The 113,159-nt window shown below is 61.4% G+C and carries 118 protein-coding genes (1 of these 118 running past the window's edge); 65 read left to right on the top strand and 53 right to left on the bottom strand.

Annotated features, from left to right (window positions below; genetic code table 11):
• The 8 genes from MF268_RS14915 to MF268_RS14880 all read right to left on the bottom strand — a co-directional run.
• Positions 1-12 carry the start of a DUF1045 domain-containing protein gene (locus tag MF268_RS14915; RefSeq protein WP_238371663.1) on the bottom strand. The gene continues 678 nt to the left of window position 1, outside the view, so the window shows 12 of its 690 coding nt (coding positions 1-12); it begins with the start codon at positions 10-12; its stop codon lies beyond the left edge, outside the window.
• Between the two features lie 72 nt (positions 13-84).
• A complete protein-coding gene (locus MF268_RS14910; protein WP_238371662.1) occupies positions 85-573 on the bottom strand; it encodes a class I SAM-dependent methyltransferase in 489 nt (162 codons plus the stop codon).
• Complete coding sequence (locus tag MF268_RS14905) at positions 573-1,310, bottom strand: polysaccharide deacetylase family protein (RefSeq protein ID WP_238371661.1); 738 nt, start codon at positions 1,308-1,310, stop codon at positions 573-575. Before MF268_RS14905 ends, MF268_RS14910 begins: the two co-directional genes overlap by 1 nt.
• Complete coding sequence (locus tag MF268_RS14900) at positions 1,307-2,446, bottom strand: glycosyltransferase family protein (protein ID WP_238371660.1); 1,140 nt, start codon at positions 2,444-2,446, stop codon at positions 1,307-1,309. The genes MF268_RS14905 and MF268_RS14900 overlap by 4 nt, the downstream gene beginning before the upstream one ends.
• Positions 2,443-3,030 carry a histidine phosphatase family protein gene (locus MF268_RS14895; protein ID WP_238371659.1) on the bottom strand — a complete coding sequence of 196 codons (588 nt, stop codon included), beginning with the start codon at positions 3,028-3,030 and terminating at the stop codon, positions 2,443-2,445. The genes MF268_RS14900 and MF268_RS14895 overlap by 4 nt, the downstream gene beginning before the upstream one ends.
• The gene (locus MF268_RS14890; RefSeq protein ID WP_238371658.1) at positions 3,027-4,118 is read right to left on the bottom strand and encodes a glycosyltransferase family 4 protein; all 1,092 of its coding nucleotides are present in this window, start codon (positions 4,116-4,118) and stop codon (positions 3,027-3,029) included. The genes MF268_RS14895 and MF268_RS14890 overlap by 4 nt, the downstream gene beginning before the upstream one ends.
• On the bottom strand, positions 4,115-5,353 hold the full coding sequence (locus MF268_RS14885) for a glycosyltransferase family 4 protein (protein ID WP_238371657.1): 1,239 nt from the start codon (positions 5,351-5,353) through the stop codon (positions 4,115-4,117). Before MF268_RS14885 ends, MF268_RS14890 begins: the two co-directional genes overlap by 4 nt.
• Entirely contained in the window at positions 5,350-6,561 is a 1,212-nt protein-coding gene (locus tag MF268_RS14880; protein ID WP_238371656.1) for a glycosyltransferase family protein, read from the bottom strand. The genes MF268_RS14885 and MF268_RS14880 overlap by 4 nt, the downstream gene beginning before the upstream one ends.
• Before the next feature lie 373 nt (positions 6,562-6,934).
• On the opposite strand from MF268_RS14880, the gene MF268_RS14875 reads away from it, so the two are divergent.
• Complete coding sequence (locus MF268_RS14875; protein WP_238371655.1) at positions 6,935-9,280, top strand: mechanosensitive ion channel domain-containing protein; 2,346 nt, start codon at positions 6,935-6,937, stop codon at positions 9,278-9,280.
• A gap of 14 nt (positions 9,281-9,294) precedes the next feature.
• On the opposite strand, the gene MF268_RS14870 is transcribed toward MF268_RS14875, so the two are convergent.
• The 5 genes from MF268_RS14870 to MF268_RS14850 form a co-directional block, all read right to left on the bottom strand.
• Positions 9,295-9,666, bottom strand: a complete 372-nt coding sequence (locus tag MF268_RS14870) for a hypothetical protein (protein ID WP_238371654.1) — start codon at positions 9,664-9,666, stop codon at positions 9,295-9,297.
• A 260-nt stretch (positions 9,667-9,926) separates the two neighbouring features.
• Positions 9,927-11,081, bottom strand: coding sequence for an ABC transporter permease (locus tag MF268_RS14865; RefSeq protein WP_238371653.1), 1,155 nt, complete (start codon positions 11,079-11,081; stop codon positions 9,927-9,929).
• Positions 11,078-12,106, bottom strand: coding sequence for an ABC transporter permease (locus MF268_RS14860; RefSeq protein WP_238371652.1), 1,029 nt, complete (start codon positions 12,104-12,106; stop codon positions 11,078-11,080). Before MF268_RS14860 ends, MF268_RS14865 begins: the two co-directional genes overlap by 4 nt.
• Complete coding sequence (locus tag MF268_RS14855; RefSeq protein ID WP_238371651.1) at positions 12,106-14,019, bottom strand: ABC transporter substrate-binding protein; 1,914 nt, start codon at positions 14,017-14,019, stop codon at positions 12,106-12,108. The genes MF268_RS14860 and MF268_RS14855 overlap by 1 nt, the downstream gene beginning before the upstream one ends.
• Positions 14,012-15,784: an ABC transporter ATP-binding protein gene (locus tag MF268_RS14850; protein ID WP_238371650.1), complete on the bottom strand. Its 1,773-nt coding sequence runs from the start codon at positions 15,782-15,784 to the stop codon at positions 14,012-14,014. Before MF268_RS14850 ends, MF268_RS14855 begins: the two co-directional genes overlap by 8 nt.
• Positions 15,785-15,989: 205 nt before the next feature.
• On the opposite strand from MF268_RS14850, the gene MF268_RS14845 reads away from it, so the two are divergent.
• From MF268_RS14845 to MF268_RS14825, 5 genes are all read left to right on the top strand, one after another.
• Positions 15,990-16,475, top strand: coding sequence for a class I SAM-dependent methyltransferase (locus MF268_RS14845; RefSeq protein ID WP_238371649.1), 486 nt, complete (start codon positions 15,990-15,992; stop codon positions 16,473-16,475).
• 134 nt (positions 16,476-16,609) lie between these two features.
• Positions 16,610-18,007: a bifunctional enoyl-CoA hydratase/phosphate acetyltransferase gene (locus MF268_RS14840; protein ID WP_238371648.1), complete on the top strand. Its 1,398-nt coding sequence runs from the start codon at positions 16,610-16,612 to the stop codon at positions 18,005-18,007.
• Positions 18,004-19,143: an acetate/propionate family kinase gene (locus MF268_RS14835; protein WP_238371647.1), complete on the top strand. Its 1,140-nt coding sequence runs from the start codon at positions 18,004-18,006 to the stop codon at positions 19,141-19,143. The genes MF268_RS14840 and MF268_RS14835 overlap by 4 nt, the downstream gene beginning before the upstream one ends.
• A 156-nt stretch (positions 19,144-19,299) precedes the next feature.
• Positions 19,300-19,929 carry a glutathione S-transferase family protein gene (locus MF268_RS14830; protein WP_238371646.1) on the top strand — a complete coding sequence of 210 codons (630 nt, stop codon included), beginning with the start codon at positions 19,300-19,302 and terminating at the stop codon, positions 19,927-19,929.
• Positions 19,930-19,963: 34 nt separating this feature from the next.
• Positions 19,964-21,133: an acetyl-CoA C-acetyltransferase gene (locus tag MF268_RS14825; protein ID WP_238371645.1), complete on the top strand. Its 1,170-nt coding sequence runs from the start codon at positions 19,964-19,966 to the stop codon at positions 21,131-21,133.
• A 45-nt stretch (positions 21,134-21,178) separates the two neighbouring features.
• Here MF268_RS14825 and MF268_RS14820 read toward each other — a convergent pair whose 3' ends face one another.
• On the bottom strand, positions 21,179-22,135 hold the full coding sequence (locus MF268_RS14820) for a zinc-binding metallopeptidase family protein (RefSeq protein ID WP_238371644.1): 957 nt from the start codon (positions 22,133-22,135) through the stop codon (positions 21,179-21,181).
• Between the two features lie 126 nt (positions 22,136-22,261).
• Positions 22,262-22,693 carry a MarR family winged helix-turn-helix transcriptional regulator gene (locus tag MF268_RS14815; RefSeq protein ID WP_238371643.1) on the bottom strand — a complete coding sequence of 144 codons (432 nt, stop codon included), beginning with the start codon at positions 22,691-22,693 and terminating at the stop codon, positions 22,262-22,264.
• Positions 22,694-22,765: 72 nt separating this feature from the next.
• Between MF268_RS14815 and hmgA the strand changes: the two genes are divergently transcribed.
• The 17 genes from hmgA (at position 22,766) to MF268_RS14725 (ending at position 42,141) form a co-directional block, all read left to right on the top strand.
• Positions 22,766-24,127, top strand: a complete 1,362-nt coding sequence (hmgA, locus tag MF268_RS14810) for a homogentisate 1,2-dioxygenase (RefSeq protein WP_238371642.1) — start codon at positions 22,766-22,768, stop codon at positions 24,125-24,127.
• A gap of 137 nt (positions 24,128-24,264) precedes the next feature.
• Entirely contained in the window at positions 24,265-25,524 is a 1,260-nt protein-coding gene (fahA, locus tag MF268_RS14805; RefSeq protein WP_238371641.1) for a fumarylacetoacetase, read from the top strand.
• An 83-nt stretch (positions 25,525-25,607) separates the two neighbouring features.
• Entirely contained in the window at positions 25,608-26,558 is a 951-nt protein-coding gene (locus MF268_RS14800) for an MBL fold metallo-hydrolase (protein WP_238371640.1), read from the top strand.
• 96 nt (positions 26,559-26,654) lie between these two features.
• A complete protein-coding gene (locus MF268_RS14795; protein WP_238371639.1) occupies positions 26,655-28,277 on the top strand; it encodes an FAD-dependent oxidoreductase in 1,623 nt (540 codons plus the stop codon).
• A complete protein-coding gene (locus tag MF268_RS14790) occupies positions 28,274-28,462 on the top strand; it encodes a DUF2783 domain-containing protein (protein ID WP_238371638.1) in 189 nt (62 codons plus the stop codon). The genes MF268_RS14795 and MF268_RS14790 overlap by 4 nt, the downstream gene beginning before the upstream one ends.
• The gene (gene maiA, locus MF268_RS14785) at positions 28,455-29,093 is read left to right on the top strand and encodes a maleylacetoacetate isomerase (protein ID WP_238371637.1); all 639 of its coding nucleotides are present in this window, start codon (positions 28,455-28,457) and stop codon (positions 29,091-29,093) included. The genes MF268_RS14790 and maiA overlap by 8 nt, the downstream gene beginning before the upstream one ends.
• A gap of 163 nt (positions 29,094-29,256) precedes the next feature.
• A complete protein-coding gene (locus tag MF268_RS14780) occupies positions 29,257-30,204 on the top strand; it encodes a cyclase family protein (RefSeq protein ID WP_238371636.1) in 948 nt (315 codons plus the stop codon).
• A 614-nt stretch (positions 30,205-30,818) separates the two neighbouring features.
• Complete coding sequence (locus tag MF268_RS14775; RefSeq protein WP_238371635.1) at positions 30,819-32,483, top strand: ABC transporter substrate-binding protein; 1,665 nt, start codon at positions 30,819-30,821, stop codon at positions 32,481-32,483.
• Between the two features lie 131 nt (positions 32,484-32,614).
• Positions 32,615-33,571, top strand: coding sequence for an agmatinase (gene speB / locus MF268_RS14770; RefSeq protein ID WP_238371634.1), 957 nt, complete (start codon positions 32,615-32,617; stop codon positions 33,569-33,571).
• Positions 33,572-33,674: 103 nt separating this feature from the next.
• Complete coding sequence (locus tag MF268_RS14765) at positions 33,675-34,010, top strand: DOPA 4,5-dioxygenase family protein (RefSeq protein WP_238371633.1); 336 nt, start codon at positions 33,675-33,677, stop codon at positions 34,008-34,010.
• A gap of 12 nt (positions 34,011-34,022) precedes the next feature.
• Complete coding sequence (locus MF268_RS14760; RefSeq protein ID WP_238371632.1) at positions 34,023-34,604, top strand: VOC family protein; 582 nt, start codon at positions 34,023-34,025, stop codon at positions 34,602-34,604.
• Positions 34,605-34,726: 122 nt separating this feature from the next.
• Entirely contained in the window at positions 34,727-37,450 is a 2,724-nt protein-coding gene (locus MF268_RS25245) for a benzoate-CoA ligase family protein (protein WP_273545048.1), read from the top strand.
• A gap of 108 nt (positions 37,451-37,558) precedes the next feature.
• Positions 37,559-38,740, top strand: a complete 1,182-nt coding sequence (locus MF268_RS14745) for an ABC transporter substrate-binding protein (protein WP_238371631.1) — start codon at positions 37,559-37,561, stop codon at positions 38,738-38,740.
• Positions 38,741-38,807: 67 nt separating this feature from the next.
• Complete coding sequence (locus MF268_RS14740) at positions 38,808-39,731, top strand: branched-chain amino acid ABC transporter permease (RefSeq protein WP_238371630.1); 924 nt, start codon at positions 38,808-38,810, stop codon at positions 39,729-39,731.
• A complete protein-coding gene (locus tag MF268_RS14735) occupies positions 39,732-40,691 on the top strand; it encodes a branched-chain amino acid ABC transporter permease (protein ID WP_238371629.1) in 960 nt (319 codons plus the stop codon).
• 1 nt (position 40,692) lies between these two features.
• Positions 40,693-41,436, top strand: a complete 744-nt coding sequence (locus MF268_RS14730; protein WP_238371628.1) for an ABC transporter ATP-binding protein — start codon at positions 40,693-40,695, stop codon at positions 41,434-41,436.
• Positions 41,437-41,439: 3 nt separating this feature from the next.
• Positions 41,440-42,141, top strand: coding sequence for an ABC transporter ATP-binding protein (locus tag MF268_RS14725; protein ID WP_238371627.1), 702 nt, complete (start codon positions 41,440-41,442; stop codon positions 42,139-42,141).
• Positions 42,142-42,150: 9 nt separating this feature from the next.
• Here MF268_RS14725 and MF268_RS14720 read toward each other — a convergent pair whose 3' ends face one another.
• The 4 genes from MF268_RS14720 to rplS all read right to left on the bottom strand — a co-directional run bounded on the left by MF268_RS14720 (position 42,151) and on the right by rplS (position 45,427).
• Positions 42,151-42,960, bottom strand: a complete 810-nt coding sequence (locus MF268_RS14720) for a division plane positioning ATPase MipZ (RefSeq protein WP_238371626.1) — start codon at positions 42,958-42,960, stop codon at positions 42,151-42,153.
• 124 nt (positions 42,961-43,084) lie between these two features.
• The gene (locus MF268_RS14715) at positions 43,085-44,689 is read right to left on the bottom strand and encodes a tetratricopeptide repeat-containing sulfotransferase family protein (RefSeq protein WP_238371625.1); all 1,605 of its coding nucleotides are present in this window, start codon (positions 44,687-44,689) and stop codon (positions 43,085-43,087) included.
• 121 nt (positions 44,690-44,810) lie between these two features.
• Complete coding sequence (rpmE, locus tag MF268_RS14710; RefSeq protein ID WP_238371624.1) at positions 44,811-45,032, bottom strand: 50S ribosomal protein L31; 222 nt, start codon at positions 45,030-45,032, stop codon at positions 44,811-44,813.
• Between the two features lie 11 nt (positions 45,033-45,043).
• A complete protein-coding gene (rplS, locus tag MF268_RS14705; protein ID WP_238371623.1) occupies positions 45,044-45,427 on the bottom strand; it encodes a 50S ribosomal protein L19 in 384 nt (127 codons plus the stop codon).
• 418 nt (positions 45,428-45,845) lie between these two features.
• Here rplS and MF268_RS14700 point away from each other — a divergent pair, with 418 nt between their 5' ends.
• Positions 45,846-48,341 (top strand): M10 family metallopeptidase, encoded by a 2,496-nt coding sequence (locus tag MF268_RS14700; protein WP_238371622.1) that lies wholly within the window; start codon positions 45,846-45,848, stop codon positions 48,339-48,341.
• A 4-nt stretch (positions 48,342-48,345) separates the two neighbouring features.
• Here the strand turns inward: MF268_RS14700 and trmD are convergent, their stop codons facing one another.
• The 10 genes from trmD to MF268_RS14650 all read right to left on the bottom strand — a co-directional run bounded on the left by trmD (position 48,346) and on the right by MF268_RS14650 (position 55,529).
• The gene (trmD, locus tag MF268_RS14695; protein WP_238371621.1) at positions 48,346-49,158 is read right to left on the bottom strand and encodes a tRNA (guanosine(37)-N1)-methyltransferase TrmD; all 813 of its coding nucleotides are present in this window, start codon (positions 49,156-49,158) and stop codon (positions 48,346-48,348) included.
• Positions 49,142-49,957 carry a hypothetical protein gene (locus tag MF268_RS14690; RefSeq protein WP_238371620.1) on the bottom strand — a complete coding sequence of 272 codons (816 nt, stop codon included), beginning with the start codon at positions 49,955-49,957 and terminating at the stop codon, positions 49,142-49,144. The genes trmD and MF268_RS14690 overlap by 17 nt, the downstream gene beginning before the upstream one ends.
• Positions 49,957-50,487 (bottom strand): ribosome maturation factor RimM, encoded by a 531-nt coding sequence (gene rimM / locus MF268_RS14685; RefSeq protein WP_238371619.1) that lies wholly within the window; start codon positions 50,485-50,487, stop codon positions 49,957-49,959. The genes MF268_RS14690 and rimM overlap by 1 nt, the downstream gene beginning before the upstream one ends.
• A gap of 66 nt (positions 50,488-50,553) precedes the next feature.
• A complete protein-coding gene (rpsP, locus tag MF268_RS14680; protein WP_238371618.1) occupies positions 50,554-50,940 on the bottom strand; it encodes a 30S ribosomal protein S16 in 387 nt (128 codons plus the stop codon).
• A gap of 43 nt (positions 50,941-50,983) precedes the next feature.
• Positions 50,984-51,283: a chorismate mutase gene (locus MF268_RS14675; RefSeq protein ID WP_238371617.1), complete on the bottom strand. Its 300-nt coding sequence runs from the start codon at positions 51,281-51,283 to the stop codon at positions 50,984-50,986.
• Between the two features lie 132 nt (positions 51,284-51,415).
• Positions 51,416-52,015 carry a GNAT family N-acetyltransferase gene (locus MF268_RS14670; RefSeq protein ID WP_238371616.1) on the bottom strand — a complete coding sequence of 200 codons (600 nt, stop codon included), beginning with the start codon at positions 52,013-52,015 and terminating at the stop codon, positions 51,416-51,418.
• The gene (locus tag MF268_RS14665; protein ID WP_238371615.1) at positions 52,012-52,542 is read right to left on the bottom strand and encodes a GNAT family N-acetyltransferase; all 531 of its coding nucleotides are present in this window, start codon (positions 52,540-52,542) and stop codon (positions 52,012-52,014) included. Before MF268_RS14665 ends, MF268_RS14670 begins: the two co-directional genes overlap by 4 nt.
• Complete coding sequence (locus tag MF268_RS14660; protein ID WP_238371614.1) at positions 52,539-53,078, bottom strand: GNAT family N-acetyltransferase; 540 nt, start codon at positions 53,076-53,078, stop codon at positions 52,539-52,541. The genes MF268_RS14665 and MF268_RS14660 overlap by 4 nt, the downstream gene beginning before the upstream one ends.
• 85 nt (positions 53,079-53,163) lie before the next feature.
• Positions 53,164-54,675: a signal recognition particle protein gene (ffh, locus tag MF268_RS14655; protein WP_238371613.1), complete on the bottom strand. Its 1,512-nt coding sequence runs from the start codon at positions 54,673-54,675 to the stop codon at positions 53,164-53,166.
• Positions 54,676-54,944: 269 nt separating this feature from the next.
• Entirely contained in the window at positions 54,945-55,529 is a 585-nt protein-coding gene (locus tag MF268_RS14650) for an FMN-dependent NADH-azoreductase (RefSeq protein ID WP_238371612.1), read from the bottom strand.
• A gap of 190 nt (positions 55,530-55,719) precedes the next feature.
• Here MF268_RS14650 and MF268_RS14645 point away from each other — a divergent pair, with 190 nt between their 5' ends.
• On the top strand, positions 55,720-56,598 hold the full coding sequence (locus MF268_RS14645; protein WP_238371917.1) for a LysR family transcriptional regulator: 879 nt from the start codon (positions 55,720-55,722) through the stop codon (positions 56,596-56,598).
• Positions 56,586-57,533, top strand: a complete 948-nt coding sequence (locus MF268_RS14640; protein WP_238371611.1) for a DMT family transporter — start codon at positions 56,586-56,588, stop codon at positions 57,531-57,533. Before MF268_RS14645 ends, MF268_RS14640 begins: the two co-directional genes overlap by 13 nt.
• A gap of 123 nt (positions 57,534-57,656) precedes the next feature.
• On the opposite strand, the gene MF268_RS14635 is transcribed toward MF268_RS14640, so the two are convergent.
• Positions 57,657-57,986 carry an ArsR/SmtB family transcription factor gene (locus MF268_RS14635; RefSeq protein ID WP_088633210.1) on the bottom strand — a complete coding sequence of 110 codons (330 nt, stop codon included), beginning with the start codon at positions 57,984-57,986 and terminating at the stop codon, positions 57,657-57,659.
• A gap of 229 nt (positions 57,987-58,215) precedes the next feature.
• On the opposite strand from MF268_RS14635, the gene MF268_RS14630 reads away from it, so the two are divergent.
• The 5 genes from MF268_RS14630 to MF268_RS14610 all read left to right on the top strand — a co-directional run bounded on the left by MF268_RS14630 (position 58,216) and on the right by MF268_RS14610 (position 60,846).
• Entirely contained in the window at positions 58,216-58,545 is a 330-nt protein-coding gene (locus MF268_RS14630) for an AtpZ/AtpI family protein (RefSeq protein WP_238371610.1), read from the top strand.
• Positions 58,546-58,549: 4 nt separating this feature from the next.
• Positions 58,550-59,308 (top strand): F0F1 ATP synthase subunit A, encoded by a 759-nt coding sequence (locus tag MF268_RS14625; protein ID WP_238371609.1) that lies wholly within the window; start codon positions 58,550-58,552, stop codon positions 59,306-59,308.
• An 85-nt stretch (positions 59,309-59,393) separates the two neighbouring features.
• Complete coding sequence (locus MF268_RS14620; RefSeq protein WP_088633125.1) at positions 59,394-59,630, top strand: F0F1 ATP synthase subunit C; 237 nt, start codon at positions 59,394-59,396, stop codon at positions 59,628-59,630.
• An 80-nt stretch (positions 59,631-59,710) separates the two neighbouring features.
• Complete coding sequence (locus tag MF268_RS14615; RefSeq protein WP_238371608.1) at positions 59,711-60,280, top strand: F0F1 ATP synthase subunit B'; 570 nt, start codon at positions 59,711-59,713, stop codon at positions 60,278-60,280.
• A 5-nt stretch (positions 60,281-60,285) separates the two neighbouring features.
• Entirely contained in the window at positions 60,286-60,846 is a 561-nt protein-coding gene (locus MF268_RS14610) for a F0F1 ATP synthase subunit B (RefSeq protein WP_238371607.1), read from the top strand.
• A 64-nt stretch (positions 60,847-60,910) separates the two neighbouring features.
• Here MF268_RS14610 and MF268_RS14605 read toward each other — a convergent pair whose 3' ends face one another.
• On the bottom strand, positions 60,911-61,681 hold the full coding sequence (locus MF268_RS14605; RefSeq protein ID WP_238371606.1) for a FadR/GntR family transcriptional regulator: 771 nt from the start codon (positions 61,679-61,681) through the stop codon (positions 60,911-60,913).
• Between the two features lie 145 nt (positions 61,682-61,826).
• Here MF268_RS14605 and MF268_RS14600 point away from each other — a divergent pair, with 145 nt between their 5' ends.
• Both MF268_RS14600 and smc read left to right on the top strand, forming a co-directional pair.
• Entirely contained in the window at positions 61,827-62,273 is a 447-nt protein-coding gene (locus MF268_RS14600; RefSeq protein ID WP_238371605.1) for a hypothetical protein, read from the top strand.
• Positions 62,274-62,407: 134 nt separating this feature from the next.
• Positions 62,408-65,863, top strand: a complete 3,456-nt coding sequence (smc, locus tag MF268_RS14595; RefSeq protein WP_238371604.1) for a chromosome segregation protein SMC — start codon at positions 62,408-62,410, stop codon at positions 65,861-65,863.
• A 6-nt stretch (positions 65,864-65,869) separates the two neighbouring features.
• Here smc and MF268_RS14590 read toward each other — a convergent pair whose 3' ends face one another.
• The 4 genes from MF268_RS14590 to MF268_RS14575 form a co-directional block, all read right to left on the bottom strand.
• Positions 65,870-66,349 (bottom strand): VOC family protein, encoded by a 480-nt coding sequence (locus tag MF268_RS14590; RefSeq protein WP_238371603.1) that lies wholly within the window; start codon positions 66,347-66,349, stop codon positions 65,870-65,872.
• Positions 66,350-66,448: 99 nt separating this feature from the next.
• On the bottom strand, positions 66,449-67,618 hold the full coding sequence (locus MF268_RS14585; protein WP_238371602.1) for a lytic murein transglycosylase: 1,170 nt from the start codon (positions 67,616-67,618) through the stop codon (positions 66,449-66,451).
• Positions 67,619-67,646: 28 nt separating this feature from the next.
• Positions 67,647-68,570 carry an adenosylcobinamide-phosphate synthase CbiB gene (gene cbiB / locus MF268_RS14580; protein WP_238371601.1) on the bottom strand — a complete coding sequence of 308 codons (924 nt, stop codon included), beginning with the start codon at positions 68,568-68,570 and terminating at the stop codon, positions 67,647-67,649.
• Positions 68,567-69,529: a threonine-phosphate decarboxylase gene (locus tag MF268_RS14575; protein WP_238371600.1), complete on the bottom strand. Its 963-nt coding sequence runs from the start codon at positions 69,527-69,529 to the stop codon at positions 68,567-68,569. The genes cbiB and MF268_RS14575 overlap by 4 nt, the downstream gene beginning before the upstream one ends.
• Before the next feature lie 188 nt (positions 69,530-69,717).
• Here MF268_RS14575 and MF268_RS14570 point away from each other — a divergent pair, with 188 nt between their 5' ends.
• A complete protein-coding gene (locus MF268_RS14570; RefSeq protein ID WP_238371599.1) occupies positions 69,718-70,080 on the top strand; it encodes a response regulator transcription factor in 363 nt (120 codons plus the stop codon).
• Here the strand turns inward: MF268_RS14570 and MF268_RS14565 are convergent.
• Entirely contained in the window at positions 70,077-71,054 is a 978-nt protein-coding gene (locus tag MF268_RS14565; protein WP_238371598.1) for a glutathione S-transferase family protein, read from the bottom strand. The two genes, MF268_RS14570 and MF268_RS14565, sit on opposite strands and share 4 nt — an antisense overlap.
• Positions 71,055-71,269: 215 nt before the next feature.
• On the opposite strand from MF268_RS14565, the gene MF268_RS14560 reads away from it, so the two are divergent.
• Positions 71,270-71,620, top strand: a complete 351-nt coding sequence (locus MF268_RS14560) for a hypothetical protein (RefSeq protein WP_238371597.1) — start codon at positions 71,270-71,272, stop codon at positions 71,618-71,620.
• 18 nt (positions 71,621-71,638) lie between these two features.
• Here the strand turns inward: MF268_RS14560 and MF268_RS14555 are convergent, their stop codons facing one another.
• A complete protein-coding gene (locus MF268_RS14555) occupies positions 71,639-72,829 on the bottom strand; it encodes a MalY/PatB family protein (RefSeq protein WP_238371596.1) in 1,191 nt (396 codons plus the stop codon).
• 93 nt (positions 72,830-72,922) lie between these two features.
• Here MF268_RS14555 and def (MF268_RS14550) point away from each other — a divergent pair, with 93 nt between their 5' ends.
• The 5 genes from def (MF268_RS14550) to MF268_RS14530 all read left to right on the top strand — a co-directional run bounded on the left by def (MF268_RS14550) (position 72,923) and on the right by MF268_RS14530 (position 77,445).
• A complete protein-coding gene (gene def / locus MF268_RS14550) occupies positions 72,923-73,441 on the top strand; it encodes a peptide deformylase (protein WP_238371595.1) in 519 nt (172 codons plus the stop codon).
• Positions 73,441-73,941 (top strand): peptide deformylase, encoded by a 501-nt coding sequence (gene def, locus MF268_RS14545; protein ID WP_238371594.1) that lies wholly within the window; start codon positions 73,441-73,443, stop codon positions 73,939-73,941. The genes def (MF268_RS14550) and def (MF268_RS14545) overlap by 1 nt, the downstream gene beginning before the upstream one ends.
• Complete coding sequence (def, locus tag MF268_RS14540; RefSeq protein WP_238371593.1) at positions 73,938-74,432, top strand: peptide deformylase; 495 nt, start codon at positions 73,938-73,940, stop codon at positions 74,430-74,432. The genes def (MF268_RS14545) and def (MF268_RS14540) overlap by 4 nt, the downstream gene beginning before the upstream one ends.
• Before the next feature lie 141 nt (positions 74,433-74,573).
• Positions 74,574-75,500 (top strand): methionyl-tRNA formyltransferase, encoded by a 927-nt coding sequence (fmt, locus tag MF268_RS14535; protein ID WP_238371592.1) that lies wholly within the window; start codon positions 74,574-74,576, stop codon positions 75,498-75,500.
• A 466-nt stretch (positions 75,501-75,966) separates the two neighbouring features.
• Positions 75,967-77,445, top strand: a complete 1,479-nt coding sequence (locus MF268_RS14530) for a caspase family protein (RefSeq protein ID WP_238371591.1) — start codon at positions 75,967-75,969, stop codon at positions 77,443-77,445.
• A gap of 9 nt (positions 77,446-77,454) precedes the next feature.
• On the opposite strand, the gene rnhA is transcribed toward MF268_RS14530, so the two are convergent.
• The 5 genes from rnhA to MF268_RS14505 all read right to left on the bottom strand — a co-directional run bounded on the left by rnhA (position 77,455) and on the right by MF268_RS14505 (position 80,667).
• A complete protein-coding gene (gene rnhA, locus MF268_RS14525; RefSeq protein WP_238371590.1) occupies positions 77,455-77,907 on the bottom strand; it encodes a ribonuclease HI in 453 nt (150 codons plus the stop codon).
• Complete coding sequence (locus MF268_RS14520; RefSeq protein WP_238371589.1) at positions 77,900-78,487, bottom strand: class I SAM-dependent methyltransferase; 588 nt, start codon at positions 78,485-78,487, stop codon at positions 77,900-77,902. Before MF268_RS14520 ends, rnhA begins: the two co-directional genes overlap by 8 nt.
• Positions 78,484-78,936 (bottom strand): DUF3429 domain-containing protein, encoded by a 453-nt coding sequence (locus tag MF268_RS14515; RefSeq protein ID WP_238371588.1) that lies wholly within the window; start codon positions 78,934-78,936, stop codon positions 78,484-78,486. Before MF268_RS14515 ends, MF268_RS14520 begins: the two co-directional genes overlap by 4 nt.
• Entirely contained in the window at positions 78,933-79,883 is a 951-nt protein-coding gene (gene ispH / locus MF268_RS14510; protein WP_238371587.1) for a 4-hydroxy-3-methylbut-2-enyl diphosphate reductase, read from the bottom strand. The genes MF268_RS14515 and ispH overlap by 4 nt, the downstream gene beginning before the upstream one ends.
• Before the next feature lie 208 nt (positions 79,884-80,091).
• Positions 80,092-80,667 (bottom strand): LabA-like NYN domain-containing protein, encoded by a 576-nt coding sequence (locus MF268_RS14505; RefSeq protein ID WP_088633147.1) that lies wholly within the window; start codon positions 80,665-80,667, stop codon positions 80,092-80,094.
• A 134-nt stretch (positions 80,668-80,801) separates the two neighbouring features.
• On the opposite strand from MF268_RS14505, the gene folK reads away from it, so the two are divergent.
• The 13 genes from folK to recO all read left to right on the top strand — a co-directional run bounded on the left by folK (position 80,802) and on the right by recO (position 91,243).
• The gene (gene folK, locus MF268_RS14500; RefSeq protein WP_238371586.1) at positions 80,802-81,371 is read left to right on the top strand and encodes a 2-amino-4-hydroxy-6-hydroxymethyldihydropteridine diphosphokinase; all 570 of its coding nucleotides are present in this window, start codon (positions 80,802-80,804) and stop codon (positions 81,369-81,371) included.
• Positions 81,372-81,492: 121 nt separating this feature from the next.
• Positions 81,493-81,846, top strand: a complete 354-nt coding sequence (gene rpoZ, locus MF268_RS14495) for a DNA-directed RNA polymerase subunit omega (protein ID WP_088633149.1) — start codon at positions 81,493-81,495, stop codon at positions 81,844-81,846.
• A gap of 22 nt (positions 81,847-81,868) precedes the next feature.
• Entirely contained in the window at positions 81,869-84,001 is a 2,133-nt protein-coding gene (locus MF268_RS14490; RefSeq protein ID WP_238371585.1) for a RelA/SpoT family protein, read from the top strand.
• A 30-nt stretch (positions 84,002-84,031) separates the two neighbouring features.
• Positions 84,032-84,691: a DUF2062 domain-containing protein gene (locus MF268_RS14485; protein WP_238371584.1), complete on the top strand. Its 660-nt coding sequence runs from the start codon at positions 84,032-84,034 to the stop codon at positions 84,689-84,691.
• Positions 84,692-84,788: 97 nt separating this feature from the next.
• Positions 84,789-85,538: a pyridoxine 5'-phosphate synthase gene (locus tag MF268_RS14480; protein ID WP_238371583.1), complete on the top strand. Its 750-nt coding sequence runs from the start codon at positions 84,789-84,791 to the stop codon at positions 85,536-85,538.
• A complete protein-coding gene (locus tag MF268_RS14475) occupies positions 85,531-86,160 on the top strand; it encodes a LysE family translocator (RefSeq protein WP_238371582.1) in 630 nt (209 codons plus the stop codon). The genes MF268_RS14480 and MF268_RS14475 overlap by 8 nt, the downstream gene beginning before the upstream one ends.
• On the top strand, positions 86,157-86,573 hold the full coding sequence (gene acpS, locus MF268_RS14470; protein WP_238371581.1) for a holo-ACP synthase: 417 nt from the start codon (positions 86,157-86,159) through the stop codon (positions 86,571-86,573). The genes MF268_RS14475 and acpS overlap by 4 nt, the downstream gene beginning before the upstream one ends.
• A gap of 168 nt (positions 86,574-86,741) precedes the next feature.
• Positions 86,742-87,578, top strand: coding sequence for a signal peptidase I (gene lepB / locus MF268_RS14465; protein WP_238371580.1), 837 nt, complete (start codon positions 86,742-86,744; stop codon positions 87,576-87,578).
• Entirely contained in the window at positions 87,575-88,258 is a 684-nt protein-coding gene (gene rnc, locus MF268_RS14460; RefSeq protein WP_238371579.1) for a ribonuclease III, read from the top strand. Before lepB ends, rnc begins: the two co-directional genes overlap by 4 nt.
• Positions 88,259-88,352: 94 nt before the next feature.
• Positions 88,353-89,123, top strand: coding sequence for an enoyl-CoA hydratase-related protein (locus tag MF268_RS14455; protein WP_238371578.1), 771 nt, complete (start codon positions 88,353-88,355; stop codon positions 89,121-89,123).
• Between the two features lie 64 nt (positions 89,124-89,187).
• Positions 89,188-90,093, top strand: a complete 906-nt coding sequence (gene era, locus MF268_RS14450) for a GTPase Era (protein ID WP_238371577.1) — start codon at positions 89,188-89,190, stop codon at positions 90,091-90,093.
• An 84-nt stretch (positions 90,094-90,177) separates the two neighbouring features.
• On the top strand, positions 90,178-90,510 hold the full coding sequence (locus tag MF268_RS14445; protein ID WP_238371576.1) for a DUF1491 family protein: 333 nt from the start codon (positions 90,178-90,180) through the stop codon (positions 90,508-90,510).
• A gap of 1 nt (position 90,511) precedes the next feature.
• Positions 90,512-91,243, top strand: a complete 732-nt coding sequence (gene recO / locus MF268_RS14440; RefSeq protein WP_238371575.1) for a DNA repair protein RecO — start codon at positions 90,512-90,514, stop codon at positions 91,241-91,243.
• 58 nt (positions 91,244-91,301) lie between these two features.
• Here recO and MF268_RS14435 read toward each other — a convergent pair whose 3' ends face one another.
• Together MF268_RS14435 and MF268_RS14430 are read right to left on the bottom strand one after the other, a co-directional pair.
• On the bottom strand, positions 91,302-91,976 hold the full coding sequence (locus MF268_RS14435; protein WP_238371574.1) for a metal-binding protein ZinT: 675 nt from the start codon (positions 91,974-91,976) through the stop codon (positions 91,302-91,304).
• A 166-nt stretch (positions 91,977-92,142) separates the two neighbouring features.
• Positions 92,143-93,828: an acyl-CoA dehydrogenase family protein gene (locus tag MF268_RS14430; RefSeq protein ID WP_238371573.1), complete on the bottom strand. Its 1,686-nt coding sequence runs from the start codon at positions 93,826-93,828 to the stop codon at positions 92,143-92,145.
• A 146-nt stretch (positions 93,829-93,974) separates the two neighbouring features.
• Between MF268_RS14430 and MF268_RS14425 the strand changes: the two genes are divergently transcribed.
• Complete coding sequence (locus MF268_RS14425) at positions 93,975-94,742, top strand: sulfite exporter TauE/SafE family protein (RefSeq protein ID WP_238371572.1); 768 nt, start codon at positions 93,975-93,977, stop codon at positions 94,740-94,742.
• On the opposite strand, the gene MF268_RS14420 is transcribed toward MF268_RS14425, so the two are convergent.
• Entirely contained in the window at positions 94,743-95,276 is a 534-nt protein-coding gene (locus MF268_RS14420; protein WP_238371571.1) for a DUF3859 domain-containing protein, read from the bottom strand.
• A 104-nt stretch (positions 95,277-95,380) separates the two neighbouring features.
• Positions 95,381-96,979 (bottom strand): phosphoenolpyruvate carboxykinase, encoded by a 1,599-nt coding sequence (locus MF268_RS14415; RefSeq protein WP_238371570.1) that lies wholly within the window; start codon positions 96,977-96,979, stop codon positions 95,381-95,383.
• A gap of 320 nt (positions 96,980-97,299) precedes the next feature.
• On the opposite strand from MF268_RS14415, the gene MF268_RS14410 reads away from it, so the two are divergent.
• The 7 genes from MF268_RS14410 to MF268_RS14380 all read left to right on the top strand — a co-directional run bounded on the left by MF268_RS14410 (position 97,300) and on the right by MF268_RS14380 (position 102,718).
• Entirely contained in the window at positions 97,300-98,001 is a 702-nt protein-coding gene (locus MF268_RS14410) for a response regulator transcription factor (protein WP_088633164.1), read from the top strand.
• A gap of 33 nt (positions 98,002-98,034) precedes the next feature.
• Positions 98,035-99,744, top strand: a complete 1,710-nt coding sequence (locus tag MF268_RS14405; RefSeq protein WP_420485440.1) for a sensor N-terminal transmembrane domain-containing protein — start codon at positions 98,035-98,037, stop codon at positions 99,742-99,744.
• A 54-nt stretch (positions 99,745-99,798) separates the two neighbouring features.
• Positions 99,799-100,200 (top strand): HPr kinase/phosphorylase, encoded by a 402-nt coding sequence (locus MF268_RS14400; protein ID WP_238371568.1) that lies wholly within the window; start codon positions 99,799-99,801, stop codon positions 100,198-100,200.
• Entirely contained in the window at positions 100,194-101,087 is an 894-nt protein-coding gene (rapZ, locus tag MF268_RS14395; RefSeq protein ID WP_238371567.1) for an RNase adapter RapZ, read from the top strand. Before MF268_RS14400 ends, rapZ begins: the two co-directional genes overlap by 7 nt.
• A complete protein-coding gene (locus MF268_RS14390) occupies positions 101,084-101,476 on the top strand; it encodes a PTS sugar transporter subunit IIA (RefSeq protein ID WP_238371566.1) in 393 nt (130 codons plus the stop codon). Before rapZ ends, MF268_RS14390 begins: the two co-directional genes overlap by 4 nt.
• A 15-nt stretch (positions 101,477-101,491) precedes the next feature.
• Positions 101,492-101,761, top strand: coding sequence for an HPr family phosphocarrier protein (locus tag MF268_RS14385; RefSeq protein ID WP_088633169.1), 270 nt, complete (start codon positions 101,492-101,494; stop codon positions 101,759-101,761).
• A gap of 84 nt (positions 101,762-101,845) precedes the next feature.
• A complete protein-coding gene (locus tag MF268_RS14380) occupies positions 101,846-102,718 on the top strand; it encodes a lysophospholipid acyltransferase family protein (protein WP_238371916.1) in 873 nt (290 codons plus the stop codon).
• Positions 102,719-102,723: 5 nt separating this feature from the next.
• Here MF268_RS14380 and MF268_RS14375 read toward each other — a convergent pair whose 3' ends face one another.
• Positions 102,724-103,599, bottom strand: coding sequence for a 3-hydroxybutyryl-CoA dehydrogenase (locus MF268_RS14375; RefSeq protein WP_088633171.1), 876 nt, complete (start codon positions 103,597-103,599; stop codon positions 102,724-102,726).
• Between the two features lie 160 nt (positions 103,600-103,759).
• Between MF268_RS14375 and MF268_RS14370 the strand changes: the two genes are divergently transcribed.
• Positions 103,760-104,596, top strand: a complete 837-nt coding sequence (locus MF268_RS14370) for a DUF6473 family protein (RefSeq protein WP_238371565.1) — start codon at positions 103,760-103,762, stop codon at positions 104,594-104,596.
• Between the two features lie 34 nt (positions 104,597-104,630).
• Here the strand turns inward: MF268_RS14370 and MF268_RS14365 are convergent, their stop codons facing one another.
• The 6 genes from MF268_RS14365 to MF268_RS25410 all read right to left on the bottom strand — a co-directional run bounded on the left by MF268_RS14365 (position 104,631) and on the right by MF268_RS25410 (position 108,939).
• Positions 104,631-105,557, bottom strand: coding sequence for an electron transfer flavoprotein subunit alpha/FixB family protein (locus tag MF268_RS14365; protein WP_238371564.1), 927 nt, complete (start codon positions 105,555-105,557; stop codon positions 104,631-104,633).
• Positions 105,557-106,315 carry an electron transfer flavoprotein subunit beta/FixA family protein gene (locus MF268_RS14360; RefSeq protein ID WP_238371563.1) on the bottom strand — a complete coding sequence of 253 codons (759 nt, stop codon included), beginning with the start codon at positions 106,313-106,315 and terminating at the stop codon, positions 105,557-105,559. The genes MF268_RS14365 and MF268_RS14360 overlap by 1 nt, the downstream gene beginning before the upstream one ends.
• Before the next feature lie 207 nt (positions 106,316-106,522).
• On the bottom strand, positions 106,523-107,095 hold the full coding sequence (locus MF268_RS14355) for a cob(I)yrinic acid a,c-diamide adenosyltransferase (RefSeq protein ID WP_238371562.1): 573 nt from the start codon (positions 107,093-107,095) through the stop codon (positions 106,523-106,525).
• A 3-nt stretch (positions 107,096-107,098) separates the two neighbouring features.
• Positions 107,099-107,299 (bottom strand): twin transmembrane helix small protein, encoded by a 201-nt coding sequence (locus MF268_RS14350; protein ID WP_238371561.1) that lies wholly within the window; start codon positions 107,297-107,299, stop codon positions 107,099-107,101.
• 74 nt (positions 107,300-107,373) lie between these two features.
• On the bottom strand, positions 107,374-108,201 hold the full coding sequence (locus tag MF268_RS14345; RefSeq protein ID WP_238371560.1) for an SDR family NAD(P)-dependent oxidoreductase: 828 nt from the start codon (positions 108,199-108,201) through the stop codon (positions 107,374-107,376).
• A 99-nt stretch (positions 108,202-108,300) separates the two neighbouring features.
• Positions 108,301-108,939, bottom strand: a complete 639-nt coding sequence (locus MF268_RS25410; RefSeq protein WP_238371559.1) for an SH3 domain-containing protein — start codon at positions 108,937-108,939, stop codon at positions 108,301-108,303.
• A gap of 209 nt (positions 108,940-109,148) precedes the next feature.
• Here MF268_RS25410 and MF268_RS14335 point away from each other — a divergent pair, with 209 nt between their 5' ends.
• The 3 genes from MF268_RS14335 to MF268_RS14325 all read left to right on the top strand — a co-directional run.
• The gene (locus tag MF268_RS14335) at positions 109,149-111,587 is read left to right on the top strand and encodes a DNA topoisomerase IV subunit A (RefSeq protein WP_238371558.1); all 2,439 of its coding nucleotides are present in this window, start codon (positions 109,149-109,151) and stop codon (positions 111,585-111,587) included.
• 131 nt (positions 111,588-111,718) lie between these two features.
• The gene (locus MF268_RS14330; RefSeq protein WP_238371557.1) at positions 111,719-112,360 is read left to right on the top strand and encodes a hypothetical protein; all 642 of its coding nucleotides are present in this window, start codon (positions 111,719-111,721) and stop codon (positions 112,358-112,360) included.
• A gap of 125 nt (positions 112,361-112,485) precedes the next feature.
• On the top strand, positions 112,486-113,159 hold a 674-nt coding region (locus tag MF268_RS14325; RefSeq protein ID WP_238371556.1), incomplete at its 3' end, for a GTP-binding protein.

Raw genomic sequence — 113,159 nt, 5'->3', positions numbered from 1 at the left:
TTTGTATTCCACGGCCTAGCCCCTCACCGTCCGGCAAAACCGATTGGCGGAATTCAGGTGCGCCTGTTTGCTGTCGATGCGCATTCAGTTTTCCCCATCGTGGCGGTAGAAAAGATAGCGGTCCGGGGCGATCGTGTCTGGCCCTTTCAGGGCGGTGAAACCGACCAGAGGCTGTCCTGAAACAAGGATGCCACCGGGCGCCATCACCTTGGCGATTGCCGGGCTCAGCCGCGCGGCCTCGGCCACATCCTTATCCTTGACCCCAAAGCCGAAATCGTAATGCGCCAGCGCCAGCCTGACGCCCTTTTCCGCGAGCTGGTCCAGCATTGGCCCGGCCTCGCCCTCAAGAAAATCCGCCTTGGGCGGTACGCAGGACGGGTGGCAGTTCAGTGACCGGTCGATCACCCAGATCCGCCGGTCAGGCAGAATCTCGCGCAGGTGGTCATAGGTGCGGCCATTCCCCAGCCCAAGGTCGGCGACGTCGCCCGACAGGTCAGAGATCAACTCTGCCGCCCAGTTCAGCCCATCGCGTTGTGCCGCCAGACGGCGCAGCATCGAATCCAGTCGGCTCATCAGTTACTTTCCAGTTCGGTTGCGCGCCACGGTCGGACAGGTCCATCTGCCATCAGGCGCAGAAAGGTTTCGGTAAAATCCCAGATCGCCGGGTCATGTACAAGGTGATGGGTCAGCAGGCCAAAGGGCTCGCTATTGTCCGCGCGGCCCTCCCGCCGGTCTGCCAGCATGGCAACGGCCTGATCCAGCAGCTTATCCGGCGCCACGACCGAGCGCGTCCCGCGCCAGTCGATCGGGTCGAGATGGGTGTTGATTTCATTCGCGTACTTGCGCGGTCCGAATGTCGACAGCGCCCGGTATCCGATATCGTGTAAACCTTTGGCGACCTGGGGCGAAATCCGGTTCCACGGCGGCACGAAAAGCGGGGCAGGCGCGTGGCCGAGCAAACCGCCAAGCCGCGACCAGCCCTCGCGTGCATCCTCCAGCGCGGTTTCGACGGGCCGGGCAATGCCGAATTCCGCTTTCTTCCGTTCCGGAGGTTCGTGGTTGCGATGGGCCCAGCCATGAACCAGCGGCACGGCCAGACCGCGCGCGTTCAGCCACTGACCCAGCTCTTCGGTCGCCGGTTCCGGGATAACCGCAAGGTGCAGTGGCAGGTCCAGAGACGTGGCAATTCTGTAAAGCCGGTCCAGCGCCGCTGTCGGTTCGGTCGCGTCATCATCCCGCCACCAGAACGGCAGGGTCAGACCCTCCGCCTGCCATGTCCCCAGCTCAGCTTCCAGCGCGTTCCAGTTCATTTGCGCGCCTCCGCCATGGCACAGGCAATATCGACCGACCGGGTCGCCCCGTCAAAACGCGCGTGGGAACCGGAGCGTTTCGGTGCGGCCATGACATCGGTTACGACCTTGGCAAGGCGCTCCGGTGTCAGATCCGCCGATTTCAGCACTTCAAATCCGGGCAATCGCGCCAGCGCCTCGGCCCGAAGGCTCTGCTCGGTTTCCTTCCCCGCATCAAATGGCACAAGTACCGAAGGTGCCGCCGCCTGCATCAGGTCAAGCGCCGTGTTGTAGCCGCACATGCTGACCGAACCCGCCGCATGGCGCAGCATCTGGCGGAAATCCGGTCGCGCGGGCTCGACGAAAGCGTTGTCGGGGGCATTACCCTGCAAGCGCGCGATCGTCGCCGTTGCGTCTTCCCCGCCAACCAGCAGCCGCCAGCGGTATGACGGCAACAGCCGCGCAGCCCCAAGCGCCGCATCGAACAGGTTACCGCCAACACCGCCACCCCCGGCGCTCACCAGAACTTCGCCGTTGCCAGCCTGCTCGGGGTGATCGTCTGCTGGCGCGGGGGCCACGTAACCCGTGTAATGCAGACGCGTCCGCAGGCTGTCGCTCACCGGCCAGCTTGCGTCGAGCGGAGTCGTTTTTGGATCGGAATGCACCAGCACGCCATCGTAGAACCGGTCGACGATCTCATCCGTTTTGGCTGCGCGATCAGGTTTCGACGGCGGTGCAAGAATGTCGCGGATCGAACTCAGAATTACCGGCGGGGGTGCCATGTCACGCGCAGCGCCCAGCAGGTCGAGAAACTCGGCCCTAAGCACCCTGCGGCCAAAGGGGAAAAGCTCGGTAATCAAGATATCCGGTAAGATATCAGCCAAGGCGTTAACCAGTGATGTCCGGCGTGCGGCAAGATAGGCCTCACCCGCCTCGCTGCCCGTATCGTCCAGCAAACGGGTGAAATTCGTCCCGTCCGACCGAAGCGGCGACAGTTGCAGCAATGTGACGCCGGGCCTTTTCAGCCTTTCGATCGCGCCGCCGCCCGAGACAACCGTCACCTCGTGACCGGCTGCGTGAAAGGCCTCGCCCAGCACCATCGCCCGTGCCAGATGACCCGACCCGAGCAGGTGGGTGACCACGATCATCACCCTCATGCGCCCGCCTCGCGCGCAATCAGGCGAAGCGGTTCGGGATCGGCACTCAGACTTTCGTCCAGCGTCAGGATATAGAGCCGGTTGCGCTTGATCCGGAACGGCGCGGGGCCTGTAAAATCCCACCCATGCGCGCGCGCCAGCAGGACCCGCATCACCCCGATGTGGCAGACCGCAACCGCGTCGCGGGTCAGCCCGTCAAGCCAGGGATCCAGCCTTTCGCTGACCATCTTCGGGCTCTCTCCGTCGGGCGGGCAGTAATCCCAGCCCCAGTCCTCGATATGCCGGTAGCCGGTGTCGGGATCTTCGATCAGCTCGGCTCCCTTTTGCCCTTCAAAGCGGCCCCAGTTCATCTCGCTCAACGCGTCACTGATCTGCGGCATGCGTCCGGTCAGGCAGGTCGCCGTGTCGCGGGCGCGCGCCAGCGGGCTGGACCAGAGCTCCGCCTTCTCCCATGCGCCGGGCAGGCGTCGCGCGCCCAGATCCAGCCGCGCCTGATCGTCGAGCGCGATGTCGCTGCGCCCCTGAATACGCCCCATGCGGTTCCATTCCGTGGGACCATGGCGAAGCAAGGCAAGCCGGATCATGAGGCCCCCGCGATCAGGGGAGACAGAGCCCCGGTCAGAATGTCCCGCGCCGTCGTCAGCAGATGGTTTTCCGCAACAAAGGCGCGCGATTGCCTGCCCCGTTCCCTGCGCAACGCGGCATCGTTCAGCTGGCTGCGGATTGTCTCGGCCATGGCTTGCGGCCCATCCTCCGGCGCCGGGTGAGCGCCCGGTGCCAGCACGTCTCGCACACCGGGCCTGTCCTGCGCCACCACGGGCAGGCCCATCGCCTGCGCCTCGAGGTAAACCATCCCGTAGGCTTCGTTTACGCCCGGCCAGAAAAACAGCGATGCATTGCGATAGGCCCGCGCCATCTGTCCCGCATCCAGCCGTCCGAGAAAACGCACCTTGTCCCCGAACGGCGCCATGAGCTTTTCCACCTCGCGGCGCACCGGCCCGTCCCCGGCGATCCGCAGCCGCATCGGCTGGTCGTCCAGCAGGGCCAGCGTTTCCGCGACAAGTTCATAGGAAGCCAGCTTGTCACCTGCTCGCATCATGCCGGCGGCAAATATGTCCGGACTGTCGAGCGGAGAGGGGGCGGGCAGGTTTTCAAGCGGCAGGAAAGGCGGCAGGTGAACAAGCCTTTGTGAGTCCGGCCTGTCGCGTTCCAGCGTCTCATGATCATGGACGGTCATGTAGAACACGAGATCGGCTGCGTCGCAGGCCTCTTCGGCGACGCGGGCAAAACCGGCCCAAGGGCCGGAGAGGCGTTTGCGTGCCCGGCTGGTCTCTATCTGCACATAGGGAATGTTCAACGCCGCGCATACGGGCGGACCGATCAGATCCGGAGATTTGTAATAGTTGTGATAGCTCACCCAGATCGACGGCGGGTCTTGCGCGAATTCCTCGGTAAGCCGCGCAATTTCAGGCTTGGCCGCTTCCATCAGCGTCGATTGCTGCCACGGATCGCCCGCGCCATCATAGATGCGCATATCCGAGGCCAGATGGACCTTCGCTCCGGTTGCCCGCAACGCCGTCATGAGGTTGCGCGCCATTTCCCGGTCGCCCGAAGGTGTCTCATGGTCGGGCGCTTTCATCGGTGCGAAAAAGGCGATCCTTGCGTCTTTCATGTCGGTCCGCCGCAAAGTTCAGTGAGGCGTGCCGAGAGCTTTGCGATGCCCGGTTGCATCGTGAAAGCATTGTGCAGTCGGTCAAAGGCGGCCTCGGCCATCGCCTTGGCGGCGCGGGGTTCGGTCGCGACCTGCACCATCGCGTCGGCGAGGTCTTCGGGCTTGTCGCGGACCAGCAGACCATGGGTGCCCGAGGTGATGAATTCGGGGATTGCCGAGACCGAGGTCGAGAGGATCGGCAGCTTTTGCGATGCCGCCTCCATCAGCACGTTTGGCAACCCGTCGCGGTCGCCATCGTCGGCAATTCGGCTGGGCAGCACGAAAAGATCGGCCTGCCGCATCGCCTCGATCACGTCCGGCTGATCACAGGCGCCGCGCCACGTGATCCTTGCGTTCAGCCCGGCGGCCTCGGCGCGCTGCCACATCGCGTCTTTCAGCGTACCGCCGCCGATATGGGTCCAGTGCCAGTCGAGCCCCTCGGGCAAGAGCGCAAGCGCGTCGATTAGCCGGTCGAACCCTTTTTTCTCGACCAGCCGCCCGACGGATAGCATGTGAAACGGCGAATCCGCATGGCGGAGGGGCCGGGCGGGCGGTTCGGGGAAGCGTGCAAGGTCAAGACCGTGGTAGATCAATTCGATCCGGTCGGGATCGGCGGCCAGATCGCGCAGGTGACCGGCGCCAAAGTCTGTGCAAGTCGCACCAAAGGTCGCACCGGCCCGGTCGACCGAGAGTTTTTCGCGCAATTCCCAGTCTGGCGAGGTCCAGATGTCCTTGGCATGGGCTGAAAAGGACCACGGCAGGCCGCGCATCACCGCCGCATAGCGGGCGACGGATGACGGGGTGTGCAGGAAATGCGCATAGAGCGCCGGGGTGCCTTCGGGCATTTCGCTCGCCAGAACGCAGGCCTGCCCGAAACGCCGGGCGCGGTTGCTGCTGCGGTCCCGGGCGAAATCGGTGCGCCAGATCTGCCATGCACGCTGAAAGCCCGGCAGGCGGCGTGCGGCTTGAAATGCGTTGAAGACGCGCGCCTTTTCATCACCGAGGTATTCGGGCAGGTAATGCACCGGCGCCTTCAGCCGTTCGTGCAAAGGATGGGTCTTGGTGTCGGTGGGATGGCGCAGTGACCACAGTTCAAGCCTGTGACCCGCTTCTTCCAGCGCGACCAGTTCCTGAGCGATGAATGTTTCGGACAGGCGTGGCCAGCCCTTGACCACGACCGCAAGGGGTATTGTCATTCCGCGGCCTGGTCCGAACTCTGGTGCAGCAGGGCCCCGATCCGGTCGGTGACATAATCGAGACCGTCCATCAACCCGACTGGCATCACCTCGCTTGGCAGTTTCTGGCCCGGCAGCCCCCGAATCGCGCCGATCATCGACGCAACCGTCAGCCCGTCGCGGTATTCGTCGAGCATCCGGATCAGGCCAAGCTCTTCCGACCGGCTTGCCCGCAGCCACTGTTCCAGCCGGGGCACCGTGCGCGGCACAATCACCGCGCGCTTGTCGAAAGACAGGACTTCGCAAAAGGTGTTGTAGCCGCCCATGCAGACAACGCCCTGCGCCCCGGCGAAAAGCGTTTCGATATGAGTATCGAAGGTGACCGAGGTGACGCGCCCGTCCAGCGCGGCCACGCGCCGCTCGAACGCCTGCAGCGTCTCGCCGGAGAGAAACGGGCCGTAAACCAGCACGGCACGCGGCGACAGGGCGGGTTCACTTTCATAAGCGGCCAGCACGAGATCGACCAGAACCTCTCCATCGCCGCCTCCGCCGGGTGTGATCAGAATATAGGGCTGCTCGGGTGGCGTTTCGTCGGAAGTGTCACTGCGGCGCAGATATCCCGTCCAATGCATCCGCGACCGCGCCTCGTCGCTCAGGTCGAGCCCGGCGAGCGGGTCGTAGACGGCCTTGGTGCCGTAGATCCATGTTTCGTCGTAGTAGAGTTCGATGGCCTCGATGGCTTGCTTGCGCGCCCATTCGGCGGCCAGTACCTCGGGTTCGTCCAGCACGTCGCGCAGTCCGAGCACCAGCTTGGCACTGCCATTGCGATGCAACATCTCCAGCGTTGGCAGGAGCTCTCCATGAAACCCGGTCGGCTCCTTGTCGACGATCAGCACATCCGGCCGGAATTCTTCCGCCGTCGAACGGATCAGACCGGCCCGAAGGCTGGTGGTTTCCTCGATGTTCATGCTCATGGACTGGCTGACATAGCTGCCATCCTGACGCTTGGTGACGCCGGGGAGACGCACGTGATCGACACGCGCCGGGAAATCGAAGCGACCGGCAACAGGCGACCCGGTAAGGATCAATGCCGAGGACATCGGATAGGCAGAGGTGATCGCCTGTGCCAGCGCGCGCGAACGCCGGAGATGCCCCAGCCCGAAAGTGTCGTGGCTGTAAAGCATGATGCGTGGCGCATGAGACGCCCCTTGCATATCGTCGCGCATCATCGAGTCTCCGAAAACCCGGTTGGGGATGTGATCGCGTCAGACGCCCGCGCGGATTGGAACTGTCGCTTGATCGAGTCCATGCCTCGTCCTTCGTTCCGAATTGGTCAACGCGGTTTCCAATGCGGCCGCAGTCTGATTGCAGTTTTGGTGGCGCGGCCACCTGCTTTCTATGCCGTCTCTATGTCGATACGACGACGTTTCACAATTGCTATCAACAAATCTGGGGCATTTAAAACACGAATCCAACGGTGAAAGGTAAGAAATAAATACTTATGGTTGTGTTTTTCGATTTTCAACTCAACCTCATTGCGTGAAAAAAATCGCTCATGTACGGTTTCTTGAGGAATTTCAAGAATGTCGGTGGGATTTCAATATGCATTTTATCAGACTTTTGGCTCTTTCGCTCTGCTTTCTTTCCTTTGGGATTGCCCAATTATCGGCCCAGGCCGAGCAGACGGGAACCAGTAGCGAACCTGCCGCAACCGCGACAAGCGCGGAACTTGCCGAAGCGATACGACAGGCGGGCGAAAGCGGCGTGGATGTCATCGTCATCGACACCGCCGGTAATATCGTGAACCGGCAGACCGGCACCGATAATGCCAGTGCAGAACCAAGCGAAACCGGCATGGCGGGCGCCTCGGGCCTGATGCAGGCGCAGGCGGATATCCAGCAGTTTCGCAACACATTTTCTGAGCGAATAGACGCGCTGCCGAACTCGCTCGACCGGGTTGGAGAAATGCTCCGTGCCAAAAGTCCGGATGGTACGATCTGGGCATTTGTCCGAATATTTCTGATCTGTGGTGCCATGCTGATCATCGGCCGCATCGCTGCGACTGAAATCTACGGCAAACGCATGGTGCGGAAATTCGTCACCGGTCGGGTAAAGGAGAACCCGCAGGGCTATCTGGAAAAGATGCCTTTCCTCGCCTTCCGGTTTGTCATGGGCATAGGTGGCACGATTTTCAGCATGGTGGTCGCCTATGCGCTCGGCACACTGATATTCGGCATGACCGACAATATCACCGTCCAGTTTACCATTACGGCGATTTTTATCGCGTGGTTCGTCGGGCGTACGCTCTCAGATATCTGGCGGATGATTTTGTCGCCCTTTCTCAGCCAGTACCGCCTGACCCATTTCTCGGACAGTGACGCGAAAAAGCTTTATTACTGGGCGTCCACCCTTGCCGGGGTGAACGTCTTTGTCATCCTGCTCAGCACCTGGATTCATGACTTTGGCGTCGATTACAACGTCTACGCCGCGCTTTCGGGCGTGCTGGCGTCCATCGCCTTTGTCCTGAACCTCGCCATGATCCTCGCGAACCGGCGCGCGATCACCAATGCGATCCTTGTCGGTAAACCGACGTCGCAGGTGTCATGGTTGAAAAAGGTCATCGCCTACGGCTGGGCGCCGGTGCTGATCCTCTACCTCATCTTCGGGTGGTGCCGGTTGATCTTTGACCTCGTGATGAACCGTCCCGAGGCCACGCCGCTGGTGATCGGCGCCTATATCGTCTTCCTCGCGATGATGATCGTCTATGGCGCGATCAACTACCTGATCGAGCGCTATTTCGACCGGCGCATCACCGTGGATCGCATGAACACCGAACTCGCGGCCTCGGATGCAAGCGAAGACGCCACCGGCCCGATGAGCTTTACCGGGCCGACGATCACCACCTACGAGGCGCTGGCCCGAAGGGTGGCAGGTATCCTTGCCTTCGTGGCCGGGCTTTACGCATTGCTGCGGCTCTGGGACCCGGACAACGCAGTGCTGCAGGAATCTTTCATCAAGAACCTGCTCGACGTCATCACCATCATTTTCATCGGCTACATCGTCTATAATTTCCTGCGCATCTGGCTCGACAGCAAGATCGCCGAGGAAACATACGACACGCCGGACGATGCGGAGGCCGGTGACGAAGGCGGCGACAGCGCCACGACCCGGCTTGGCACGCTTTTGCCGCTGTTCCGCGGTGCGATCCTTGCGGTGATCGTCGTAACCATCGTTCTGATCGCCCTGCTTGAAATCGGGGTCAATGTTAGCCCGCTCTTTGCCGGTGCCGGGGTTGTCGGTCTGGCCGTCGGTTTCGGCGCGCAGACCCTCGTGCGCGACATCTTCTCGGGGGCCTTCTTCCTGATCGACGATGCCTTCCGCAAAGGCGAATATATCGACATTGAATCGGTGAAGGGGACGGTGGAAAAAATATCCGTGCGCTCTTTCCAGCTGCGCCACCACAAGGGCGCGCTGCACACGATCCCATTCGGTGAGATCCGGGTGCTGACCAACTATTCGCGCGACTGGGTCATCATGAAACTGCCGCTTCGCGTGACTTACGACACCGACGTGGAAAAGGTCCGCAAGCTGATCAAGAAACTCGGGCAGGACCTGCTCGAAGATCCGGTTATCGGTCCAACCTTCCTGCAGCCGCTGAAATCACAGGGCGTCATCGAAATGCAGGACAGTGCGATGATCATCCGGACCAAGTTCATGAGCAAGCCGGGCGACCAGTGGCTGATCCGCAAACGGGTCTACGAAGAAATCCGGATTCTTTTTGCGCGTGAAGGCATCAAGTTTGCGAACCGCGAGGTCACCGTCCGTCTGGCCGACGGTCACGTCGAAGACCTGACCGATGCCCAGCGCGAAGCAATTGCAGGTGCTGCGCGGGCCGCCGTCGACGACGGAGAGATGGATGACATGAAGGGAGTCGGCGACGATCGCTAGGATCGTCTTACCGATCAGCTTGCATAGTCGCGCTGGACAAGGCGACCGGTGTCGGCGACGACATTCGGCTTTCCGAACCGCGCCATGAGCGAGGCAAAGCTGTGACCCATCGAGGCGCAGGTGCAAAGCGACACGCCGGTGTCTTCGTTGACCAGTACCAGGCGACCATCTTCGAAACAAAGGCTGAAGCGACGGTCGGCCAGTTCCTTAATCAAGTTGTTCCAGTTGTCTGCATCGGTAAAGCAGCGCCCCAGATGACAGGCCAGGGAAATCGCGGTTTCGCTGTCAAGCGAGGTTTCCTTGGCACCGCGAACGCGTTCGCTCCACATCGTTGGCATCGGGCTGTTTTCAAAGGGAAGGGTCGTTTGGGGTTTAAGGGCACGCATTACATGTCTCACTTATAAAATGGTCTGAACAAAACCTAAGATCACTATGTGGGTTCCGCAGGGAATTCATAAGCTCATTCTGCGGCGTCTTTTGGGAACACGTCTGTGATCTCAGTTACCAAACATGCCTCAAGATCCGATTACTTACATAGCGATACATGCTGGCAGACCATGGATATCAATGGTTTTGGGTATCAATCCGTTTTGGAGTCAATGATTGTTTACTATCCGTTAACCTTGCCGCATTTCGTGGCAAAAATCTAGTCGTGATATGGATCGAGTGAGTCGCGCAGCCCGTCACCAAGGAAATTGAAGGCCAGAACCACGACGATGATCGGGATCATCGGGATCGCCGTCCACCAGTAGATCTCGACGTTCACGAGGTTCTGTGCGTCGTTCAGCATCACGCCCCAGCTTACCGCAGGCGCACGCAGGCCAAGGCCCAGATAGGACAGCGCGGTCTCGCCAAGGATCATCGCCGGTATCGACAGGGTGGCGCTGGCGATCAGGTGTGACATGAAATTCGGCAGCAGGTGTTTGCGGATCACCCGCCCCGAAGACGCCCCCATCATTTCGGCCGCGCGCACGTATTCTTCTTCGCGCAAGCTCAGAAACTTGGCCCGCACGGATCGTGCCAGCCCCGGCCAGTCAAGAATGCCAAGGATCACCGAGATGATGAAGAACACCGCCACGGGCCCCCAGTTCGACGGCACCGCCGCTGAGAGTGCGAGCCAGAGCGGCAGTTCCGGCAGGGACCGCAGGATTTCGATCATGCGGTTGATCACCCAGTCGAGCCCACCGCCGAAATACCCCGCGATGGAGCCAAAGAAGATGCCCAGCACAAAGGACACGGTGATGCCGATCAGCCCGACGGTTAGGGAAAGCTGCGCGCCGTAAAGGATGCGGCTGAACACGTCCCGGCCCAGCCGGTCGGCGCCCCAGAGGAAAATAGTCGCGCCTTCGGGCGCGCAGAACAGATGCGTGTCCGACGGAATTAGCCCGGCCAGCTTGTATTCGGAGCCTTCGCAAAAGAACCGCAGCGGCAGGGGGCGGGTCTCATCCGGCACGAACTCCCATTTGAAGGTTTCAAGATTGGCCTCTGAGGTCATCGGGTAGACGTAAGGCCCCAAGAATTGACCTTCGTGCCAGAAATTCACCGTCTGCGGCGGCGCATATATATGTTCCGAGTGGCGCTCATTCGCGCTGTAGGGCGCGATGAACCCGGCAAAGGGCAGCATCAGGTAGCAGAACAGCAGAAAGATGCCAGACACCAGCCCAAGCCGATGCCGCTTGAACTTGCGCCAGATCAGCACCCAGTTCGGCGCATCGAGATCGCGCCGCTCAAGCTGCTGAATGCTCAGTTGCGGATCATAAGGCGCGTCGTCGACGTAGCGGCCATCGGAAAGCTGTGTCATCCTGCTTTCCCCTCGTAGCGGATACGCGGGTCAAGCAGCACCAGAAGCACGTCCGAGATCATCGTGCCCAGCAATGTCAGCAGGGCCACGAACATCAGCACGAAACCGGCAAGGAACTGGTCCTGCGATTTCAGCGCGATCAGCAGGGTGGGGCCGATGGTCTGCAGGCCCAGGACGACCGACACCAGAACCGATCCCGAAACCATCGCGGGCAGCAGGTTGCCGATATCGGCGACAAACGGGTTAAAGGCCATTCGGAGCGGGTATTTCACCAGCATTCTCGGTGGCGACATTCCCTTGGCGATGGCGGTTTCCACATAGGGCTTGCCCAATTCGTCCAGCAGGTTGGCGCGCAGGCGCTGCATCATCGCCGCCGCCCCCGACGTGCCGATGACAAAGGTCGGCACAATCAGGTGCAGCAGGATTGAGCGCACCTTGTCCCAGCTCATCGGCTCGCCTTCATAGATCGGATCCATCAGACCGCCGATGGGCAGGTCGAACCAGCGGTTGCCGTAATAGAACAGGATCAGAGCGAGCAGAAAGTTCGGGGTCGCAAGGCCCAGGTAGCCCACAAAGGCCGAGGAATAATCGACCCAGGTCTTTGATTTCGCCGCCGCCAGAATACCCAGCGGTAAGGCCACCATATAGACAAAGAGAACCGCGGCGAGGTTCACCAGAACCGTCAGCCAAAGGGTATCGCCGACGATTTCCGAAACGGGGCGGTCGAATTCAAATGACCAGCCAAAATCGCCTTGGATCAGACCCGAAAATCCCTGCGGGCCGGGGATGAATCCGACCCAGATCAGGTATTGCTGCCACAGCGGCCGGTCGAGCGCATATTCGCGGCGCAGGAACTCTGCCTTCTGCACCCCGGCGGTCTGCCCGGTCGAGCGCAGCTCGGCAATCTGGTTCGACAGGTAATCCCCCGGAGGGAGGTTGATGATCAGGAAGATCAGGGCCGAGACGACGAGCAGCGTAAGCAGCATCGTCCCGAACCTGTAGAGCGCATAGCGCAGTACCAGCATTAATTCGTCCCGGTGCCGTCAAAATAGAACTCGTCCATCCGGTGAATCCCGAAATGTGCGCCCGGGTCCCATGCCCAGATCGCGCTTTGCGGGACGTTCTTCAGACGGTTTGACACGACCACCGGCTGCGGTGCCTCGGCAAGGATGCCGATGCCGAATACATTGTCGGCATGGATCTTCAGCATCTTTTCCCAAGCCGCGCTGCGCTCTTCGTCGGTGGTTGCGTGATCCCACTCACGCGACAGGGTCATCAGCTCTTCGGCGGCAGGCATGTCGGGCGCTTCGCCCACATCGCCCCCGGTCTGGTAGAACTGACCCCACTTTGGCCAAGCGAAGAATTCCTGGTAACGCGGGGCAAGATAATCGGGCGAGGTATAGGGCTGCGGAATGCCGTTATCCCAGCCATACCAGACGGCCGCCATCGTGGTGCCCGCGTAGATCCGGTTGCGCAGGATGTCCCGGTCGAGCGGGCGCAGGACCAGCTTGATGCCGATATCGGCCCAAGTGTCGGTCACGATCTGCATCGCGTTTTCAACTTCCTGACGTTCCCCGGCGGTTTCCACTACCAGCTCCATCTCGCGCCCGTCGGGCAGCAGGCGGATACCGTTCGGCCCGCGTTCTATCAGCCCGGCCTCGTCCAGCAGCGCATTGGCCTGCTCCGTGTCAAAGCTTGCCCATGCCTCGCGGTTCTCGGCCTTGTAGAACGGGCTTGAGGGCAGCACCGTCATCGCGCCGGGCTTGGCAAGGTTGAAGTAGAGCGCCCGGTTGATCGTGTCCCGGTCGATGCCAAGCGACAGAGCGCGGCGCACCCGCACATCGCGCAGCACCTCGCGCCAGACGTCATCGTTGTAGTTGAGGTTCGGGTAAATCGCGATCTGGCTTGCCGTGCCATTCGCCCAGAGATAGGTGCGGTAATCGCCGCTCTCTTCGCCCTTGCGCAGGATCGGAATGTCGCGAAAATCCAGTCCGCGTGCCTGAAGATCGGCCTCGCCCGCGTTGGATTTCGCTGCGATCAGACCGCCACTCACCACTTCCATCTCTACCCTGTCGATATAGGGAAGCTGCACGCCCTTGCTGTCGAAACGGTGGTAATAGGGGTTGCGCAGGAACTGGTGGCGGATCTTCTTGCCATCGCTGGCATTGATCCACGGCTGCAACGTGGGCAGGTCCGGGTTGTCGAAATTATACATGTTGTCGAGCTTGTTATGCAGCGCCGCCCAGCTGTTCACGCGGGCCTCCTGTACCTCGGCGTTCAGCTCCTCGGCATCGGCGTAATCGATGTGGTATTTCTTCATCACATGTGCGGGCCGATAGATAAACGGCGGGCGTGCCTGTGCCAGCGATTGCAGAAAGCTCGGGTTCGACTCGGCCCAGGTAAAGACCACTGTGGTCTCGTCGGGGTATGTCACCTCGGGCGCGTTGCCTTCGACCAGCAGGAAATCCGGCGGCCCGGACGGGCTGAGCGCTTCGTTATTTGCAACGTCTTCCCACCAGTATCGGAAGTCTTCCGAGGTGAAGGGCGCGCCGTCCGACCAGCGGTGACCGGGTCTCAGATGCAGGGTAAAGACCTTGTCGCCCTCATTCTCGAAACTCTCGAGGATGTCGGGCACCAGCTTGTAATCGGCATCAAAGCCGACAAGGCGGCCATAGCCGTAGACCACCATCATGCGGATGTCCTTGTCGCGCGAGACGAAGGTGGACAGGGTGCCGCCCTGCGTGCCGAAACTGCGGCCGCGCGCTTCGAGATCGACGAAGAGCGGCGTCTCGGGCGCACGTTCGGCCACGGCGGGCATGCTGCCCTCGCTGACCTGCTCGGACAGGAACGGGCTTTCCTGCAAGACCGGATCGGCCAGCACAGGCAGGGCAAGGCAAAGCCCGCCCGTCAGCAACAGAGATTTCAGAGGCTTAAACATTGCAGCGTACCTTATGGCCGGGTTCCATCAGCGTCAGCGACGGTATCACGGCAGATGAGAAACGAAAGGCTTCGGGCCAACTTTCCGGAGACCCGGCACCCTTTGCGACCAGATCGAGGTCGATCGGGTGGTTGATATCCGGGGTCGGCTGGGCCGCGATCAGCGCCTTTGTATAGGGATGGCGCGGATTGTGGAATAATACATCTGGCGGGGCCTGTTCGACCACAAGACCCTGTCGCATCACGGCGACGTCATCGGCTATCCGTGCCACGACGGCCAGGTCATGTGAAATGAACAGGTAGCTCAGGTTCATGCTGTCGCGGATGTCTTCCAGAAGGGTCAGGATCTGTTCCTGCACCGACACGTCCAGCGCCGAGGTCGGTTCGTCGCAGACCAGCAGCGACGGATCGAGCATCAGGGCGCGGGCAATGGAAAGCCGCTGGCGCTGACCGCCGGAAAAGGCATGCGGATAACGCTTCAGCATGTCGCCGTTCAGCCCGACCTGCTTCAACATGGCCTCCGCCCGGTCGCGGCGTTCCGATTTCGACCCGATGCCGTGAATGTCCAGCGGTTCGGTCAGGGCGTCCGAGATCCGCATTCTCGGCGACAGCGAGGAATACGGGTCCTGAAACACCATCTGCGCCTGTTTCTGAAACGCGATACGCTCTTCGCGGGTCATGTCATGCACGGTGATCGGTTCGGCGTGTGGTTCCGGCCAAAAGAGCACCTCGCCGCCCGGATCGGGCGCATCCGCGCCCAGGGCAATCCGTGCCGCCGTGGTCTTGCCCGACCCGCTTTCGCCGACGATGGCCAGCGTCCGCCCGCGCGGCAGCGCCAGATCGACCCCGCGGCAGGCGTGAACCAGTGCCTGCTCTTGCCAGGCAGTGTGGCCGCGAACCAGATACGTCTTGGAAACTTCTTTCATCTCGAGGATGAAATCCTGCCGCGACACATGCTCTTTTTCGGTGGAGTCCTCCGGCAGCGACGGCGCGGCGTTAATGAGCGCCTTTGTATAGGGATGCGCAGGGTCGCTCAGCAGCGGTGCGGCCGACCCGGATTCCATCACCCGGCCCTTGTGCATCACCACGACCTGCTCGGCCATGTTGGCGACGACGCCAAGGTCATGGGTCACCAGTATCATAGCCATGCCGGTTTCGCGCTGCAGGTCTTTCATCAGGCCCAGCACCTGCGCCTGCGTCGTCACGTCGAGCGCCGTCGTCGGTTCGTCCGCGATCAGCAGGTCCGGCTTGGCCACCATCGCCATCGCGATCATAGCTCGTTGCCGCATCCCGCCTGACATCTCGAAAGGGTAGGCGCGAAAGGCCCGCTCGGGATCGGGGAATCCGACGCGCTCAAAGGTTTCCAGAACCTGCGTCTTGGCATCGCCACGTGCCGCGCCCCTGTGCAGGCGCAGGACCTCGCCGACCTGATTTCCGATCCGATGCAGCGGCGACAGCGAGCGCATCGGCTCCTGAAAGATCATCGCGATCTCGTTGCCGCGGATTTCGCGCATCTGCCGTTCCCGGATCGAACTGAGCTCAACGGGTCCCTCGCGCCCGTTAAAGGTGATCCGGCCCGACCGGATCTTGGCGATACGGGGCAGAATGCGCAGTACGGCTCGGCAGGTGACCGTCTTGCCGGACCCGGATTCGCCAACCAGTGCAAGGGTTTCCCCTTTCTGCACGTCGAAACTCACGCCTTCGACCACGTTGTCGCCCCGGCCGAAACCGATACTCAGATTCTCTATACTCAGCAGAGGGGGCATTGTCGTCCGTTCGTCCTGTCAGATGCGGGGTAACCAAAGTTTCCAAGCTCGGTCACCTTCGCTTGCGCTTTACCAGCTAGTCAAACACCAATTGCATGTTCAGATGAGAGGAATGTGTCGCCAAGCCTACACATCCTTTAATGTTTTTGGCATGACTTGCGGGCAGGCCGGGAATTTCGGCCGTCCTTACAGGAGTGACCATCGAATGAGCCGCCTTGACCTGTTTATCGACCGGATGGTGTCCCAGCGCGCCTGTCTCGACTACGCGATTGCCGAAACGGAGCTGATGTCCGGGCCGGTGTACGAACTTGGTCTTGGCAACGGTCGCACCTATCACCACATGCGTGAACGGATCAAAGGCCGCGACATCTATGTCTTCGAACGCGCAATCGCCTCGCACCCGGATTCCACCCCGCCGGAATCCCTCACGATCCTCGGGGACGTGCATGAAACGCTGCCTGCCACGCTTGAGCGGTTCGGCCCGGTCGCTAGCCTGATCCACGCCGATCTCGGCGGGCATAACCGCGCCAAGAACGATATCTTCGCGCGCGAGATTTCACCGCTTGTCGAGCCGCTGCTGGCCGAGGGCGGCCTGATGGTGTCGAGCGACCGGATGTATTTCGAGAATCTGACGGAATTGCCGCTGCCGACCGGCGCAGTCGAAGGCCGCTGCTTTGTCTACCGCCGGTAATTCCGCTTCTGACCTGTCCACGAGGTGACATACGAGCGGCATATAAGTTGTGTACGGATGCTGTACGGGTTGTGCACGGCCATTTTCGCCCCTTGCGCCAATCCGGCCAGAATTCGCAATAGGAACGCAGAGCAATGAACGAGCCAGCCAAACGGGCCATGAAGAACACCCCCTATGATGCGCTGAGCGTCGGCATGGAAGCGGAACAGACCCGCGTGCTCAAGGCAGAGGATCTTTACGTCTTTGCCAATTCCTCGGGCAACATGAACCCGATGAACCTGCCCCGGGTGGACGGCGACGGGGACGGCAAGCCCGAGGCCATCGCCCCGGCCATGTGGATGGCATCGCTGATATCAGCCGTGCTTGGCTGCGACCTCCCCGGGCCGGGCACGACCTATCACAGCCAGACCCTGCGTTTCGTCAATCAGGCCCATGCGGGGGATACGCTCAGGATCAAGGTGCGTCTGACTGCCAAGGGCGAAGGCAGGCTTGTCAGCTTCGATACCTTGGTCGAAACTGAAGACGGACGCCCCATCGTCGAGGGCGAGGCACAGGTGGTCGCGCCCGAGAGGCCGCTGGATTTCACGGCGCTTGATGTGCCGGGGCTGACGGTGCGCAGCCACAAGCATTTCGACCGGCTGCTGGAACTGGCCGCGCCGCTCGATCCGATCCCGACCGCCGTTGTCGCGCCGGAAGAACCCGATGCGCTGGCCGGAGCATTACTGGCGGCGGAGCACACGCTGATCACCCCGATCCTGATCGGTGATCCCGAAAAGATCGTCGCGGCTGGCGAGGCAGCGGGCATGAGCCTTGCGGGCTACCAGATCATCGATGTGCCCGATCACAAGGCGGCTGCGGAACGGGCGGTCGCACTCGTGCACGAAGGGCAGGCGGCTGCCCTGATGAAGGGCCATCTGCACACGGACGTCTTCCTTGGGGCCATCGTCAAGCGCGAGACGGGTTTGCGCACCTCGCGCCGGTTGAGCCATGTCTTTGTCATGGATGTGCCGGGGCTTGAGCATCTGCTGATGGTAACGGATGCGGCGATAAACATCTCTCCGGACCTGCAGGCCAAGGCGGATATCATCCAGAACGCGATCTATCTTGCCCATTCCATCGGCATCGACGAGCCGAAGGTCGGCGTGTTGTCGGCGGTGGAAAAGGTCAACCCGGCGATCCCATCGACGCTGGATGCGGCGATCCTGTCGAAAATGGCGGATCGCGGCCAGATCACCGGCGGTCTGGTGGACGGGCCGCTGGCCATGGACAACGCGATCAACCTCGGGGCCGCGATGACCAAGGGCATCAAGTCGCTCGTGGCGGGCCGGGCCGAAATCCTGATGGCGCCGAACATGGAAGCTGGCAATATGCTGGCCAAGGAACTGACCTATCTTGCCCATGCCCAGTCAGCCGGAATCGTGATGGGGGCCAGATGCCCGGTCATCCTGACCAGCCGGGCAGATGACGACAAATCGCGCTTGGCTTCCTGCGCGGTCGCAGCGCTCCACGCAGCGCGGAGTACTGTCGAATGAGTGCGATCCTGACGCTGAACGCTGGAAGTTCTTCGATCAAATTCTCGGTTTACCTGACCGGCGATGGTGATCCCGAATTGTTGCATGTCGGTCAGGTGGAAAATATCGGCGGCGCGGCGGAGCTGAAGCTGGCCGGTAATAAGCCTGTTTCAATCGATGCGACAGATCACGAAACGGCGGTGCAGGCCATCCTGACCATGGTCGAACCGTTATTGGAAGGTCGAAAAGTAGCCGGTGTCGGGCACAGGATCGTGCATGGCGGGCCGGATTTTGGCGAACCGGCACGGCTCGATCCCGCTACGATGGAGGCGCTGGAAAGACTGGTGCCTCTGGCCCCGCTGCATCAGCCGCATAATCTCTCGGCGGTTCTGGCTGCGCAGGTTGCCTTTCCGCATGCGGTTCAGATTGGGTGTTTCGATACGGCGTTTCATCGCAGGAAGCCTTTCGTGAACGATGCCTACGGTCTGCCTCTGCACTATTACGAACAGGGCGTCCGGCGTTACGGGTTTCATGGCCTGTCCTACAACTACATCGCCGGGGAGTTGCGCCGCGTTCATCCCGACCTTGCCAAAGGCCGGGTGGTGGTTGCCCATCTAGGTAACGGAGCGTCGCTTTGCGGTCTGCTGGACGGGCAAAGTATCGCCACGACAATGGGGTTCTCGGCGCTGGATGGCCTGGTGATGGGGACACGTCCCGGACAGCTCGATCCCGGTGTGATGCTTTACCTGATGGATCAAGGCATGTCGTCAGCGGAGCTGACCCGGCTGCTATATCACGATAGCGGGCTGAAAGGATTGTCAGGGATCGGCAATGACATGCGCGAACTTCTAGCGAGTGAAGCGCCGGAGGCTTCGCTGGCGCTTCACTATTACCTGGCGAGGCTCAGGCGTGAAATCGGGTCGATGGCCGCCGCGCTGGGCGGTCTCGATGGGCTGGTGTTCAGCGGTGGCGTCGGCGAAAACGCAACCGATATACGCGAGCGGGTTGTCGAGGGGCTCGGGTTTCTGGGACTTTCTCTCGATCAAACGGCAAACCGGCAGAGAGAAACGAGGATCGGTAACGGGACTGCCGAGATTCTTGTCATTCCGACCAACGAGGAACTGGTGATCGCGCGCTCGGTCGCGGATCATATCTGACGACGCCGCCAAATTTTCGAGGAAAATTTAACAAGAAAATTAAATTTTCTTGCCCCCCGGCTGATTGTGCCGCGCAATTTGCCTGTTAAGGTCAGGGCTTGGGAGAGTTCTGGTCCGAACGGGCATTGCCCGGTTCCGACGGTGGGAGAGGATTTCATGATATTTTACGACTGTAGCACGGCCCCGAGCCCGCGTCGGGCACGCATGTTCATTGCCGAGAAAGGTTTGACGATTGAAACCCGTGAAATCTCGATCGGCACGGGCGAACAGCTTTCGCCGGAGTTTCTGAAGATCAATCCGCGCGCCACGGTCCCCGTGCTCATAACCGAGAACGGCAGCGCGCTGACGGAAAACCTAGGGATCGCCGCCTATCTCGAAGCGCTTCACCCCGAGCCGCCTTTGATGGGTCGTAACCCCGAGGAGAAGGGGCAGGTGCTGATGTGGAACGCGGTTGCCGAGATACAGGGCGGCCAGCCCATCGCCGAAGCCCTGCGCAATGGCAACCCCCGGATGAAAGGCAGGGCGTTGACCGGTCAGGAAAATGTCGAGCAGATCCCCGAGCTGGCCGAACGGGGCATGAAACGGGCCAAGTCGTTTTTCAACATGCTCGAGAACCGGCTGCGCGAAAGCCCCTTCCTTGCGACCGATCACCTGACGCTGGCGGATATCACCGCCTTTGTCTTTGTGGAATTTGCGCGAGTCATCAAGCTGAGCATTCCGGAAGATTTCACCGCGACGCAGGCATGGCACGAGAACATCAAGTCGAGACCCAGCGCGCAGCTGTAAGCCGGCAGGGCCGATAAACAGGGAGGAGAAAACAATGGGAGAAGCATTTATCGTCGCCGCCACGCGCACGGCGGGCGGTCGGCGCGACGGTCGGGTCAGCGGCTGGCATCCGGTCGATTTGGCCGCTGCCGTGCTGGACGAAGTCGTTGCGCGCGCCGGTGTCGCGCCGGATGCGGTGGATGACGTGATCATGGGATGTGTCAGTCAGGCAGGCGAGCAGGGGCTGCATTTCGGGCGCAATGCGGTTCTCGCCTCGAACCTGCCGCGCTCGGTGCCGGCGGTAACCATCGACCGGCAGTGCGGGTCCTCGCAGCAATCTATCCATTTTGCCGCGCAGGCGGTCATGTCCGGGGTACAGGATGTCGTCATCGCTGCCGGTGCGGAATCCATGAGTCGCGTGGCCATGGGATCTACCGGTCGCTGGTCGAAACATCCGCAGCCGGGCAGCCCATCAAGCCCGGGTATCGACCGGAATTATCCGAAGACCATCTTTTCACAATTCACCGGCGCGGAGATGATCGCGGACAAATGGCAGCACAGCCGCGAGGATTTGGACGCTTTCGCGCTCAAAAGCCACCAGCGCGCGGCGGCGGCGGCCGATAGCGGCGCGTTTGACGATGAAATCCTGCCGCTCAAGATCCGCACTGAAGATGGCAGCGAGATGCACACGCGGGACGAGGGGATTCGTCCCGATGCCACGATGGAGAGCATCGGCGGCCTGCGCACATTGGTCGAGGGCGGCAAGATCACCGCCGGGAACGCCAGCCAGATCTGCGACGGCGCTGCGGCCGTGATGGTCGTGTCTGAACGCGCGCTCAAGGAACACGGTCTGACGCCGCTCGCGCGGATACACGAGCTGACGGTGACGGCGGGCGATCCGGTGGTGATGCTGGAGGAACCGCTCTTTGCCACGGACAAGGCGTTGAAACGGGCCGGAATGAAGATCGAAGACATTGATCTTTACGAGGTCAACGAAGCCTTCGCGCCGGTGCCGCTCGCATGGCTTCAGCACACGGGCGCGGACCCTGACAAGCTGAACGTCAACGGCGGGGCCATTGCGCTTGGCCATCCGCTGGGCGGATCAGGCGCAAAGCTGATGACCACGCTGGTTCATGCGCTGCGGGCGCGCGGCAAACGCTATGGTCTCCAGACGATGTGCGAAGGCGGCGGTATCGCCAACGTCACCATTATCGAGGCGCTTTGACATAAGGCAATGGGCGGGCCGGGTTCCGGCCTGCCCGTTGCCAATTCACCCCCGTCGCAGATGTGTGTGAACGAACCCAAGCTTGTCCCGTACCGCCGGTTTCAGGACAAACGGATAAAGATCGGCAAGATCCATCGCCCGGTTTATATGGTTGACCGCCAGCGATGTGTCGATGGCCCAGGTCAGGATACGCTCGAAATCATCGTCCGCATAAGTGTCATACCCGTCGGGCGGGCCTTCGGGCAGGGAAAGCCGCGTTGCCGCGACGCTGTCGAGCAGATCGACAAGGTGCAAAAGATGCGCCGTTGTCTCGGCCCAGTCCTCATGCGGATGCGCGCTCGCATAGCTGGTGATGTACTGCTCTCCCGCTTCTTTCGGCTGATCGTAGTGCCGTTTGAGCGCTTGGCCGTAGTCCTCGCGCTCATCACCGAACACCGCGCGGAAACGGTCGGGAAACCCGTCTTCCTCGCTTAGCCGCAGATGCAGGAAATGCGCCATCTCGTGCCGCATATGGCCGAGCATGGTCCGGTAAAGCTCGCCCAGCTTTTCCTGTCTTTCGCTCAAGGTCGCGTCGCTCGCTTCGGAAACGTTGATGGTGATGACCCCGTTTCCATGACCCATGATGACGTCGGCTTCGCCTTTTGCCGTGTTTTCCGACAGCAACTTGAAAACCGGGCGCGCGCCTTTGTCCGACGGCGTGAACCAGCCCCAGCGGGAAAGGTTGGCCAGCATCCAGCGCTTGGCTGTTTCCGTTTCCAGCCAAAGCCGAAGGTTTTCGGGGTGGTCGGTATCCGGCACGGTTTCCGTCATTGCGCAAGACCGGCAATAGCCATTGGTCTCGGCGATCCAGTTGCACGAGATCTCTTCGCGATTGGCACAGGCCTTACCATCGGCAAGCATGACCTGTCGGTCAGGATCGAAAAACACCTGCTGGCCGCAGGCGCACTGGGTGTTTCTGAAGTAGAGGTTTTGTCCGCATTCCGGACAGGCGAAAATCTGCATGTGTCATGCCCCCAAGGCCGGTCTGGCCAGCCATAATGAACCATTTACCCCGCTTTCGGTTCCTTCGGAGGTTGTATTTAATATGCCCTGCATCCGGTGCGGATGATATTTCGGTACTACCGGTCGCTACCCCGCCAGCCGGGCCAGCAATCGGCGCAGGGTTGCAACGTCTTCAGCATCGAAACCAGACACCAGTTTGGCGTCGTATTCCTGCGCCACGTCGCGCAGATCGCGATAAGCGGCCAACCCCGCCTGCGTCAGTTCAAGCCGCTCCGAGCGGCGGTCGTTTTCGTCCTTCTTTCGGGTGAGGAACCGGCGATCGGCCAGCTTTTGCACGGCGCGGCTGACCTTTGTCTTGTGAATACGGGCGCGTTCACCGATCTCCTTGGCGGTCATCTCGCCATAGCGGCCGAGGTGGAAAAGAACCCGCCATTCGGTCCGCAGCATGCCATATCGATTCTTGTAATGGCGCTGAAAGGCGATGCTGGACTCCTCTGCCGCCTGGTTCAGCATGTAGGGCAGGAAATATTGCAGGTCGAAGTCATCTTTTTCACTCATCAGGTCTTCTTGCCGGTTGTTAGTTACAAAATCAACTATTACCTCATGCCCAGAACAAGGGGAGGAGTTCATATGAATCGGCCCAGCAACCCGCATAATATGGTGCAGGCGGCGCAATCCGCTGGCACGACCGAAGGCTACATGCCCGGTTTCGGCAATGATTTCGAAACCGAAGCGCTGCCCGGCGCCCTGCCGCAGGGCCAGAACAGCCCGCAAAAGGTTAATTACGGTCTGTACGGCGAACAGCTTTCCGGCACGGCATTCACCGCGCCGAGCCATCAGAACGAACGTACCTGGTGTTATCGCATCCGCCCCTCGGTCAAACATTCGCACCGCTACGAACGCATCGATCTGCCCTATTGGAAATCGGCGCCGCATGTGGTCGAAAACGTCACCTCGCTGGGCCAATACCGATGGGACGCGGTGCCCCATGCCGGCGAAAGCCTGACATGGCTGACTGGGATGCGCACCATGACCACGGCGGGCGATGTGAACACGCAGGTCGGCATGGCAAGCCATATCTACCTCGTGAATACCTCGATGGAGGACGCCTATTTCTATTCCGCCGACAGTGAATTGCTGGTGGTCCCGCAGGAGGGACGCCTGCGCTTTGCAACCGAGCTTGGCATCATCGACCTTGAGCCCAAGGAAATCGCCATCCTGCCGCGCGGGCTGCTCTACCGTGTCGAAGTGCTCGAAGGACCAGCGCGCGGTTTCGTCTGCGAGAATTACGGCCAGAAGTTCGACCTGCCCGGCCGTGGCCCGATCGGCGCGAACTGCATGGCGAACCGGCGCGATTTCAAAACGCCCGTTGCCGCCTTTGAGGACCGCGAAACCCCCTCGACCGTGACGATCAAGTGGTGCGGCCAGTTCCATGAGACCAGGATCGGTCATTCGCCGCTGGATGTGGTGGCATGGCACGGCAATTACGCGCCGGTGAAATACGACCTGCGCAATTACTGCCCCATCGGGTCGATCCTGTTCGACCATCCCGATCCGTCGATCTTTACCGTACTGACGGCGCCCAGCGGGGTCGAAGGCACAGCAAATATCGATTTCGTGCTGTTCCGCGAACGCTGGATGGTGATGGAGGATACTTTCCGCCCGCCCTGGTACCACAAGAACGTCATGTCCGAACTGATGGGCAATATCTATGGCCAGTACGATGCGAAACCGCAGGGCTTCGTCCCGGGCGGCATGAGCCTACACAACATGATGCTGCCGCACGGGCCCGACAAGGAGGCCTTTGAAAAGGCGTCCAACGCCAATCTCGGCCCCGACAAGCTGGATCAGACCATGTCATTCATGTTCGAAACCCGGTTCCCGCAGCACCTGACCCGCTTCGCCGCCGAGGAAGCGCCGCTGCAGGACGATTACATCGACTGCTGGAGCGATATCGAAAAGAAATTCGACGGGACACCCGGCAAGAAATGAACACTGCTCTGCTCGACCTGATCTTCTGGATCGTCATCTTCGCTGCGCTTTTCGTCGGTATCCGCTGGTTGCAGAGACGCAACCGCGACAAGGACTGATCGCGCCCGCCGCTCCGGCCCAAATCAAAAAGGACCACCATGCCCCTCAAGAAAAGCTGGATCGACAGCGCAAATGACCCGGCGCATCCGTTTCCTCTGAACAACCTGCCCTACGGAGTATTCTCCATCGGCGAGGATGAACCCCGCTGCGGCGTCGCCATCGGCGACATGATCCTCGACATGGCGGCGGCCGAGGAAACCGGTCTGATCGCGTTGGCCGATTATCCGCTGTTCGATGTCCCTTTCTGGAACGACCTGATGGCCGAAGGTCCCGCCGTCTGGGCCGCCCTGCGCGCGCGGCTGACCGACCTGCTGGCCGACGGCGCGGATGAGCGGGAAGCGGTCGAGGAACTGCTTGTCCCGATGGCGGATGCCACCCTGCACATGCCTTTCATGGTATCGGAATACACCGATTTCTACGCAGGCAAGCATCACGCCACCAATATCGGCACGATGTTCCGGGGCGCGGAAAACGCGCTGCCCCCCAACTGGCTGCACATCCCAATCGGCTATAACGGGCGCGCCTCCTCGGTCTATGTCAGCGGCACCGAGATCCGCCGCCCCTGGGGCCAGCTCAAGGGCCCGGATGACGACAAGCCCCGGTTCGCCCCCTGCGCCCGCTTCGATCTGGAACTGGAAATGGGGGCCATTGTCGGCACCGACAGCACCGGCCCGATAACTGTGCAGGAGGCCGATGACAATATCTTCGGCTACGTGCTGCTGAACGACTGGTCTGCTCGCGATATCCAGGCTTGGGAATATCAACCGCTCGGTCCCTTCCAGGCCAAGGCGACGGCCACCACCATCAGCCCGTGGATCGTGACCAAACCGGCGCTCGAACCCTTCCGTACGGATACGCCTGAGCGTGAAGTGGAACTGCTTGACCACCTCAAGGATTGCGGTCCGATGCTCTATGACATCGAACTCGAAGTCGCCCTCGCACCCGAAGGCAAATCCGAAACCACCATCATCGCGCGCACGAACTACAAGGAAATGTACTACTCCTCGGCCCAGCAGCTCGCGCATCACAGCACGGCGGGCAGCCCGATGTATGTCGGCGACCTGCTCGGCTCGGGTACCATCTCCGGCCCCGGCAAGACCGAACGCGGCTCGCTCATCGAACTGAGCTGGGGCGGCAAGGAACCCGTCACCCTCGACACCGGAGAGACCCGCAGCTTCCTTGAAGACAATGATACGCTGACCCTGCGCGGCGCCGCCCGTGGCGATGGCTACACGATTGGCTTCGGCGACTGCACCGGCAAACTCCTTCCGGCGCTCGACGATCCGTATAAACGCTGACCCCTTCTTTGGGTTCTTAAAATATCCCCGCCGGAGGCTCCCGAACCTGCCCCGGGCGCGACACTGAAAAGAAAGGCACCACCATGGCCAAGGCATTCGCTTCTCAGGGCGACATGAGCGAAAAGAACATCTCCTTCACCGAAGTGGGCGAGGGTCTCTGGGCCTTTACCGCCGAGGGAGATCCCAATTCCGGCGTGATCATCGGTGATGACAGCGTCATGATCGTCGAGGCGCAGGCGACCCCGCGCCTTGCCAACAAGGTGATCGAAAAGGTGCGTGAAGTCACCGACAAGCCGATCACCCATGTGGTGATGACCCATTACCATGCGGTCCGGGTCCTGGGCTGCTCCGCCTTCAACGCGCAAACCGTGATCATGGGCGAAAAAGCCCGGTCGATGGTGGCAGAGCGTGGTCAGGAGGACTGGGACAGCGAATTCCAGCGCTTCCCGCGCCTGTTCGAAGGCCATGAAAGCATCCCTGGCCTGACATGGCCGACGACCACCTTCAACGACCGCATGACCGTCTACCTCGGCAAGCGCCGGGTCGATCTGATGCACTTAGGCCGCGCGCATACCGCGGGCGATATCGTCGCCTATGTGCCGGATGCCAATACCATGTTCACCGGTGACATCGTCGAATACCACTCGGCCTGCTATTGCGGCGACGGGCATTTTCATGACTGGCCCAAGACGCTGAACAACATCCGCAATTTCGATCTCGACGCGATCGCGCCTGGGCGTGGCGATGCACTTGTCGGTCGCGACATGGTCAATGCGGCGCTCGATTCCACCGAGGATTTCGTGCGTTCCACCTATCGCCCGGCGGCACGTGTCGCGCTCAAGGGCGGCACGCTGAAAGAGGCATGGGACGCGGTGCGCGCCGAGTGTGATCCCAAGTTCAAGGATTACGCGATCTACGAGCATTGCCTGCCGTTTAACGTGGCCCGCGCCTATGACGAGGCGCTGGATATCGACACGCCGCGCATCTGGACCGCGCAGCGCGACGTCGAAATGTGGGAGGCCCTTCAGGGCTGATCTAAAACACGGCCCGGCAGATCGACTGCCGGGCCGCCTATTCATGCGGCGTCGGGGAGTTGGTGCGCCGCAATGGGATCAAGGGGAGGAGTTCCGATGGCCGGATACAAGTATGAGCCGTTCGACTACGTAAAGCCGCCAGAGCTTTCCGGCGCGGCGCCGGCTCTCTATCCGGTCGCAATCATTGGGGCCGGGCCCATCGGACTGGCGCTTGCCATCGACCTTGCCCAGCGCGGCATCAAGAGCGTGGTTCTGGACGACAACAACGTCGTGTCCGTCGGCAGCCGCGCCATCTGCTGGGCCAAGCGAACGCTGGAAATCTTCAACCGGCTCGGGGTCGGTGAACGGATGCTGGAAAAGGGCGTGACCTGGAAGATCGGGCGTAATTTCCACGGCGATCAGGAAATCTACAATTTCGACCTGCTGCCCGAGGATGGCCATAAGTACCCAGCCTTTATCAATCTCCAGCAATACTACGTCGAGCAGTATCTCGTCGAACGCGCCCGCGACTTCCCCGAGTTGATCGAGCTTCGTTTCAAGAACAGGGTGACCGGCCACAAGGATCACGGCGACCACGTGACATTGACCGTTGAAACGCCCGACGGCACCTATGAAATGGTCGCAGAATATTACATCGCCTGCGACGGGGCCAATTCCGCGACACGCGAACGCATGGGTCTGGATTTCACCGGCCAGACTTTTCAGGAACAGTTCCTGATCGCGGATATCGAAATGGAAGACAGTCCCTTTGGCGAAAATGCGGTGCCGGAACGCTGGTTCTGGTTCGACCCGCCCTTTCACGAAGGCAAGTCCGCCCTGCTGCATGCCCAGCCGGACAATATCTACCGGATCGACCTGCAACTGGATGTCGATGCCGATGGCAAAGCGGAATCCGCGCCGGAAAAAGTAATGCCCCGGATCAAGGCCATCGTCGGGGACAAGCCCTTCCGGCTCGACTGGGTAAGCGTCTACAAGTTCCGCTGTATCAAGCTCGACCGGTTCGTGCATAACCGCGTGATCTTTGTCGGAGACAGCGCCCATGTGGTCAGCCCCTTCGGCGCGCGGGGGGGCAATGGCGGCATTCAGGATGTCGACAATATCGGCTGGAAACTGGCGGCGGTGCTGAAAAGCGAGGCACCCGCAGAGTTGATCGAGACCTATCACGAGGAACGCAGCCATGGCTCGGCCGAGAACATCCTCAACTCAAGTCGCGCCACGAATTTCATGACGCCGAAGACCCCGGTTGAGGCCCTGTTCCGCGCCGAAGTGCTGAAGCTTGCCCATGACCAGCCATTCGCACGACGGCTGGTGAATTCGGGCCGCCTGTCTCAGCCCTGTTCGCTGGCGGGGATGCGGTTGCAAAGCCCGGGTGTCGCGCCTCTGGAACCGGGGCAGCCCCTGCTGGATGCGCCGCTCGACGGTGCCGAAGGTCCCACCTGGCTGCTCGACGTGGTGCCACCGCAATTCTGCCTGATCGGTTTTGGCGAGGTCGATCTGCCCGACGTTCCAGGCGTGGCCCGTATCGGCATTAACACGATCCGCGAATATCCCTGTTTCAACTCGCGCGATGGTTTTGCCACCAAACGTTACGGGCAGCAGGGCGTCTACCTGATACGTCCAGACGGTCACGTCTGTGCGGTCTTCAGCGAACCCGACCGGCATGACGTTGAACGCGCCTGCGCCCGGGCGCAGGGCAAAATGATGGAGCAGGCGGCATGAGCGACAATCTCGGTCTATATCAGGACGATTTCTACAATGCCCTGATGGATGCCCACGCGGGACTGAGCGAGTCGGCGAGCCACGCGCTGAACGCCCGGCTGGTGCTCATGCTAGCCAACCGCGTCGGTGACATCGAAACCCTGAAGGACATTCTGGAAAAAGCGCGGGAATACAACGATGAGTGACGTGGTTCTCTTCGATTTCTGGCGCTCGTCGGCCAGCTATCGTCTGCGCATCGCTTTGAACCTCGCCGGTATCACTTACAAATCGGTCCCCGTGGACCTGCCGACAAAGCAGCACAAGACGCCCGAACATCTGGAACGGAACCCGCAGGGATTCGTGCCGGTTCTCGACATTGATGGTCTGCGGATGACGCAATCGCTGGCGATTCTCGACTATCTGGACCAGACACGCGGCCTTGGTCTGCTGCCGCAGGAGCCTGCTGCACGTGCGAAAGCGACGGCGCTGGCCCATGCCATTGCTGTCGATATCCACCCCGTCTGCAATCTTCAGGTCGCCGCCTATGCGGTGGAAATCACCGGCCGTGAAGAGGCCCGCGCCGATTGGATGAAACGGTTCATCCGGCCCGGGATGGTGGCATTCGAAAAGCTGCTCGAAGGGTTTGAGCAAAACCCCTATTGCTGCGGAAACCAGCCGGGACTCTCCGATATCTGCCTGATGCCGCAGGTCTATAACGCCAACCGCTGGGGCGCGGAGATCGACGATCTGCCACGGGTAAGCGCGGTCGCCAAGGCCTGTGCCGAGCACCCGGCCTTTGCAGCTGCGCATCCCGATAAATGGCAACCCAAGGCCTGAGCTGACCGCTCGCTGCGCCGCAGCGCAAAAGGCAAGCTCTTGCGGTACTTTAAGGGGGCCGCCTCAAAAAGCTTGCCAGATCACGAATGTGTGTGAAACTCGGATCGCTTTCTGGTTGTGGAAATTCATTCTGCACCCAGTGACATATCTGGGAGGATACACATTGAAACTAAGGTACTTGGCAAGCGTCGCTTGCGTCGTTGGCTTGACTGCGGGGATGGTCAGCGCGCAGGACTGTGAAGAGTCGAAATGGGGGGCGGAGGATACCGCTGGGTCTGCAAACCTTGTCAGCCCCGAGCGGACACTCGAAGCCGCAAAGCTGATCAAGCAGGGCAAGTCCATGCCGCTTGGCATCGTCATCGATGCAGAGACACCGGCATTCTCGCCCCGGTCGCTGAACCTACAGGTGGTGCAGCCCAACCAGCAGGGTGGCCAAAAGCTGAGCCAGTTCGGCTACCCCGGCAATTACAACGACGATATCCTGCAAACCTGGGTCGGGATCGGCAGCCAGATCGACGGGCTAGGGCATCTGGGCGAAAAGGGTTACTATTACAACTGTCTGGACGAAAAAGAGATTTCGGTCATCACAGGTCTGACCAAGCTTGGCGTTCATGACATTCCGCCCCTTGTCGGGCGCGGTGTCATCATCGACATGGCAAGCCATGCGGGCAAGGACGTGATGGACGCAGGCGAAAACTTTGGGGAGGCCGAGATTAAGGCCGCAGCCGAAGCGCAGGGGGTGGAGATTCGCGAAGGCGACGTGGTCCTGTTCCACACCGGCTGGACCGAGGGGAAGCTGGAAAGCGAGCCCGAGGCATGGGTCTCGGGCGAGCCGGGTATCAACGTGGAAGGGGCGCGCTATATCGCGTCGTTGAACCCGATGGCGGTCGGAGCCGATACTTGGGGGCTGGAGCCGATCCCGCCAGCCGATGGGGATGGGGCGTTTTACGGCCATGTGGTGTTCCTCAAGGAGAACGGCATCTACATCCTCGAGACGATGAATACCGGTCCGCTGCTGCGCGAGGGCGTGAACGAGTTCATGTTCGTGCTCGGACAGGCGAGGATCCGGGGAACGGTGCAGATGATCATCAACCCGGTTGCTCTTTACTGACGGGTTTCGGATCGCTGCGCGATCCGACAGGGGGGGCGGGGGCTTCGCCCCGGCCCCTGCTTTAGCTACGGTGGCTTACCAGCGTTTCAGCCCGGTTTTTGACTGGCTGGGTGACAGAAAATCGGTTGGAAACATAGGAAAGCCCGACGCCCGGTTCGGCGGCGAGATTGCCAGGAAAAGCGGCAGCGAACGCTGAACCTCAAAATTACCGCCGGGCGGCGATCACCCGGCTGCTCGAATCCGCATCACGATAACGACCGGTTTGATCCACCCGAAGTTGTGATGCTGTATAGCTGCTTTCGGCGCCACCTGACATGAACGTGGTGAGCAAAGGATAGGAATTCCTGTCGGAGTCCGATCTGGTACATGACATGTCGTTGACGTGCATGCCCTTTCCCCTCTGCAGGGTCTGATCGGATTGGATGACCAGCCACAACAGGGAATGACAATTCAGGGAATTGCGCGGACCCGACTGGCCATCCGGGCTTTGCCACCGAACCAACTGACCGGACCCTATGCTTGACATCCATGACATGGTCCCGACAACTATTTGAATTATAAACAAGGAGGGCACGACCCTCCAAACAAGAAACGAACCAACCGAGAGGAAGAAGATGACATTTTTTACGCGAACCGGCAGACCGCTGCCAAAGTCGATTACGGAATCGGCGGGCAAGGTCGGCAATGATCCGGTCAATCGCCGGGAATTCCTGGCTCTGGCCAGCGCCTTCGGTGCCACGACTGCAACGGCTTACTCGATGCTTGGCATGGCCGCGCCAGCCTATGCTGAGAGCCACGCCCAGATGGGCGGCACTGTCCGCATCCAGCAGGAAGTGCGCGCCCTCAAGGATCCGCGCACCTATGACTGGAGCCAGATCGCCAACTTCTCGAACGGCTGGCTGGAATATCTTGTCGCCTGGGAGAACGATGGCACCTTTACACCGGTTCTTCTGGAGAGCTGGGAAATCAACGACGACGCGACCGAGTACACGCTGAACGTCCGTCAGGGCGTCAAATGGAACAATGGCGACGATTTCACCGCCGAAGACGTTGCACGCAACATCGCCGGCTGGTGCGAAAAGGGGCTGGAAGGCAACTCCATGGCCGGTCGTTTCGCCGTTTTGATCGACGACGAGACCGGTGAAGCGCTTGAGGACGCAATTGAAGTCGTCGACGACCACACCGTGAAACTGCACCTGCCGCGTCCCGATATCACGCTGATCGCAGGCATGGCCGACTATCCGGCTTCTATCGTGCACTCCAGCTTCAGCGCCGACTCGATGCTCGAAAACCCGATCGGTACCGGGCCCTACCTGCCGGAATCGCTCGAAGTGGGCGTCAAAGGCGTGCTGGTGCGTAACGAGGACCACACCTGGTGGAACGAGGGTAACGGCGCGTGGATGGACCGGGTCGAGTTCATCGACTACGGCACCGATCCCTCGGCATGGGTTGCGGCGGCGGAATCCGACGAGATCGACATGCTCTACTCGGTGGATGGCGATTACATCGACATCATCGGTTCCTTCGACGGTTGGGCGCAGCACGAGATCGTAACCGCCGCCACAGTTGTTGTCCGTCCGAACCAGATGGCCGAAGTCGATGGCATGAAGCCCTATGCGGACCTCAAGGTGCGCAAGGCGATCCAACTGGCAACCGACAACAGCGTCCTGCTTGAACTGGGTTACGGTGGTCGCGGGCAGGTGGCTGAAAACCACCACGTTGGCCCCATGCACCCGGAGTATGCCGAACTTCCGCCGCTCGAGCATGATCCGGAAGCCGCGCTGGAACTGCTGAAAGAGGCCGGTATGGCCGATTTCGAAATGGACATCGTTTCCATCGACGACGGTTACCGCAAGGACACCACCGACGCCGTTGCCGCGCAGCTGCGCGACGCCGGTTTCAACGTCAAGCGGACGGTTCTGCCCGGGTCGACCTTTTGGAACGACTGGACCAAGTATCCGTTCAGCTGCACCAACTGGAACGCCCGTCCGCTGGGCGTGCAGATCTGGGCGCTGGCCTACAAGTCGGGCGAGGCATGGAACGAATTCGGCTATAACAACCCCGAATTCGACGCGGTGCTGGAAAAGGCGCTGGCTACGGCCGACGTCGATGCCCGCCGCGAGCTGATGGCGAAGGGCGAAAAGATGCTGCAGGACGATGGCGTGACAATCCAGCCCTACTGGCGGTCGCTCTACAACCACACCAAGGACAATCTCGAAGGCGGGAACCACCATATCTCCTTCGTGATCCAGCCGTCCAAGCTGCGCTGGGTCTCCTGAACCGGACTGAATTGATCGAAAGGGCTGCCTTCGGGCGGCCCTTTCTTTTTGCCTTATGGTTATCTGGGGCAGGTGCTTGAAATCCGGGGCAAACCCGGGAACGATCAGGTCGCGGCAACTGGGAGAGAAGAATGGCAGGGCACGGCTATCAGGGCGGGCGGCTGAATCTGCCTTTCGTCGGAATCTGTACCTTCGGGAAATACCCTTACGTGTCCGATTGGGATGCGATCAGAGCCGATGTGGCGGTGATGGGCGCGCCCTTCGATGCCGGTACGCAATGGCGCTCGGGTGCGCGCATGGGGCCGCGCGGCGTGCGCGAGGCCTCGACGCTTTTCGCTTTTGGCCATGCCGGGGCCTACGATTTCGAGGATGACATCACCTATCTCGACCCGGCCAAGGTGAGCGTCGTCGATATCGGCGACGCCGATATCATCCACACGGATACAGAACAGAGCCACGCCAATATCGAATTCGGCGTGCGCAAGATGCTTGCCGCCGGTGCTCTCCCGGTTGTGATCGGTGGGGATCATTCGATCAATATCCCCTGCATCAATGCTTTTGACGATCAGGACCCGATCCATATCGTCCAGATCGACGCACATCTCGATTTCGTCGATGAACGCCACGGGGTCCGGTTCGGGCATGGCAACCCGATGCGTCGAGCGATTGAAAAATCCTATGTGACCGGGCTGACCCAGATCGGCATCCGCAACGTCTCTTCGACCGCGCGCGAAGGTTATATCGAGGCGCGCGCGATGGGCTCGGATATCCAGTCCGTTCGCCACCTGCGCCAGATGGGTGTGGCGGCGATGGTTGATCGTATCCCTGCCGACGCAAGGATCTACCTGACACTCGATATCGACGCGTTCGACCCTTCTATCGCGCCGGGCACGGGAACGCCCAGCCATGGCGGTTTCCTCTATTACGAGGTGCTGGAGCTGATCGACGCGATTGCGCGGCGCAATCCGGTGGTCGGGATCGATCTTGTCGAAGTGGCCCCCGATTACGATCTGACCGGCGGGACCAGTATCCTCGCCGCGCAGATTCTGCTGAACACCATCGGGCGGGTCCTGCATCATCGCGTATAGGCGCACAGGGTTTGTGCCACCTGCCGCGTTTCCCTAGCGCGACGGTAACGCCATATTCGACCAAAGGATCAATCCGCGACCGGTCAGTCAGAAGGAGGAGGAAATGAACAAGGACATCCACGGCTTTCACGCCCATGTCTATTATGACGCCGACACCATCGATATTGCCCGCGAGGTTTGCGAGGCGGCCCGCGACGAACTGCCTGTTGAAATGGGACGAATGCACGAAAAACCCGTCGGACCTCATCCGGCGTGGAGCTGCCAGCTTGCGTTCGGGCCAGAGGCATTTGCCGACGTGGTGACCTGGCTGGCGATGAACCGGCGCGGGCTGACGGTTTTCACCCATCTCGAAACCGGGGACGAACTGGTCGATCACCGCGACCACGCGATCTGGATGGGGTCCATGCCGGCGCTCAAGCTGGACATGTTCGAAAAGTAAGCGGAGGAAAGAATGAGAAAGATACAGGTTCAAGGCGTGCACCACATCACGCTGACCGGCGCGGATCGCCAGACGTCCATCGATTTCTGGGAGGGGTTGCTGGGCATGCCTTTCGTTTTCGATCAGCCCAATCTGGACAACCCGAAAGAGGGCCATCTCTATTTTGATCCAGGCGACGGGCGGCTCATCACGATCTTTACCAATGAATCGCGCCGACCCGACCCGCGCCGCACCCCGACCGAACCGGGCTGTGTTCATCACCTTGCGTTCAACGTCAGCAAGGCGGTGCATTCGCAGGTCATCGAGCGGTTGGATGAACGGGGGATCAAGCATTCCGGGATCAAGGACCGGGGCTTCATGGATTCGATCTATTTCAAGGACCCAATGGGGCTCTTGATCGAACTGGCCTGCTACCGGTTCGAGCCGCCGGAAGGCTGCCGCCATGCCGACGTGATGATCGAGGCGCACCGAATCCGGGTCGAACGCGGCGATAACCATATTCAGGAAGTGCATCTGGCCGATGCGATCCAGCTTTTGGTCGAACGCAGCCAGCAGACGCTGTCGCAAAACCGGGCGCCGCAAAACCCGTATTAACGGCCCGCCAGCCGCTGTGACGCGGCTGGCACTATTTTTCCCAATGTGAAAAATATTGCACAATATAGAAAGTATAGTTACTGTTATTGGAAGGAGCAGGACGCGATTCCCGGGGGAGGGGCATGGCGACAATTTCGACAATCGACATTCTTGGTGGGGGACCGGCCGGTCTTTATACGGCGATCCTTTTGCGACGCGCTTTGCCGGATGTCGCGGTGCGCGTGACCGAGGCGAACCCTCGCGATGTGACATGGGGGTTCGGCGTCGTTTTTTCCGATCAAGCGCTGGATTTCCTGAACGCGGATGATCCGGAAACCCATGATCTGATCGCCCCGGAAATGGAGCGCTGGCGCAACATGACGCTGAACCACCCGCAGGGCACCGTGGTGCTCGACGGGATCGGGTTCTCGGCCATTGGTCGCCTTCATCTCTTGCAGATCCTTCAGGCCCGGGCAGAAGCCCTTGGTGCCGAATTGCGGTTCGATCATCCGCTGACCGATCTGAATGACCTGACCGGCGATCTGGTCATCGGGGCGGACGGGCTGAACTCTCTCATCCGCAACGCCGATCCAGAGGCATTCGGCACGTCGATCTCCTATATGGAAAACCGTTTTGCCTGGTTCGGCGCGCGGCGTCCCTTTGAAACGCTCACCCAGACCTTCCGTGGCACCGACAAGGGTGCGATGAACGCGCATCATTATCGGTTCACCCCGGATATGAGCACCTTTATCGTCGAATGCGACAAGGATACCTTCTTTGGCGAAGGCTTCGACCAGATGGACGAGGTCGCGACCGCCAGCCGCTGCGAGGAGGTCTTTGCCGATGTGCTCGACGGTGCCCCGCTGGTGGCGAACCGGTCGATCTGGCGTCAGTTCCCCAAGCTCTGGTGCGAAAATTGGTATTCCGGAAACCGGGTGCTGCTGGGCGATGCGGTCCACACGGCGCATTTCTCCATCGGCTCCGGCACGCGTCTTGCGATGGAAGACGCCATCGCGCTTGTCGCCGCACTGAAGGACAGCCGCGACCCTGCCCTCGCGCTGCCCGCCTATCAGACGGCACGCCAGCCGATTGCGAAAAAAATCGTCGATGCGGCTAATACGTCCAGTGCATGGTACGAAGATTTCGCGTCCAAGATGGACAAGCCGCCGCTCGATTTCGCCTTTGACTATGTGACTCGCTCGGGCCGGATCGACATGGACCGGCTGCGCAAGCTGTCGCCGGAATTCATGGCCGAATACGAGGCCTACAAGAACCCAGAGGTTACCGACCCCGTGGGCGATACGCCCGGTGGCCGCGATATCGGTTTCGATCATGCCGCGCAAAAGAACTGCAGTGCGATCCTTTGGGACAACCTGCCGGACAACGCGGACAAGGCTGCGGTGATTGGCCCGGCCGGTACGCTGAGTTATGGCGAACTCTGTGCAAAGGCCGCACGCTGGGGCAATGCGCTGAAAGCAACCGGCCTGCGGAAAGGCGACCGCATTGCGCTTTTCATGGATGACACGCCCGAGTATCCGGCGGCTTTCTTCGGCGCGGTGCGCGCCGGTTTCGTGCCGGTCCTGCTCAATACGCTCACCACGCCCGACCTTCTGAACTTCTATCTCGCCGATACCGGGGCCGAGGTCGCGATCTGCGATGCGGAATTCGCTGAACGTTTCAGCGCCGATGTCACCAAGGGCACCCGTTTGCGCAAAACGGTCGTGGTCAACGGTGCCGGGCTCGCCGGTCAGACGACGGCAGAGGATTTCCTGCTAGATCAGTCTGAGACGCTTGGTTGCGCCGATACCGGGCCGGATGACATGGCTTTCTGGATGTATTCCTCGGGCAGCACCGGGCGGCCCAAGGGGATCGTGCACCTGCATCACGACATGGCCTATAGCCAGGAAAGTTTCGGGGCACATACGCTAAAGCTGAACGCCGATGACATCTGCTTTTCCGTGCCCAAGATGTTCTTTGCCTACGGATTCGGCAACTCGGTGACCTTTCCCTTTGCGGCTGGCGCTACAACCCTGCTGATGCCCGGCCGTCCCGACCCGGCGCGTATCCTCGAATTGATCGAGACCTACCGCCCCACGGTGTTCTTCGGACTGCCCACGCTTTACACGGCGCTATGCCGGAATGAGACAGCCAGGCAGCGCGATCTTTCCTCGCTGCGCCAGTGCATGTCGGCGGCGGAAATCCTGTCCGAGGACGTGTTCAACCAGTGGAAATCCCTAACCGGGCTGGCGCCGATCGAGGGGCTGGGTTCAACAGAGATGCTGCATGTCTACCTCTCGAACACCATCGAAGAACAACGGCTGGGCGCGGCGGGCAAGGCGGTGCCGGGTTATGAGATCAAGCTCTGCGATGCAGAGGGCAAACCGGTTGCGACCGGCGAGGATGGCATCATGTACGTGCGCGGGCATTCCTCGGCGCCATGCTACTGGAACCGGCCCGACAAGACGGCGGACACGATGCGCGACGACTGGATCTATACCGGCGACAGGTTCATCGAAGAGGACGGATTCTATTATTTCCAAGGCCGCGCCGACGACCTCGTAAAGGTCTCGGGGCAATGGGTCTGGCCACTTGAGGTTGAGCGTTGCCTGAACGAACACCCTGCGGTTCATGAATCCGCTGTGATCGCTCATGAAATGGGCGACCGCCGCACAACGCTCAGCGCGATGGTGGCCTTGCGGAAAGACACGCCTGAATGTGCGGATCTCACCCGTGATCTTCAGGATTTCGTGAAGAAGTCACTGCTTCCCCACAAATATCCCAGACACATCCTGTTCGCAGCCGATCTGCCGAAAACCGGAACCGGGAAGATCGACAGGCAAACCATTCTCAATTTGCTTAAAGCTTAAAGTATCATGTTGCTACATCATAGCGGATATGCACAAATGCACGGGAAGACCTCGAAAAACGGGGGGAAGAGCCGGCAACGCAACGGCATCATACCAAAGGGAGTTGAAATGCGAAAAGTTACAACACTGGCGCTGGCCGCCAGCCTTCTGAGCACGGCAGCCTTTGCCGAACCGGTCAAGATCGGTTTTGTCACCACGCTGACAACGGGCGCCGCCGTCATTGGTCAGGACATGACCAACGCGGTCGATCTTGCGATGGAACATCTTGGCGGCAAGGCCGGGGATACCGAACTTGAAGTCATCTACGCCGATGACGGGTTCGCCCCGGAAACCGGCAAGCAGGCCACCGACAAACTGGTCAAACAGGACGACGTTGATTTCGTCGCCGGGTACATCTGGTCCCACGTTCTGCTCGCCTCGCGCAAATCGGTACTGGACGCGGACAAGATCCTGATCTCGGCAAATGCGGGCCCCAGCCAGATGGCGGGCAAGCTTTGCGACAAGAACTTCTTCTCGACCTCTTGGCAGAACGACCAGACGCCGATGGCGATGGGTGACGTGCTGAACACGCAGGGCGTCAAGTCGCTCTACCTGATGGCGCCGAACTATGCCGCGGGCAAGGACATGACTGCCGGTGTCGAGCGGACTTTCAAGGGCGAAATCGCCGGCAAGGATCTGACCAAGTGGGGTGCGGATGCGCAGCTCGACTTCTCGGCGGAACTGGCCAAGGCCAAGGCCTCCGGCGCGGACGGGCTGTTCGTGTTCTATCCCGGCGCGGCTGGCGGTGCTTTCATCAAGCAGTACCAGCAGGCGGGCCTGAAAGACACGCTGCCGCTTTATTCGGTCTTCACGGTCGACGCGATCTCGCTGCCGAAACTGCAGCAGGCCGGTTTCACCGATGTGCTCGGCTCCAAGGTCACGCAGCAGTGGGACCCTTCGCTCGACAACGAGGCCAACAAGAAATTCGTCACCGATTTCAAGGCGAAGTACGGCCATTACCCGTCCTACTACGGTGCGCAGTCCTATGACGCGATCATGCTGATAGCCAGCGCGGTTGAAAAACTCGGTGGTGACCTGTCCGACAAGGATGCCCTGCGCGCCGCGCTTAAAGAAGCGGATTTCGACTCGGTCCGCGGCAAATTCAAGTTCGGCACCAACAACATGCCGGTCGAGGATTTCTTCCTGCGCGAAGTGGTCGAGGATGAAGACGGCGTCTGGACCACGAAAGTGGTCGAGACCGTGTATACTGACCACGTGGATACCTACGCGGCCGACTGCAAAATGAACTGAGACCTATCGGTCTCGATAACCGGCCGGGGCATCGCACCCGGCCGGTTTTTTAACGCGGAGAACAAACTTGGATACGTCCCTTCTCGTCATCCAGACATTGAACGGATTGCAGCTTGGCCTGCTGCTGTTCCTTGTGGCCTCCGGGCTTACGCTGGTCTTTGGCATTCTCGACTTCGTCAATCTGGCGCATGGCTCGCTTTACATGCTGGGCGCGTTCTTTTGCGCGACGCTGACGATCTGGTTTGGCAGTTTCATCCTCGCCCTGCTGATCTCGCTCCCGATTACCGCGCTGGTCGGCTATCTGGTTGAACGCTTCGTCGCCCGGCCGCTCTATTCCCGCGATCACCTCGACCATGTGCTTGCGACATTCGGGCTGATCCTTGTCATCGATACGCTGACCCACATGATCTGGGGTCCCGAAGGTCTAGCCGTGCCGCTGCCCGACTGGCTGCGCGGGCAGGTGACACTCTGGGGCGATACGGTCGTCCCGACCTTTCGGCTGATGATCATCGGCGCCGGTCTTGCCGCTGCCGGAGGATTGTTCTGGCTGGTCAACCACACCCGCCTTGGCATGTTGATCCGGGCGGGCGCGTCAAACCGGACAATGGTTTCCGCGCTGGGCATCGATATCGAGATGCTCTTTGGTCTTGTCTTTGCGCTGGGCGCAGCGCTTGCGGGTCTTGCAGGGATGCTGATCGCCCCGATCACCGAGGCCAACATTGGCATGGGCAACGGCATCATCATCACCGCTTTCGTGGTCATCATCGTCGGCGGTATCGGCTCGATCAAGGGCGCCTTCATCGCAGCCCTTCTCATCGGCCTGATCGACACGCTGGGCCGGTCGTTCCTTGACGATATCTTCACGCTCTTCATGTCGCCCACCGCTGCCGAGAACTCGGCGCCGGCGATTTCCGCGATGCTGATCTACATCATCATGGCCTGCGTTCTGGCCTTCCGCCCGCAAGGGCTGTTTCCCCCAAAGGTGCGCTGAATGACCCGTCGAACTGTCCTGACAATCGTGGTCATGGTGCTGGTCGGTCTGTTGCCGCCGCTGCTCTACTGGTCCGGAAACGCCTTTTACCTCGACCTCGCCACACGGCTCGTGATCCTTGCCATCGCGGCAACCAGCCTCAACCTGATCCTTGGCTATGGCGGAATGGTATCTTTCGGCCACGCGGCTTTCGTCGGGATCGGGGCCTATGCGGTCGGTATTCCCGCGCATCACTGGCTCTATGGCGGCATGGACGCTATCGCGACGACCTCGGGCTATGTGCAGATCGCGCTGGCGGTCGGTGTTGCGGGCTTCTTCGCCCTGCTGACAGGGCTGGTCTGCCTGCGCACCACGGGCGTTTATTTCATCATGATCACGATGGCCTTTGCCCAGATGGCTTACTACCTGATCCTCTCGATCGAGGAATACGGCGGAGATGACGGGCTGGTGATCGACACGCGTTCCGAATTTGCGTGGATCAGTCTTGACGACCCGATCCAGCTCTTCTTTCTTGCCTATGTCTCGCTTGTGATCGCGATGCTGATGGTGCGGATGATCGTGAATTCTCGGTTCGGCATGGTGGTTCAGGGCGCAAAGGGTAACCCCGAGCGCATGGCGACGCTGGGTTTCAACGTCTATGTCTTCCGCCTTGTCGCCTATGTCATTTCCGGCGCAATGGCGGGCTATGCGGGCGCGCTGCTTGGCAACTTTACCACCTTTATCAGCCCCGAGATGATGGACTGGTCCCGCTCGGGCGAGCTGATGTTCATGGTCATTCTTGGCGGCGCTTCGACTTCGGTGGGGCCGGTCATCGGCGCGGTGGTCTTTATCGTGCTCGAAGAATTCCTGTCCCATTTCACTGTGTACTGGCATCTCCCTTTCGGGCTGATGCTGATGGCGGTAGTCCTGTTCGCACGCGGCGGGTTCGTCGGCATGCTGACAAAGCGGAAGGGCCGGTAAGATGACCGATATTCTGCAAATTCAGTCTCTCAACAAAAGCTTTGGCGGCATCAAGGCAACCGACGATCTGAACCTCTCCGTGCAGACGGGTGAGTTGCACGCCATCATCGGCCCGAATGGCGCAGGCAAGACCACGTTGATCAGCCAGCTTTCCGGCGGGCAGAAACCTGATACCGGTAAAATCCTGTTCAAGGGTCGCAACATCGCCGGGCAACCGGCGCACAAGCGCGCCAGTCTCGGGATTACGCGTTCGTTCCAGATCACTTCGCTGATCATGGAGATGACCGTTCTCGACAATATCGCGCTGGCGGTGCAGGCGGGCGATGGGCATTCCTTCCGTTTCCTGCGGCCCGCGCGTTCGATCTCGCATCTGCGGGATCGCGCGCTTGAGCTGCTGAAACGGGTCGATCTCGCGGAAAAGGCGGATCATCAGACCGTTGCCCTTTCGCATGGTGAACACCGCCGGATGGAGCTGGCCATCGCGCTTGCCTCCGAGGCCGATCTGATGCTGCTGGATGAACCCATGGCCGGGCTTGGTACCCATGAAAGCCATCAGATGGTCGAGCTGCTGCGCGGCATCAAGGGCCGTCACACGATCCTGCTGATCGAACATGACATGGATGCGGTTTTTGCGCTGGCTGACCGGATCTCGGTGCTGGTCTATGGCCATATCATAGCCACCGGCACACCGGCCGAAATCCGCGATAACGAAGCCGTGCAACACGCCTATCTGGGCGAGGAATAAGCCATGCTCGAATTGAAAGACGTCACCGCGCATTACGGCACAAGCCAGGCGCTCTTCGGCATGAGCCTTGATCTTCAGGCCGGGCAGGTTGCGACGCTGCTGGGCCGCAACGGCATGGGCAAGACCACCACGATCAATTCGATCATGGGCATCGTGAAAGCCTCGGGCGGGTCGATCCGTTTCGACGGGCAGGAACTCGTGGGCCGCGCCAGCTTTCGTACCGCGAACCTTGGCATCGGACTGGTTCCCGAGGGCCGGCAGATCTTTCCCAACCTCACGATGATGGAAAACCTTGTCGCAACGGCCAGCAATCACCTTGGCGTCAGCGATCCATGGACGGTGGAAAAGGTCTTTGCGCTGTTTCCGGAACTGGAGACGCGCACATCCTCGATGGGCAACCTGCTCTCGGGCGGCGAACAGCAGATGCTGGCGATTGGCCGGGCGCTGATGACCAACCCCAAACTGCTGATCCTCGATGAGGCGACCGAGGGGCTCGCCCCGTTGGTGCGCCGCAAGATCTGGGACGCGCTCAGCGAAATCAGCAAGGCGGGTATGTCGATCCTTGTCGTGGACAAGAACCTTGCCGACCTGATGCGGATTTCCGACCGGCATTACATTGTGCAGCGCGGAGAGGTTGTCTGGTCCGGGTCGAGCGCGGAATTGCAGGCCGACGAAACCACCCGGCGGCGCTATCTCGAATTTTAAGGCGGTGCCTTAAAAGTTGACCTCGACGCCGGGCAGCTTCAGCTCTTTCATCATGTCGCGCAGTTCCTGCCGCGCGGCAACGTTCGAGATGTTGAGCTGCTTGACGCCGATATCCTTGAGATCGAGCAGTGTCAGCCCGCGGGGGAAAAGTTCACGGAAAACAACGCGCTCGGAAAAGCCTGGCACGATCCGGAAGCCGACACGATCGGCCAGCATCTTGACCGCGCGTTCCATCTTTTCCTTGTTGACCATGCGCTGGGTGCCGACGCGGTTGCGCATGACGACCCAGTCGATCGGCTTCAGTCCGGCCTGCGCGCGCAGCTGACGGGCGTTCCAGACCATTTCGGAATACACCGACGGCCCGGTGATCTTTTCGCCCTTGGCATCCGTATGGGCCAGCAGGTCGAAATCGATGAAACTGTCGTTGAGCGGTGTGATCAGCGTGTCCGCCAGCGAATGGGCCACCTGACTCAGACGTGTATGCGACCCGGGGCAGTCGATGAGGATGAAATCGCTCTGCGGCTCAAGCGACGCGACCGCGGCGGAAAGGCGGTGATCATAGATGTTTTCGCCGGGGCTGAGCGTCGAGGGGTCGATATCGGGCAGGTCGTGGCAATCCGCGCTGGGCAGGTCGAGCCCGGCCTTTGCGAGGAAGGTCTTCCGGTTCTCGGCGTAGCGGCCCATGGTACGCTGGCGCAGGTCCAGATCAAGCGTGCTGACCTTGTGCCCCATCCTTGCCAGTGCCGTTGCCACATGCATGGAAACAGTTGATTTTCCCGCGCCGCCCTTTTCGTTGCCGACGACAATGATATGCGCCATTCTTGGTCCCTCAGCCCTGCGGATCGTACCCATTCCGCTGTTTCATTCCACTATATGTTGTGTGTTGGGCGATGGAAAGCCGTGACCAGCTCTAGAGCAGGGATTTAGGGCATTGCGGACACAACTATGGCAGGATGTTTGCTGCCCTAAGCGCCACGCGAAGCGGGGCAAGCTGGGATTCATAGCGCCGCCAGCCCTGATCCGCCTCGTCATGGATCGGTTCACGCACCTGCGCGGCACTTGCCGTCAGGACGGACCTGCTGGAATTCTGGGGGGCAAGGCAGGCGTCGGACCATTCAAGGTCGCAGGCCGATATGATCCTGCGAATGGCGGGCTCCGGGTTCTGAACCAGCGCGCCGTAATCCACCGTGGTGACACGGCCGGGATAGAGCTGTTGCCAGTTGCTCACCAAGTCACGATGCAACACAAGGTAGGTGGCGATATCGGCGATGTCATAGGCGAAACCATTCCCCCCGCCGCTGAACTTGTGCCGATAGAGCGACCACGCGACGGCGAGCGGGTTGCGCTCAAGATGCAGTATCTTCGCCTCGGGGAAGGCGGCGCAGATCAGCCCGATCCACCGGAAGTTCAGCGGCATCTTGTCGATGAGTACGGGTGCGCCGTCCGAAAATTCCCGAAGCCCGTCCAGCACCTCGGTCCGGAAGGTCGCGAGCGTATCGGTGTCGATCCGGTTGTGTTTACCGATCTGCATGGCGCGCAGCACCCGTGCAGCGGCATTGGCGACGACCGCAAGCTCCCCACCCGCCTGCGTGCCCGGTGCCTGTGACAGGATCTGTTCGACAAGCGTTGTCCCGGATCTTGGCAGACCAGTCACAAAGATCGGTCGGATCGCCGCCGGGTCCGGGTTGTGCAAAACTGGCGCATCGGCCAGCAGCGCGCGGCAAAAAGAAAACCGCGCGGCATCCCGGCGTATGTCATAGGTAAACGCCTGCTTGCGCAGCCTGTTTCCAATTTCGAGATGGGCGAAAGCCGCGTCGTATTCGCCAAGATCATCCAGCGCCTTGAACATGGCGAAATGCAGCGGCGCGGCGTCGGTGTCATCCGGCGCGGCGTTCGATATCTGTGCGTGCAGGTTGGCCAGATGGGGTTCCTGCGCGTGATAGGTGATAACGCGTGACAGGTTGTGATGCAGGTCGGGCTGGTCCGGCGCTAGGACAAGCGCTTGACGATAGAATTCGGCGGCGGCGCGCCGTTCCCCCCGGGCCTGCGCCAGTATCCCGAGGTGATTGAGCGGCCCCGCGTCGATTACCCCGTTTCCCAGCGCTGCTTTATGGCAGGCTTCAGCCTCATCAGGGCGCCCGAGGTCACGCAGGGCGCGCCCCTTTATGTCGAGCGCCATCGCATGGTCCGGACGTATCGAAAGAACCGCCTCGCAAGCCTCAAGCGCCCGCGCTGGGCGTCCGAGTGTCAATCGGCACAGAGCAAGGCCAAGCCCGGCGCGCGCCTCTTTTCCGGATCGTTGGAAAGCCTGCTCCCACACACGTTCTGCCGAGTCATAGGCGCGGGTGCGTTCCAGCCACTCGGCCTCGGCCACGAGTTCGGCAACCGGCACATCGTCGATTTGTGCCAGCGCCTGCTGTGCCCGCCGGTTGGCCGGGAACCGTTGCAGTACCGCTGTGAGCACTGTCTTGGCTTCTTGGCGGTCGCCATTTTTCAGGGCGCGTCGGGCGCGTTTCAGGGATTGGTCGACAGAGAGGGCAGCAGGCATTGAAAATCCGTTGACGGGAACGGACAGAACATCCCCGCATTTGGTTTCGAATTCGTCACCTCAAAACGAAAAACGCCGCCCCGAAACGGGGCGGCGTTCGGAATTCGAATGGATCGGGCTATTAGAAGCCGAGACCTTCGTATTTCTTCTTGAACTTGGAAACACGACCGCCGGTATCCATCAGGCGGGTGCCGCCACCGGTCCATGCGGGGTGCACGGAGGGGTCGATATCAAGCGACAGCTGGTCGCCTTCCTTGCCCCAGGTGGATTTCATCTTGACCACGGTGCCATCGGTCATCTTGACGTCGATTAAGTGGTAATCGGGGTGGAGATCTTTTTTCATCGTCCAGCTCCTTACGCTTTTGCGCCACTGAGGGGCTTGTAGTTGGAAACCTCGGCGATCCGGGCAGATTTGCCACGGCGGGCGCGCAGGTAGTACAGCTTGGCGCGACGGACTTTACCGCGGCGTACCACTTCGATGCTGTCGATATTGGTCGAATAGAGCGGGAATACACGTTCCACGCCTTCACCAAAGGAAATCTTGCGAACGGTGAACGACCCGGCAATGCCCTTGCCGTTTTTACGGCTGATGCAGACGCCTTCGTAGTTCTGCACACGGGTGCGCGTACCTTCGGTCACCTTGTAACCGACGCGAATGGTGTCGCCGGCTTTAAAGTCGGGAATGGTCTTCCCAAGGTCGGAAATCTGTTCCGCCTCAAGTTGTGCGATAATGTCCATCGCATCTCTCCTACATGCTCGTGGTTTTTCCACGAAGATTTGCGCGGCCTCAGAGCTCTTGGTCTTCAACCGGGTCCCGCCTAAGCAGCCCGCCAGAGTTCAGGTCGTCGGTTCCTTGGTTTGCCGGTCCCTGTGGGAATGCCCTTGGCCGAAGAAAGCGGGGCGAAACACAGACCAGCCACCCGCGAACCGCCAAAGCGATTCCGGATCAGCGTTCCAATAGGGCAAAGCGGGTGCGCAATCAACCCCGCTTTGGGCAATCCGATTCGGCCCCGATTTCCGGGCCGGGCGTTTTCCAAATGCAAATGGCTTTTTACAAGGTCCCCGGCGAAAATTGAACCCGGCGGGCGGTGCAACGGGGCATTATTGCGGGCCCGCATTTGATTGATGTTTATGATTTAAAACAGGGGGTCAGGCCATGTGCGGGCTATGTGGATTAGGCGATGCGGGGTTTGCATCGGAGGCAAAGGGCAATCATTTCGCCGATTGGTCGCAAAGGGCGGCAGAGACGCTGGAAACCGGGCGGGGTGAGACGGAATTTGGCACCTTCTACGATATCCCGTCAGGGACGGGCACCTCGGTCGGGCTGAGCGTTGGGCAGAGGATCAACGCGCAGATCTCGGTGCAGGGCGACACTGACTGGTTCGGCATGCAGCTTGAGGCAGGCCAGACCTACCAGATCAGCCTGCGGGCGCTGTCCTCTGGTGGTCTCGCTGATCCAAAGGTCTATCTATTTGACGATACAGGAACTTTCCTGATCTCCGATGACGATAGGGGCGATGGCGACGACGCGCTGCTGACCTTCACTGCGACCAGAACCGGCGTCTATTTCGCGGGGGCCACCGGGTTTGGCAAGGATGAACAGACCATCGGCAATTACGAGATCACGCTGGGCGAGGCCAATTTCGACGACGACAAGGTCGGTGACCTGCCGCAGCTTGCGGGCAGCATCAGCGCCGGTGATACGGTCGAAGGCCGGATCGATTACAGCGACGACGAGGACTGGTACGCGATTACCGTTGAAAAGGGCAAAAGCTACTGGGTCACGCTTGAAACCAACCGGACCCAAAGCCCGATCTACTTTCCCGATGCCAGCCCGCTGGCGAATCCCCGTCTGTCGGTGGTGACCGAAAGCCTGAGCGAAATAGCCTTCAACGACGACAACGGCGTCACGCGGGATGCCGCCGTGACTTTCAAAGCGAAAAATGACGGGGTCTATTACATCAAGGCGCTGGGTGGTCCGGGCAATACCGGAGACTTTATCCTTAGAGCCGATGAGTTTTCACCGCCGGAACCGCCGTCGCCCATCGACGCGCTGGACTGGGGCGTCAAGTTTAACAAGACCGAGATCAGGGTCTATTTCGCCGCGCAGGCCGAGACCTTTGGCGGTGAGACGACCGACCAGCCGTGGAATACCTACGAAGCCGGACAAGCGATGGCAGCACTGGGCGAATACAGCCGTTTTTCACAGCTCAGTTTCACGCAGGTGAGCCATGCGTCCGACGCGGATTTCTTCATGGTCAAGAATTTCGAGGAAGGCTCGACCACGGGGCGCATGATCCCGCAGGATCCGAATTATTCCCCGGACGAAGGCGTCGGCTGGTTCAACACCAGCAACACGGTCTGGTCGCGCGACAAGGCAGGCGGGCTGCTGGAAAAAGGCGCCTATGGTTACTCCAATTTCATCCACGAATTCGGCCACGGGCTTGGACTGTCCCATCCCCACGACAACGGCGGCACTTCGGCCATCTTCGCCGGCGTGACCGGCAGCGGTGACAAGGGGGAAAACGATCTCAACCAAGAGGTTTTTACCGTCATGTCCTACAACAAGGGCTGGCAGACCGGGCCGAATGGCGGCTCGGGCACCAATGTCTTTGGGATCGCACGGACGCCGATGGCCTTCGATATCGCGCAGATCCAGAAGAAATACGGCGCGAACGACAGTTACGCCTCGGGCAAGGATTCCTATGCGCTCTGGACCGCGAACCAGACCGGGACGGGTTATGAAACGATCTGGGATACCGGTGGCAAGGACAGCATCGTCAACCCCGGCAATGACAGCGCCACCATCGACCTGAGGGCCGCCACGCTCAAGGCTGAACCGGGCGGCGGCGGGTACGTGTCCTTCGTGAGCGGGGTTTTCGGCGGCTACACAATTGCCAGCGGCGTCAAGATCGAGACCGCGATTGGGGGCGGCGCGGCGGATACGCTGATCGGCAACCGCTTTGCCAACCTGCTGGACGGCAGGGGCGGCAAGGACATCATGATCGGCGGCAAGGGCAACGATAAATACGTACTCAGCCAGTCCGATGACGTGGTGTCGGAATTCCGCAAGGGCGGCACGGACATGGTGATTGCCCGCGATTTCGATATCGACCTGAAAAACTACAAACAGGTCGAAAACGCGCGGATCAAGGGCAAGACCGACCTCGACCTGTCCGGCAGCAAGGGCGCGAACAAGCTCTTGGGTAATGGCGGCGATAACGTGATTTCCGGCAAGGGCGGTGGCGATGTGCTTGACGGCAAGAACGGTGCCGACCGGCTGGATGGGGCCGGAGGTCAGGATACGCTGAAAGGCAAAGGTGGCGATGACAGGCTGATCGGCGGCGGCAAGTCCGACACGCTCGACGGCGGCTCGGGCGACAATATCCTGACCGGCGGCAAGGGCCGCGATGTCTTTGTCTTCAAAGGCAAGCTTGGCAGCAATGACATCACCGACTTCGAGGCGGGACGTGACGCGCTGCACCTTTCGCAGAAGCTCTGGCAGGGGAAACTGAACAATGCCTCGGTGGTCGATGATTTCGCCGATCTGATCGGCGGCGAGGTTCTGTTCGATTTTGGCGGCGGCGCCCAGATCCACCTTGCCGGGGTTTCCTCACTGGACTGGCTGGCCGGAGACATCGTGCTTATCTGACGGCTCAGCCCTGCTTCGGCTTGTCCTGATGTGCCTGCCACAGGTCGGGGCGGCGTTCGCGCGTCAGGCGTTCTGACTGCGCGCGCCGCCACTTTGCGATTTCACCGTGATGGCCCGACATCAGCACATCGGGGATCTTGCGACCGTTCCATTCGGCGGGCCGGGTGTATTGGGGATGTTCCAGCAACCCGTTGGAAAAGCTCTCTTCCTTCGTCGAGGCCGCGTTGCCCAGTACGTTCGGTAACAGCCGCACCGTGGCGTCGATCAGGGCCTGCGCCGCGATCTCTCCGCCGGTCATGACGAAATCGCCAAGGCTGACTTCCTGAATGCCGTAATGCTCGATCACCCGCTCGTCGATGCCCTCAAAACGCCCGCAAAGCAGCGTCACGCCCGGACCCGAGGCCAGCTGCCGCATGAGGTTCTGCGTCATTGGGCGTCCGCGCGGCGATAGGTAGATCAATGGCCAGGGGCCGTGCGTGCCCTCCTGCGCCGCATCCAGCGCCGCGCCCAACACGTCGGGGCGCAGCACCATGCCCGCGCCACCGCCCGCCGGGGTGTCGTCGACATTGCGGTGCTTGCCCTCGCCGAACTGGCGCAGTTCGATCGTTTCAAGCTGCCAGCGCCCGTCCTGCAGCGCCTTGCCGGTCAGGCTTTCGCCCAGCACGCCGGGAAACGCCGCCGGAAACAAGGTGATGACCTTGGCCTTCCAGACCCCGGCCAGATCGGGCGTCGGGGTGATCAGCTCGCGCGGTTTCAGCGTCGGGCGGATGGTCTTGCGCCCGTGCGAGCGGGGCTTGGTTTCAGGCGTGTCGGACATGGGTGGGGCTTTCGATTGCGGGCCGCTCCAGCAGGGCGGCCTTGCGCGCGGTCAGGGTTTCGTCATCAAGGGCGCTGCGGTTCAGCGCCAGCAACTCGGGGGCCAGATCCAGAGCCGGTCCGATATTATGCGCGGGTTCCGGCGCGAGTTTCGCGCGAACCTCTTGCGGCAAGTCCAACTGGTCGATCAGCAGTTGCGCCGGGCCAAGCCGGGTCGCGGCACATTGTTCAAGCGCGACGGTGTGCAGGCTGGCCGGGGCGATGGAGGCTTCGATCTTGCCGAGCGTTTCTGGCATCGTGTCCAGCGGTGTGATTTCCGCGCGGAATTCCTCCATATCCTGCTGCAACCGGCTGACACGAAGGTTGTGCAGCCAGAGCGAATTCAGCCAGCTGTCCGGCGCACGGGTCAGGATACAAAAGCGGATATCGGCATCCGGCCCGAAATGCCCACGCAGGATCGCGACCAGCCGTTCCATCAGTTCGGGGGCACAGTCATAGCCTTTCTGACCATCCCGTCCGGGCATCCGTCCGGCGAGGTTCTCATGACTCAGCACCAGATCGCGTGCCGGGTCTATCGGCGCGAGTGTTTCGCGCATTTCCGCCGCGAATTCGTCAAGCAGTTGCCGCGTGCGGAAACGGGAATAGCGCATGGCCAGACGCGCCGCGCCCTTGCCAAGCCGGAACGGCAAAAGCAGTTGCACGCCGGGCGACAGCTCTTTGCGGTTGTTTCGCAGGAAACGCTGGATGGTGGTCGAGCCGGTCTTGTGAAAACCGGCATGTACGATGACCCTTGCAGCCATCAGGGCTTGCCTTGGAATAGCCCTTCGGGCGGATCGGCGACGATGCGCCCCGCCCCGAGATCGACGGTAGGGACATTGGCGAGCGTAAACGGCAGCAAAACCGTTTCACCGCCATTTTCCGGTTTGATCTCAAGCAGATCGCCAGCGCCGTGGTTCTGCACCATGATCACCTTGCCAAGCGTTTCGCCGCCGGTATCGATAACCGTCAGGCCGATCAGGTCGGCATGGTAGAATTCGTCATCCGGCAGCGAAGGCAGCCGGTCGCGCGGGGCGAAGAGCCTTGTGCCGCGCAAGGCATCGGCGTCTTCCTTGGTCTTCACGCCGCTCAGGATCGCGGCGAAACCGGTATTGATGGGTCGGTTGATCGTGACCGTGAAACTCTGGTTGCCGTTCTCGGTTGTGAGGGGCGAATAGGTTTCGATATCTTCGGGCTGGGCGCAAAAGCTTTTCAGCCGCACCTCGCCCCGGACGCCGAAAGCGCCAGCGATCACGCCGACACAGATCAGCTCTGAATTGTCATTCTCTGGCATCGGATGTTCCGCGACCCAAGGGAGAAGGGCAGGCGGCGCAGAGAACCCGCGCCGCCCGGACCTGTCTTATTCCGCCGATGCTTCTTCGGCAGGTGCGTTTGCTGCTTCGGCGGCTTCTGCTGCCTTGGCTGCTTTGGCGTCGGCCAGTTCCTGAGCTTTCTTGCCCGGGGTGCCTTTTTTCGGGTTGCTACGCTCGGTCTTGGCGCGGACGCCGGAGGCTTCGAGCATACGTGCAATCCGGTCGGTCGGCTGCGCGCCCTGGTCGAGCCAGTGCTGAACGCGCTCGACATCCATCTTCACGCGGTCTTCGCTGTCTTTCGGGAGCAGCGGGTTATAGGTGCCGAGCTTTTCGATAAAGCGGCCATCGCGGGGCATGCGGGAATCCGCTGCAACAATGCGGTAGAAGGGACGCTTTTTCGAGCCGCCGCGGGCGAGACGAATTTTCATGGCCATTTGAGTTTCTCCTTGTGAATGGCGTGATCCGGGGAATGCCCGGTTATTGCTGGTGTTTCTCGTGGTGGTGAATGACTTCCTGAATGATGAAATTCAGGAAAGCCTTGGCGAATTCAGGGTCGAGATCGGCCTTGAGCGCCAGGTCTTCTAGACGTGCGATCTGCTGCGCTTCGCGCGCGGGATCGGACGGGGGAAGGTCGTGCTCGGCCTTGAGACGGCCGACCGCCTGGGTGTGTTTGAACCGCTCGCCCAGCGTGTAGACGAGAATGGCATCGAGGCGGTCGATGCTTTCGCGGTGTTCTTTCAGAAGGCTGGCCGCGCGGCTGGTGTGGGTGTCGGTCATGAAAGCCTCCGGAAAAGGGAAATTCGGGGGGTGACAGCCGTACACAGGCCGTACACCTCCTGTACACCGCCGCAGCGCAGCATTTGCCGTTTTGCCGGTGTTCCGGCCGTGCGGGGGGTAAAAGGTAAACGATTAGTCAATGGCCCAGCCCTCCGGTTTGAAGAGCGGGTCGGCGTAATGGCCGATCTCCATCTCGATCCCGTGCGCGAGCTGCGTGCCCGAAAGCGCCGCCGGCGAGGGGTGGCGATAGACCACGTCATTGCCGTCGATGCTGGCGGCGGAATCGTCGCGCTGCGCGCCAAGCCGTTCGGCAAGGCGGATGCTGTCGAGGTTCTTGGGGTCGATATAGCTGACCGCCGTTTCCCAGTTCTGCTGCCGGTAGAAATAGCTGCGCGCCGCATGGGCCGCTTCGAGCGCGTAGCCGCGCCCGGCCTTGTCGGGCCAGATCACCCAGGCGATTTCGCGCTCGGGCCATTTCGCGGGCTGCCAGCCGCCGACCATGCCGTAGGTTTCATCGGTCACGCGATCATGCACCATCCACATACCAAAGCCGCGAATGTCCCAGTGGCCGATTTCGGCGGCATAGAGCATCCATGATTCATAGGCGTTCAGCGGCCCGCCCATGAACCGGGCGCGGTAGCTGGTGAAGGTCGCCTTGAAATCCGGGTAATCCTGCGGTTCGGGGCCGCGCAGGGAAAGACGGGTGGTCTCGATGGTGGGGATCTGGCTCATGCCGCGGCCTCCTCGGGGAGAGGATGGCGGTAGACATGGCAGGGACTATCAAAAAAGGTGATCTCGCGTTCGACTGTGGCGCCGAGCCGTTCGGCCAGCGCGACGGAGCGTGCGTTGTCCGGGTGAATGTAGCTGATCGGGCGCGGCAGATTCTGGTGGCGCGCGGCATGGGCGCGGGCGGCCAGCGCGGCCTCGTAGGCATAGCCCTTGCCCTCGAACCCGGTGAAAACGTGCCAGCCGAGTTCCGGTTCGTCCCAGCCATCGTTGAAGATCATGCCGACGCGGCCGGCGGTTTTGCCGCTGGCACGGTCCTCGAGCATCCACATGCCATAGCCGCGCAGCGCCCAGTGGCCATAGGTTGCGAGAAAGCCGCCCCATGAGCGGATACGCGGGTAAGGCCCACCGACAAATTGCGCGCGGTCCGAGGCACCGAATTCGGCAAAAGCCTCGAAGTCGCTTTCGCGGGGGCCGCGCAGGATCAGGTGTTCGGTATCGATGACCGGAATGGGGAAGGGAAAGCCGCTCATGCGTAGGCCTCCATCCCGCCCTCGGCGAGGTCTTCGGGGGAGGGGTGGCGCCAGACATGCATGAAGCCGTGGCGTTCATGGGTAAAATCGCCATCATGCCTGCAGCCGAGCCGTTCGGCTACCCGCGCCGACCCGGTATTGTCCGGTTTCACGAGGCTGATCGCGGTGGTCCAGCCGAGCGTATCATAGGCAAAGCTGCGCGCGGCGGCCCCGGCTTCGGTCGCGTAACCGCGGCCCTCGAAACCCTCGAAGAGATCCCAGCCGATTTCAGCTTCGGGCCAGCCTTCGGGGTTGAACAGGCCGATCAGGCCGACGGGCGTTTTGGTTTCGTTTTCCTCGACGATCCAGCGGCCATAGCCACGCAGGGTCCAATGGCCCGCCTCCATCGCCAGCATCCGCCAGGACGCCTCGCGCCCGAGCGGGCCGCCCACGAATTTCGACCTGTCGCTGGCGTAGAAAGCCACGAAAGGGGCGAAATCGCTTTCGACCGGGGCGCGCAGCGTCAGGCGCGGGGTATGGAGGGTGGGGATCAGCATCAGCCGCGCATCCTCGCGACCCGCAGTGCGGGCCGGGACCGGAGGAGCCTCCGGCGGGGATTATTGAGACCCAAAGAAGTCATGGTCATTTCTTCTTGCCGAAACCGCTGAGCCCGGGGGGAAGGGCGCCGCCCCCGAGTCCGGGGAGACCGCCGCCGCCCATGCCGCCGGGGAGCTTGCCGCCCATCTGCTTGGCTGCCGCTTCGAGCGCCTTGGTGTCCATCTGCGAGGGATCGGGCATGCCGCCCTTGCCGAACATGCCTTTCATGGCCTGTTTCATCATGCCGCCCTTGCCCATCTTGCCCATCTTTTTCATCATGTCGCCCATCTGGCGATGCATCTTGAGCAGCTTGTTGAGGTCGGAGACCTCCATCCCGGCACCGGCGGCGATGCGTTTCTTGCGGCTGGCCTGAAGCAGTTGCGGGGCGGCGCGTTCTTTCTTGGTCATCGACTGGATCAGGGCGATCTGCTGTCGCAGGATCCTGTCGTCGAAGCCGGCCTGTTCGACCTGCTTGGCCATTTTGCCCATGCCGGGCATCATCTGCATCATGCCCTCCATGCCGCCCATCTTGAGCATCTGTTCAAGCTGCATGCGCAGGTCGTTCATGTTGAACTGACCTTTCATCATGCGCTTCATCATCTTTTCGGCCTGTTCGGCCTCGATGGTTTCCTGCGCGCGTTCGACGAGGGAGACGATGTCGCCCATGCCGAGGATGCGGCCCGCGATCCGGTCGGGTTCGAAGGTTTCGATCGCGTCCATCTTTTCGCCGAGGCCGACGAAGCGGATCGGTTTGCCGGTGACGGCGCGCATCGAGAGGGCGGCGCCACCACGGCCGTCGCCGTCCATCCGAGTGAGGACGACGCCGGTGACGCCTATCTTGTCGTCGAATTCGGTGGCGACGTTCACCGCGTCCTGACCGGTGAGGCCATCGACCACCAGCAGGGTTTCGCGCGGGTTGGCCACGTCGCGCACGGCGGCGGCCTGGGCGATCAGCTCCTCGTCGATATGGAGGCGACCGGCGGTGTCGAGCATGTAGACGTCATAGCCCCCGAGCGCGGCCTGCGTTTTCGCGCGCTTGGCGATGGCGACCGGGTCTTCGCCCTTGACGATGGGCAGGGTGTCGACGCCGATCTGGGTCCCGAGGATCGCGAGCTGTTCCATCGCGGCGGGTCGGTTGGTGTCGAGCGAGGCCATCAGCACGCGCTTGCCGTCGCGGTCTTTCATCCGCTTGGCGAGTTTCGCTGTCGTGGTGGTCTTGCCCGAGCCCTGCAGGCCGACCATCAGGATCGGCGCGGGCGGGTTGTCGATTTTCAGCTGGCCGGGGTCGCCGTCGCCACGCAGCACGTCGACCAGCGCGTCATGCACGATCTTGACGACCTGCTGGCCGGGGGTGACGGATTTGGTGACCGCCTGACCGGTGGCCTGATCCTGTACTTTCTTGACGAAATCGCGGGCGACGGGGAGGGAAACGTCGGCCTCGAGCAGGGCGACACGAACCTCGCGCAGAGCGGTTTTGACGTCATCCTCGGAGAGAGCGCCCTGCTTGGTCAGCCGGTCGAAGACACCGGACAGGCGTTCGGAGAGATTTTCAAACATATGCCGGTTCCTTTTTGACCGTTGATATTTGACCCCTAACTTAGGAAGGGACCGCGAAATGCACAAACGCCCCCGTGGGCGCAACGCGCTGACGGAGGGCGATCCCGGCGCAATTAACCGGGACCGGATGGCAGGTGCTATCCGGTATTGGCGCTGCGATAGGGGTTTGGGGCGCGGGAGTCAAGCGTTGTGGGCTTTTGGGGGCTTGCTTGAACGCGAAACGGCGGACCGGAGTGGTCCGCCGTCTGGCTTGTGTTAATACGCCCGGATCAGGCGGCGAGGGCGCTGATCTCGGAATCGGCCTTGGCCATGCTGGCATCAGCGTCGATGGCGAGCTGGTCGGCGGCGACGATGGTCACATCGGTGATGCCGACGAAACCCAGAACCGTCTTGAGGTAGGTCGTCGCATGATCGACAGGCGAGCCGACCGGAACGCCGCCCGAGGCGACGGCGAGGATTGCCTTCTTGCCGGTCAGCAGGCCTTCGGGGCCATTTTCCGTGTAGCGGAAGGTGACGCCGACGCGGGCGATCAGGTCGATCCATGCCTTGAGCGAGGAGGGCACCGAGAAGTTGTAGATCGGAACACCGATCACCAGCGTGTCGGCGGCCTGAATCTCGGCCACCAGCGCATCGGAGAGGATGAGGCTGGCTTTTGCCGTTTCGTCGCGGTCTTCGGCAGGGGTAACGCGGGCGGCGACCCATGTCGGGTCGATATGGGGCAGCGGCTCGGCAGCAAGGTCGCGGATGGTGACGGTGTCTGGGGCGAGTTTCTCGATGACCTTGTCGGTCAGTTTGCGGGTAACGGAACCCGCGCCCGAGGCGGAGGAATCGATGCGCAGAATGGAAGTGGTCATGTCAGTGTCCTCGTGAGGAGAGTGTTTCTGTTCGGAAGGGCCTTTTGGGGGCTGGCCGTATACTGATTGATTTGGCTATTGCACTGGCGAACGCAACGGCCGATTATGAACAGGATATGTGAGTTTCTGCACAGAGCGAGCCATGAAAAATTACGCGGAAGAGCCGTTTGCGGCCAAGGCGGGCCAGACGATGGAGAACTGGGACGAGGTGCGCACGGCGTTTCAGGTCGCGCGGATGGGGACTGTGAGCGGCGCAGCGGATGTGCTGGGCGTGCACCATGCAACGGTGATCCGCCATATCGACGCGCTTGAAGGGCGGATCGGGGTCAAGCTGTTCCAGCGCCATGCGCGGGGCTATACGGCGACCGAAGCGGGCAGCGACCTGTTTCGGGTGGCGCAGGCGACCGAGGACCAGTTCAACCAGCTTGTCGCGCGGCTCAAGGGGCAGGGCGACGAGGTGGCGGGCGAGCTGGTCGTGACCTCGCTGTCGAGCATGGCGCCGGTACTGGTGCCGGTGATGGTCGATTTCCAGCGGATGCATCCGGGGCTGAACGTGCGCTACCTGACCAGCGGGCGGCTGTTGCGGCTGGAATACGGCGAGGCGCATGTGGCGATCCGGGCCGGGCGCTCTCCGGACCAGCCGGATAACGTGGTGCAGCCTTTCGTGAGCCAGAACATCGCGCTTTATGCGAGCGAGAGTTATCGTGACGCCTTCGGCCTGCCCGAAAGCGAGGCTGATTTCCCGCAACACTGGTTCGTGGGGCCGGAAGATCCGGACAGCCGGGCGCCTTTCTATCGCTGGCTGCGCGATGCGGTGACGCCGGATCGGATCAGTTTCCGAGTCACCAGCGAGCATTCCGCCCGCGAGGCGGTGATGGCCGGGGCCGGTATCGGGTTCATCGGGCAAAGCGAAGCCAAGCGGATTCCCGGCTTGATCGAGGTGATGCCGCCGCGCGAGGAATGGACCGCGCCGCTTTGGCTTGTGACTCATGTGGATCTGCACCGGACCAACAAGGTGCAGGCCTTTCTGACCTTCCTGAAGGAACGGGCGCAGGAATGGGTGTGCTGAACCGCGACGGAGAGGGGTTGTCCCCCGCCGCCAAGGGGCATCTGGCGATGCTGGCCTTTTCGGCGCTGGTGGCGGGATCCTTCTCGCTTGGGTCGATGGCGGCGAACGAGATCGCCCCGGCGGCGCTGAACGCGGTGCGGTTCGCGATTGCCGCCGTGGTGATCGGGGTGGCGGCTTTTGCCACGACGGGCGTGTCGCGAAGTGCGTTGCAGGCGCCGTGGCGCTATCTGGTGCTGGGCGGGCTGTTCGCGATCTATTTCGTGCTGATGTTCGAAGGGCTCAAGACCGCGCGCCCGGTGAGTGCGGCGGCGGTGTTCACACTGGTGCCGCTGATGGCGGCGGGGTTCGGCTGGCTGCTGATGCGGCAGGTCACGACGCCGCGCATGGCGCTGGCGCTGGCAATTGGCGGGGTCGGTGCGCTCTGGGTGGTGTTCCGCGCCGATTGGGCCGCGTTCCGAGCGTTCGAAATCGGGCGGGGCGAGGTGATCTATTTCTGGGGCTGTGTCGCCCATGCGGCCTATACGCCGATGGTGCGCAAGCTGAACCGGGGAGAGCCGGCGATTGTCTTTACCTTTGGCATGCTGCTGGCAGGGTTCGCCGTCCTGACCGCCTATGGATGGTCGGATATCCGGGCGACGGACTGGGGCAACCTGCCGGTGATCGTCTGGGTTGCCATCGGCTACACGGCGATTTTCGCCAGTGCGATGACATTCGTGCTGATGCAATTCGCGACGCTGCGCCTGCCCTCGGCCAAGGTCATGGCCTATACCTATCTGACGCCAAGCTGGGTGATCCTGTGGGAGATCGCCCTTGGCAACGGGGTGCCCGGTTTCATGGTATTAATCGGGATCGGCTTGACCATTCTGGCGCTGGCGCTGCTCCTGCGCGATGAAACAAAACCGATCGTGGAACTTTCTGCTGCTTTGGAGCGTTGATTTTAACTAAAATCAAAAAATGAGAGACAGTAGAATGCGTAACATCATCTATATCATCGGCTTGGTTGTAATCGTACTTTTGGTCCTGCGCTTTGCGTTCGGCGCCATCTAAGCAAAATGGCGTCAGTCCTGTTTCGGCATTTCTGACGCCAGAAACCGTTCGAACGCGTCGAGGTTGACGGGTTCGAACTGACCAAAGCCCTGCATCCAGACCGAGGCATCGCGCAGGGCATCAGGCTCCAGCTTGCACCATTTTACCCGGCCACGTTTTTCCTGACTGATCAGCCCCGCGCGGGTGAGGATCACGAGATGCTTGGAGATGGCCGCCAGCGACATCTCGAACGGCTCGGCCACATCGGTCACGGCCATATCATCCTCGAGCAGCATGCGGAGGATTTCGCGCCGTGTCGGATCGGCGAGCGCGGCAAAGACGGTGTCGAGCGTTTCGGACATGGCAAAGCCTTGGCGCAGCGGCGGATGTTCGTCAACCAGATGGTTAAATATGGGTTTTCGCCCGTTTTCGCGGAGTGACGGGCCGAGGAGCCGGGGTGCGGCTTTCCTGTGATTAAGATTTTCCTATATTTTACAGAGTGTTGCTGCGTCCGTCGTGCGGCGCAACAGGTAATTGACTCTGACCTTGGCATTGCCTAGCACCATGCCAACACTTGTGAGGAGTGAAACGGTGAGCGATGAGGACCAAAAGCAGCGCCTGGCGCAGCTTGAGGCGCGGATCGCGGCGGCGAAAAAGGCCGAGCCGGTGAAGTCTCACAACGACGAGCACTATTCTCAGGCGCATCTGGCCTGGCGGATGGTGATCGAGCTGGTTGCCGGTCTTGGGATCGGGTTTGGCATCGGGTACGGGCTGGATCGCCTGTTCGGGACGATCCCGATTTTCCTGCTGCTGTTTACAATGCTGGGGCTTGTGGCGGGGGTCAAAACCATGCTGCGCAGCGCCAGAGAGATACAGAACGACGCGCAGGCCGAAACGGTCGCGGATGACGAGAGGAACTGAACGCATGGCAACCGAGGCACATGGCGCTGAAGAGGGTGGTCTGGTCTTTCACCCGATGGACCAGTTCATCGTGAAACCCCTGTTCGGGGATGGCCCGGTCGCGTGGTACACGCCGACCAACGTCACCCTCTGGATGGCCATCACCATTCTTGCCGTGATCGCGCTTTTGGTGCTGTCGACGTCGCGCCGTTCCATCGTTCCGTCGCGCGGCCAGTCCGTCGCCGAGCTGGCCTATGGTTTTATCTACAAGATGGTCGAGGACGTGACCGGCAAAGAGGGGCTGAAGTATTTCCCCTATATCATGACCCTGTTCATGTTCATCGTGCTGGCGAATTTCCTTGGCCTGTTGCCGATGGCCTTTACCACCACCAGCCACATCGCGGTAACCGCGCTGCTGGCGATGGCGGTGTTCCTGACGGTGACAATCCTTGGCTTCGTGAAGAACGGCGCGTCCTTTCTGGGCCTTTTCTGGGTCAGCTCGGCGCCGCTGGCGCTGCGCCCGGTTCTCGCCGTGATCGAGATCATTTCCTACTTCGTGCGTCCGGTCAGCCACTCCATTCGTCTTGCCGGTAACATGATGGCCGGTCACGCCGTGATCAAGGTTTTCGCAGCCTTTGCTGCCATTGCAGCGATCTCGCCGCTGTCGGTTGTCGCGATCACCGCGATGTACGGGCTGGAAGTGCTGGTGGCCTTTATCCAGGCCTACGTGTTCACGATCCTCACCTGCGTGTATCTGAAAGACGCGCTGCATCCGCATCACTGAGGGGATTTCCCCCGGAGACTAATTGCCGGTGGGCAGGTTGCCCACCGTATCAACAACATCCAATTCCATCGTAAGGAGAGAAATCATGGAAGGCGATATCGTACAAATGGGCGCATTCATCGGCGCAGGTCTGGCATCGATCGGCATGGGCGGCGCGGCTGTCGGTGTGGGCAACGTTGCAGGCAACTACCTGGCCGGCGCTCTGCGCAACCCCTCTGCTGCTGCTTCGCAGACGGCAACTCTCTTCATCGGCATCGCGTTCGCAGAAGCTCTGGGGATCTTCTCGTTCCTCGTCGCTCTGCTGCTGATGTTTGCTGTCTGAACCCTACTGGACAATTTCCTTACGGTCGGGCGGTGCAGACGTACCGCCCGGTGTAACGGCGAGTTCCAAGGGAGAACGACATGGCAACTGAGACGCATGCAACCAATGGCGAAGGCCTGGCTGACGCGACTGGCGTAGCCTCGCACAGCGCCGACGCAGCGCCCGGCATGCCGCAGCTGGATTTCGGGACCTTCCCGAACCAGGTGTTCTGGCTGGTCGTGACGCTGGTGGTGATCTACCTGATCCTGTCCCGCGTGGCCCTGCCGCGCATTTCGGCAATCCTTGCCGAGCGTGCGGGCACGATCACCAATGACATCGCCGCGGCTGAAGACCTGAAAGCCAAGGCGCTGGAAGCGGAAGAAGCCTATAACAAGGCACTGGCGGACGCCCGCTCGGAAGCGCAGCGCATTGTTGCCGCGGCCAAGGCCGATATCCAGAGCGATCTGGATGTGGCTATCGAGAAGGCAGATGCCGAAATCGCGGCCAAGTCGGCTGAATCGGAAAAGGCGATTGCCGAGATCCGTGCCGGTGCGCTGGAAGCGATCGAGGAAGTGGCCAAGGAAACGGCTGCCGAGCTGGTCACCGCCATGGGCGGCAACGCCGACGCGGCGACGATCGACGGTGCGGTTTCCGCACGGGTGAAAGGATAAGCGCGATGAAGACCTCCCTTACCTTTCTTGCGGGCATCGTTATGGCGAGCCCGGCCTTTGCGGCCACCGGTCCTTTTGTATCGCTGCGCAACACGAACTTTATCGTGTTGCTGGCTTTCCTGCTGTTCATCGCGGTCCTGATCTATTTCAAGGTGCCAAGCCTGCTGATGGGCATGCTCGACAAGCGCGCCGACGGCATCAAGTCGGAACTGGACGAAGCACGCGCCCTGCGTGAAGAAGCCCAGACCGTGCTGGCCAGCTATGAGCGCAAGCAGCGCGAAGTGCAGGAACAGGCGAACCGTATCGTCGAGACCGCAAAGCACGAAGCGGAGCAGGCGGCGGAGCAGGCCAAGGTGGATCTGCAGAAATCGATCGAGCGCCGGATGGCGGCGGCCGAGGAGCAGATCGCATCGGCGCAGGACAAAGCTGTCCGCGACGTCCGCGACCGGGCGGTTGATATCGCCGTCGCAGTGGCCCGCGAAGTGCTGGCCAAGCAGATGACCGCGGCAAGTGCCAACGCGCTGATCAACGACTCGATCAAGCAGGTGGATGCCAAGCTGCACTGAGGTTTCGACCTTAGCGAGAACCGAATGAACCCGGCCCGGTGGCCGGGTTTTTTCATGTCCGGGTCTAGGGGTGGCGGCGTTCGCGGGCAAGGCGCTGTTCGGCGACTTCCGCGTTGTGACGCGCGCGGCGATCATCGCGCAGGGCCTGCTCCACATAGCCGAGATGCGCGCGCACGGCGGTGCTCGCGGCTTCGGCGTCGCGCGCCTGGATGGCGGCATTGATGGCGCGGTGCTGGTCGAGCAGGGCCGCGCGCGAGGTCTGCTGCGCGAACATGACCTGCCGGTTGTAAAACACGCCCTCGCGCAGCAGTTCGTACATGGAGCGCATCATGTGTAGCATCACGACGTTGTGGCTGGCCTCGATGATGGCACTGTGGAACTGCGCGTCGAGCCGGGCATTGCGTTCAGGGTCGCGCCGGTCATGGCTGGCCTCCATCTTGTCGAAAATTTCCTGAAGCACCGCGCGATCGGCATCGGTGGCAAGCCGGGCGGCGCGTTCGGCGGCCATCGCCTCGATGTCGCGGCGGAAGGCAACGTAGTCGAAGAGTGCTTCGTCATGGGTTGCGAAGAGCTGGCGCAGGGCCGGGGAAAAGGCAGAACCGAGCACCTCGGCCACGTAGATGCCGGAGCCGGGGCGGGCCGTCACAAGGCCGCGTTCCTGAAGGTCGGCGATGGCGTCGCGCAGTGAAGGGCGTGACACGCCGAGTTTCTCGGAGAGTTCGCGCTCCGAGGGAAGCCGTTCTCCGGGGCGCAGGATGCCGCGCAGGATCAACTGTTCGATCTGACGAATGACCGAGGTCGAGAGCTTTTCCGGTTCAACCCTGGTGAACGGCATGGGGCGCTTCCTGATTTTTGCTGGGATCATAAGCGGGTGGGGTGAAGCTCACAATGGTGGCCTGGCAGTGGGGTTGGGAAAGCGGGTGTTAACCATCAGTGGGCGAGAGTGGGTCGTGTGAACCATCTGCTACGGGGACAAATTTTTGAGAAGAATTTGGAAGAATTTTTCGAAAATTCTTCGGCGCCTGTGGTTGGGGGCGGGCTGCCTGCTGGCTCTTTTTGCCTGTGATACGGCGGGGACCCATTTCGAAAATGTCCCGGCTACCCGCGTTGCGGTTGACGGCTCCGTCTTCGACATCCGGGTCCGGGGGCGGCTGGCCGAGGCCGTGCGGATCAATCCGCAATATGCGCCGCGACTGGGGCCGATCCGGGCGCGGGCGGCGTTTGCCATGGCCGAGGTCAGCGGCTGCAAGGTGCGCGAGGTCCGTGGCGATCCGGCGCTGTTGACCGGGATCCTCGCCTGCAAGGGTCAGTCCGTGCCGCGTGCCCTGCCGCCTGTGCCGCTGTCTTACAGTTGTCTTGAACTCGCGGGGTGGGTCCGGGATGATGAGGGTTCACCCTACGTCGACTACGAATGTACGCCCTATTGATCGCGAAAATCCGCCCGTTTCCTCGATATCTTGTGGATAAGCACGACGAATACGCGAGATGATGGGTGAAATCGTTGACGGGAGCGGTTTGAGGATTCCACTCTGAACCCTCAGAGGAATCAGGAACCCGCGTTTTGCAATTCACCAAGCTTCGGCTGACAGGCTTCAAGAGTTTCGTTGATCCGACCGACCTGATCATCGCCAACGGGCTGACCGGGGTTGTCGGGCCGAACGGCTGTGGCAAGTCGAACCTGCTTGAGGCGCTGCGCTGGGTGATGGGGGAAAACCGGCCAACCGCGATGCGGGGCGGTGGCATGGAGGACGTGATCTTTGCCGGGGCGGCGACTCGCCCGGCGCGGAACTTTGCCGAAGTGTCCCTGTTGCTCGACAATGGCGACCGGCTGGCCCCGGCTGGGTTCAACGATTCCGACCAGCTGGAGATTGTGCGGCGGATCACCCGCGACGTGGGCAGCGCCTATAAGGCTAATTCCAAGGACGTGCGGGCGCGTGACGTGCAGATGCTGTTTGCCGATGCTTCGACCGGCTCGCATTCACCGGCGCTGGTGCGGCAGGGGCAGATTTCCGAGTTGATCAACGCCAAGCCGACCGCGCGGCGGCGTATTCTTGAGGAAGCGGCGGGCATTTCCGGGTTGTACCAGCGGCGGCATGAGGCGGAGCTGAAGCTGAACGGGGCCGAGGCGAACCTTGTGCGCGTCGATGACGTGATCGAGCAGCTGGCGGCGCAGCTTGCGCAGCTGGCGCGGCAGGCACGGCAGGCGGCGCGCTATCGCGAGATCGGGGAACAGCTGCGGCAGGCCGAGGGCATGTTGCTATATCGCCGCTGGAAAGAGGCCGATACGGCCAGCGCCGATGCGCAGGTCGCGCTGCGCGAGCGGATGCTCGCGACCTCGCAGGCCGAGCGGGCGACACAGGAGGCAATCAAGCACAGGACCGCCGCCGAAGAGGCGCTGCCTGCGCTGCGCGAGGAAGAGGCCATCGCGGCGGCGGTGGTGCAGCGGCTTATGGTGCAGCGCGATACGATCCGCGATCAGGAAGAGCGCGCGCGCCAGACCATCGAGACGCTGACCGGGCGGATTGAACAGCTTTCCCGCGATATCGACCGGGAATCGGGTCTGAACAAGGATGCGGGCGAGACGATTGAGCGGCTCGACTGGGAGGCGGCCGAACTTGCCAAGGCGGGCGACGGGCATGAGGGACGTCTGGCCGAGGCCTCGGATGCGGCGAAACAGGCTGCCTCGGTCCTGCAGGAGCGCGAGGCGTTGCTGAGCCAGGAGACGGAAGACGTGGCGCGGCTTGCGGCGCGCTACCAGTCCGGGCGGCGTCTGCTGGAAGACAGCCGCAAGACGTTGGATCGCGCCGAGAGCGAAGCGGAAAAAGCCCGCCGTGCGGTCGAAGAGGCGCGGGCGGCACTGGGCCGGTCCTCGGTCGATTTCGAAGCGGCGGGCAAGGCCGAGGCGGAGGCACAGGTGGCCGCTAAGGCCGCCGAACAGGCGGTGACGGCGGCGGAGGAGGCCCGGGCCGAAACCCAGACCCGCGAGGCCGAAGCCCGCGCCCAACGCTCAGAAGCCGAAGGCGAGCAGGGCGCGCTGCGGGCGGAGGTCACGGCGCTGGCCAAGCTGCTGGCACGGGACACGGCCGAGGGCGGTCAGGTTCTGGACGAGATGAAGGTCGCGCCGGGTTATGAAAAGGCACTGGGGGCGGCGATGGCCGATGATCTGCGTGCGCCGCTGGTGGATAAGGACGGCCCCTCGGGCTGGGTGACGGTGCCGGTGTACGAGCGCCATCAGCCGCTGCCGCAAGAGGCCGAGCCGCTTGCCGATCACGTGACCGGACCGGCAGCCCTGTCGCGCCGGATCGCGCAGATCGGGCTGGTCGATGCGGATGAGGGCGAACGGTTGCAATCGCATCTGCGTCCCGGACAGCGGCTGGTTTCGCTTGAGGGAGATCTCTGGCGCTGGGATGGCTACCGGGCATGGTCGGAGGATGCGCCAAGCGCGGCGGCGCTGCGGCTGGAGCAGTTGAACCGGCTTGAGGCACTGAAGCAGGAAATGGAACATGTGACCGCCCGCGCCGACGGGGCGCGGCAGGCGCATGAGACGCTGAGCCGGATGCTTGCCGAGCGGACGGAGGCAGACAAGGCGGCGCGGGATGCGCGGCGCAAGGCGGAACAGGCGGTTGCCGATGCGGCGCGGGCGCTGAGCCGGGCGGAATCGGAACGCAATCTTGCGCAGGGGCGGCTTGAGAACGTCTCGCTCGCGGTGACGCGGCATAATGAGGATGCGTTGGCGGCACGGACCCAGCTGCGCGAGGCCGAAGCGGCGCTGGAAGGGCTGAGCGATCTCGATACGGCGCGGGCGCAGATCGAGGAGATCAAACAGGGTGTCGAGGCCGCGCGGATCACCATGATGACCCGGCGGTCGTCGCATGACGAGATCCGCCGCGAGGGCGAGGCGCGGATTGCACGTTCGCAGCAGATCACCAAGGAAGTCTCGGGCTGGCGTCACCGGCTGGAGACGGCGGGCAAGCGCATCGCGGAACTGGTCGAGCGCAAGGAAGCGAGCGAGGGCGAGTTGGCCGAAGCCAGCGCGGCCCCGGATCGGCTGGCGCAGGAATGCGACGCGGTGTCGATCGAGATCGCCCGGGCGGAGAAGCGCAAGGCGGCGTCGAGCGAGGCGCTGTCCTTGGGCGAAGCGGCGCTGCGCGAGGCGGCGCAGGCGGAGCGGGACGCGGAACGGGCAGCCTCCGAGGCGCGCGAGGCGCGGGCGGCGGCAGAGGCACGTAGTGAGGCGGCGCGGGAAAGCGTGGCGCAGGCGGCGGAGCGCATTGCCGAGAGCCAGCAGATGACGCCGAACCAGTTGCTGACCCGGCTGGATGTGGCCCCGGACCAGATCCCGACGATTGATGCGCTGGAAAACGCGGTGAACCGCTGCAAGCGCCAGCGCGATGCGCTGGGGGCGGTGAACCTGCGGGCCGAGGAAGACGCGCGCGAGGTGCAGGAAGAGCATGACACGCTTTTGCACGAAAAGGCCGATCTGGAAGAGGCGATCAAGACGCTGCGGTCGGGCATTGCCAGCCTTAACCGCGAGGGGCGCGAACGGCTGCTGACGGCGTTCGAACAGGTGAACAGTAATTTCGCGATGCTCTTCAAGCATCTGTTCGGCGGTGGCGAGGCCAATCTGGTCATGGTCGAAAGCGACGATCCGCTGGAAGCCGGGCTGGAGATCATGTGCCAGCCGCCGGGCAAGAAGCTTTCGACCCTGTCGCTGTTGTCCGGGGGCGAGCAGACGCTGACGGCGATGGCACTGATCTTTGCTGTGTTCCTTGCGAACCCGGCGCCGATCTGCGTGCTCGACGAGGTGGACGCGCCGCTGGACGATGCCAACGTGACCCGGTTCTGCGACCTTTTGGATGAAATGTGCCGCCGGACCGAGACCCGGTTTCTGATCATCACGCACCACGCGGTGACGATGAGCCGGATGGACCGTCTGTTCGGGGTGACGATGCAGGAACAGGGTGTCAGCCAGCTTGTGTCGGTCGATCTGAAGAAAGCCGAACAGATGGTGGCCTGAGGCTGCCTAGCCCCTGATCGCCGCCTCGATGGTGGCGATGTCGATCTTGCCCATGTCCATCATCGCGTTAAAGGCGCGGGCAGCTGTTTCGCCCCCCTCGGCCATTGCCCGTGTCAGGACGCGCGGGGTAATCTGCCAGTTGACGCCCCATTTGTCCTTGCACCAGCCGCAGGCGCTTTCCTGACCGTCGTTTTCGGTGATTGCCCGCCAGTAATGATCGGTCTCTTCCTGCGTGTCGGTCGCGATCTGGAAAGAAAACGCCTCGGACTGGGTAAAAGCGGTGCCGCCGTTCAGCCCGAGGCAGGGAATGCCGCAGACAGTGAACAGCACGGTAAGGACCTGACCTTTCTGACCGCCGGGGAAATCGGCGGGGGCGGTCTGGACGGCCTGCACCTTGCTGTCGGGAAAGGTGTCGGCATAGAAATTGGCGGCCGCTTCCGCATCTTTTTCGTACCAGATGCAGATCGTGTTCTTTGGCGATTCCATGGCGGTAGCCCTCCTCGGCTGCTGGCGATGCTAGGCGAGAGGAGGGCGACCGGGCAACGGGGACTCTGGCCCCGTGGCAAGGATTGGCCGGGGGTGGTTTTACAGCCGGCCGAGAAGCGCCGGGGTGGGCCAGCCATCGCCCGGCAGGCCAAGGCGCGCCTGTTCCGCACGCACGGCGGCGCGGGTGTTTGCGCCGAGGATGCCATCGACCGAGCCGACGTCATGGCCGCGTGCCTGCAGCTTGGTTTGCAGTTGCTTCATCTGGCCGCCGCTGAGGCCCGGGTCGGGAGTGCCCGCGTCATAGACTGGCGCACCTTCGAGCCTTGTGGCGAAATAGGCGGCGGTCATCACGTAGGTAAAGCTTTGATTCCATTCAAAATAGACGCGGAAATTGGGGTAGGCGATAAAGGCGGGGCCTTTGTGCCCCTGTGGCAGCAGGATCGAAGCCTGCATGTTCGCATTGGGCAGTGACCCAGTGCGGGGCTGAACCCCCATCTGCGCCCATTGCTGCACCGTACGGCTTTCTTCCAGCCCGGTCAGCGACCAGTCCATGTTGGTCGGCAGCGTGACCTCTTGAATCCAGGGTTCACCCGCGCGCCAGCCGAGGGAAGACAGCATCTTGCCACCCGACATAAGCGCATCGGGGGCGGAGGTTTTCAGCATCACGTGCCCGTCGCCATCGCCATCGACGCCGTTTTCAAGGATATCCTCAGGCAGCATCTGGACCATGCCGATTTCGCCTGCCCATGCGCCGGTGGTGTTTCTCGGGTCGAAATCGCCGTGCTTGTAAAGTTCGAGCGCGGCAAAGATCTGCGGGCGGAAGAGTTCCGGGCGGCGGCAGTCATGCGAGAGCGTGACCAGCGCGTTCAGCGTGTTGAAATCGCCCTGAAACGCGCCGTAATCGGTTTCGAAAGCCCAGAAGGCGAGGAGCACGCCGCGGGACACGCCGTAGTCGCGTTCGATCTTGTCGAAAACCACATCGTATTTCTGCGCGTTGCTTTTGCCGCGATTGATCCGGTCCTGCGAGATCAGGCGGCGGGAAAATTCGATAAAGGGTTTCTGGAACACGCCCTGCGCGCGGTCGGCGCGCAACACCTTGTCGTCCTGCCGGGCGGAATCGAAAAACGCATTGACGGTCGCCGGGTCATGACCGCGCGAGATGGCCTCTTCCTCGAGTCCTTTGACAAAGCTGCTGAACGAGCCGCCGCATTGGGCAAAAAGCGGGGAGGCGGCCGTGATCGCGGCAAGGACGGTGGGCAAAAGGCGCATATATCTGATCCGGTTCAATGATTTGTTCTCAGGTCGTCAGTGACATCACACATGCGGCGAGGATGGTAAAGATCACCACAACGCGCCAGACCTTCCAGAGCATTTTCACGCTGTCGTCAACGTCGGGCGCGCCGATGTCGCGGCGACCCTCGCCGTTGACCCAAGGAAGGTCGCGCATCACGCCGTCATAGCTGCGCGGCCCGGCAAGGGCGACATTCAGTGCACGGGCCATCGCGGCTTCGGGCCAGCCTGCGTTGGGGGAACGGTGCTGGCGCGCATCGCGGGTGATGGCCGCCCAGTTGCCAAGACCGCCGGACAAGGCGGCGATGATAAAGCCGGTGAGGCGGGCAGGGATCCAGTTCATCAGATCGTCGAAGCGCGCGGCGGCCCAGCCAAAGGATTCATAGCGTTGATTGCGGTAGCCGATCATGCTGTCGGCGGTGTTCACGATCTTGTAGGCGAGCAGGCCGGGCAGGCCCGCGATCAGGAACCAGAAAGCGGGGGCGATGACCCCGTCCGAGAGGTTCTCGGCCCCGCTTTCGATGGCGGAGCGGGCGATGCGGGGCGCGTCCATGCCCGAGGTGTCGCGGCTGACGATGCGCGCCACCATGGAGCGGCCCTCGTCGAGTGAAATCCGCAGTCCACGGGCCACATCGGCCACATGGTCGCAAAGCGAGCGCTGGGCAAGCAGGATGGCGGCGATGAGAACGGTGATGACGTCGCCAAGCCCAGAGAGCGCGAGGCCAAGGAGGATTGCGCCGGTTACCAGCGCGGCGAGGGCGAGGACGCCCTTGGCCCGTTTGGCGCTGCCGCGGTTGAGGGTGCGGTCGAGCCAGCCAACGGCGCGCCCCATCAGCACGGCAGGGTGCGGCAGGCGGGACCAGAGCCATTGCGGCTCTCCCAATGCGCCGTCGAGCAGCAGCGCGAGCGACAGCAGGGCGGCGGTGCTCACAGGGCGTCTTGCAACTGCGCCCAGCCATCGCCGTCCGGCAGGCCAAGCCGCAGGAAATGCGGGGAATAGGGAAAGATCCGTGTCCAGATATAGGACCGCGCCAGCCGGTCCTGCCACTTGGCGGCATCATCGACCTTATAGAGGCGAAAGAGGTCGGTGCCGCCCGCGATCTCGGCCCCGCTGCCGGTCATCAGGCGATCAAGCCGTGAGGCGTCGCTGGCAAGCCGCTTGCGAGTGTCCTCGGCCCAGGCGGGGTTTTCGAGTGCATTGGCGCCGATGCGCAGCGCCGGACCGGAGACCGCCCATGGGCCGGTCAGATCGGAAAGGCGGGCGATGACCTCGGGGCGGGCGATGGCAAATCCCAGCCGCAGACCGGCGAGGCCCCAGAATTTGCCAAAGCTCTTGAGGATCACGGTGCCGGGGCGGTCGGCCAGTTTCACGAGGGTTTGCCCGGGCGTGACATCGCAAAAGCTCTCGTCGATGACGGTCAGGCTGGTGTCGAAGTCTGACGGGGACCAGAGGCGGCCATCGGGGTTGTTGGGGTGAACGACGACCTGCGCATCGGCAAGACCGGCATCGGTGACCTCCCAGCCCTGCGCGGCAAAGGCGGCGGCGTGTTCGTTATAGGTGGGCTGAGGGATGCGGACGCGGCCGGTGGGGGCGAGAGCGGGTATGCGGGCGATCAGCGCGGATGCGCCGGGCGCGGCAAGAACATCGGCCGTTTCGGGCACTTGCCAGAAACGCCGCGCGGCCTTTAGCAGCCGGGTTTGCGCATTATGATCGGGCAGGGCGGTCCAGTCACGCGCGGGAAAGCCGGATACCGGATAAGGGCGGGGATTGATGCCCGTGGAAAGGTCGAGCCAGTCGTCAAAGTCTCCCCCGTAGATCGCGCGCGACGCATCGATTCTGCCGCCGTGATCGCGCTGGGGCTTTCCGAGTGTCTTTATCGGACCACCCATGCTATCTTCCTTTTCGTGACCGGGAGAATGTCAAGTTTTGAAGCGGAAACCCGCCGGAATGACAAGACTTGGTTAAGAAAATTGCCCTATGCGTTCACCATTAAGCAATTGTTAACAGTATGGGCAGATCACCATTGGCGTGGCTTGAGCGCCACCACAACTGAACCAGACAGGTACATGATCCGGTTATGAAGGTTCTGATCGTCGAATCCAATGCCGAGCTTGGCAAGCTGTGGCGCGGTCACTTGGTCCGCCAAGGGGCGGAGGTGACATTGGTTCACAGTCAGGAGGATGCGATCCTCGAGTTACAGAAATCGGATTTCGACATCATGGTGCTGGACCTCGTGCTTGATAACGGCAGCGCGCTGGCGATTTCGGATTTCGCCAGCTACCGGCGACCGGAGGCACGGGTGATCTTTGTCACCAACACGAGCTTTTTCTCGGACGGGTCGATCTTTGCCCATAGCTGCAACGCCTGCGCCTATGTGCAGAGCGAAACGCCGCCAGAGGATCTGGCGGCGATGGTCGAGCATTACGCCTCGGAGCGTTAATCGCCCCGGCCGTGGGGTTCGTTGTAATCCAGAACCGGGTTGATCGGGATGATCCGGTTCGGGTTAATCGTGTCGTGGCTGTAGTGGTAGTGGCGCACGAAATGATCGAAGACCACGGTGTCTGACACCCCCGGCCACTGGTAAAGCTCGCGCGTGTAGGCCCAGAGGTTGGGATAATCGGTAACCCGGCGCCGGTTGCATTTGAAATGCAGGTGGTAGACCGGATCGAAACGAATCAGGGTCGGGAACAGCCGCCAGTCGGCCTCGGTGATCTTGTCGCCCATGAGGTAGCGGTTTTCGGACAGGCGCTCTTCGAGCCAGTCGAGACTGTCGAACAGTTCATGAACCGGCTTGTCGTAGGCCTCCTGCGTGGTGGCGAACCCGGCTTTGTAGACCCCGTTGTTTACCGTGTTGTAGATTCGATCGTTCACCGGTTCGATGGCCTCGCGCAGGTCCTCGGGCCAGTAGTCGTCGGTATTGCCGGTGACCTCGTTAAAGGCCGAGTTGAACATGCGGATGATTTCCGAGCTTTCGTTTGAAACGATCTGGCCGGTCTTCTTGTCCCAGAGCACCGGCACGGTTGCCCGGCCGTTCACGTCTGGCACGGCCTTGATGTAGACCTCGTGCAGGTAGTCGAGACCGAACTGCTTGTCGCCCGTCGCGCCGGGAAAATCGGTGGAAAAGGTCCAGCCCTTCTCGAGCATGTCCGGATGCACGACGGAAATGTCGATGTGGTCTTCAAGCTGTTTCAGCTTGCGGAAGATCAGTGTCCGGTGCGCCCACGGACAGGCGAAACTGACGTAGAGATGGTAGCGGCCCGATTCGGCCTTGAAGCCGCCCTCACCGGTTGGCCCGGCGCTGCCATCCGCGGTGACCCAGTTGCGAAAACTGGATTCTTCCCGTTTGAATTCGCCGCCATTGGATTCCGTATCGTACCATTTGTCCTGCCATTTTCCATCGACCAGAACGCCCATGTCTTCCTCCTTGAGATCAGCTTTGGCCAGATAAATAGAGCGTCCGGGCCAAAACCCCACTGTCGGTGAGCGCGCAGACAGGTTGCGCGCATGCACATGCGGGTCGGAAAACTCCGCGGTTGTCATGTTTCGGAAACAGACAATCGTTAAGTGAACAGTTGATTTATTCTAACTTCGGCGCATCCTTATAGCGTCGATCTGGGGAGTGTCGTGCCATGGAAAACTTTGTGCCAAAAACCATTCAGGACGAAATGAATGCCGCGCGCCTTGCCGGGATGCGCCGCAAATCGCGTCTGAGGGTGCACGTGGGGGAAAAGATCTACCCCGTGCTGCATCTCTGGCGCGACGGATTTTCGGTCGAAGAGGCGACGGTGCCGCCGCTGCGCGGGCTGGTCGACCTTTATGACGGGGCCGAGCATCTCTATCAGTGCCTGATTGTGGCCTCCGAGGCAGATCTGGGCGAAATGCGCTACGAGTTCAAACGCTCGACACTGGCGCATGATACCGCGCCGCTGGATTTCTACCGCGACCCCAAGACCCCGGTGGCGTATCTGCCGGGGGAATAGGGACGCGGCAGCCGTATCCTACTGAAGGTCGGCAAAGGCCTTTTTCAACCGCGTGCAGGCTTCCTCGATCCGCGCCCGCTGGGTGCCGATGTTGAAGCGCGCGCAGTTTTTACCGCCGGTGCCGAAGGTATCGCCGTGGTTCACTGCGATCTGTGCATCCTGTTCCACCCGGCGATAGAATTCCTCGGCGTTCATCCCGGTATCGGCGTAATCCACCCATGACAGGTAGGTCGCCTGCAGCGGCATGGATTTCAGCCCGGGAATGCTGTTGATCGTTTCGTCGAAGATTTTGCGGTTCTCGTCGAGATAGGCCATCTGCGCATCAACCCATTCAGCGCCCTTGGGCGAATAGGCAGCGGCCAGCGCGAAGTTGCCAAGCGAGTTGCCGGACAGGTTAATCGCCCGCATGCGTGCGGCAAAGGTGTCGCGCAGGGTTTCGTCCTGAATGATGACATTGCCGGTGTGCAGTCCCGCGACGTTGAACGTTTTCGAGGGCGCGGTCAGCATCAGAAGCCGGTCGATGACCGAAGGATCGGCCACGGGCATCGGCAGGTGCTTTTCGCCGGGATAGACCAGATCATGGTGGATTTCGTCCGAGACCAGCAGCAGGTCATGCCGTTTCGCGAAATCGCCCAGCTGGCAAAGCTCTTCGCGGGTCCAGACTGTGCCGCCCGGGTTATGGGGCGAACAGAGGATCACCATCTTTTCCGAGCCGTCCAGCAGGGCGTCATAGGCGGCGAAATCCATCTTGTGACGGCCATTTTCCTCAATCATCGGGAGTTCGACCACCCGACGCCCGGCCGCGTTGATGACCTTGGCAAAGGCATGGTAAACAGGCGTGAACAAGACGATCCCGTCGCCGGGGGCGGTAAAGGCGTCTAGGCACATGCCAACGGCATTCACGATCCCGGTCGTGGTAAAAATCCAGTCGGCCTCGACCTCCCAGCCGTGCCGGTTCTTCATCCACCACTGGATCGCGGCGTTGAATTCATCTGAATTGTCCGCATAGCCGAAGATCCCGTGGCTGACTGCCTTTTGCAGACGATCGATGACCACCTGCGGCGCGCGGAAATCGGTATCGGCCACCCACATAGGCAGGCCGGTATCGGTGGGCACGCCATAGACTTTCTCCATGCGGTCCCATTTGGCACTGTCAGTGCCGCGGCGTTCGATAATCTCGTCAAATACGGACGGGTCTTGAGTGGTCATGAAGGCTCCTTGGATTCGCGCGTAAAGCTATCCCGCCCTGCGCCAGACGCAAGGGGCGTTGCGAAGACCGGGGCAATCGCCTAAATCGCCTGCATGAAGCGAGATATCCTGATCCATCCCGATCCCCGCCTGAAAAAGGTCTGCGCCCCCGTCGAAGATATGTCAGACGAGTTGCGCAAGCTGGCGGATGACATGCTGGAAACCATGTATGACGCGCCGGGTATCGGGCTGGCCGCGCCGCAGATCGGCGTGCTTTCGCGCCTGATCGTGCTGGACTGCGTCAAGGAAGAGGGTGAAGCGCCGCGCCCGATGGTGATGTTCAACCCCGAGGTGACTGCCTCTTCCGAGGAAACCTCGGTTTACGAGGAAGGCTGCCTGTCTATTCCCGAGCAGTATGCCGAGGTGACCCGCCCCGCCGAGGTCGAGGTGAGTTGGCTGGATCGCGACGGCAAGCTGCAGAAGGCCGGGTTCGACGGTCTCTGGGCCACCTGCGTCCAGCATGAGATCGACCATTTGAACGGCAAGCTGTTCATCGACTACCTGAAACCGATGAAACGCCAGATGATCACCCGCAAGATGGTCAAGCTGAAGCGCGAAAAGGCTCGGGGCTGATGGGCGTGCGTGAGATCCGCCTCTGGCCCGACCCTGTCCTGTCGGAAACCTGCACCCCGGTCGGCGCGGATGAGGACCTCTCCGATCTGATCGCGGATATGTTCGAGACGATGTATGCCGCTCCGGGCCGCGGCCTCGCCGCGCCGCAGATCGGCGTGACGAAACGGCTTTTCGTGACCGATACAACGTGGAAGGAAGACAAGCCCACGCCGATGGCTTTTATCAACCCCGAAATCACCGATCACTCCGAGACGCTCTCCAGCGGGCAGGAGGGCTGCCTCTCGATCCCCGGCATCCTCGTCGAGGTTTCCCGCCCCGAATGGGTGGAACTGGCCTGGACCGATCCGGACGGCGCCGCACGGCAGCAGAGGTTCCAGGGCTTTGCCGCCGCCTGCGTGCAGCATGAACTTGACCACCTGAACGGAACGGTCACCTTCGACCGCCTGCCATACAGCGAAGCCGATCTCGCCCGCGCGGCTTACGAAAAGTCCCGCGCATGACCGCCCGCCGCTGCCTGCCCTGGCCAGACAAGCGCCTGCGCACCGCCGCAGAACCGGTCGAAGCCATCACCGATGAGATCCGCGCGATCTGGCAGGACATGATCGACACGATGGAGGCGATGCCCGGCGTCGGCCTTGCCGCGCCGCAGATCGGCGTGATGCTGCAACTCGCGGTGGTGGATACCTCTCGCGAACGCGGTCGCGCGATCCGCCTTGCCAACCCCGAGATCCTGCACCGCTCCGTCGAGCTGCGCGAACACGAAGAGGCAAGCCCCAACCTGCCCGGGGTTTCGGCCAAGATAATACGTCCCCGTGCGGTGACGGTCCGCTACATGGACGAAACCGGCGCCACGACTGAACGGGATTTCGTCGCGCTCGACGCCACCAGCGTCCAGCACCAGATCGACCATCTGCAGGGCCGGATGTATTTCGACAATCTCAGCAAGGTCAAATGCGACATGCTCTTGCGCAAAGCGCGCAAGCTCGGCTGAACACGCGACCTCCCCCTTCTTTGGGTCTCAAAATATCCCCGCCGGAGGCATGGGCCCCGCAGGGGCGCATTTCTTTTCCAACGGTAGCATCCGAACGCGCGCCCTGCTACATCCCGCCCCGAACAGGCAGGAGCTGGGACGATGCGGTTGATATTCATGGGTACACCCGATTTCTCGGTCCCGGTGCTCGATGCGCTGGTTGAGGCCGGCCACGACGTCGCCGCCGTCTATTGCCAGCCTCCGAGGCCCGCCGGTCGCGGCAAAAAAGACCGGCCCTCCCCGGTGCAGCAGCGCGCCGAGGAACTGGGGCTGACAGTACGCCATCCGGTTTTGCTGAAGTCAGCTGACGAACAGGACTCGCTTGCCGCGCTCGATGCCGAGATTGCCGTTGTCGTCGCCTATGGTTTGATCCTGCCGCAGGCGGTGCTGGACGCGCCCCGCCGCGGCTGTCTCAACATTCACGCCTCGCTCTTGCCGCGCTGGCGCGGGGCCGCGCCGATCCATCGGGCGATCATGGCGGGCGACGCCGAAACCGGAGTTTGCATCATGCAGATGGAAGCGGGGCTGGATACCGGTCCGGTGCTGCTCCGCGAGGCGACGGAAATCACCGCCAAGGATACCACCGCCACGCTGCATGACCGCCTCAGCGCGATGGGGGCCAGTCTGATACTGCGCGCGCTGGATGATATCGACAGTCTGACGCCCGTGCCGCAGCCGGAAGACGGCGTGACCTATGCGGCCAAGATCGACAAGGCCGAGGCGCGGGTCGACTGGAGTGGCGATGCGGTCGCAATCGACCGGCAGATCCGTGGTCTTTCACCCTTCCCCGGGGCCTGGTGCCTGATCGATGGCGAACGGGTCAAGCTGCTCGACTCCGAAGTCTTGTCGCAGGAACCTACCACAGGTGCGGGGACCGGTGAGGTCGTCGGGCCGGGTCTTACCGTCGCTTGCGGCACGGGACTTCTACACCTGAAACGCCTGCAACGCGCGGGCAAAGGCGCACAGGACGAAGAGACGTTTCTGCGCGGTCGTCCAGTTCCGGTGGGGAGCCAGTTGGGCGAGAGCTGATACTTGCCGTTATGGCCGAGCGTTCCCGACGGCGGCATTCGCCGCAGGGCAATATCTGATCTTCACTGTGATTTTCCCGAATTTTTGGGGCGGGATCAGTGAAGCCTTGAAAGATCTGAGAAAGCTCCGGAGTGTGCGGCGAAGCGGATTTGGCTGGTTTAGCCGCCGGAGATGCAAACAGCCTGCGTTGCTTCTGGCAGGGGCTGGCCAGGGTTTTGGCTGCCATAGTACAGGTTTCGTCGCTCCTCCTGAAACTGCCGCGCTCGAACGGTCGCTTAACTGGGAACCGGTTTGCGCCCATCATCCGTTCGCCGGAGCTTCCCCAAAAAAGCTCACCGCAAACCCGCAATTTGACTGGGTGACCCGGGTCACAGACAGTTGCGACCACTCATGATGTAATCGGGGTACAATTCAGACCCTTCCCAACCCACGAGAGGCTTGGACCGCTTTCCGGTTCATGAGAGCCATGAAACATTTTCTGATTGTTCTTTTCCTTCTGATCGTTCCTCTTTCCGCCGCGGCCTCCAAGGTGGCGCTGGTGATCGGCAATGCCGAGTACAGCGCGGTGGCGCGGCTGGATAATCCTCATAACGATGCCCGGGATGTGGCGCAGGCGCTGGCCCGCCAGGGGTTCGACGTGATCGCCGCCACCGACCTGACCCGGAACGAGATGCGCGATGCGCTGCGCGATTTTCGCCAGCGCGCGGATGCTGCCGAGATGGCGCTGGTCTATTACGCGGGGCACGGTATCGAGGTCGGCGGTCGCAACTACCTGATCCCGGTGGATGCCCGGCTTGAAGACGCTCGGGACGCGGATCTTGAGATGGTCGATCTTGACCTTGTGCTCGGCCAGATTTCCGGCGCGGGCAAGCTTCGGATGGTGGTGCTGGATGCTTGCCGCAACAATCCCTTTGTCACGCGGATGCAGTCTGCGACCGGGGGGCGCAGCGTCTCGAGCGGGCTTGGCCGGGTCGAGACGGCGCAGTCCGATACGCTGATCGCCTATGCGGCGGCGGCGGGCGGTATCACCCCGGATGGAGTCGCCGGAGAGAATTCTCCTTTTACCACTGCCTTTCTTGCCGCGATGCAGGAGCCGCCGACCGATGTGCGCCGCCTGCTGGGCCGGGTGCGGGACAAGATGCGCAAGTCGGTTCCCGATGCGGCGCCCTTTGTCTATGCCTCGCTTGGGGGAGGTGAGTTTGTCATCAACCCGAACAGCGATCGCGCACCGGTTCAGGCTGCGCCAGCCACGCCGGGCATCAGCGAGGATTTCGTCCGCATCGACCGGGACGGCACCTTTGAAAACTGGAACGATTTCCTCGTGCGCCATCAGGATCAGGCGGATCACCCGCTTTATGCCTTTGCACTGGAAAAGCGCGAGGCTCTGCGCGAGGCGGATGCCTATTTCACCCCAGCGACCGATCCCGACGAAGGCAGCGAGGTCGCAGCCCTGCCCGAACAGGAGGGCGAGTCTCGGACGCTGGTCATCGTGCCTGTTCAGTCCATCCTGAGCCGTGACGAGGCGGCGCGCCGGTTGCAGCGGCTGCTGGGTGACGCGGGCTGCTATCGCGGGGCAATCGACGGGATCATCGGGCGCGGATCGAAGGCGGCGATCGATCGCTTTATCGAGCAATCGGGTGTCGACGTGCCGCGCGATCCGGGGGTCAGCGAAGATGCCCTGAAAGAGGCGCTGGCCCGTGTCGAGGAAAACCCGGATGTGGACTGCCCGGCCCCCGTGGTGGTCCGGCACACCCCGCCGAGGACAACACCAAAGCCGCCGAAGCCGGAGCCGCTGGTGCAGGACCCGGCGCCGAGGACCTCGCCGCGCCAGCCGGCCCTCCCGGACGGCAGTATCGAGCCGCGCCGCACGAAGCTGCTGCCGGAAGCGGGCACCAACATGGCGGAATGCCGGAGCAACCGGGCCAAGTTCTACCAGTGCCCTTAAGGCAGTGGCTTACGATTTGAAGGGTTTCATTCCCGAGCGGGCCAGTTCATCGGCCCGCTCGTTTTCCGGGTGACCAGCATGGCCCTTGACCCATTTCCACGTGACCTTGTGCCGGGCCTGCGCGGTATCGAGCCTCTGCCACAACTCGGCATTGGCCACCGGCTTTTTCGCCGCGTTTTTCCAGCCATTCTTTTTCCAGCCGTGAATCCAGCTGGTGATGCCGTTCTTGACGTAGTTGCTGTCGGTCACGATGGTCAGCTGGCTGGGCCTTTCGAGCACCTCGAGCGCGTTGATCGCGGCCAACAGTTCCATGCGGTTGTTGGTGGTCGCGGCCTCGCCGCCCTTGAGCTCGCGCTCCTTGACGATCTGGTCACCCTCCATCGCGCGCATGAGAACGCCCCAGCCGCCCGGGCCGGGATTTCCGGAGCAGGCCCCGTCTGTATAGGCAAAGAGTTCAGGCATGGGCAGAGATCGCGATCCATCCGGCATAGGTTTCGTCAAGCCCCTTGGAGCGGCCCGCTTCGGAGGCGGTGCAGGTGAAACCCGCGAATTCCAGAAGCCCGGTCAGCTCGGGGCCGGTGAAATAGGTATAAAGACGATCGAGCCGGTCGCGTTTTGACTCGGTCCCAGTCTTGACGGCGATGTGAAAGCGCCCGCCGGGTTTCAGCGCGCGGTGGATGGCGGCGAGATGGCGCGGCATATCCTCACGCGGGGCGTGGAGCAGGCTGAAGTTCGCCCAGACGCCATCGTAGATGTCTTCGCCCGAGAGATCGTCGAAGGTTTCGCAGCGCGCCTCGACTCCGGGGTAGGCGCTAGCGAGTTCGACCATTTCCGGCACCGCGTCCACGGCGGTTACCTTGAAGCCCGCGCGCGCCATTGCCGCGGCTTCCTTGCCGGGGCCGCAGCCAATGTCGAGCACATGCCCGCCAGGGGGAAGGTCGGCCATGAAACCGGCAAGCTGCGGGGCCTCGTATTCATCGGTCATGGCGCTGTAATCGGATGCCTTGCGCGCATAGACGTCAAGGGTTCTCTGGTCGCTCATAGAAATACTCCAACAGCGAGGCAGGCGATGACGACGGCCGTAAGCAGCAGGCGCAGGGGCATCCACCAGCGCGGGGCCAGACCCCAGGAGGCAAAGGCCATGTCGAGCAGCAGCAACCCGGCAAAGCCGAAGATCAGGTTGAGGCCGGCGCTGACAGGGCCGCCGCCGGTCATGAAAAAGGCCCATAGTGCGGGGATCACCGACAGCACATAGCCAATGGCGGCACGGGCGCCGCTGGTCTTGGAGGCAAAGCCCCAGAGCACGCCGGACATGAAGCTGAGGATAACCGCGCCATAGGCCAGCTGGATGTAAGGCCCGACAAATCGCGGCCCCAGCGCCGAGGCGCCCCAGTTGGCAAGACCGGCATTAAGATAGGTCAGCGCGCCCCAGACAAAGGGGATCAGCCCGGCAAGGCCAAGTAGCAGGGCGGTCGTTGGGACGTTTCTCATGCCGGAACGCGGAGCACGCGGGGAACTTTGAATTCCACGTTTTCGACGGCGGTTTCAACCATTTCCACGGTTACGTCGAACCGGGTGCCGAGCGCGTCGATCACCTCGTTTACCAGGGTTTCGGGGGCCGAGGCGCCGGCGGTCAGGCCCAGGGTCGAGATTCCCTCGATGGCGCGCCAATCGATATCCGTGGCGCGCTGGACGAGCTGGGAATAGCCGCAGCCGTTGCGGGCGGCGACTTCGACCAGACGCTTGGAGTTGGAGGAGTTCGGGGCGCCGACCACCAGCATCGCCTCGGCACGCGGGGCGATGGCCTTGACCGCTTCCTGCCGGTTGGTTGTCGCGTAGCAGATGTCTTCCTTGTGCGGGCCGACGATGGCCGGAAACCGGGCCTTGAGCGCCGCCACGATTTCGGCGGTGTCGTCGATGCTGAGCGTGGTCTGGGTGACATAGGCGATCTGTTCGGGATCGCGCACTTCGACGCTGGCCACATCGCCCACCGTTTCAACAAGCAGCACGTCACCCGGGGGGAGCTGGCCCATGGTACCGATGGTTTCGGGGTGGCCTTCATGGCCAATCATGATCATCTGGAGTCCGTTTTCGGCGTGGCGCTGGGCCTCGATATGAACCTTGGAGACCAGTGGGCAGGTGGCATCCACGTAGATCATCTCGCGCCGGGCGGCTTCGGCCGGAACGGCCCTGGGGACGCCATGTGCGGAAAAGATCACCGGGCGGTCGTCGGGGCAGTCTTCGAGTTCCTCGACAAAAACCGCGCCTTTGGCCTTGAGATCGTCGACCACGTATTTGTTATGGACGATCTCGTGCCGGACGTAGACAGGCGCACCCCATTTGTCGATGGCCATCTCGACGATCTTGATCGCGCGGTCGACCCCGGCGCAAAAGCCACGGGGGGCAGCAAGATAGAGAGTGAGAGGCGGTTTCGTCATCGGGTTCTCCTTGGCAACAGGGGTAAACCGGCAGAGCGGCGTCGTCCACCACCTGCGTCGGAGAATAATTGGTGTCCCCAAAACCCGTTTCGCGTCGAACCGGGGTTCAACGCGAAACGCTGCCATTCTGGCTGCGACGGGCTATGGATATGGTTTGGCTTATCCGGTGCCAGGTGAGTTGCCGGTTCCGGGGTGGCCAGACCTTTATTTACTTTGCGCCTGCGGCTGCGACACGGGTCGCTTCTTCGGGCGTTTCGCGCGGCGGACGTCCTATGACATCGCGCAGCTCTTCAAGTTCGATGAAGTTGTCGGCCTGACGGCGCAGGTCATCGGATATCATCGGGGGCTGGCTGCGGATCGTGGAAACCACGGAGACGCGCACGCCCTGACGCTGGAGACTTTCTACCAGAGGGCGGAAATCGCCATCGCCGGAGAAGAGCACGATATGATCAACCCGCGGTGCGAGTTCCATCGCGTCGACTGCCAGTTCAATATCCATGTTGCCTTTGACCTTACGGCGGCCGAGGCTGTCGGTGTATTCCTTGGCCGGTTTTGTCACCATGGAAAAACCATTGTAATGCAACCAGTCGACAAGGGGGCGGATCGGGGAATATTCATCGTTCTCGAGCAGTGCGGTATAATAAAACGCACGCAGCATTTTGCCTCGCCGCATAAATTCCTGACGAAGCAATTTATAGTCGATATCAAAACCCAGAGCCTTGGCCGCTGCGTAAAGATTCGAACCATCGATGAACAGCGCGAGCCGTTCGTCTTTGTAAAACATCAAGTTGTCCTTCCGGTAATCCGCCCCACCTTGGAGTTCCGTGAGTGAGTGCTAAAATCGGCGAAGCGGTCCTAATAAAATAAGAAAACTATGTCTGACCGCAAGGGTAAAGACATCATGAACAGGTGACAGAAATGAACGGATTCCGGTCAGTTTCCTGCGTTGCACTCGGCGGCAACCTGCCATTTGGGGAAATGAATCCCGCGATGACGCTGGTCAGCGCGGTCGAGCGGCTGGCCAATCGCGGCGTAATGATTCGCGCAGTAAGCAGGTTTTTCGCGACGCCGTGTTTTCCGGCTGGCGCGGGGCCAGATTTTGTTAACGCTGTTATTCTTATTGAATCTAAGTTTCCGGCAGAAGGATTGTTGAATCAGTTACATGCGGTGGAAAACGACTTTCGTCGCGAAAGGCGTGACCGCTGGGGCGCTCGAACTGTCGACCTTGATCTGCTGTTCGTGGGGCAGAATGTCGCGCCTGACGTGAAATCGCATCAGGTGTGGCGGGAGCTCCCTTTGGAAATGCAGCAAAAAAACGCGCCTGATCAACTGATCCTGCCGCATCCAAGGATGCAGGACCGGGCCTTTGTCCTTGTTCCCATGATGGATCTCTGTCCGGACTGGCGCCATCCCATCCTCGACACAACCGTGCGCGAGATGGTGGCCGGCCTGCCGGAAGCGGATCGCGAGGCCGTCCGGCCCCTTTAAAACCAAGCGTGCGGGCAGCGGAGAACCCGCATTCGTGAAGCTTATCGCCTTGTGTTCCAGCGCGTTCCGTCCTAGATACGCTATCTCTGTACAGACAAATTGCGAAGCTGGAGATTATACAATGGCCCGCGTGACGGTTGAAGACTGCGTAGACAAAGTTCCGAACCGGTTCGAACTGGTGATGCTCGCAGCCCATCGGGCGCGTGAGATCTCGGCAGGGTCCGCCGTGACCGTGGATCGTGACAACGACAAGAACCCTGTCGTGTCCCTGCGTGAAATCGCGGATGAAACCCAGCGTGCCGACGACCTGCGCGAGCGCCTGATCGAAAGCAACCAGAGCCAGATCGAGGTCGACGAACCCGAAGAGGATTCGATGGCGTTGCTGATGGGGGCCGAGGCCGACAAGCCGGCGGACGATGACATGTCCGAAGAGAAACTGCTTCGGGCTCTTATGGAAGCGCAAGGCCAGGGCTGAGCGGCGTTAGGATGCGGGGCAGATGATTTCAGCAGACGATCTGATCGAGCTGGTCCGCAACTACAATCCCAAGACAAACGTACAACGGCTGCGGGACGCCTATGCCTATGGGGCGTCCATGCATGAAGGGCAGTTCCGGCATTCGGGCGAGCCCTATTTCAGCCATCCTGTTTCGGTTGCTGCGATCCTGACGGAGCAGCGGCTGGATGATGCGACGATCATCACTGCACTGCTTCACGACACGATCGAGGACACCAAGGCGTCCTATGGCGAGGTCGCGCAGAAATTCGGCGACGAGGTGGCCGGGCTGGTCGATGGCGTCACCAAGCTGACGAACCTGCAGCTTTCGAGCGTCGAGACCAAGCAGGCCGAGAATTTCCGCAAGCTTTTCATGGCGATGTCCAAGGACCTGCGGGTTATCCTCGTCAAGCTGGCCGACCGGTTGCACAACATGCGCACGATCAAGTCGATGCGCCCCGACAAGCAGCTGCAAAAAGCGCGCGAAACCATGGACATCTTTGCCCCGCTGGCCGGGCGCATGGGGATGCAGTGGATGCGCGAAGAGCTTGAGGACCTGTCGTTCCGGGTGCTGAACCCGGAAGGGCGGCAATCGATCATCCGGCGGTTCATTACCTTGCAGCGTGAATCCGGCGACGTAATTCCCCGTATCACCCGCGATATGCGCAACGAGTTGGAGAAAGCAGGGATCGAAGCCGAAGTGTTCGGTCGCGCGAAAAAGCCCTATTCGATCTGGCGCAAGATGCAGGAAAAGAAGCAGGGGTTTTCCCGGCTTTCCGACATTTACGGGTTCCGGATCATCACGCTGGACGAGGAAGACGCCTATCGCGCGCTGGGCGCGATCCATCAGCGCTGGCGCGCGGTGCCGGGGCGGTTCAAGGATTACATCAGCCAGCCGAAAAGCAACGGCTATCGCTCGATCCACACCACCGTGTCGGGCCGGGACGGCAAGCGGGTCGAGGTGCAGATCCGCACCCGACAGATGCATGACGTGGCCGAAACCGGGGTGGCGGCGCACTGGTCCTACCGTGACGGGGTCCGCAGCGAGAACCCCTTTGCCGTCGATCCGGCGCGCTGGATTTCGTCGCTGACCGAACAGTTCGATGCCGAGGAGAATCACGAGGATTTCCTCGAGGCGGTCAAGCTCGAGATGTATTCGGACCAGGTCTTTTGTTTCACGCCCAAGGGCGATGTCATCAAGCTGCCGCGCGGGGCGACGCCGATTGATTACGCCTATGCAATTCACACGCGCATCGGATCGGCCTGTGTCGGGGCCAAGGTGGATGGCATCCGGGTGCCGCTCTGGACAAGGCTCAAGAACGGGCAGTCGGTCGAGATCATCACCGCCGAGGGGCAGGTGCCGCAGGTCAGCTGGCTTGAGATCGCCACCACCGGCAAGGCGCGTACCGCCATTCGCCGTGCCTTGCGTGAGGTCGACCGCGACCGTTTCGTGAAGCTGGGCAAGGAACTGGCGCGCGCGGCTTTCGAACATGTGGGGCGCAAGGCGACGGACAAGGTGCTTGAGACCGCGTCGAAACACCTGCGCATCGACGGGCGGCGCGAGTTGCTGGCCCGGCTGGGCAGCGCCGAGTTGACCTCGCATGACGTGGTGCAGGCGGTTTATCCCGACCTGATACGCTCCGAGGATGATCAGATTTCGCCCCGCCGCGCGGTCGTCGGCCTTGAACCGGGGCAGTCGTTTGAACGCGCCACTTGCTGCCAGCCGCTGCCCGGCGAACGGATCGTGGGAATCACTTTTCGCGGTAGGGGTGTGGTCGTCCATGCGATTTACTGCGACAGGTTGAGCGAGTATGAAAACCAGCCGGAACGCTGGGTCGATCTGCAGTGGCAGGGCGGCACGCATCCGGCGGTTTATGGTGCGACCATTGATCTTACCATCGGCAATGATGCTGGTGTTTTGGGCCGCATCTGCACATTGATTGGGGAAAAGAAGGCAAATATCTCGAATCTTGTGTTTGTAGATCGAAAACCCGACTTTTATCGCCTTATGATCGATGTGGAATTAAGGGACGCTGAACAACTTCACTCCTTAATGCTGACACTCGAAGCGGATAGCGATGTCGCTGCGGTTGAACGCTACCGCGAAAAAGCCCAGGTACCGGCCAGGGCCGGATAATTTTAACTCGGGATCAAGAAGGACGTCCCCTTGGTATTCAGACGCCGTGACCGACGCTCCGTTCTGCGCGCGACCTCGGACTTTCTGTATCCGCGTGGGGGCTGGACCCGTGCCGCGCTCTACGTCAAGCACCGGGTCCGGCGTCTGCCCGACACGCCAGAGCGCATCGCAAGGGGCATCGGCGCGGGTGTATTCACGACCTTCACGCCGTTCTACGGGATGCATTTCGTCGTGGCTGCCATCGTGGCCAAGCTGTGCCGTGGCAACATTCTTGCCGCGCTCATGGGCACGTTTTTCGGCAACCCGCTGACCTATGTGCCGATTGGCCTGATCTCGCTGAAGATGGGGCATTTCATCCTTGGCACGAACTTTGACGACCGGGCGCATCGTTCCTTTGGCGGCAAGTTCGTCGACGCGGCGGATGACCTCAAGGACAACTTCTTTGCCCTGTTCACCGAGCGTACTGCCGACTGGCACGGGCTGAGCGTGTTTTACCACGAGGTGTTCTTTCCCTACCTGATCGGCGGGCTGTTGCCGGGGATTCTGGCCGGTCTGGTGGCGTCCTACCTGTCGCTGCCGTTGATCCGGGCCTACAAGAAGCGCCGCAAGGGCGCGATCAAGGCCAAGTTCGAGGCGATCAAGAAAAAGGCCGCCGCGCAGCACGATCCGCGCGGGCAGGGTGTCGAGTAAGCCGGTCCGCCTGTGCTTTCCGCGCTTGTGAAGAGGTGTTCACCTTCTGCGCATGACTCACTAGTTTGGCCGCAAAATGACCATGAAGGAGTCGGCCATGACGCGGGAAAAGCTGCGCCTCGGGGTGAACATTGACCATGTTGCGACAGTGCGGAATGCAAGGGGCGGGGCCTATCCTGATCCGCTGCGCGCGGCGCGTATCGCCGAGGCAGCCGGGGCCGACGGAATCACCGCACACCTGCGCGAGGACCGGCGTCACATCAGCGATGCGGATATTGACGGGCTGATGGACACGCTGAGCGTGCCGCTGAACTTTGAAATGGCCGCCACGCCCGAGATGCAGGCCATCGCGCTGCGCCACAAGCCGCACGCTGTTTGTATTGTGCCGGAAAAGCGCGAAGAGCGGACCACAGAGGGCGGACTGGAAGTCGCCCGTGAGGAAAACCGGCTGGCGCATTTCATCGCGCCGCTGCGCGAGGCCGGGTGCCGCGTGTCGATCTTTATCGCCGCTGATAAGCGCCAGATCGAGGCGGCGCACCGCATCGGGGCCGAGGTGATCGAACTGCATACCGGCGCCTATTGCGACGCGGATGCCGAGGGCCGGATCGAGCACCGCGACCGTGAGCTTGAGGCGCTGCGCGAGATGTCTGCCTTTGCGCACTCGTTGGGCCTTGAGGTGCATGCCGGGCATGGTCTGACTTATGACACCGTCAAACCGGTCGCCGCTTTCCCCGAGGTGCGCGAGCTGAACATCGGGCATTTCCTGATCGGCGAGGCGATTTTTCGCGGGCTGGAGCCCGCCATTACCGAGATGCGTCGCCTGATGGACGAAGCGCGCGATGGCTGACCCGGCGCTGATCCTGCCGCTTTCTGCGGTGTTGACCGGCTGGATGGTGGCGGGCGGCAGTCCCGGACCGGCAACACTGGCGATCTCGGGCACCTCCATGCAACTAGGCCGCCGGGCAGGGCTGACCATCGCGCTGGGCGTACTGATGGGCTCGGCCACCTGGGGCATCGCAGCGGCGCTCGGGTTTTCGGCGGTGATGGTCGCCAATGCGTGGTTTTTCGAAGTGCTGCGATATGCGGGGGCCGCGTATCTTATGTATCTGGCGGTGAAATCCTTGCGTTCGGCATGGCGCGGCGACCCGGTTGCGCCGGTGACGTCCGGGCGGCAGAAGTCTCTGTTCTATAAGGGGTTGCTGCTGCACCTGACCAATCCCAAGGCAATCCTGAGCTGGGGCGCGATCTATGCCATCGCGCTGGCACCGGAGGCGGGGACGGCCTCGGTCTGGCGGCTGTTCCTGTCGCTGGTTTCGGCCTCGTCGGTGGTGTTCCTTGGCTACGCGCTGGTCTTTTCATGGCGTCCGGTGGCTCTGGGCTATGCGCGGGCCAAACGCTGGTTCGAGCTGACATTCGCGGCGCTTTTCGGTGCGGCAAGCTTCAAGATCCTGACGGCGCGGCTGACATGATCATCGGAATCGGCACGGATCTTGCCAATATTGACCGGATCTCGGCCACGCTCGAGCGGTTCGGCGACCGGTTCCGCAACCGCGTCTTTACCGATATCGAGCAGGCCAAGGCGGAACGTCGCGCGGATACGCCCGGCACCTATGCGAAACGCTGGGCGGCGAAGGAAGCCTGTTCCAAGGCGCTGGGCACCGGGCTGCGGATGGGAATCGCGTGGAAGGACATGTCGGTCAAGAACCTGCGCACCGGCCAGCCGGTGATGGAGGTAACAGGTTGGGCCAAGTCGCGGCTTGAGGAACTGACCCCGCCGGGGCACGAGGCCATCATCCATGTCACTCTGACGGACGATCACCCTTGGGCGCAGGCGATGGTGGTGATCGAAGCAAGGCCCCTGCCGGAAAAGGCCGGGTCTTGAGCATACCTGTCCGCCTTGTCCCGGTTTACGCGGCGGACATCGGTAACCCTCCAGCATTTCCGGCCCGTTCCCGGCGCTACCATGTAACGCAGGGGCGGGCTTTGCCTTGACACCGGCGGGGCGCAGCCGCATGTAGCCCGCGAACCTTATCGAGCCCCGGAGAGCCGAATGGCCAGCAAAGAGAAGTCAGGAAATTCCGTCATCGAGACGATCAAGACCATCGTCTATGCGCTGCTCATTGCCGGGATTTTCCGTACCCTGTTCTTCCAGCCCTTCTGGATTCCGTCGGGGTCGATGAAAGAGACATTGCTGATCGGCGATTTCCTCTTCGTGAACAAGATGGCCTATGGCTATTCCTATGCCTCCTGTCCGAGTGTGAAGATCCCCCAGATCGGGATCAACATCGACGCCGAGGATATCTGCGGCTGGATGAAGGGCGACAATGACCGCATCTTCGGCGGCGAACCCGAACGGGGCGACGTGGTCGTGTTCCGTCACCCGGTCAACGGCAGCGATTTCATCAAGCGTCTGGTCGGGTTGCCCGGCGACCGGATCCAGGTGAAAGACGGTGTGCTGATTATCAACGACACCCCGGTCGAGCTGAAGGCTGACGGTGATTTCGAAGAGATCATGGAACGTCAGGGCCCCGAAGGCTCGCCCCCGCGCTGCGAAAACGCGCCGGTCGGCATGGGCGCCGTCTGCACCAAGTCGCGCCAGATCGAGACCCTGCCCAACGGTGTCAGCCACCCGATCCTGAATGTCGGCAACATGGGGCTGGACAACACCGGCGTCTATACGGTGCCCGAAGGCCATTACTTCTTCATGGGTGACAACCGTGACAACTCCACCGACAGCCGTGTGCCGCAGACAGCGGGAGGCGTCGGCTACGTGCCTTACGAAAATCTGATCGGCCGTGCCGACCGGATCATGTTCTCCTCTGCCGGACGGTCGATGCTGTTCTTCTGGACATGGCGGAGTGACCGGTTCTTCAAGGGGATCGAGTGAAAGTCTCGGCCGAACTGCGTGCCTTCGAGGGGCGGATCGGGCATCGGTTCGCCAAGCCAGACTTGCTGATACGGGCGCTGACCCATGGTTCGGTCTCTTCCCCCACGCGTGAGGATAACCAGCGTCTGGAATTCCTTGGCGACCGGGTGCTCGGACTGGTCATGGCCAGCGCCCTGCTCGAACATGACAAGGGCGCGAGCGAAGGCCAGCTGGCCCCGCGTTTCAACGCGCTGGTGCGCAAGGAAACCTGCGCCGATGTGGCGCGTGAGGTGGGCCTTGGCGAGGTGCTGAAACTGGGCCGTTCGGAGATGCTCTCCGGTGGTCGGCGCAAGCAGGCACTGCTGGGCGATGCCATCGAGGCGGTGATTGCGGCGGTCTATCGCGATGCGGGTTTCGATGCGGCACGGGACATGATCCTTCGGCTCTGGGGCAATCGCATCACAAATGTCGAGGAAGACGCCCGCGACGCCAAGACCTCCTTGCAGGAATGGGCACAGGCGCGGGGCGATACCCCGCCAACCTACACGCAGATCTCGCGCGATGGCCCCGATCACGCCCCGGTTTTCACGATTTCCGCGCGGCTTAGCGACGGCACCGAGGCCCGCGCCAGCGCCGGATCCAAGCGGCAGGCCGAGCAGGCCGCCGCCGCCGCATTGATGACCAAACTCGACAAGGGCTGAGCAAGGCTTGCCAGTGGCCGGAGAATGCGGGCAATCTGGGGTCAGCCGGATGTGCTGACCATCCCGATGGATTGCCCAAGGAAAGTATGTTGCGATGAACCAGATGTCCCCGCCCGATCTCGTCTCCGAGTCGCTGGCCGATGGTGTGCTGACACTGACGCTCGGGGGCGGCAAGGCCCACCCTCTGTCGCTCGGCATGATCGCCGCTCTGCACCGCAGCATCCACCGCGCCTCAGAGGACACGTCGGTCCGGGTGGTCGTGATCCACGGACCGGGTTCCATCTTCTGTGCCGGTCATGATCTCAAGGAAATCGCCCGCCACCGCGAGGATGGTGACAAGGGACGCGCCTATCTCGAACAGCTTTTCAACAGCTGCGGTGCGATGATGAAGGCCGTCACGCTCTGCCCGAAACCCACTATCGCGGCGGTCGAAGGTGTTGCGACGGCGGGCGGTTTGCAGCTGGTCGCGGCCTGCGACCTCGCCTTTGCCTCGGACGCCTCGCGTTACTGCCTGCCGGGCGTCAACAACGGCGGTTTTTGCACGACCCCGGCCGTGGCGGTCGCCCGGGTGATCGGGCGCAAGCAGGTGATGGAAATGGCGCTTTCGGGCGAGATGTTCGATGCCGACTGGGCCCGCGGCGCGGGGCTGATCAACCGTTCGATGCCGGCGGATGAGCTTCTCCCCTTTGTCAACGACTTCGCCGCCCGGCTCGCCACCCGCCATCAGCCCGCTATTGCGGCGGGCAAGCAGACGCTCTACCGCCAGCTCGAAATGCCGCTGGAACTGGCCTATGTGCATGCGACTTCGGTGATGATCGACCATTTCATGGATCCGGAACGGATCGAGAAGGAACCCAAGCGGTAGAAGGCGCTGGCGTAGCACGTGTTTCTCCGGTAACGCCGACGCTTCGAGAGAAAAGGATCACATGATGAGCACACGCGCGGGATTTGTCGCCCTGATCGGAGAGCCCAACGCGGGCAAGTCCACCCTGCTCAATCGCATGGTCGGGGCCAAGGTTTCCATTGTCACCCATAAGGTGCAGACGACCCGCGCGCGTATCCGCGGCGTCGCCATGGAAGGCGAGACGCAGATCGTGTTTGTCGACACGCCGGGGCTGTTCAAGCCGCGCCGCAGGCTCGACCGCGCGATGGTCGCCGCAGCCTGGGGTGGGGCCGCCGATGCCGACGTTATCGTGCTCATGGTCGAGGCACATCGCGGCATCACCGAGGGCGTCGAGAGTATTCTCGAAGGCCTTGCCGATATCGGCAAGGGCCGTACCGTCGCGCTTGCCATTAACAAGATCGACCGGGTGGCGTCCGAAACCCTGCTCGGTCTGACCAAGGAACTGAACGACCGCTACGCATTCGCCGAAACCTTCATGATCTCGGCGGAAAAGGGCCACGGCGTCGATGCCCTGCGCCAATGGCTCGCGCAGCAGCTTCCCGAAGGCCCGTGGCTCTACCCCGAAGACCAGATCGCCGATCTGCCCATGCGGATGATCGCCGCCGAAATGACCCGTGAAAAGCTCACCTTGCGCCTGCATCAGGAACTGCCCTACCAGATGACGGTGGAAACCGAGAACTGGGAAGACCGCAAGGACGGCAGCGCGAAAATCGATCAGGTCATTTACGTCGTCCGCGACGGCCACAAGGGCATCGTGCTCGGCCACAAGGGTGAAACCGTCAAATCCGTCGGCAAGGCCGCCCGTGAAGAGCTCGAGGAATTCCTGGGCCGCAAGGTTCACCTCTTCCTGCAGGTCAAGGTGCGCCCAAACTGGCTCGAGGAATCTGAACGCTACTCGGAAATGGGCCTCGATTTCAAAGACGGTGCCTGATCGGATGACGGGCCTTTTCCTCTTGCCGAAAATACTCCCGCCGGAGGCATCCGCGCCCTCGACGGGCGCAGGCGCAGCGAAGGCATGACACGACTTGCCGCCGAATTCTGGGTGCAGGCCTATCTCACACGGCTGCGCCTGAATGATATCCCCGCTTTCGTGGTGGCGCGGGGCGATGACACGGCGGGAGCCGTTCTCGTGAAACTCAATACGCTCGACGGGCAGGCCCGTGCGTTCCAGCGCAGCTTCGACCTGATGACCGGGGCGCGCAACTGGGCCATCCTTACCGAAGGGGACGAACCAGAGGTCGACGCGGCGATTGCCCGCCAACGGGGCTTCGATCCCGACCTCTGGGTGATCGAGGTCGAGGACCGGGCGGGCCGCCATCTGCTTGACGAACCGGGGCTTTCGGACTGAGATGGACTGGCGCGATCATGGCATACTCCTTGGCCAGCGCCGCCACGGCGAGACCTCTGCCATCATCGAAGTCTTCACCCGCGACCATGGCCGCCATGCGGGGATCGTGCGCGGCGGCACCAGCCGCAAGATCGCACCTATCCTGCAACCCGGCGCCCAGCTCGACGTGACCTGGCGCGCCCGGCTCGAAGATCACATGGGCAGCTTCACCGTCGAACCGATGCGCAGCCGCGCCGCCGCCGCCATGTCCGGACGGCTGGCGCTGGCAGGTCTCAATTCGGTCTGCGCGCTGCTGCGCTTTTGCCTGCCCGAACGCGAAGCGCATCATGCGCTGTACCAGCGCAGCGAGCAGCTTCTCGATCTTTTGGGGCAGGATGACGTCTGGCCGCTCGCCTATCTCAACTGGGAAATGGCTTTGCTCGAGGAAATGGGTTTCGGTCTCGATCTGAGCGCCTGCGCCGCGACCGGCACGAATGAGGAGCTGATCTATGTCTCGCCCCGCTCGGGCAAGGCCGTGTCACGGCAGGGGGCCGGGGAATGGGCTGACCGCATGCTGCCCCTGCCTGATTTCCTTGGCATGGGGGCGGACATCACCGATGCGGGCATCGCTGAAGGCTTTCGCATGACCGGCTATTTCCTCGAAAACAAACTCGCCCCGGCGCTGGGGAACAAGCCTTTGCCCGAGGCGCGCGCCCGTTTCACGGAATTATTCGGGCGGCTATCCAAGCTCTGACTCTCCACGGACCTGATGGGCACGCGCGTGCACCCATCAGGCATATCAGGGCGCGTTCTCAGTGCGCCATCATCTCGGCCGCGATTTCCTCGCCATCGCGGGCAGAGGGGTAATAGGTCGGCCAATTGGTGACCTCTTCGAGCAGCGCGGCGCGGTCATCGCCCCAATATAGGTGATAATGATCCGCTTTTGCCGGGGCGACGCGGTGATCGCTGAACTGGATGTAACCGGGGGCCGCTTCGTCGCCGGTCGTTTTCTCAAAGATAAAACGCACGCCGCGATTGCCCTTTTTATAGGTCAGGATCTCGTATCCGTCGGATTCGTAGACCCCCGTGACAACCTCATCGCCGCGATGGAAAACGACCGTGTCGCCCTTGATCTCGATGCGGTCCACGTCCGTTTCGTAACCGACCGAGTAATAGGCCTTGTATTCATCGGCACTCTTGCCCCCGTGTTCGGCCTTGTGGGTCATCACCTTGTCGAGCGTTCCATCCTGGAGCAGCGGAAAAACCGATTGCCAGTCGCCGCTCCAATCCGAAAGCGCGCGGTCTTCGATCTGATCGTCGTCGAAATATCCTTTGTAGATGTCGGGGTCGTGATCGTGGGAATGCGCGTGATCATGGGTGTGAGCGCTGGTGTCCTTGGCCGCCTGTTCGGCCTGCGCCTGTATCGGCGCAAGCAGGAAAGCGGCCGTGGTCGCGACAGCGAGGTGACTGACAATGGTTTTTTGCATCGGGGTGCCTTCTTTCATCCGTGATTTGTAATGTTATAACATTGCAAATTCCGACTAGAGGGTCCCGTGGGAAATGGCAAGAGCCTGCTGCCCTGTCGTTTGAGAGGGGTGGAAACGAAAACGGGCCACGCGAATGCGCAGCCCGGTTCACGAAAATTGGATAGGTTCAGGCCAGCAGGCGGCGCGCGATGACCTGTGCCTGAATCTCGGCGGCCCCTTCAAAGATATTCAGGATCCGGGCGTCGCAGAGCACGCGCGAGATCTTGTATTCGAGCGCAAAGCCGTTGCCGCCGTGGATCTGCAGCCCGTTATCCGCCGCCGCCCATGCGACGCGCGCACCGAGCAGCTTGGCCATCCCGGCCTCAAGATCGCAGCGCCGCCCGTGGTCCTTTTCCCACGCGGAGAAATAGGTGAGCTGGCGGGCGATCATGATTTCAACGGCCATCATCGCCAACTTGCCCGACACGCGGGGGAAATTGATCAGCGACTTGCCGAACTGTTTGCGGTCCTGCGCATATTGCATCGCGATATCCAGCGCCGATTGCGCCACGCCGATGGCACGGGCGGCGGTCTGGATGCGGGCGGATTCAAAGGTCTCCATGAGCTGCTTGAAGCCCTTGCCTTCCTCGCCACCCAGAAGGTTCTCGCCTTTGACGTGGAAATTGTCGAAGCCGAGTTCGTATTCCTTCATGCCGCGATAACCGAGTACCTCGATCTCTCCTCCGGTCATGCCTTCGGTCGGGAAGGGGGCTTCGTCCGTGCCGGGGGTCTTTTCGGCGAGGAACATCGACAGGCCCCGGTGATCGGTGGTGTCGGGGTCGGTGCGGGCCAGCAGGGTCATGACATGGGTCCGCGCCGCATGGGTAATCCATGTCTTGTTGCCGGTCACGCGGTAATCGTCGCCATCCTTGACCGCACGGGTCCGTAGCGAGCCGAGGTCCGACCCGGTGTTCGGTTCGGTAAAGACGGCGGTAGGGAGTATCTCTCCGCTGGCGATCTTGGGCAGCCACTGGGCCTTTTGATCGTCGGTGCCGCCGCAGAGGATCAGCTCGGCCGCGATCTCGGACCGGGTACCAAGCGAGCCGACGCCGATATAGCCGCGCGAGAGTTCCTCGGAGACAACGACCATCGACGCCTTGGAGAGGCCGAAACCGCCATGATCCTCGGGGATGGTCAGGCCAAAGACGCCCATTTCGGCCAGCTCGCCGATGACTTCCATCGGGATCAGCTCGTCCTTGAGGTGCCAGTCATGGGCGTGCGGTTCGACCTTGTCGACCACATAGCGGCGGAACTGTTCGCGGATCATCTCGAGCTCTTCATCAAGGCCCGAGGCGCCCATTGTGATGTTTGCCGATTGCTCCTGCATCAACTCGACCAGACGCGAGCGTGCAGCCTGCGTGTTGCCGGACTGGGTGAGGGTCATCACGGCATCGGACATCAGCCCGCGCATGTCGTCCTGCGACAGGCCGATATCCTGAAGCCGCAGGATTTCGCCCTGGCTCATCGGGATGCCGCCATAGATCTGCCAGAGGTATTCGCCGAATGCGATCTGGTGGATGATCTGTTCGATCTCGCCGAACTTGCCCTCGGCCGACAGCTTTTCTGCCCAGGCCTGCATCTGACGCAGGCTTTCAGTGTAGGTGGCAAGCCATGCCAGCCCGTGCGCGGCGGTCTGGTTCGCTTCGATCAGCTTGGCGGAAACCTTGCCATCCACGCTTACCACGTTCCGCAGCACGGCTTTCGCCCGCTCGAGAATGTCTTCGACAGGGGCGACCGCAGCGCCGGTAAGCGACAGAAGATCGGGAAGAAGAATATCGGCGGCGCTTGAAATGTCCTGGCCATCATGGGGCATGAATCGGCTCCTTTGCTGGTGTTGCTTGGTCCTAATCACTTTGCAGGTGCAGCGCAACAATAATACACCCACATACGCCTGCGTGTTCAAAAATTGCGCGCGCATTTTGGCCGTGCACTTAACTTGGCAAATGGTATGAGTGCGAAATGAACATAATTTTCGAATTGCTGACCCCTGCCAGCTTCGCTCTCGCCCTTGCCGTGGTGCTTGTGGCGGGCACTGTAAAGGGCATGGTGGGCTTTGCCATGCCGATGATCATGATCTCGGGTCTTGGTATTTTCCTGCCGCCCGAGATCGCGCTTGCCGGGCTGATCCTGCCAACGGTCGCGACGAACGGGTTTCAGGCGCTGCGCCATGGCCGGGCGGCGGCGGTGGAATCGGTCAAGCGGTTCCGGGTTTTCCTGCTGGTTGGCCTCGTGTTCCTTCTGGCCAGCGCTCAACTGGTCCGGTTTCTCGATCCGCAGACGATGCTTTTGATGCTGGGCGTGCCGGTGTCGATTTTTGCGCTGATCCAGCTTTTCGGGGTGCGCATGACGCTTGCCGAGCCAAGCCAGAAGATTGAGGCCGGGGTCGGGGCCTTTGCGGGGTTCATCGGTGGCATGTCCGGGGTCTGGGGGCCGCCCACGGTGCTGTACCTGACCGCGCTGAACACGCCCAAGGCCGACCAGATGCGGGTGCAGGGGGTGATTTACGGCATGGGGGCGGTTGCGCTTGTGATCGCGCATCTTGGCTCCGGCGTGCTTAACCGCGAGAGCATGCCGTTTTCGGCCCTTCTGATCTTGCCCGCGCTGATCGGCATGTGGATCGGCGGCAAATTGCAGGACCGGATCGACCAGACGACCTTTCGCAAGATTACCCTTGCGGTTTTGCTGGTTGCGGGGCTGAACCTCGTGCGCCGTGGTCTGGGTCTTTAATCAGGCGCCCATGTAGCCTTCGCAGCCGCCGGCGATCTGTGGGAGTTCTTCGGCCGGGACAACTTGAAACGGCACACGATAAAGCATTTCGCCGTTGTGATAGGCCGAGAGAATCCATTCGCCCGGCACCATCTCTTCCATCAGGTCAAAGCTGTAGGCGTTGATTGACGGGCCTTCGCCGCCTAGCACCGTTACGTATCGCTGGGCGTTCTGACCCGAGGCGGAAAAGGGCGGGTGGATCAGTTCAATGAGCACGGGCGACAGGACGTCATCGCTGTGCGTCTGCGTGCGCACGCCAAAGGAAATGCCTGGCGCGGCGGGGATTACCCGCGTTTCCCAACGGATCTCCGGCGTCTCGGGCAGAAGGTCGATCTTTTGGGCGTGGGTTTCGGGTGCGGGGACCTCGCCGACAGACATCAGCTTGCAGAATGCGCCGAACTTGATCGAGAGGACCTCGGAATCGAAACTCGGGCCGTCTTCGGCGGCTTGGGCAGGCAGGGCCAGCAGGATCAGGGCGGCGGCTAGAAAACGCATGCATTCACGTGACGCCCGCACCGAGGTGATGTCAAGCGCAGGGTGGATCACTTGAACGCAAAACGCCCCCCGTAAGGGAGGCGTCTGTCAATTCGAGGCAGGTCTTAGCCGATGGCGCAGGCTTTTACGTCATCGTCGATATAGGGCACGTATTGCTCGAAGTTGTCGGCAAACATCTGGACCAGCTTGGCGGCCTGCTTGTCGTACCCTTCGGGGTTGCCCCATGTGCGGCGCGGATCGAGCAGAACCTGCGGCACGCCCGGTACGTCGACAGGCACGTCAAAGCCGAAATTCGGATCCTTGCGGAATTCGGCGGTGGCGAGCGAACCGTCCAGCGCGGCGGTCAGCAGCGAACGGGTGGCCTTGATTGGCATCCGGTTGCCGGTGCCATAGGCGCCGCCGGTCCAGCCGGTGTTCACCAGCCAGCAGGTCGCGCCGTGCTGGGCGATCTTTTCGCGCAGCAGGTTGCCATAGACCTCGGGGCGGCGCGGCATGAAGGGCGCCCCGAAGCAGGTCGAGAAGGTCGGCTCGGGCTCGGTCACGCCGCGCTCGGTTCCGGCCACCTTGGAGGTGAAACCCGAGAGAAAGTGATACATCGCTTGCGCCGGGGTCAGCCGCGCAATCGGGGGCAGAACGCCGAAAGCGTCGCAGGTCAGCATGATTATATTCTTGGGGTGCCCGCCGAGCGCCGTCTTGGATGCGTTCGAGATATATTCGAGCGGGTAGGCGCAACGCATGTTCGCGGTCAGGCTGTCATCCTCGAAATCGAGCTCAAAGGTTTCCTCGTCGAAGATCATGTTTTCGATGACGGTGCCGAACTTGCTGGTGGTCGCGTAGATTTCGGGCTCCGCCTCGGGGCTGAGCGAAATCGTCTTGGCATAGCAGCCGCCCTCGAAGTTGAAGGTGCCGCGGTCGGACCAGCCGTGTTCGTCATCACCGATCAGCGTGCGGTCCGGGTCGGCCGAAAGCGTGGTCTTGCCGGTGCCGGAAAGGCCAAAGAAGACGGCGGTGTCGACCGGGTTGCCGGTCGCGTGGTTTGCCGAGCAGTGCATCGGCATGATGCCTTTTTCCGGCAGCAGGTAGTTGAGCAGCGTGAAAACCGATTTCTTGTTTTCGCCCGCGTATTCCGTGCCACCGATGAGGATCACCTTTTTGTCGAAGTTCATCGCGATCACGGTATCGGAGCGGCAGTTGTGCTTTTCCGGGTTCGCCTTGAAGCTCGGGCAGTTGATCACGGTGTAATCGGCGACGAATTCGTCAAGGTCGGCGCGGTCGGGCCGGCGCAGCATGTGGCGGATGAAGAGACCGTGCCATGCCAGTTCGGTGATCATCCGCACATCGATCGAGTTCGCCGGATCGGCGCCACCGACCAGATCCTGAACAAAGTAGTCCTTGCCCTTCATGTGTTCGAGCATGTCCGCGTAAAGCGCGTCGAACCCTTCGGGCGACATCTCGGCGTTGTTTTCCCACCAGATCTTGTCCACCACCGATTCGGTTTTTACGACATGTTTGTCCTTTGGGGAACGGCCGGTGAATTTGCCGGTGCTGACCAGAAAGGCGCCGCCGTTGCCAAGCGAACCTTCGCCGCGCTTGAGCGCGGCTTCGACAAGCGCAGGCTCCATCAGGTTGTAATAGACATTGCCGAGACCTTCGATACCTTGGTCTTCAAGCTGGAAATTCGGGTTTACCCGTCCTGATGTCATCGTGTTGTCTCCTTTGGCGGCACTGGCCCAATTCCGACACCAAACAACGTGTCGTAAAGGCCTCTTAACATGACGGTTTAATCCATGAACAGAAGGGTTTGGCTGAGTTAGCGCAACCAAGGCGAGGTTTAGCGCAACCAAGAATTTCGGTACCGACAATCATGCGCTATCTATGCGACAATTCAGCCAATCATAATGTTTTTTTGCACTAATCGCATTCAAAGGATGTGATGATTCGTAGTTAAGGATTGATTCGGTTGGGCAAAGCGGCAATGTATGCGGAAAAAAACAGTATATAATGGGCAGAATAGGGGCGCTTTATGTCTAAGATAGCATTGGTGGATGATGACAGGAATATCCTGACATCCGTGTCCATGACACTCGAAGCAGAAGGCTTCGAAGTCGAAACTTACAATGACGGTCAGGCGGCGCTGGATGCGTTCAACAAGAACCTGCCCGACATGGCCGTGCTCGACATCAAGATGCCGCGCATGGACGGGATGGATCTGCTGCAGCGCCTCCGCCAGAAAAGCCAGATGCCGGTCATCTTCCTGACCTCGAAAGACGACGAGATCGATGAGGTGCTCGGCCTCCGCATGGGCGCGGACGATTACGTCAAGAAACCCTTCTCGCAGCGCCTTCTGGTTGAACGTATCCGTGCGCTTCTGCGCCGCCAGGACGCGGTCGAAGGCGACGCAACCGGCACCGGCCCCGAGGCCAAGGTGATGGAGCGCGGACATCTGCGCATGGACCCGCTGCGCCATTCGGTGAGCTGGAAAGGCAAGGACGTCTCTCTCACGGTGACCGAGTTCCTGTTGCTGCAGGCACTGGCCCAGCGGCCCGGTTTCGTGAAATCCCGCGATCAGCTGATGGACGTGGCCTATGACGATCAGGTCTATGTCGACGACCGTACGATTGACAGCCATATCAAGCGCTTGCGTAAAAAGATGCGCAGTGCCGACGATGAGTTCTCGGCCATCGAGACTCTTTACGGCATCGGTTATCGCTACAACGAAGAATAAGCAGCTCGGATGAGCATCGCCGGAAGGACATTCGTGCGCGACGCAGGCACCACGCCGAACCATCGCAGGGGCGATGTTGTGCTGGGGGACGATTGGGTCGCCCCGAACAACAATGTTGCCGAAGAACTGCGGGTCAAGCGCGCCCGGCGTAACCTTCTGTCGTTGAAGGGGTCGCCCCTGACGCGTAAGATCGTAATGTTCAACCTGATCGCGTTAATCATCCTTGTCGCCGGCATTCTCTATCTCAACGAGACCCGCGAAAGTCTTATCGTGCAGCGCGCCAATGCGCTTGCCGGGGAAACCGGGCTTGTCGCGAATGTTTTCGAGGCCCGTATCGGGGAACTTGATCAGGCCTCTTTCGCGCGCCGCAACGATCCTGTGGTCCAGCAGACGCTGGAACTTCTCAGCCTTCGCAACGGGGTAGAGGTGCTGGTTTTCGATATCTCCGGTCGGCTGGTGGGCCGCACCAAGGGATCGGACCAGAGCGCAACGCTCACCGCGCTTACCCAGGAATCCTCTTCGCGGACGGTGCTGACGGACGGTCTGTCAAAACTCTGGAATGCGGCCACTTCGATTTTCGCACCGAACGAGGTTGCCGACATCCGCAGCCTTGAAGACCAGCTGCGCGAGGCGGTGCAGCCCACGGTAGAAAACGGCATGATGGTGGAAACCGGGCTCGATACGGTCGGCGGCACGGTTCTGTCCGCGATGGCGCCGATCATACATGAGGGCAGCGCCATTGGCGTCGTCGCGATGGCCAGCCGTTCAGGTGAAATCGACGCGCTTGTGCGCAGCGGACGCGAGCGTGTGCTGCAGATGTTCCTTATCGCGATCCTCGTTTCCATCGGTCTGAGCCTTGTGCTGGCGTCGACCATCGCGAACCCGCTTGCGGATCTGGCGGAGGCGGCCGAGCTTGACCGCGACCGCAATTCCCGCGCGATGTCGCCGGGCCGCGTGCGTATCCCCGATCTGTCGGAACGCCCGGATGAAATTGGGCGCCTGTCGCGGGCGCTGCGCGGCATGGTGTCGGCGCTTTACAACCGGATCGACGGCAACGAGCAGTTCGCGGCCGATGTGTCCCATGAAATCAAGAACCCGCTGGCAAGCCTGCAATCCGCCGTCGGCACGCTGCGCATGGTCAAGCGCGACGATCAGCGCGAAAAGCTACTGGATGTGATCGAACATGATGTGCGCCGGCTTGACCGGCTGGTCAGCGATATCTCCAACGCTTCCCGGCTTGATGCCGAACTGGTCAAGGAAGAAGAAGAGCCTTTCGATCTCCTGTCGATGCTCTCAAACCTCAACCAGTATCTAGGCGAGGATGCAAAGGCGAAGGGCGTCGATTACATCACCGACCTGCCGCCCGGCCCCATCGTCATACAGGGGCTTGAGGCGCGTCTGGCGCAGGTTTTCGTCAACCTGATCACCAATGCGATTTCTTTCTGCGAGGAAGGCGACGCGATCCGTGTCTGGGTGCGCAAACGCGAAAACCGGGTGCTGGTCGTGGTCGAGGATACCGGCCCCGGCATTCCCGATCAGGCGCTGAGCAAGGTTTTCAAACGGTTCTACTCGCAGCGGCCCGAAGAGCATTTCGGCAATAACTCTGGTCTTGGTCTGGCGATTTCGAAACAGATCGTCGAGGCACATGGCGGAGTAATCTGGGCCGAGAACATCCGGCCGACGCAGGCCGACATCACGTCTGACCCGCTGGGCGCACGCTTTGTCGTGGGCCTGCCGGTCTGATCCGCCCGCTCCGAGGTGGAGCACCCATCCGATATCATCATCCATGCGTCCTGCGTGTCCTGGCACGATCGGGCCTTGCTGATCCTCGGGGCGTCAGGTGCCGGTAAGTCGGGTCTTGCCCTGCAGTTGATGGCCTATGGTTGCAAGCTCGTCGCGGATGACCGGACGGCGCTTTCCTCTTCCCCGTCGGACCTGATCGCCTCTTGCCCTGACCCGATCCGCGGCCTGATTGAGGCACGGGGTGTCGGCATCTTGCATGCCGAGACCGTGGCGCAGGCCCAGGTTGCCTGGGCTGTCGATCTTGATCACGAAGAAACGGAACGCCTGCCTCACAATCGAAAAATTGATCTGCTGGGGCACTCTGTCCCCTTGCTTCACGCGGTGAAATCGCCTCACTTTGCCGCGTCCGTGCTGCAACTCCTCAAGGCCGGACGACAGGAAGATAAGCCATGCTGACGCAGCCGCAGCCATCGAAACTGGTTCTGGTCACCGGGCCCTCGGGTGCCGGACGGTCCACGTCCATAAACGTGCTCGAAGATCTGGGCTTCGAGGCCATCGACAACCTGCCGCTGGGCCTCGTGCCGCGCTTGCTCGAAGGTCCGGGGGCGGAACGTCCCTTGGCGCTGGGCATCGACGCGCGCAATCGTGATTTCTCGACCTCGGGTCTGCTGGATGTGATCGATGCGCTCGCCGCTCGGCGCGAGATCGATCTGACCGTTCTGTATCTCGACTGCCAGTCCGACGTGTTGCTGCGCCGGTTCTCGGAAACGCGGCGTCGTCACCCGCTGGCCCCGGCGGAAAGTCCCGATATTGGCGTTGCGCGGGAAATGGACCTGCTGGCACCGGTTCGCGAGCGGGCGGATACGCTTGTCGATACCTCCGAATTCAACGTGCATGAGCTGCGGGCGGAGATCGCCCGTCTCTTTGCACCGAACGAAAAGCGTGAACTGGCGCTATCCATCCATTCCTTTTCCTACAAGCGCGGCCTGCCGCGCGGGATCGATATGGTTTTCGACTGCCGGTTCCTGAACAATCCCTATTGGCAGCCCGATCTCCGCGGGCTCGATGGGCGATCCGCACGGGTTGCGGACTATATTGCGAATGACCCGAGGTTCGAACCCTTCTTTGAAAAGGTGCTGGACCTTACAAAAATGCTTCTCCCTGCCTATGTAGATGAAGGCAAATCGCATTTGTCGATTGCCTTTGGCTGCACGGGCGGGCAACACCGCTCTGTCGCCCTTGCGGAAAGCCTCGCCAAGGCTCTTGCAGAGGGGGGGCAGCAAGTGTCAATTAGGCATCGCGAGCTCGACCAGGGCCGCTTGGCGACTGAGAGTAAGGTTTGATCGGTATCGTAATCGTGGCGCATGGTGGGTTGGCCAAGGAGTATCTGGCCGCCATCGAGCATGTCGTAGGCAAGCAGCCCGGCATGATCGCTGTCTCTATCGAAGCGGACCACGACCGGGACGCCAAGCAGCAGGAAATCTGCGCTGCGGCGGATGCGGTGGACGTGGGTGACGGTGTCGTGATGGTCACCGATCTGTTCGGCGGCTCGCCCTCCAACCTGAGCCTGTTGGCCTGCCGCCCTGTCAATCGCCGGATCCTGTACGGCGCGAACCTGCCGATGCTGCTGAAACTGGCCAAAAGTCGCCAGTTGCCCGTTGGCGATGCGGTGCGTATCGCAATGGATGCCGGGCGCAAATACATCAACACGCAAAATGTCAGTCCCGAATAAAGGCTCCCGCAGAAGATGACGCAGCTGACCTTGAAGATCGTCAATGAAAAAGGGCTGCACGCGCGCGCATCGGCCAAACTCGTCGAAGTAGTGGAATCCTTCGATGCGCAGGCCGAGGTGTCGCGGGATGGCCTTGCTGCATCAGGTGACAGCATTATGGGCCTTTTGATGTTGGCAGCTTCCCGCGGAACGACTATTGACGTGGAAACATCCGGACCTGATGCTGAGGCACTTGCCAAGGCGATCGAGGCACTGGTGGCGGATAAGTTCGGCGAAGGTTTCTGACGCAGACCGGACGATTTTGTTGATACAGGGTGGGGATAGCCTGTGGTAGACAGTTTTCACAACACTTCACCTGCCGGTCGCGGCGTGGTGCCCAATGGCAGCGCTGGCGCAGAGGCGGAACAGACGGTTGATTTCAAGAAATACGACCGCAGCACGCTTTCCTATGCAACGACATTCGACGACCCGTGGAAAGCGAACCTGATCCGTGCGATTGAATTCTGTACCGGCAAACTGACCATCGTTCGGCTGATCCGCGAATTTGAACGGCGCGGTGCACCGCGGGGGCAGGAATTCTGGCGGGCCTGTCTTGATGTGATGGGCATCGACCTGACAACTCCGCAGCACCAACTTGAACGTATCCCGTCCGAAGGACCTGTCATTGTGGTGGCGAACCACCCGCATGGCATGGTCGACGGTATGATCTTTGCCGATCTGATCGGGCAGGTCCGGCCTGATTACCGCATCCTGACCCGCTCACTCTTGACGGCGATCGATGAGGAAGCCGGGAGTTACATGATCCCCGTGCCCTTCCCGCACGATCCGGAAGCGCAGCGCAAGGGTGTCGAGATGCGCGCCCGCGCAATGGCGCATCTCAAGGACGGTGGCGTTGTAGCGCTCTTCCCGTCGGGCGTCGTCGCGGCGTCAGAGACTTGGTTCGGCCCGGCCATCGAGGCCGAGTGGAACGTTTTTACCGCCAAGCTGATCCGCCGCTCAGGCGCGACGGTCGTGCCGATGAAGTTCCCCGGCGCCAACTCTCGCGCTTACCAGATCGCCAACAAGCTGTCGCCGATCCTGCGGCAGGGGCTGTTGCTGCATGAAATCGTCCATGCGCTCAACAAGCCGCAGGGGCCGATTGTTGGGCAGCCGCTGGATCAGGAAACCATTGACGGTTTCGCCGATGATCCGCGCGGCTTTATGGCCTGGCTGCGCAATCACACGCTTTCACTGACCGACTGACGCGCTTAGCGCGTCGGGACCGGGGTTTCGCCGCGATAATCGTAGAATCCACGCTGGGTCTTGCGGCCCAGCCATCCCGCTTCGACGTATTTCGTCAGCAGCGGGCAGGGGCGGTATTTCGTGTCGGCGAGCCCGTCGTGCAGCACGTTCATAATTGCAAGGCAGGTGTCGAGCCCGATGAAATCGGCCAGTTCGAGCGGGCCCATCGGGTGGTTCGCGCCCAGCTTGAGCGCCTCGTCAATGCTGTTCACATTACCGACGCCCTCGTAGAGCGTATAGACGGCTTCGTTGATCATCGGCATCAGGATGCGGTTAACGATGAAGGCGGGAAAATCTTCGGCCGAGGCAGCGGTCTTGCCCAGCCGTTCGACCACGCCAAGGCAGGCCTTGTAGGTCGGTTCGTCGGTGGCGATGCCCCGGATCAGTTCCACCAGTTGCATCACCGGCACCGGGTTCATGAAGTGGAACCCCATGAACCGTTCAGGCCGGTCTGTACGGCTTGCCAGACGGGTGATCGAGATTGACGAGGTGTTTGAGGTCAGGATCGTGTGGTCCTGAAGATGCGGCTGCAAATCGTCAAAGATCGCGCGCTTGACGCTTTCCCGTTCGGTCGCGGCCTCGATCACCAGATCGGACTGGCCAAGGTCCGCCAGTTGCAGAGTCGTCTTGATGCGGGAGAGCGAGGCTTCCATCACGCTCTCTTCCAGCTTGCCGCGCGACACCTGGCGACTAAGGTTGCCGCGAATGGTCTCCAGTGCCTTGTCGAGCGCCTGCTGCGACACGTCCGTCAGCAGCACATCGTACTCCGCGACGGCCATTACATGCGCGATTCCGTTGCCCATCTGGCCTGCGCCGATCACCCCGATTGTCTGAATAGCCATCGCATCTTTCCCTGATTTTGCTGACCGAGTTTAGCTGGGCGGGCGGGGCAGGGACAAGGGGCCACCGCCGGAGAAAAATATTTAGATCTGGTCTCTTAGGATTTTGGCAATCGCTTTGCTTCATACCTTGGACCGGGTGAAAGAAATTTTGGTGGGTGTTATGAGTTTTCAGACCTTTGGCGCAGATGCGCCCGGTGAAGAAGCGTGCCAATACGGGGCTTCCAGATTACAATGCCGCGGACCGGTGCGGCAGTTCGACACGCCGTATATGGTTGCGATGGGCGACAGCGAGACGTTCGGTAAATTCGTGAAATATCCGTTTGCCTCTCTGCTTGAAAAGTCGATCGGCATGCCTTGTGTCAATCTCGGGTCGCCGAATTCGGGGCTTGATGCGCTGTTGCAGGACCCGGACCTGATCCGCATCGCTAAACAGGCCGATCTTGCGATCATTCAGGCAATGGGCGCGCAGAACCTGACCAATCGGTTCTTCCGGGTTCATCCCCGGCGCAATGACCGGTTCCTCGAACCGACCCCCGTGTTGGCCGAACTCTTTCCCGAGGTCGATTTTACCGATTTCGCCTTTACCAACCACATGATGCACAGTCTTCAGCAGGTGTCGCCGCGCCGGTTCTCCCTGATTTCGCACGAGCTGAAACAGGCTTGGGTGAGTCGGATGCACCTCTTACTGCGTCAGTTCGCACGCAGGCCGATCCTGCTCTGGCTGCGTTATGAAACCGTGTCGGGGTTTGGTGAGGCCACGCATAACCCGTTTCTCGTGGACGGGGCGATGGTGGCCGAGCTCAAGCCGCACCTGCGGCAGGTGGTCGAGATTCCAGTTCAACCGGCCTCGGAGGCACAGGAAATGAACGCGATGATTTTCGCCATGGCCGAACAGGAAGCGGCGGCGAACATGATCGGGCAGGCGACGCACCATCGGATCGCCAAGGAACTGCGCCGGGTGCTCATATCCGGGGCACAAAGAAAAAGGCCCGCCTGAACGACGGGCCTTTCCACAATTCTTTAACGGGAACTTAAAGCTTTTCGATCAGCGCCGGAACGGCTTCGAAAAGGTCCGCGACCAGGCCGTAATCCGCAACCTGGAAGATTGGCGCTTCTTCGTCCTTGTTGATGGCCACGATGACTTTGGAGTCCTTCATGCCCGCAAGGTGCTGGATTGCGCCCGAAATGCCGACTGCGACATAAAGATCGGGGGCCACGACCTTACCGGTCTGGCCAACCTGCCAGTCGTTCGGGGCAAAGCCCGAGTCGACCGCTGCGCGCGACGCACCAACGGCGGCGCCGAGCTTGTCGGCCAGTTTCTCGATCAGGGCAAAGTCTTCTTCGGAGCCAACGCCCCGGCCGCCGGAGACGACAACGCCAGCCGAGGTCAGCTCGGGGCGGTCGCTTTCGGCAACCTTGTCTTCAACCCATTCGGACAAGCCGGGGTTCTCTGCCGCCGAGACGGTTTCGACCGAGGCGGAACCGCCTTCGCCAGCCGCGTCAAAGGTCGAGGTACGGAAAGTGATGACTTTTTTCGCATCCGCGGATTTGACCGTCTGGATCGCGTTACCGGCATAGATCGGGCGTTCAAAGGTCGATCCGTCAACTACCCCGGAAGCATCCGAGATCACCATCACGTCGAGCAAGGCTGCGACGCGGGGCATCACGTTCTTGGCGTCGGTGGTGGCGGGGGCGACGATGTGTTCGTAGTCATCGGCCAGCGACACGATCAGCGCTGCGGTGGTTTCGGCCATGCGGTGACCCAGCGACGGATCTTCGGCAACCAAAACCTTGGAAGCCCCGTCCAGCTTGGCGGCGGCTTCACCGGCTGCGGCAGCAGAGGCGCCACAGCAGAGAATGGTCACGTCACCCAGTTGCTTGGCAGCGGTCATCGCCTTGGCGGTGGCGTCCATCGCGAGTTCGCCATCGGTGACTTCTGCGAGAAGAAGAACAGCCATTACACGATTCCCTTTTCTTTGAGTTTGGCGACCAGCGTGTCGACATCAGGCACCATTTCGCCAGCGGCGCGGGCTTCGGGCTCGGTCGTTTTCACGATTTCAAGACGCGGGGAGATATCAACGCCGTAATCCTCGGGCGTCTTTTCATCCAGCGGCTTTTTCTTCGCCTTCATGATGTTCGGCAGCGACGCATAGCGCGGCTCGTTCAGACGCAGGTCGACCGAGATGATGGTCGGCATGTTGACCTTGATGGTCTGCAGACCGCCGTCCACTTCGCGGGTCACGACGGCCTTGTCGCCGTCGATGTCCAGCTCGGAGGCAAAAGTACCCTGCGACCAGCCGAGCAGTGCGGAAAGCATCTGGCCGGTGGCGTTCATGTCATTGTCGATCGCCTGCTTGCCGCAGAGAACGATACCGGGCTGCTCTTCCTCGACGACCTTGGCAAGGATCTTGGCAACGGAGAGCGGTTCGATGTCGTTATGCACGTCATCAGTCGCAACAACGAGTATCGCGCGGTCGGCACCCATCGCCAGAGCGGTCCGCAGGGTTTCCTGCGCCTGCTTTACACCGATGGAGACGGCGACGATTTCTTCTGCCTTGCCGGCTTCCTTGAGGCGGATGGCCTCTTCGACGGCAATCTCGTCGAACGGGTTCATGGACATCTTCACGTTCGCCAGATCGACGCCGCTGCCATCCGATTTCACTCGGACTTTCACGTTATAGTCGATCACGCGCTTGACAGGTACCAGTACCTTCATCTGCGGTTTTCTCCTTGGTCTTTCGAGCCGAGAAATCGGCCCCGATTTGAATCATCCCCGCAGTTGATAACGGGCGTTACGGGTCGGAAACAGTGCAAAATCGTCATGTTACAGCCAACGACGCCGCGTTTTCGCCGCTTTGGCGTCTTCTTGCAAGTATGGGAGCGCTATCTTTTGTTCGCTATGCGGAATTTTATTCCGCAATTTTCAGCGATTTGCGCCCGGCACCCACAACACATCCTTCTCCCCGTTGTCATTCACATGCCGCGCGGCCACGAAAAACCAATCGCTGAGCCGGTTCAGATAGCGGATCGCTGCCGGATTAACCTCTTCGCTGGCGGCAAGTTCCACGGCCAGCCGTTCGGCCCGGCGCGCGACGGTGCGGCAGACATGCAGATAGGCGGACAGGGCGGTGCCGCCGGGCAGGACAAAGCTGCGCAACGGGGCGAGGTCGGCATTCATTGCGTCGATTTCGGCCTCAAGCCTGTCGACCTGCGCATCCACCATCCGCAGGGGCGGGTATTCGGATTGCGCATCCAGCGCCATATCGGGGCGGCAAAGATCGGCGCCAAGGTCGAACAGGTCGTTCTGAATGCGCATCAGCGCCGCGTCGACGTCCCCATCGGCATGTAGACGTGCGACGCCAACCTGCGCGTTCAACTCGTCGCTGGTACCATAGGATTCGACCCGAAGCGCGTATTTGTCGACGCGCACATTGTTGCCAAGCGCCGTCTGCCCCTTGTCGCCGGTGCGGGTGTAGATCTTGTTCAGAACAACCATGAATTAGCCTCCGGACTGGCGCAGGTAGATGAACAGCAGGATGAGGAGCACCGCCACGAACTGGAGCAACAGGCGCAGACGCATCATCTTGTTAGAGTATTTCGCGTTGAATTTGCCGCCCTTGGCAAATCCGCCGATGCCGATGGCCAGAACGAGGACGACGGCACCAAGCATGACAAGGATAATTATATATAACGGAGACATCGCATCCTCTCGGTAGAACTTGTCAGGTGCCTATCCTGTTACCCGCCGGTTTGCGAATCCCAAATTGGCGCAGGCTACAGGCGCGAAATGACCCGGTCGCTCATCGAGGTGCTGAGCACACGCCGAAGATAGGCCGCGATATATGTCGCGGTCGTGACGTAGTATCTGGGGCGCGGTCGTGTCGCTTCAAGCGCGTGCACCAGTTTCGCCGTGACCGCCGAGGCGGGAAGCTCGAACCGGTCTGGACCCGATGGGTTATACATGCGCTTGACCAGTCCGGCCTCGTAGGCGTCGTGATGCGGCGAATTCTGCCAGTCGATGTAGGTCTCGAAATAGGGGATACCCTTTTCCCGAAAGGCGGTGGTGATCGGTCCCGGTTCGATCAGGATGACGTCGATACCCGAGTCGCGTAATTCGATCCGCATCACATCGCTCAGCCCTTCGAGCGCGTGTTTGGTCGCGGTGTAGGCCCCGCGCCATCGCATATAGGTCAGACCCAGCGCCGAGGAACATTGGACGATCCGCCCGTGTCCCTGCCGCCGCATGACCGGAATCACCCGCCGTGTCAGGTCGTGCCAGCCAAAGAAGTTCGATTCGAAGATATCGCGCAGCCCGTCGGTCGGCAGATCTTCGACCGCGCCGTTCAGCGCATGGGCGCCGTTGTTGAACAACGCATCCAACTGACCCGAGGTGGCGGTCAGCACGCTGTCCATGGCTTCGGCGATGCTTGCCGTATCGCAATAGTCAAGCCGCGGTGACTCGAAGCCCTTGGCGATCAGCGCGTCACAATCCGCCTGCTTCCGGCACGAGGCAAAGACCCGCCATCCCCTGTCGCGCAGGGTGTGCGCCGCGTCCAGACCGATGCCTGAGGAACACCCCGTAATCAAAATGGATTTCTGCATGTCCCGCCCACGATAATTCGCGCAAGTCATGCGTTGCAATACGGGCAGGCGCAATGGCCGGAAGTGATCGAAAAGGGGTTCGCCCGATACGCTTTCGCGTCAGTCCGCGGTCGAAACGAGCCGTGCAGCGATCCAGCCGACCCGGTCTTCGGGCAGGGCGCGCAGCCGCAGCCAGCCACGGCCGTTGTTCTCCAGCACTTCAACCGTGTGACCACGATCAAGCCGGTCGACAATATCATTGTCCGTGCCCGGCCCGGCGCGCATGTTCACGCGGGTCGCGACGATCTCGCGCAGGTCGGCTTCGGGCTTGGGGGCGGGGCGAACAGCCGCTTGCTCGACCATTGCGTCCGACGTGGCGCTTACCGCACGCAGCGAGGCAACATTGTACTGGCTCAGCGGTTCACCTTCGAACTGCGAAAGACCGCGCAGGCTGTTGGACGCTTCTTCGGAAACCTTCAGCGAAGCGGGCTGGATCATCGGGTTCCCGGCGGGCGCTGGCGTCTTGGCGATCGCGACCTTTTCGGTCTTGGCAGGCTGGGACGCCTGCAGTGCGCGCTCTTCGCGAACCTTTTTCAGTAAGGATTTCGTGGAGGGAGATGCCGTGGGGGCAGCAGTGGTTGTCTGAGCCTGTGCCATCAACGCCTCACCTGCATGTGGCGGCTTGAAATCGGCACCGCCGCTCAGCTCGTAGAAAACCCAGGCCATAAGGCCAAATGAGACAATGATAAACTTAGGCACTGAACACCCCCTAAAAACTAGTAACTTTGTGAAATACCCCGAAAAGCAGCATTCGGTTCCAATCAGCCTACTGCAAAACGACGATTCGGGACACGTTGTGCGGTATAAAAAACACAGGAGGGCTGTTTCGAAAGGATCGCCGCTTTCGCCTGTGGATAAGGTCAAGCACCGCCTTTACCCGGCTCATTTGCCATTGTACCACCCCATATATGAGTGATCCCGTCGATGACCCCAACATGAAGCAGCCCGACGACCGCGGGCAGGTATCCGAACCGCTGCGGCGCGCGATTGGCGAGCGTTACCTGACCTATGCGCTCTCGACGATCATGCACCGGGCGCTGCCGGATGCGCGGGACGGGCTCAAACCGGTGCACCGGCGAATCCTCTACGCGATGCGCGAGCTGCGCCTGACGAGCACCGGGGGGTTCCGTAAATCCGCCAAGATCAGCGGCGACGTGATGGGCAACTACCACCCGCATGGCGATAGCGCGATCTATGACGCGATGGCGCGACTGGCGCAGGATTTCAACGTCCGCTACCCGCTGGTCGACGGGCAGGGAAACTTTGGCAATATCGACGGCGACAACCCGGCCGCCAGCCGATACACCGAAGCGCGCCTTACCGTGGTGGCCGAGGCGCTGCTTGACGGGCTGAACGAGGATGCCGTCGATTTCCGCGAGAATTACGATGGCACGCTGACCGAACCGGTCGTGCTTCCGGCTGAATTTCCGCACCTGCTGGCGAACGGGTCGTCCGGCATCGCGGTTGGGATGGCGACGAATATTCCGCCGCATAACATTGCCGAACTCTGCGATGCCTGTCTGCACCTGATCCGCACGCCCAATGCGCAGGATGATACGCTGCTCAATTACGTGCCGGGGCCGGATTTCCCAACCGGTGGCGTGATCGTCGAACCGCCCGAGAGCATTGCACAGGCCTATCGCACCGGGCGCGGTTCGTTCCGGCTGCGCTGTACCTACGAGATCGAAGATCTGGGGCGCGGCCAGTGGCAGATCGTGGTCACCGAGATTCCCTATCAGGTTCAGAAATCCAAGCTGATCGAGCGCATTGCCGACCTGATTCAGACCAAGAAGATTCCGATTCTGGCCGATATTCGCGATGAATCCGCGGATGACATCCGCATGGTGCTCGAGCCCAAGTCAAAGAACGTCGATCCCGAGGTTCTGATGGGCATGCTTTACCGCAACTCGGAACTCGAAGTGCGGTTCTCGCTGAACATGAACGTGCTGATCGACGGCGTGACGCCCAAGGTCTGCTCGATGAAAGAGGTGCTGCGCGCCTTCCTCGATCACCGCCAGGAGGTTCTGCTGCGCCGGTCACGCCACCGGATGCGCAAGATCGATCACCGGCTCGAAGTGCTCTCGGGCCTGATCACCGCCTTCCTCAACCTCGACCGCGTGATCGACATCATCCGCTATGATGACGATCCCAAGGCCGCGCTGATGTACGAGGACTGGAGCCGTCCGCACCAGCAGACGATTGCCCGGGCGACATCTGAACGCGATTACGTGTCGCCTCTGCTTGGGGTCGATGTGTCCTCGCTGACCCTGGTGCAGGATCTCGAGGCCGCCGCGCCGGGCGTTCTGGCCGAAACCGCGCCCGAAGGCATTCCGCGAAGCTATGCTGGCCGTGAAAACGGGCTGTCCGACGTTCAGGCCGAAGCCATCCTCAACATGCGCCTGCGCAGCCTGCGCCGTCTCGAGGAAGAGGCGCTGGTGCGTGAACGCGATGCGCTGATGGCGGAACGCGCCGACCTTGAGGATCTGCTTGGCAGTGAAGAGCTGCAATGGGCCAAGATCGCCGATCAGATGCGCGCCACCAAAAAGCAGTTCGGCAAGGATTATCCCGGCGGTGCGCGCCGCACCCGTCTGGAAGAGGCCGGCGAGGTCGAGGAAGTTCCGCTTGAGGCGATGATCGACCGTGAACCGATCACGGTTGTCTGCTCGCAGATGGGTTGGATCCGCGCGATGACCGGCCATATCGACCTCGAACGCGAATTGAAGTTCAAGGATGGCGACGGGCCGCGTTTCATCTTCCATGCGGAGACCACGGATCGCCTGCTGGTCTTCGGCTCGAACGGGCGGTTCTACACGCTCAGCGCCTCGAACCTGCCCGGCGGGCGGGGGATGGGGGAACCGCTGCGCCTGATGGTCGACCTGCCCAATGAATCCGAGATCGTCGATCTGTTCATCCACGTGCCGGACCGCCGGTTGCTGGTGGCGTCATCGGCGGGCGATGGGTTCGTGGTGCCGGAATCCGAAGTGGTTGCTCAGACCCGGTCGGGCAAGCAGGTCCTGAACGTCAAGGGCGACGTCAAGGCCAAGGTCTGCACGCCGCTGACCGGCAATGCGATTGCCGTGGTCGGCGAGAACCGCAAGGTGCTTGTCTTCATGGCCGAGGAACTGCCCGAGATGGGCCGCGGCAAAGGCGTCCGCCTGCAAAAGTACAAGGATGGCGGTCTCAGCGATGCGACGAGCTTCCTGCTCGAGGCGGGGCTCAGCTGGCTCGACCCGGCGGGCCGGACCCGCACCCAGACCGAGCTGTCGGAATGGATCGGCAAGCGCGCCGGGACCGGCCGCATGGCGCCGCGCGGATTTCCCCGAGACAACCGGTTTACCGGGGGGTGACAACTGTACAGCACCTGTACACCATCTGTGCATCAGCCGTGCAGTTTCGGCGTCTTGATTTGCTTCGGTGGCCCCGGCGGGCTATCTGGCGCTGACAGTACAAATGCGAACCACCCCGAAAGAGACGTTCAATGCTTCGACTGATGACTCTGCTCTGCGCCCTGACGATGATCTCGGCCTGTGCGACCACAACTCCGCTGGCCAATGAACCGCTTGCCGATCTGGGCGCCTTCCGGCTTGGCCATAACGTCGTCATCGCCGACAAGGCGCGGACCGGCCCGGTCTCGCGCGCGGCCACCGGCGATGAATGGGTCGACGTGCTGAGACCGGCGGTCGCCCGGCGCTTTGGCCGTTACGAGGGAAACCAGCTGTATCACTTCGGCATCAGCGTCGAGGGCTTCATGCTGGCTCCTCCGGGGGTGCCGCTGATCTATTCGCCGAAATCGGCGCTGATCATCAATGTGACGGTCTGGGACGATGCGGCGAATGCCAAGCTGAACCCCGAGGTCAAGCAGTTCACGGTTCTGGAGACCACGACCGGGGAGTCCTTCCTTGTTGGATCGGGGCATCAACGCAGCAAGGAAGAGCAGATGCAGGGCCTTGCCGAGAACGCGGTGCGCCAGATCGAAGACTGGATGGTCGAGATGAAAGCCGAGCGCGGATGGTTCGAACCGCGCGCCGGTGCGGCAACTTCGGCCACCGTTCCGCGCGACGAACTCATACCGCAGAGCCAAGGTGTCGTTCCGCCGACGGTGCCCGCGGTTCAGGGCTGAACCGGGCCCGTCGAGGGCAGCGGTAACGACGCGCTTGATTTTCCTCTTTGAAGCGCATATTTGCCGCCCGCAGATAGGAAACCGTGGGTCGGCAGACCCCAAAACACAAAAGGGCGCCAAGCGATATGGGTAAGGCAAAGTTTGAACGCAACAAACCGCACGTAAACATCGGCACGATCGGTCACGTTGACCACGGCAAGACGACGCTGACGGCGGCGATCACGAAGTACTTTGGCGACTTCAAGGCCTATGACCAGATCGACGGCGCGCCCGAAGAGAAGGCCCGCGGGATCACCATCTCGACCGCCCACGTCGAGTACGAGACCGAAGCGCGTCACTACGCCCATGTCGACTGCCCCGGCCACGCCGACTACGTCAAGAACATGATCACCGGTGCGGCGCAGATGGACGGCGCGATCCTGGTTGTGAACGCGGCCGACGGCCCGATGCCCCAGACGCGCGAGCACATCCTGCTGGGCCGTCAGGTTGGCATCCCGACCATGGTTGTCTACATGAACAAGGTCGATCAGGTTGACGACGAAGAGCTGCTCGAGCTGGTCGAGATGGAGATCCGCGAACTGCTGTCCTCCTACGACTACCCCGGCGACGACATCCCCGTCATCCCCGGCTCGGCCCTGGCCGCGCTGGAAGACCGTGATCCGGAAATCGGCGAAGAATCCATCAAGAAGCTGATGGCCGCTGTCGACGAATGGATCCCGACCCCCGAGCGTGCGGTTGACCAGCCCTTCCTGATGCCGATCGAAGACGTGTTCTCGATCTCGGGTCGTGGTACGGTTGT

This window comes from Heliomarina baculiformis (genome assembly GCF_019966545.1).
Classification (GTDB): domain Bacteria; phylum Pseudomonadota; class Alphaproteobacteria; order Rhodobacterales; family Rhodobacteraceae; genus Heliomarina; species Heliomarina baculiformis.
Note: the sequence above shows the minus strand (reverse complement) of the source record. Positions and strands in the feature narration are given on the sequence as shown.

Coding starts and splice junctions, on each gene's coding strand:
- MF268_RS14910 (WP_238371662.1), bottom strand. CDS start 573: ATGAGCCGACTGGATTCGATGCTGCGCCGTCTGGCGGCACAACGCGAT.
- MF268_RS14905 (WP_238371661.1), bottom strand. CDS start 1,310: ATGAACTGGAACGCGCTGGAAGCTGAGCTGGGGACATGGCAGGCGGAG.
- MF268_RS14900 (WP_238371660.1), bottom strand. CDS start 2,446: ATGAGGGTGATGATCGTGGTCACCCACCTGCTCGGGTCGGGTCATCTG.
- MF268_RS14895 (WP_238371659.1), bottom strand. CDS start 3,030: ATGATCCGGCTTGCCTTGCTTCGCCATGGTCCCACGGAATGGAACCGC.
- MF268_RS14890 (WP_238371658.1), bottom strand. CDS start 4,118: ATGAAAGACGCAAGGATCGCCTTTTTCGCACCGATGAAAGCGCCCGAC.
- MF268_RS14885 (WP_238371657.1), bottom strand. CDS start 5,353: ATGACAATACCCCTTGCGGTCGTGGTCAAGGGCTGGCCACGCCTGTCC.
- MF268_RS14880 (WP_238371656.1), bottom strand. CDS start 6,561: ATGATGCGCGACGATATGCAAGGGGCGTCTCATGCGCCACGCATCATG.
- MF268_RS14875 (WP_238371655.1), top strand. CDS start 6,935: ATGCATTTTATCAGACTTTTGGCTCTTTCGCTCTGCTTTCTTTCCTTT.
- MF268_RS14870 (WP_238371654.1), bottom strand. CDS start 9,666: ATGCGTGCCCTTAAACCCCAAACGACCCTTCCCTTTGAAAACAGCCCG.
- MF268_RS14865 (WP_238371653.1), bottom strand. CDS start 11,081: ATGACACAGCTTTCCGATGGCCGCTACGTCGACGACGCGCCTTATGAT.
- MF268_RS14860 (WP_238371652.1), bottom strand. CDS start 12,106: ATGCTGGTACTGCGCTATGCGCTCTACAGGTTCGGGACGATGCTGCTT.
- MF268_RS14855 (WP_238371651.1), bottom strand. CDS start 14,019: ATGTTTAAGCCTCTGAAATCTCTGTTGCTGACGGGCGGGCTTTGCCTT.
- MF268_RS14850 (WP_238371650.1), bottom strand. CDS start 15,784: ATGCCCCCTCTGCTGAGTATAGAGAATCTGAGTATCGGTTTCGGCCGG.
- MF268_RS14845 (WP_238371649.1), top strand. CDS start 15,990: ATGAGCCGCCTTGACCTGTTTATCGACCGGATGGTGTCCCAGCGCGCC.
- MF268_RS14840 (WP_238371648.1), top strand. CDS start 16,610: ATGAACGAGCCAGCCAAACGGGCCATGAAGAACACCCCCTATGATGCG.
- MF268_RS14835 (WP_238371647.1), top strand. CDS start 18,004: ATGAGTGCGATCCTGACGCTGAACGCTGGAAGTTCTTCGATCAAATTC.
- MF268_RS14830 (WP_238371646.1), top strand. CDS start 19,300: ATGATATTTTACGACTGTAGCACGGCCCCGAGCCCGCGTCGGGCACGC.
- MF268_RS14825 (WP_238371645.1), top strand. CDS start 19,964: ATGGGAGAAGCATTTATCGTCGCCGCCACGCGCACGGCGGGCGGTCGG.
- MF268_RS14820 (WP_238371644.1), bottom strand. CDS start 22,135: ATGCAGATTTTCGCCTGTCCGGAATGCGGACAAAACCTCTACTTCAGA.
- MF268_RS14815 (WP_238371643.1), bottom strand. CDS start 22,693: ATGAGTGAAAAAGATGACTTCGACCTGCAATATTTCCTGCCCTACATG.
- hmgA (WP_238371642.1), top strand. CDS start 22,766: ATGAATCGGCCCAGCAACCCGCATAATATGGTGCAGGCGGCGCAATCC.
- fahA (WP_238371641.1), top strand. CDS start 24,265: ATGCCCCTCAAGAAAAGCTGGATCGACAGCGCAAATGACCCGGCGCAT.
- MF268_RS14800 (WP_238371640.1), top strand. CDS start 25,608: ATGGCCAAGGCATTCGCTTCTCAGGGCGACATGAGCGAAAAGAACATC.
- MF268_RS14795 (WP_238371639.1), top strand. CDS start 26,655: ATGGCCGGATACAAGTATGAGCCGTTCGACTACGTAAAGCCGCCAGAG.
- MF268_RS14790 (WP_238371638.1), top strand. CDS start 28,274: ATGAGCGACAATCTCGGTCTATATCAGGACGATTTCTACAATGCCCTG.
- maiA (WP_238371637.1), top strand. CDS start 28,455: ATGAGTGACGTGGTTCTCTTCGATTTCTGGCGCTCGTCGGCCAGCTAT.
- MF268_RS14775 (WP_238371635.1), top strand. CDS start 30,819: ATGACATTTTTTACGCGAACCGGCAGACCGCTGCCAAAGTCGATTACG.
- speB (WP_238371634.1), top strand. CDS start 32,615: ATGGCAGGGCACGGCTATCAGGGCGGGCGGCTGAATCTGCCTTTCGTC.
- MF268_RS14765 (WP_238371633.1), top strand. CDS start 33,675: ATGAACAAGGACATCCACGGCTTTCACGCCCATGTCTATTATGACGCC.
- MF268_RS14760 (WP_238371632.1), top strand. CDS start 34,023: ATGAGAAAGATACAGGTTCAAGGCGTGCACCACATCACGCTGACCGGC.
- MF268_RS25245 (WP_273545048.1), top strand. CDS start 34,727: ATGGCGACAATTTCGACAATCGACATTCTTGGTGGGGGACCGGCCGGT.
- MF268_RS14745 (WP_238371631.1), top strand. CDS start 37,559: ATGCGAAAAGTTACAACACTGGCGCTGGCCGCCAGCCTTCTGAGCACG.
- MF268_RS14735 (WP_238371629.1), top strand. CDS start 39,732: ATGACCCGTCGAACTGTCCTGACAATCGTGGTCATGGTGCTGGTCGGT.
- MF268_RS14730 (WP_238371628.1), top strand. CDS start 40,693: ATGACCGATATTCTGCAAATTCAGTCTCTCAACAAAAGCTTTGGCGGC.
- MF268_RS14725 (WP_238371627.1), top strand. CDS start 41,440: ATGCTCGAATTGAAAGACGTCACCGCGCATTACGGCACAAGCCAGGCG.
- MF268_RS14720 (WP_238371626.1), bottom strand. CDS start 42,960: ATGGCGCATATCATTGTCGTCGGCAACGAAAAGGGCGGCGCGGGAAAA.
- MF268_RS14715 (WP_238371625.1), bottom strand. CDS start 44,689: ATGCCTGCTGCCCTCTCTGTCGACCAATCCCTGAAACGCGCCCGACGC.
- rpmE (WP_238371624.1), bottom strand. CDS start 45,032: ATGAAAAAAGATCTCCACCCCGATTACCACTTAATCGACGTCAAGATG.
- rplS (WP_238371623.1), bottom strand. CDS start 45,427: ATGGACATTATCGCACAACTTGAGGCGGAACAGATTTCCGACCTTGGG.
- MF268_RS14700 (WP_238371622.1), top strand. CDS start 45,846: ATGTGCGGGCTATGTGGATTAGGCGATGCGGGGTTTGCATCGGAGGCA.
- trmD (WP_238371621.1), bottom strand. CDS start 49,158: ATGTCCGACACGCCTGAAACCAAGCCCCGCTCGCACGGGCGCAAGACC.
- MF268_RS14690 (WP_238371620.1), bottom strand. CDS start 49,957: ATGGCTGCAAGGGTCATCGTACATGCCGGTTTTCACAAGACCGGCTCG.
- rimM (WP_238371619.1), bottom strand. CDS start 50,487: ATGCCAGAGAATGACAATTCAGAGCTGATCTGTGTCGGCGTGATCGCT.
- rpsP (WP_238371618.1), bottom strand. CDS start 50,940: ATGGCCATGAAAATTCGTCTCGCCCGCGGCGGCTCGAAAAAGCGTCCC.
- MF268_RS14675 (WP_238371617.1), bottom strand. CDS start 51,283: ATGACCGACACCCACACCAGCCGCGCGGCCAGCCTTCTGAAAGAACAC.
- MF268_RS14670 (WP_238371616.1), bottom strand. CDS start 52,015: ATGAGCCAGATCCCCACCATCGAGACCACCCGTCTTTCCCTGCGCGGC.
- MF268_RS14665 (WP_238371615.1), bottom strand. CDS start 52,542: ATGAGCGGCTTTCCCTTCCCCATTCCGGTCATCGATACCGAACACCTG.
- MF268_RS14660 (WP_238371614.1), bottom strand. CDS start 53,078: ATGCTGATCCCCACCCTCCATACCCCGCGCCTGACGCTGCGCGCCCCG.
- ffh (WP_238371613.1), bottom strand. CDS start 54,675: ATGTTTGAAAATCTCTCCGAACGCCTGTCCGGTGTCTTCGACCGGCTG.
- MF268_RS14650 (WP_238371612.1), bottom strand. CDS start 55,529: ATGACCACTTCCATTCTGCGCATCGATTCCTCCGCCTCGGGCGCGGGT.
- MF268_RS14645 (WP_238371917.1), top strand. CDS start 55,720: ATGGAGAACTGGGACGAGGTGCGCACGGCGTTTCAGGTCGCGCGGATG.
- MF268_RS14640 (WP_238371611.1), top strand. CDS start 56,586: ATGGGTGTGCTGAACCGCGACGGAGAGGGGTTGTCCCCCGCCGCCAAG.
- MF268_RS14635 (WP_088633210.1), bottom strand. CDS start 57,986: ATGTCCGAAACGCTCGACACCGTCTTTGCCGCGCTCGCCGATCCGACA.
- MF268_RS14625 (WP_238371609.1), top strand. CDS start 58,550: ATGGCAACCGAGGCACATGGCGCTGAAGAGGGTGGTCTGGTCTTTCAC.
- MF268_RS14620 (WP_088633125.1), top strand. CDS start 59,394: ATGGAAGGCGATATCGTACAAATGGGCGCATTCATCGGCGCAGGTCTG.
- MF268_RS14615 (WP_238371608.1), top strand. CDS start 59,711: ATGGCAACTGAGACGCATGCAACCAATGGCGAAGGCCTGGCTGACGCG.
- MF268_RS14610 (WP_238371607.1), top strand. CDS start 60,286: ATGAAGACCTCCCTTACCTTTCTTGCGGGCATCGTTATGGCGAGCCCG.
- MF268_RS14605 (WP_238371606.1), bottom strand. CDS start 61,681: ATGCCGTTCACCAGGGTTGAACCGGAAAAGCTCTCGACCTCGGTCATT.
- MF268_RS14590 (WP_238371603.1), bottom strand. CDS start 66,349: ATGGAATCGCCAAAGAACACGATCTGCATCTGGTACGAAAAAGATGCG.
- MF268_RS14585 (WP_238371602.1), bottom strand. CDS start 67,618: ATGCGCCTTTTGCCCACCGTCCTTGCCGCGATCACGGCCGCCTCCCCG.
- MF268_RS14575 (WP_238371600.1), bottom strand. CDS start 69,529: ATGGGTGGTCCGATAAAGACACTCGGAAAGCCCCAGCGCGATCACGGC.
- MF268_RS14570 (WP_238371599.1), top strand. CDS start 69,718: ATGAAGGTTCTGATCGTCGAATCCAATGCCGAGCTTGGCAAGCTGTGG.
- MF268_RS14565 (WP_238371598.1), bottom strand. CDS start 71,054: ATGGGCGTTCTGGTCGATGGAAAATGGCAGGACAAATGGTACGATACG.
- MF268_RS14560 (WP_238371597.1), top strand. CDS start 71,270: ATGGAAAACTTTGTGCCAAAAACCATTCAGGACGAAATGAATGCCGCG.
- MF268_RS14555 (WP_238371596.1), bottom strand. CDS start 72,829: ATGACCACTCAAGACCCGTCCGTATTTGACGAGATTATCGAACGCCGC.
- def (WP_238371595.1), top strand. CDS start 72,923: ATGAAGCGAGATATCCTGATCCATCCCGATCCCCGCCTGAAAAAGGTC.
- def (WP_238371594.1), top strand. CDS start 73,441: ATGGGCGTGCGTGAGATCCGCCTCTGGCCCGACCCTGTCCTGTCGGAA.
- def (WP_238371593.1), top strand. CDS start 73,938: ATGACCGCCCGCCGCTGCCTGCCCTGGCCAGACAAGCGCCTGCGCACC.
- fmt (WP_238371592.1), top strand. CDS start 74,574: ATGCGGTTGATATTCATGGGTACACCCGATTTCTCGGTCCCGGTGCTC.
- MF268_RS14530 (WP_238371591.1), top strand. CDS start 75,967: ATGAAACATTTTCTGATTGTTCTTTTCCTTCTGATCGTTCCTCTTTCC.
- rnhA (WP_238371590.1), bottom strand. CDS start 77,907: ATGCCTGAACTCTTTGCCTATACAGACGGGGCCTGCTCCGGAAATCCC.
- MF268_RS14520 (WP_238371589.1), bottom strand. CDS start 78,487: ATGAGCGACCAGAGAACCCTTGACGTCTATGCGCGCAAGGCATCCGAT.
- MF268_RS14515 (WP_238371588.1), bottom strand. CDS start 78,936: ATGAGAAACGTCCCAACGACCGCCCTGCTACTTGGCCTTGCCGGGCTG.
- ispH (WP_238371587.1), bottom strand. CDS start 79,883: ATGACGAAACCGCCTCTCACTCTCTATCTTGCTGCCCCCCGTGGCTTT.
- MF268_RS14505 (WP_088633147.1), bottom strand. CDS start 80,667: ATGTTTTACAAAGACGAACGGCTCGCGCTGTTCATCGATGGTTCGAAT.
- folK (WP_238371586.1), top strand. CDS start 80,802: ATGAACGGATTCCGGTCAGTTTCCTGCGTTGCACTCGGCGGCAACCTG.
- rpoZ (WP_088633149.1), top strand. CDS start 81,493: ATGGCCCGCGTGACGGTTGAAGACTGCGTAGACAAAGTTCCGAACCGG.
- MF268_RS14490 (WP_238371585.1), top strand. CDS start 81,869: ATGATTTCAGCAGACGATCTGATCGAGCTGGTCCGCAACTACAATCCC.
- MF268_RS14480 (WP_238371583.1), top strand. CDS start 84,789: ATGACGCGGGAAAAGCTGCGCCTCGGGGTGAACATTGACCATGTTGCG.
- MF268_RS14475 (WP_238371582.1), top strand. CDS start 85,531: ATGGCTGACCCGGCGCTGATCCTGCCGCTTTCTGCGGTGTTGACCGGC.
- acpS (WP_238371581.1), top strand. CDS start 86,157: ATGATCATCGGAATCGGCACGGATCTTGCCAATATTGACCGGATCTCG.
- lepB (WP_238371580.1), top strand. CDS start 86,742: ATGGCCAGCAAAGAGAAGTCAGGAAATTCCGTCATCGAGACGATCAAG.
- MF268_RS14455 (WP_238371578.1), top strand. CDS start 88,353: ATGAACCAGATGTCCCCGCCCGATCTCGTCTCCGAGTCGCTGGCCGAT.
- era (WP_238371577.1), top strand. CDS start 89,188: ATGAGCACACGCGCGGGATTTGTCGCCCTGATCGGAGAGCCCAACGCG.
- MF268_RS14445 (WP_238371576.1), top strand. CDS start 90,178: ATGACACGACTTGCCGCCGAATTCTGGGTGCAGGCCTATCTCACACGG.
- recO (WP_238371575.1), top strand. CDS start 90,512: ATGGACTGGCGCGATCATGGCATACTCCTTGGCCAGCGCCGCCACGGC.
- MF268_RS14435 (WP_238371574.1), bottom strand. CDS start 91,976: ATGCAAAAAACCATTGTCAGTCACCTCGCTGTCGCGACCACGGCCGCT.
- MF268_RS14430 (WP_238371573.1), bottom strand. CDS start 93,828: ATGCCCCATGATGGCCAGGACATTTCAAGCGCCGCCGATATTCTTCTT.
- MF268_RS14425 (WP_238371572.1), top strand. CDS start 93,975: ATGAACATAATTTTCGAATTGCTGACCCCTGCCAGCTTCGCTCTCGCC.
- MF268_RS14420 (WP_238371571.1), bottom strand. CDS start 95,276: ATGCGTTTTCTAGCCGCCGCCCTGATCCTGCTGGCCCTGCCTGCCCAA.
- MF268_RS14415 (WP_238371570.1), bottom strand. CDS start 96,979: ATGACATCAGGACGGGTAAACCCGAATTTCCAGCTTGAAGACCAAGGT.
- MF268_RS14410 (WP_088633164.1), top strand. CDS start 97,300: ATGTCTAAGATAGCATTGGTGGATGATGACAGGAATATCCTGACATCC.
- rapZ (WP_238371567.1), top strand. CDS start 100,194: ATGCTGACGCAGCCGCAGCCATCGAAACTGGTTCTGGTCACCGGGCCC.
- MF268_RS14385 (WP_088633169.1), top strand. CDS start 101,492: ATGACGCAGCTGACCTTGAAGATCGTCAATGAAAAAGGGCTGCACGCG.
- MF268_RS14375 (WP_088633171.1), bottom strand. CDS start 103,599: ATGGCTATTCAGACAATCGGGGTGATCGGCGCAGGCCAGATGGGCAAC.
- MF268_RS14370 (WP_238371565.1), top strand. CDS start 103,760: ATGAGTTTTCAGACCTTTGGCGCAGATGCGCCCGGTGAAGAAGCGTGC.
- MF268_RS14365 (WP_238371564.1), bottom strand. CDS start 105,557: ATGGCTGTTCTTCTTCTCGCAGAAGTCACCGATGGCGAACTCGCGATG.
- MF268_RS14360 (WP_238371563.1), bottom strand. CDS start 106,315: ATGAAGGTACTGGTACCTGTCAAGCGCGTGATCGACTATAACGTGAAA.
- MF268_RS14355 (WP_238371562.1), bottom strand. CDS start 107,095: ATGGTTGTTCTGAACAAGATCTACACCCGCACCGGCGACAAGGGGCAG.
- MF268_RS14350 (WP_238371561.1), bottom strand. CDS start 107,299: ATGTCTCCGTTATATATAATTATCCTTGTCATGCTTGGTGCCGTCGTC.
- MF268_RS14345 (WP_238371560.1), bottom strand. CDS start 108,201: ATGCAGAAATCCATTTTGATTACGGGGTGTTCCTCAGGCATCGGTCTG.
- MF268_RS14335 (WP_238371558.1), top strand. CDS start 109,149: ATGAGTGATCCCGTCGATGACCCCAACATGAAGCAGCCCGACGACCGC.
- MF268_RS14330 (WP_238371557.1), top strand. CDS start 111,719: ATGCTTCGACTGATGACTCTGCTCTGCGCCCTGACGATGATCTCGGCC.